97 protein-coding genes, 1 tRNA gene, 2 rRNA genes and 5 pseudogenes (2 of these 105 running past the window's edge) are annotated in these 115,343 nt (G+C 58.8%); 48 read left to right on the top strand and 57 right to left on the bottom strand.

Annotation, left to right across the window (positions count from 1 at the left end):
• On the bottom strand, positions 1-1,962 hold the 5' portion of the coding sequence (locus PAF12_RS14815; RefSeq protein WP_271107768.1) for an alpha-ketoacid dehydrogenase subunit alpha/beta. It extends 228 nt beyond the left edge of the window; 1,962 of the gene's 2,190 nt are visible here — the first part of the coding sequence; it begins with the start codon at positions 1,960-1,962; its stop codon lies off the left edge, out of view.
• Between the two features lie 182 nt (positions 1,963-2,144).
• Here PAF12_RS14815 and PAF12_RS14810 point away from each other — a divergent pair, with 182 nt between their 5' ends.
• Positions 2,145-3,107 (top strand): LysR substrate-binding domain-containing protein, encoded by a 963-nt coding sequence (locus PAF12_RS14810; protein ID WP_271107767.1) that lies wholly within the window; start codon positions 2,145-2,147, stop codon positions 3,105-3,107.
• Between the two features lie 125 nt (positions 3,108-3,232).
• Here the strand turns inward: PAF12_RS14810 and PAF12_RS14805 are convergent, their stop codons facing one another.
• Entirely contained in the window at positions 3,233-4,423 is a 1,191-nt protein-coding gene (locus PAF12_RS14805) for a Hint domain-containing protein (RefSeq protein ID WP_271107766.1), read from the bottom strand.
• Between the two features lie 1,218 nt (positions 4,424-5,641).
• Here PAF12_RS14805 and PAF12_RS14800 point away from each other — a divergent pair.
• Complete coding sequence (locus PAF12_RS14800) at positions 5,642-6,343, top strand: TetR/AcrR family transcriptional regulator (RefSeq protein WP_271107765.1); 702 nt, start codon at positions 5,642-5,644, stop codon at positions 6,341-6,343.
• Between the two features lie 87 nt (positions 6,344-6,430).
• Here PAF12_RS14800 and PAF12_RS14795 read toward each other — a convergent pair whose 3' ends face one another.
• The 3 genes from PAF12_RS14795 to PAF12_RS14785 form a co-directional block, all read right to left on the bottom strand.
• Entirely contained in the window at positions 6,431-7,882 is a 1,452-nt protein-coding gene (locus tag PAF12_RS14795) for an aldehyde dehydrogenase family protein (protein WP_271107764.1), read from the bottom strand.
• 158 nt (positions 7,883-8,040) lie between these two features.
• Positions 8,041-8,466, bottom strand: coding sequence for a MaoC/PaaZ C-terminal domain-containing protein (locus PAF12_RS14790; RefSeq protein ID WP_271107763.1), 426 nt, complete (start codon positions 8,464-8,466; stop codon positions 8,041-8,043).
• Positions 8,466-9,428, bottom strand: coding sequence for a hypothetical protein (locus PAF12_RS14785; protein WP_271107762.1), 963 nt, complete (start codon positions 9,426-9,428; stop codon positions 8,466-8,468). The genes PAF12_RS14790 and PAF12_RS14785 overlap by 1 nt, the downstream gene beginning before the upstream one ends.
• On the opposite strand from PAF12_RS14785, the gene PAF12_RS14780 reads away from it, so the two are divergent.
• The 4 genes from PAF12_RS14780 to PAF12_RS14765 all read left to right on the top strand — a co-directional run bounded on the left by PAF12_RS14780 (position 9,427) and on the right by PAF12_RS14765 (position 13,238).
• Entirely contained in the window at positions 9,427-10,314 is an 888-nt protein-coding gene (locus tag PAF12_RS14780) for a sugar kinase (protein WP_271107761.1), read from the top strand. The two genes, PAF12_RS14785 and PAF12_RS14780, sit on opposite strands and share 2 nt — an antisense overlap.
• Positions 10,315-10,585: 271 nt before the next feature.
• Entirely contained in the window at positions 10,586-11,059 is a 474-nt protein-coding gene (locus PAF12_RS14775) for a hypothetical protein (protein WP_271107760.1), read from the top strand.
• 87 nt (positions 11,060-11,146) lie between these two features.
• Complete coding sequence (locus PAF12_RS14770; RefSeq protein ID WP_271107759.1) at positions 11,147-11,824, top strand: response regulator transcription factor; 678 nt, start codon at positions 11,147-11,149, stop codon at positions 11,822-11,824.
• On the top strand, positions 11,808-13,238 hold the full coding sequence (locus tag PAF12_RS14765) for a HAMP domain-containing sensor histidine kinase (protein WP_271107758.1): 1,431 nt from the start codon (positions 11,808-11,810) through the stop codon (positions 13,236-13,238). The genes PAF12_RS14770 and PAF12_RS14765 overlap by 17 nt, the downstream gene beginning before the upstream one ends.
• A gap of 100 nt (positions 13,239-13,338) precedes the next feature.
• Here the strand turns inward: PAF12_RS14765 and PAF12_RS14760 are convergent, their stop codons facing one another.
• The 17 genes from PAF12_RS14760 to PAF12_RS14680 all read right to left on the bottom strand — a co-directional run bounded on the left by PAF12_RS14760 (position 13,339) and on the right by PAF12_RS14680 (position 31,465).
• Positions 13,339-14,151, bottom strand: coding sequence for an NAD(P)-dependent oxidoreductase (locus PAF12_RS14760; RefSeq protein ID WP_271107757.1), 813 nt, complete (start codon positions 14,149-14,151; stop codon positions 13,339-13,341).
• Positions 14,151-15,371: a pyridoxal phosphate-dependent aminotransferase gene (locus PAF12_RS14755; RefSeq protein WP_271107756.1), complete on the bottom strand. Its 1,221-nt coding sequence runs from the start codon at positions 15,369-15,371 to the stop codon at positions 14,151-14,153. The genes PAF12_RS14760 and PAF12_RS14755 overlap by 1 nt, the downstream gene beginning before the upstream one ends.
• Positions 15,368-17,002, bottom strand: a complete 1,635-nt coding sequence (locus tag PAF12_RS14750) for a hydantoinase B/oxoprolinase family protein (protein WP_271107755.1) — start codon at positions 17,000-17,002, stop codon at positions 15,368-15,370. The genes PAF12_RS14755 and PAF12_RS14750 overlap by 4 nt, the downstream gene beginning before the upstream one ends.
• The gene (locus PAF12_RS14745; RefSeq protein WP_271107754.1) at positions 16,999-19,086 is read right to left on the bottom strand and encodes a hydantoinase/oxoprolinase family protein; all 2,088 of its coding nucleotides are present in this window, start codon (positions 19,084-19,086) and stop codon (positions 16,999-17,001) included. Before PAF12_RS14745 ends, PAF12_RS14750 begins: the two co-directional genes overlap by 4 nt.
• Positions 19,083-20,750 (bottom strand): thiamine pyrophosphate-binding protein, encoded by a 1,668-nt coding sequence (locus tag PAF12_RS14740; RefSeq protein ID WP_271107753.1) that lies wholly within the window; start codon positions 20,748-20,750, stop codon positions 19,083-19,085. The genes PAF12_RS14745 and PAF12_RS14740 overlap by 4 nt, the downstream gene beginning before the upstream one ends.
• A gap of 199 nt (positions 20,751-20,949) precedes the next feature.
• Positions 20,950-21,699: an amino acid ABC transporter ATP-binding protein gene (locus PAF12_RS14735; RefSeq protein ID WP_271107752.1), complete on the bottom strand. Its 750-nt coding sequence runs from the start codon at positions 21,697-21,699 to the stop codon at positions 20,950-20,952.
• A gap of 10 nt (positions 21,700-21,709) precedes the next feature.
• Positions 21,710-22,804, bottom strand: coding sequence for an amino acid ABC transporter permease (locus PAF12_RS14730; protein WP_271107751.1), 1,095 nt, complete (start codon positions 22,802-22,804; stop codon positions 21,710-21,712).
• A gap of 4 nt (positions 22,805-22,808) precedes the next feature.
• Positions 22,809-23,972 carry an amino acid ABC transporter permease gene (locus PAF12_RS14725; RefSeq protein ID WP_271107750.1) on the bottom strand — a complete coding sequence of 388 codons (1,164 nt, stop codon included), beginning with the start codon at positions 23,970-23,972 and terminating at the stop codon, positions 22,809-22,811.
• A gap of 58 nt (positions 23,973-24,030) precedes the next feature.
• Positions 24,031-25,065 (bottom strand): amino acid ABC transporter substrate-binding protein, encoded by a 1,035-nt coding sequence (locus PAF12_RS14720; protein ID WP_271107749.1) that lies wholly within the window; start codon positions 25,063-25,065, stop codon positions 24,031-24,033.
• A gap of 63 nt (positions 25,066-25,128) precedes the next feature.
• Complete coding sequence (locus PAF12_RS14715) at positions 25,129-26,073, bottom strand: LysR substrate-binding domain-containing protein (protein WP_271107748.1); 945 nt, start codon at positions 26,071-26,073, stop codon at positions 25,129-25,131.
• 56 nt (positions 26,074-26,129) lie between these two features.
• The gene (locus PAF12_RS14710; RefSeq protein WP_271107747.1) at positions 26,130-26,879 is read right to left on the bottom strand and encodes an SDR family NAD(P)-dependent oxidoreductase; all 750 of its coding nucleotides are present in this window, start codon (positions 26,877-26,879) and stop codon (positions 26,130-26,132) included.
• Between the two features lie 2 nt (positions 26,880-26,881).
• A complete protein-coding gene (locus tag PAF12_RS14705) occupies positions 26,882-27,595 on the bottom strand; it encodes an SDR family oxidoreductase (protein WP_271107746.1) in 714 nt (237 codons plus the stop codon).
• Between the two features lie 193 nt (positions 27,596-27,788).
• Positions 27,789-28,571, bottom strand: a complete 783-nt coding sequence (locus tag PAF12_RS14700; RefSeq protein ID WP_271107745.1) for a FadR/GntR family transcriptional regulator — start codon at positions 28,569-28,571, stop codon at positions 27,789-27,791.
• Between the two features lie 53 nt (positions 28,572-28,624).
• On the bottom strand, positions 28,625-28,972 hold the full coding sequence (locus PAF12_RS14695) for a RidA family protein (protein WP_271107744.1): 348 nt from the start codon (positions 28,970-28,972) through the stop codon (positions 28,625-28,627).
• Positions 28,973-28,978: 6 nt separating this feature from the next.
• Positions 28,979-29,773 carry an SDR family NAD(P)-dependent oxidoreductase gene (locus PAF12_RS14690; protein WP_271107743.1) on the bottom strand — a complete coding sequence of 265 codons (795 nt, stop codon included), beginning with the start codon at positions 29,771-29,773 and terminating at the stop codon, positions 28,979-28,981.
• The gene (locus PAF12_RS14685) at positions 29,766-30,578 is read right to left on the bottom strand and encodes a shikimate dehydrogenase (RefSeq protein WP_271107742.1); all 813 of its coding nucleotides are present in this window, start codon (positions 30,576-30,578) and stop codon (positions 29,766-29,768) included. Before PAF12_RS14685 ends, PAF12_RS14690 begins: the two co-directional genes overlap by 8 nt.
• Positions 30,578-31,465, bottom strand: coding sequence for a 2-hydroxy-3-oxopropionate reductase (locus PAF12_RS14680; RefSeq protein ID WP_271107741.1), 888 nt, complete (start codon positions 31,463-31,465; stop codon positions 30,578-30,580). The genes PAF12_RS14685 and PAF12_RS14680 overlap by 1 nt, the downstream gene beginning before the upstream one ends.
• Before the next feature lie 99 nt (positions 31,466-31,564).
• Between PAF12_RS14680 and PAF12_RS14675 the strand changes: the two genes are divergently transcribed.
• From PAF12_RS14675 to PAF12_RS14630, 10 genes and pseudogenes are all read left to right on the top strand, one after another.
• Entirely contained in the window at positions 31,565-32,344 is a 780-nt protein-coding gene (locus tag PAF12_RS14675) for an HpcH/HpaI aldolase/citrate lyase family protein (RefSeq protein ID WP_271107740.1), read from the top strand.
• Complete coding sequence (locus tag PAF12_RS14670) at positions 32,344-33,561, top strand: FAD-binding oxidoreductase (protein WP_271107739.1); 1,218 nt, start codon at positions 32,344-32,346, stop codon at positions 33,559-33,561. Before PAF12_RS14675 ends, PAF12_RS14670 begins: the two co-directional genes overlap by 1 nt.
• Before the next feature lie 256 nt (positions 33,562-33,817).
• Positions 33,818-34,795, top strand: coding sequence for a LysR substrate-binding domain-containing protein (locus PAF12_RS14665; RefSeq protein ID WP_271107738.1), 978 nt, complete (start codon positions 33,818-33,820; stop codon positions 34,793-34,795).
• A gap of 287 nt (positions 34,796-35,082) precedes the next feature.
• Complete coding sequence (gene dctP / locus PAF12_RS14660; protein WP_271107737.1) at positions 35,083-36,048, top strand: TRAP transporter substrate-binding protein DctP; 966 nt, start codon at positions 35,083-35,085, stop codon at positions 36,046-36,048.
• Positions 36,048-36,596, top strand: a complete 549-nt coding sequence (locus PAF12_RS14655) for a TRAP transporter small permease (RefSeq protein WP_271107736.1) — start codon at positions 36,048-36,050, stop codon at positions 36,594-36,596. The genes dctP and PAF12_RS14655 overlap by 1 nt, the downstream gene beginning before the upstream one ends.
• Before the next feature lie 83 nt (positions 36,597-36,679).
• The gene (locus PAF12_RS14650) at positions 36,680-37,975 is read left to right on the top strand and encodes a TRAP transporter large permease (RefSeq protein ID WP_271107735.1); all 1,296 of its coding nucleotides are present in this window, start codon (positions 36,680-36,682) and stop codon (positions 37,973-37,975) included.
• Between the two features lie 44 nt (positions 37,976-38,019).
• Positions 38,020-40,053 (top strand): NADH:flavin oxidoreductase, encoded by a 2,034-nt coding sequence (locus tag PAF12_RS14645; protein ID WP_271107734.1) that lies wholly within the window; start codon positions 38,020-38,022, stop codon positions 40,051-40,053.
• 773 nt (positions 40,054-40,826) lie between these two features.
• Positions 40,827-41,333, top strand: a complete 507-nt coding sequence (locus PAF12_RS14640) for an inositol monophosphatase family protein (RefSeq protein ID WP_271107733.1) — start codon at positions 40,827-40,829, stop codon at positions 41,331-41,333.
• Between the two features lie 102 nt (positions 41,334-41,435).
• Positions 41,436-41,920, top strand: a pseudogene (locus PAF12_RS14635) (tyrosine-type recombinase/integrase).
• 199 nt (positions 41,921-42,119) lie between these two features.
• Positions 42,120-42,464 carry a helix-turn-helix transcriptional regulator gene (locus PAF12_RS14630; protein WP_271107732.1) on the top strand — a complete coding sequence of 115 codons (345 nt, stop codon included), beginning with the start codon at positions 42,120-42,122 and terminating at the stop codon, positions 42,462-42,464.
• Between the two features lie 205 nt (positions 42,465-42,669).
• On the opposite strand, the gene PAF12_RS14625 is transcribed toward PAF12_RS14630, so the two are convergent.
• Entirely contained in the window at positions 42,670-43,341 is a 672-nt protein-coding gene (locus PAF12_RS14625) for a TetR/AcrR family transcriptional regulator (RefSeq protein ID WP_271107730.1), read from the bottom strand.
• Positions 43,342-43,373: 32 nt separating this feature from the next.
• Between PAF12_RS14625 and PAF12_RS14620 the strand changes: the two genes are divergently transcribed.
• Positions 43,374-44,132: an SDR family oxidoreductase gene (locus tag PAF12_RS14620; RefSeq protein WP_271107729.1), complete on the top strand. Its 759-nt coding sequence runs from the start codon at positions 43,374-43,376 to the stop codon at positions 44,130-44,132.
• A 332-nt stretch (positions 44,133-44,464) separates the two neighbouring features.
• The gene (locus tag PAF12_RS14615; protein WP_271107728.1) at positions 44,465-44,602 is read left to right on the top strand and encodes a hypothetical protein; all 138 of its coding nucleotides are present in this window, start codon (positions 44,465-44,467) and stop codon (positions 44,600-44,602) included.
• 143 nt (positions 44,603-44,745) lie between these two features.
• Here the strand turns inward: PAF12_RS14615 and PAF12_RS14610 are convergent, their stop codons facing one another.
• Positions 44,746-45,948 (bottom strand): MFS transporter, encoded by a 1,203-nt coding sequence (locus PAF12_RS14610; protein ID WP_271107727.1) that lies wholly within the window; start codon positions 45,946-45,948, stop codon positions 44,746-44,748.
• Positions 45,949-46,322: 374 nt separating this feature from the next.
• Here PAF12_RS14610 and PAF12_RS14605 point away from each other — a divergent pair, with 374 nt between their 5' ends.
• Positions 46,323-46,601 (top strand): SH3 domain-containing protein, encoded by a 279-nt coding sequence (locus PAF12_RS14605; RefSeq protein WP_271107726.1) that lies wholly within the window; start codon positions 46,323-46,325, stop codon positions 46,599-46,601.
• Positions 46,602-46,723: 122 nt separating this feature from the next.
• Here PAF12_RS14605 and PAF12_RS14600 read toward each other — a convergent pair whose 3' ends face one another.
• Positions 46,724-47,425 (bottom strand): TetR/AcrR family transcriptional regulator, encoded by a 702-nt coding sequence (locus tag PAF12_RS14600; protein WP_271107724.1) that lies wholly within the window; start codon positions 47,423-47,425, stop codon positions 46,724-46,726.
• Positions 47,426-47,536: 111 nt separating this feature from the next.
• Here PAF12_RS14600 and PAF12_RS14595 point away from each other — a divergent pair, with 111 nt between their 5' ends.
• The 6 genes from PAF12_RS14595 to PAF12_RS14570 all read left to right on the top strand — a co-directional run bounded on the left by PAF12_RS14595 (position 47,537) and on the right by PAF12_RS14570 (position 54,453).
• Complete coding sequence (locus PAF12_RS14595) at positions 47,537-48,532, top strand: HlyD family efflux transporter periplasmic adaptor subunit (RefSeq protein WP_271107723.1); 996 nt, start codon at positions 47,537-47,539, stop codon at positions 48,530-48,532.
• A 65-nt stretch (positions 48,533-48,597) separates the two neighbouring features.
• Complete coding sequence (locus PAF12_RS14590; protein WP_271107722.1) at positions 48,598-50,298, top strand: ATP-binding cassette domain-containing protein; 1,701 nt, start codon at positions 48,598-48,600, stop codon at positions 50,296-50,298.
• Entirely contained in the window at positions 50,295-51,425 is a 1,131-nt protein-coding gene (locus PAF12_RS14585; RefSeq protein WP_271107721.1) for an ABC transporter permease, read from the top strand. The genes PAF12_RS14590 and PAF12_RS14585 overlap by 4 nt, the downstream gene beginning before the upstream one ends.
• A 3-nt stretch (positions 51,426-51,428) precedes the next feature.
• On the top strand, positions 51,429-52,541 hold the full coding sequence (locus PAF12_RS14580) for an ABC transporter permease (RefSeq protein WP_271107720.1): 1,113 nt from the start codon (positions 51,429-51,431) through the stop codon (positions 52,539-52,541).
• Positions 52,542-52,850: 309 nt separating this feature from the next.
• A complete protein-coding gene (locus PAF12_RS14575) occupies positions 52,851-54,065 on the top strand; it encodes a site-specific integrase (RefSeq protein WP_271107719.1) in 1,215 nt (404 codons plus the stop codon).
• A 172-nt stretch (positions 54,066-54,237) separates the two neighbouring features.
• A complete protein-coding gene (locus PAF12_RS14570) occupies positions 54,238-54,453 on the top strand; it encodes a hypothetical protein (protein ID WP_271107718.1) in 216 nt (71 codons plus the stop codon).
• A 249-nt stretch (positions 54,454-54,702) separates the two neighbouring features.
• Here the strand turns inward: PAF12_RS14570 and iolB are convergent, their stop codons facing one another.
• The 5 genes and pseudogenes from iolB to PAF12_RS14545 all read right to left on the bottom strand — a co-directional run bounded on the left by iolB (position 54,703) and on the right by PAF12_RS14545 (position 61,229).
• Positions 54,703-55,512 carry a 5-deoxy-glucuronate isomerase gene (iolB, locus tag PAF12_RS14565; RefSeq protein WP_271107717.1) on the bottom strand — a complete coding sequence of 270 codons (810 nt, stop codon included), beginning with the start codon at positions 55,510-55,512 and terminating at the stop codon, positions 54,703-54,705.
• 257 nt (positions 55,513-55,769) lie between these two features.
• A complete protein-coding gene (iolE, locus tag PAF12_RS14560) occupies positions 55,770-56,684 on the bottom strand; it encodes a myo-inosose-2 dehydratase (protein WP_271107716.1) in 915 nt (304 codons plus the stop codon).
• A 24-nt stretch (positions 56,685-56,708) separates the two neighbouring features.
• Entirely contained in the window at positions 56,709-58,547 is a 1,839-nt protein-coding gene (iolD, locus tag PAF12_RS14555) for a 3D-(3,5/4)-trihydroxycyclohexane-1,2-dione acylhydrolase (decyclizing) (protein ID WP_271107715.1), read from the bottom strand.
• 87 nt (positions 58,548-58,634) lie between these two features.
• Positions 58,635-60,556: pseudogene (gene iolC, locus PAF12_RS14550) on the bottom strand (5-dehydro-2-deoxygluconokinase).
• 268 nt (positions 60,557-60,824) lie between these two features.
• Positions 60,825-61,229 carry a sugar phosphate isomerase/epimerase gene (locus tag PAF12_RS14545; protein ID WP_271107714.1) on the bottom strand — a complete coding sequence of 135 codons (405 nt, stop codon included), beginning with the start codon at positions 61,227-61,229 and terminating at the stop codon, positions 60,825-60,827.
• Positions 61,230-61,366: 137 nt separating this feature from the next.
• Here PAF12_RS14545 and PAF12_RS14540 point away from each other — a divergent pair.
• Positions 61,367-62,730, top strand: a protein-coding gene (locus tag PAF12_RS14540; RefSeq protein WP_271106531.1) for an IS3 family transposase whose coding sequence is annotated in 2 segments (ribosomal slippage) — positions 61,367-61,714 and positions 61,717-62,730 — 1,362 coding nt in all. Because the reading frame shifts where the segments join, the coding sequence is not laid out codon by codon here.
• Here the strand turns inward: PAF12_RS14540 and PAF12_RS14535 are convergent.
• The gene (locus tag PAF12_RS14535; RefSeq protein WP_271107713.1) at positions 62,720-63,634 is read right to left on the bottom strand and encodes a TRAP transporter substrate-binding protein; all 915 of its coding nucleotides are present in this window, start codon (positions 63,632-63,634) and stop codon (positions 62,720-62,722) included. The genes PAF12_RS14540 and PAF12_RS14535 overlap by 11 nt on opposite strands.
• A 182-nt stretch (positions 63,635-63,816) precedes the next feature.
• Here PAF12_RS14535 and PAF12_RS14530 point away from each other — a divergent pair, with 182 nt between their 5' ends.
• On the top strand, positions 63,817-64,854 hold the full coding sequence (locus PAF12_RS14530) for a LacI family DNA-binding transcriptional regulator (protein WP_271107712.1): 1,038 nt from the start codon (positions 63,817-63,819) through the stop codon (positions 64,852-64,854).
• Positions 64,855-64,880: 26 nt separating this feature from the next.
• On the opposite strand, the gene PAF12_RS14525 is transcribed toward PAF12_RS14530, so the two are convergent.
• The gene (locus tag PAF12_RS14525; RefSeq protein WP_271107711.1) at positions 64,881-65,522 is read right to left on the bottom strand and encodes a DNA-3-methyladenine glycosylase; all 642 of its coding nucleotides are present in this window, start codon (positions 65,520-65,522) and stop codon (positions 64,881-64,883) included.
• Positions 65,523-65,540: 18 nt separating this feature from the next.
• Here PAF12_RS14525 and PAF12_RS14520 point away from each other — a divergent pair, with 18 nt between their 5' ends.
• The 10 genes from PAF12_RS14520 (at position 65,541) to PAF12_RS14475 (ending at position 75,566) form a co-directional block, all read left to right on the top strand.
• Positions 65,541-66,290 (top strand): hypothetical protein, encoded by a 750-nt coding sequence (locus PAF12_RS14520; protein WP_271107710.1) that lies wholly within the window; start codon positions 65,541-65,543, stop codon positions 66,288-66,290.
• Positions 66,280-67,788 carry a DNA oxidative demethylase AlkB gene (gene alkB / locus PAF12_RS14515; RefSeq protein WP_271107709.1) on the top strand — a complete coding sequence of 503 codons (1,509 nt, stop codon included), beginning with the start codon at positions 66,280-66,282 and terminating at the stop codon, positions 67,786-67,788. The genes PAF12_RS14520 and alkB overlap by 11 nt, the downstream gene beginning before the upstream one ends.
• A 4-nt stretch (positions 67,789-67,792) precedes the next feature.
• Positions 67,793-68,032 (top strand): hypothetical protein, encoded by a 240-nt coding sequence (locus PAF12_RS14510; protein ID WP_271107708.1) that lies wholly within the window; start codon positions 67,793-67,795, stop codon positions 68,030-68,032.
• 85 nt (positions 68,033-68,117) lie between these two features.
• Positions 68,118-69,182 carry a bifunctional DNA-binding transcriptional regulator/O6-methylguanine-DNA methyltransferase Ada gene (gene ada / locus PAF12_RS14505; protein ID WP_271107707.1) on the top strand — a complete coding sequence of 355 codons (1,065 nt, stop codon included), beginning with the start codon at positions 68,118-68,120 and terminating at the stop codon, positions 69,180-69,182.
• Positions 69,179-69,928: a 2OG-Fe(II) oxygenase gene (locus PAF12_RS14500; RefSeq protein WP_271107706.1), complete on the top strand. Its 750-nt coding sequence runs from the start codon at positions 69,179-69,181 to the stop codon at positions 69,926-69,928. Before ada ends, PAF12_RS14500 begins: the two co-directional genes overlap by 4 nt.
• A 162-nt stretch (positions 69,929-70,090) precedes the next feature.
• Positions 70,091-70,615: a methylated-DNA--[protein]-cysteine S-methyltransferase gene (locus tag PAF12_RS14495; protein ID WP_271107705.1), complete on the top strand. Its 525-nt coding sequence runs from the start codon at positions 70,091-70,093 to the stop codon at positions 70,613-70,615.
• Positions 70,616-70,860: 245 nt separating this feature from the next.
• A complete protein-coding gene (locus tag PAF12_RS14490) occupies positions 70,861-71,247 on the top strand; it encodes a hypothetical protein (RefSeq protein ID WP_271107704.1) in 387 nt (128 codons plus the stop codon).
• Between the two features lie 116 nt (positions 71,248-71,363).
• A complete protein-coding gene (locus tag PAF12_RS14485; RefSeq protein WP_090525505.1) occupies positions 71,364-72,401 on the top strand; it encodes an AAA family ATPase in 1,038 nt (345 codons plus the stop codon).
• A 76-nt stretch (positions 72,402-72,477) separates the two neighbouring features.
• The gene (locus PAF12_RS14480; RefSeq protein WP_271107703.1) at positions 72,478-74,823 is read left to right on the top strand and encodes a S8 family peptidase; all 2,346 of its coding nucleotides are present in this window, start codon (positions 72,478-72,480) and stop codon (positions 74,821-74,823) included.
• Between the two features lie 416 nt (positions 74,824-75,239).
• Positions 75,240-75,566, top strand: coding sequence for an XRE family transcriptional regulator (locus tag PAF12_RS14475; RefSeq protein WP_271107702.1), 327 nt, complete (start codon positions 75,240-75,242; stop codon positions 75,564-75,566).
• A gap of 49 nt (positions 75,567-75,615) precedes the next feature.
• On the opposite strand, the gene PAF12_RS14470 is transcribed toward PAF12_RS14475, so the two are convergent.
• Positions 75,616-76,620 (bottom strand): hypothetical protein, encoded by a 1,005-nt coding sequence (locus tag PAF12_RS14470; RefSeq protein ID WP_271107701.1) that lies wholly within the window; start codon positions 76,618-76,620, stop codon positions 75,616-75,618.
• Between the two features lie 428 nt (positions 76,621-77,048).
• Positions 77,049-78,152 carry a site-specific integrase gene (locus PAF12_RS14465; RefSeq protein ID WP_271107700.1) on the bottom strand — a complete coding sequence of 368 codons (1,104 nt, stop codon included), beginning with the start codon at positions 78,150-78,152 and terminating at the stop codon, positions 77,049-77,051.
• Between the two features lie 132 nt (positions 78,153-78,284).
• Here PAF12_RS14465 and PAF12_RS14460 point away from each other — a divergent pair, with 132 nt between their 5' ends.
• The 4 genes from PAF12_RS14460 to PAF12_RS14445 all read left to right on the top strand — a co-directional run bounded on the left by PAF12_RS14460 (position 78,285) and on the right by PAF12_RS14445 (position 81,800).
• On the top strand, positions 78,285-79,001 hold the full coding sequence (locus tag PAF12_RS14460; protein WP_271107699.1) for a hypothetical protein: 717 nt from the start codon (positions 78,285-78,287) through the stop codon (positions 78,999-79,001).
• A 15-nt stretch (positions 79,002-79,016) separates the two neighbouring features.
• Positions 79,017-79,277, top strand: a complete 261-nt coding sequence (locus PAF12_RS14455; RefSeq protein WP_271107698.1) for a hypothetical protein — start codon at positions 79,017-79,019, stop codon at positions 79,275-79,277.
• A 78-nt stretch (positions 79,278-79,355) separates the two neighbouring features.
• A complete protein-coding gene (locus PAF12_RS14450; RefSeq protein ID WP_271107697.1) occupies positions 79,356-79,691 on the top strand; it encodes a hypothetical protein in 336 nt (111 codons plus the stop codon).
• A gap of 75 nt (positions 79,692-79,766) precedes the next feature.
• Positions 79,767-81,800 carry a toprim domain-containing protein gene (locus PAF12_RS14445; protein ID WP_271107696.1) on the top strand — a complete coding sequence of 678 codons (2,034 nt, stop codon included), beginning with the start codon at positions 79,767-79,769 and terminating at the stop codon, positions 81,798-81,800.
• Between the two features lie 941 nt (positions 81,801-82,741).
• On the opposite strand, the gene PAF12_RS14440 is transcribed toward PAF12_RS14445, so the two are convergent.
• Positions 82,742-84,856 (bottom strand): 3-hydroxyacyl-CoA dehydrogenase NAD-binding domain-containing protein, encoded by a 2,115-nt coding sequence (locus PAF12_RS14440; protein ID WP_271107695.1) that lies wholly within the window; start codon positions 84,854-84,856, stop codon positions 82,742-82,744.
• A 105-nt stretch (positions 84,857-84,961) separates the two neighbouring features.
• On the opposite strand from PAF12_RS14440, the gene PAF12_RS14435 reads away from it, so the two are divergent.
• The 4 genes from PAF12_RS14435 to PAF12_RS14420 all read left to right on the top strand — a co-directional run bounded on the left by PAF12_RS14435 (position 84,962) and on the right by PAF12_RS14420 (position 89,600).
• Positions 84,962-85,594 carry a TetR family transcriptional regulator gene (locus tag PAF12_RS14435; RefSeq protein WP_271107694.1) on the top strand — a complete coding sequence of 211 codons (633 nt, stop codon included), beginning with the start codon at positions 84,962-84,964 and terminating at the stop codon, positions 85,592-85,594.
• Positions 85,595-85,680: 86 nt separating this feature from the next.
• Complete coding sequence (locus tag PAF12_RS14430; RefSeq protein WP_271107693.1) at positions 85,681-86,862, top strand: acyl-CoA dehydrogenase family protein; 1,182 nt, start codon at positions 85,681-85,683, stop codon at positions 86,860-86,862.
• Positions 86,863-86,866: 4 nt separating this feature from the next.
• Positions 86,867-87,925, top strand: a complete 1,059-nt coding sequence (locus tag PAF12_RS14425; RefSeq protein WP_271107692.1) for an acyl-CoA dehydrogenase family protein — start codon at positions 86,867-86,869, stop codon at positions 87,923-87,925.
• Positions 87,926-87,941: 16 nt separating this feature from the next.
• Positions 87,942-89,600 (top strand): AMP-binding protein, encoded by a 1,659-nt coding sequence (locus tag PAF12_RS14420; protein ID WP_271107691.1) that lies wholly within the window; start codon positions 87,942-87,944, stop codon positions 89,598-89,600.
• Between the two features lie 2 nt (positions 89,601-89,602).
• Here PAF12_RS14420 and PAF12_RS14415 read toward each other — a convergent pair whose 3' ends face one another.
• From PAF12_RS14415 to PAF12_RS14405, 3 genes are all read right to left on the bottom strand, one after another.
• Positions 89,603-91,051, bottom strand: coding sequence for an ABC transporter substrate-binding protein (locus PAF12_RS14415; protein WP_271107690.1), 1,449 nt, complete (start codon positions 91,049-91,051; stop codon positions 89,603-89,605).
• 90 nt (positions 91,052-91,141) lie between these two features.
• Positions 91,142-92,794, bottom strand: coding sequence for a long-chain-fatty-acid--CoA ligase (locus PAF12_RS14410; RefSeq protein ID WP_271107689.1), 1,653 nt, complete (start codon positions 92,792-92,794; stop codon positions 91,142-91,144).
• Between the two features lie 28 nt (positions 92,795-92,822).
• A complete protein-coding gene (locus PAF12_RS14405) occupies positions 92,823-94,418 on the bottom strand; it encodes an FAD-binding oxidoreductase (RefSeq protein WP_271107688.1) in 1,596 nt (531 codons plus the stop codon).
• Positions 94,419-94,599: 181 nt separating this feature from the next.
• On the opposite strand from PAF12_RS14405, the gene PAF12_RS14400 reads away from it, so the two are divergent.
• Complete coding sequence (locus tag PAF12_RS14400) at positions 94,600-95,388, top strand: IclR family transcriptional regulator (protein ID WP_271107687.1); 789 nt, start codon at positions 94,600-94,602, stop codon at positions 95,386-95,388.
• A gap of 6 nt (positions 95,389-95,394) precedes the next feature.
• Here PAF12_RS14400 and PAF12_RS14395 read toward each other — a convergent pair whose 3' ends face one another.
• From PAF12_RS14395 to PAF12_RS14335, 13 genes are all read right to left on the bottom strand, one after another.
• Entirely contained in the window at positions 95,395-96,270 is an 876-nt protein-coding gene (locus tag PAF12_RS14395) for an oxaloacetate decarboxylase (protein ID WP_271107686.1), read from the bottom strand.
• Positions 96,267-96,815, bottom strand: a complete 549-nt coding sequence (locus PAF12_RS14390; RefSeq protein WP_271107685.1) for a hypothetical protein — start codon at positions 96,813-96,815, stop codon at positions 96,267-96,269. Before PAF12_RS14390 ends, PAF12_RS14395 begins: the two co-directional genes overlap by 4 nt.
• Positions 96,816-96,827: 12 nt before the next feature.
• The gene (locus PAF12_RS14385; RefSeq protein WP_271107684.1) at positions 96,828-98,084 is read right to left on the bottom strand and encodes an aconitase family protein; all 1,257 of its coding nucleotides are present in this window, start codon (positions 98,082-98,084) and stop codon (positions 96,828-96,830) included.
• Between the two features lie 74 nt (positions 98,085-98,158).
• Positions 98,159-99,064, bottom strand: coding sequence for an MBL fold metallo-hydrolase (locus PAF12_RS14380; protein ID WP_271107683.1), 906 nt, complete (start codon positions 99,062-99,064; stop codon positions 98,159-98,161).
• 103 nt (positions 99,065-99,167) lie between these two features.
• Positions 99,168-100,478: a TRAP transporter large permease gene (locus PAF12_RS14375; RefSeq protein ID WP_271107682.1), complete on the bottom strand. Its 1,311-nt coding sequence runs from the start codon at positions 100,476-100,478 to the stop codon at positions 99,168-99,170.
• Positions 100,475-101,011: a TRAP transporter small permease gene (locus PAF12_RS14370; protein WP_271107681.1), complete on the bottom strand. Its 537-nt coding sequence runs from the start codon at positions 101,009-101,011 to the stop codon at positions 100,475-100,477. Before PAF12_RS14370 ends, PAF12_RS14375 begins: the two co-directional genes overlap by 4 nt.
• A gap of 68 nt (positions 101,012-101,079) precedes the next feature.
• Positions 101,080-102,204, bottom strand: coding sequence for a C4-dicarboxylate TRAP transporter substrate-binding protein (locus PAF12_RS14365; RefSeq protein ID WP_271107680.1), 1,125 nt, complete (start codon positions 102,202-102,204; stop codon positions 101,080-101,082).
• 114 nt (positions 102,205-102,318) lie between these two features.
• Positions 102,319-105,612 carry a carboxyl transferase domain-containing protein gene (locus tag PAF12_RS14360; RefSeq protein WP_271107679.1) on the bottom strand — a complete coding sequence of 1,098 codons (3,294 nt, stop codon included), beginning with the start codon at positions 105,610-105,612 and terminating at the stop codon, positions 102,319-102,321.
• Positions 105,613-105,624: 12 nt separating this feature from the next.
• Positions 105,625-107,250: an AMP-binding protein gene (locus tag PAF12_RS14355; RefSeq protein ID WP_271107678.1), complete on the bottom strand. Its 1,626-nt coding sequence runs from the start codon at positions 107,248-107,250 to the stop codon at positions 105,625-105,627.
• Positions 107,251-107,553: 303 nt separating this feature from the next.
• Entirely contained in the window at positions 107,554-108,561 is a 1,008-nt protein-coding gene (locus PAF12_RS14350) for a phosphotransferase family protein (RefSeq protein ID WP_271107677.1), read from the bottom strand.
• Between the two features lie 40 nt (positions 108,562-108,601).
• Complete coding sequence (locus tag PAF12_RS14345) at positions 108,602-109,804, bottom strand: acyl-CoA dehydrogenase family protein (protein ID WP_271107676.1); 1,203 nt, start codon at positions 109,802-109,804, stop codon at positions 108,602-108,604.
• Positions 109,805-109,816: 12 nt separating this feature from the next.
• Entirely contained in the window at positions 109,817-110,596 is a 780-nt protein-coding gene (locus tag PAF12_RS14340) for an SDR family NAD(P)-dependent oxidoreductase (protein WP_271107675.1), read from the bottom strand.
• The gene (locus PAF12_RS14335; RefSeq protein WP_271107674.1) at positions 110,583-110,867 is read right to left on the bottom strand and encodes a hypothetical protein; all 285 of its coding nucleotides are present in this window, start codon (positions 110,865-110,867) and stop codon (positions 110,583-110,585) included. The genes PAF12_RS14340 and PAF12_RS14335 overlap by 14 nt, the downstream gene beginning before the upstream one ends.
• 3 nt (positions 110,868-110,870) lie before the next feature.
• Here PAF12_RS14335 and PAF12_RS14330 point away from each other — a divergent pair, with 3 nt between their 5' ends.
• Positions 110,871-111,383, top strand: coding sequence for a TetR/AcrR family transcriptional regulator (locus PAF12_RS14330; protein WP_271107673.1), 513 nt, complete (start codon positions 110,871-110,873; stop codon positions 111,381-111,383).
• Positions 111,384-111,583: 200 nt separating this feature from the next.
• On the opposite strand, the pseudogene PAF12_RS14325 reads toward PAF12_RS14330, so the two are convergent.
• Both PAF12_RS14325 and PAF12_RS14320 read right to left on the bottom strand, forming a co-directional pair.
• Positions 111,584-111,757, bottom strand: a pseudogene (locus PAF12_RS14325) (IS3 family transposase); the annotation flags it as partial.
• Positions 111,758-111,857: 100 nt separating this feature from the next.
• A pseudogene (locus PAF12_RS14320) lies at positions 111,858-111,976 on the bottom strand (IS630 family transposase); the annotation flags it as partial.
• Between the two features lie 195 nt (positions 111,977-112,171).
• Here PAF12_RS14320 and PAF12_RS14315 point away from each other — a divergent pair.
• Positions 112,172-113,092: an IS66 family transposase gene (locus PAF12_RS14315; RefSeq protein WP_271107672.1), complete on the top strand. Its 921-nt coding sequence runs from the start codon at positions 112,172-112,174 to the stop codon at positions 113,090-113,092.
• 37 nt (positions 113,093-113,129) lie between these two features.
• On the opposite strand, the pseudogene PAF12_RS14310 reads toward PAF12_RS14315, so the two are convergent.
• The 4 genes and pseudogenes from PAF12_RS14310 to PAF12_RS14295 all read right to left on the bottom strand — a co-directional run.
• Positions 113,130-113,294: pseudogene (locus PAF12_RS14310) on the bottom strand (transposase); the annotation flags it as partial.
• 303 nt (positions 113,295-113,597) lie between these two features.
• Positions 113,598-113,674, bottom strand: a tRNA-Met gene (locus PAF12_RS14305).
• Positions 113,675-113,762: 88 nt separating this feature from the next.
• A 5S ribosomal RNA gene (rrf, locus tag PAF12_RS14300) occupies positions 113,763-113,877 on the bottom strand.
• A 102-nt stretch (positions 113,878-113,979) separates the two neighbouring features.
• Positions 113,980-115,343 (bottom strand): 23S ribosomal RNA (locus PAF12_RS14295) (it continues 1,504 nt past the right edge of the window).

Here is a 115,343-nt window from a genome sequence, read left to right as displayed (position 1 = left end):
GATCAGCGCCTGCGCTGGCAGCGGCGACAGCCAGCGCATATCTATGATCCGTGTCTTGACGCCAGCCTTCGCCAGCCGCGCCTCGGCCTGCCGGGACAGATAGACGCCATTGCCGAAGGTGACGATAGCGAGATCCTTGCCCTCGCCGTGCACGCCAACCTCCCCAAGCGAAACCCGCTCATTCCGCGCCGGGTAGCGCTGCATCCAGCCGCCGTCTTTCGGCGCGTGAAGATCCCGCATCGGGTAAAGGGCAATCGGCTCCAGAAACACTACCAACCGCTGTTCCTCCCGTGCCAGCCGCACGCATTCGCGCAGCATCTTCGCCGCATCGGCACCGTTGGAGGGACATGCGAGAACAAGCCCCGGAATGTCGCGCAGGACCGCAACCGAGTTATCGTTGTGGAAGTGCCCGCCGAAACCCTTCTGATAGCCAAGCCCCGCGATCCGCACGACCATCGGATTGGTGTATTGCCCATTCGAGAAGAAAGGCAATGTCGCCGCCTCCCCCCGCAACTGATCCTCGGCGTTGTGCAGATAGGCGAGGAACTGAATCTCGGGCATCGGGATGAAGCCGTTCTGGGCCATGCCGATCGCGAGGCCGAGTATGGATTGTTCATCCAGCAGCGTGTCTATGACCCGGCTCGCCCCGAACCGTGCCGCAAGCTTCTGCGTAACGCCGTATACCCCGCCTTTGCGACCGACATCTTCGCCCATCAGCGTGATTTCGCCGTGCTCCAGCATCAGGTCGGTCAGCGCCCAGTTGATAAGTCGCGACATGATCTGCGGCTCATCCAGCGCCTTCAGATCGCCACCAAACGCCGCCGCGCGCGCATCCGCCGTCGGACCGTTCGTGGGCTTGCACTTCCGCTTCGGCGGGATCAGGCTCGCCATCACCTCACCGGCGGTTCGCAGCCTTGGGCGAGTGATTGCCTCCTCCGCGATACGGGCCACGCGCGCGCAGCTTTGCTCATAAACAGACAGCGCCTCCGCAGGCGTCATGGCTCCGGCCTGATCCAGAAGCCGGACCATATGCAGAAGCGGATCATTGGCCTCCTCCGCCTCGACCTCTTCGCGCGGCATATAGGTGGTCGGCATATCGGCACCGGCATGACCATATAGCCGGACCGTCCCGACATGCAGAAACGCCGGTTTGCGACGGTGCCGGACCCAAGCCGCCGCCTCATTCGCAACGCGATAGGTTTCGAAGATATCGAGCCCGTTGCAGGCGAAATACCGCATGCCGGGGCGATGCGCGAAGCTTTGCGCGATCCAGCCCCTCGGGGTCTTGGTGGAAATCCCGATCCCGTTGTCTTCACAAACGAACAGCAATGGCAGCGGGATCGACTGAAAGGACGTCCATTGCGCGGTATTGAACGCACCCTGTGCCGTAGAATGATTGGCCGACGCGTCCCCGAACGAACAGTAGACGATGGAGTCGTCCGGAAATTCCTGATGCTCGGGCCGGTGACGAGACGCTGCCCCAATGGAGTAAGCCGCGCCAACAGCTTTCGGCAGATGAGACGCAATGGTCGATGTCTGCGGCGGTATTGAAAGCGCCTTCGACCCCAGAACCTTGTGCCGCCCGCCCGAAATCGGATCTTCAGAGGATGACGCAAAACTCAGCAACATATCCCAGGCAATGGACTGTCCGGGAACCTGCGCGGCACGCGCGATCTGGAAGGCAGCATCTCGATAATGCAGGAATGCCGTGTCTGTCGGGCACAGCGCGGCTGCAACCGCTGCCATTCCCTCATGCCCGGACGATCCGATGGTGTAGAACCCCTGCCCCGCCTTCTGCATCGCGCGGCTCTGCCGATCCAGCGCACGGGACAAGCAAGCGGCACGGTAAATACCAACTGCCTCGCTTGCGAAAAGCGGCCCGGATGGCGGGCTGCCCGGCGGCAGATCGCCATCCGCGACCCTGCGCAGAAAATTCTCGTGTACGATCTCTGCACGATCCATGACTACTTATTCCCAATAAATCGCGCGAGCCAGGCCGTGCATTGGTGATCTGTCATGAAACCCTCCCTCATGCGCCCGCACAACAGCACCGACACCGGACATGATAGTAGCCTGCCACTATTGCGCATAAAAAGCACAAAATAGTAGGTTATAAGTGCGTATTTGTAATGTATGGAGCCATCATGCGCCGTCGCATCCCGTCCCTATCCGCGCTGACCAGTTTTGAAGCAGCCGCGCGTCATGAGAGCTTTACCCTCGCGGCAGAGGAACTTGGCGTGACGCAGGGCGCTGTAAACCGGCAGGTTCGCGATCTGGAACGGACGCTCGGCATTACCCTGCTGCGGCGCGAGGGGCGGGCCATCCGGCTGACCGATGCCGGAAGCCGACTGGCCAACGAACTTGGCGACGACCTCATGAATCTGGACCGCACCATTGAGCGCGCGATCACATCCGGCGAGCAGAAAGCCCATATTTCCATCGGCGCGCCGCCGACCTTCGCCGCCCGCTGGCTGGTGCCGCGGCTTCCGATATACTTGGAAAAGCATCCGGATACGGCCATCTCGATCCGCAGCTATACGGATCGTTTCAATCTGCAGGAAGAGCGGGTCGATCTTGCCATTCATTATGGGATGGCCGATTGGCCGGGCGGGCAATTGCAAAAGCTCTGTCCCGAGGACGTGGTGGCGGTCGTTTCCTCGGATTTGGCGCGTGACCGTAACCTGTCATCCGCTTCGGATCTGGACCACCTCCCGTCGCTGCATCTCTCGTCCCGCCCCGAGCAATGGAACGAATTTCGCGCCGCACACGGGCTTGCCGGACCGGTGCCGGGGCCGAGGCTTCTTTTCGATCAGTTCGCAATGATCATCGCCGGTGCCGTATCGGGATTGGGGGCGGGCCTTGTTCCGTCCTACCTGATCGAAACCGAACTCACGAACGGTTCGCTACAGGTTATTGCTCCCCTTCCAGATACGACCAGCGCGCAATATCACCTCGTGACGCCGGCCGGACAAAATGCCGAAGCCGTCTCGAAACTTTCCGCCTGGCTACGTCGCGAAGCAAGGCAGAGCCAACTGCAGAGGCGGGCCACTTCAGCCATCAAAACCGCCGGTATCTTGCCGGAGTTTTCAGACGACGGAGCGGACTGAACGCCTTACGCTGCGCAAAGCGCGCAGCGTAAGGCGGTTTTGGCAAGGTCAGGAACCCCAATCGCCCCGAGAAGCAGGGGGCCGAACGGGTGTAGCGCACGCGAGGAATTTTCGCCCTTCGACCGTCAGCCCTTAGCTACAGCTGCATCAATATCGCGCCATCCGGACAGCAGCGGCTTCCCAGCATGACACTGCCGCAAGACAAAGTGATTCAGCCGCTTCCCGTCCGGTACTTGCCGGACCGGCGACGCAGAGAAATCAGTCTTGAACAACTGCGGAAATAACATCTCGATCTCCTCCTGCGCCGCCGGGGAAAGCCCTTTCACCACCTCCGGACCCGTAAACAAACTTTCCGTCGGCGTTCCTTCCGAGAAGATCACCTCATGTTTGTCGAACAGAATGTGCCAGTAGGTGATACCGCCGCTTATGCGATCAATTTCCACGCCATCCAACTCGATCAGCTTGATCGCCGGAACCAGAATCTCGCTGGTGTTGAACATGCGCGGAACCAGCGGCGAGCGGGCGAGTACCCGATGCTGACGGCTGACAACAAGATCACGCTGCGGAAGGCCCTGACCTAACGCCCCGGCGCGGATCCGGATCGGACGCAGTTTGGGATTGGCCGCCATGTCCGCCCCCGACACACGCGTCGCACCAATCCACTTGATCGCCTGAAAACCCGAGTCGAGCGTGCGCACCTTGTCACCGACCGAAAGACGTTCCACGGAAGCCACCCCGGAACACGTTTCAATCAATGTCCCGCTGGCGAAGCAGAAAACATCGTCCTGGCTCGACATCGTCGTGTTGTCGAGGATCTGGGTGCTGAAGCTGTTAACGGTGAATGCCACCGGCTTTCTGCCGGGCACGGCGTCCCTGTGGTTCAGAATCGCGGTTCGGAATGTGTCCGTTGGGTTCACGATCACATCCCCTTTCAATTTCACCACCGGGTCGGCCGAGGTGCCGTGACGACCGACAACGAAGGTTCGCGCTCCGTTGTTGCTGGTGATCGAGGTGCCGTCGCTGAAATGGACCGTGATGCTGGTGATGAACATGGATTGGACGAAATAGGCGATGCCGTCATATGTGACCTGAGTGCCCAAATGCCCGGTTTCTCCAGGATGGTTATGGGTCTCCTCCGCATCGTACAAATCACCGTCGCGGTTGCCGTCACCGAAATGGAACCGCTCAAGCTGCCCGGGAATCGTCTGCCGCACATTCAGGATTTGATCCGGCCTGTAGTTATCGTTTTTTCCTACCGGATTCTTCGGCAAGACATTTCTGATAATAAATGTTTGAATATTAAAAATATGTGCCATGTGCTGCGCTCATGTGATCTGAAGAGATCAATTTTTAAAGCTGTATGTAAAACAAACTATAATCGCTAAGGGCGTCGAAGCGACGATTAGCATAAAATTATGACAGCAGGCATCCCAACCCCATGCAAACACAGTACTTTTCCGGCATTTTATACAATTGGCACGCGGCGCAGCCTTATACTCATTAATGTTTTTTATTTATTATCAGCTAGTTGCATTATGAGAGTCGATTTCTCGTGTTATACGATGTCTGAACTGACGCAGCGTTATCCTATAGCTTGGTATTGCGTTCCCTGAACGCAAATCGGCCCGGAAGCGCCTATGGTCTGCAGCCAGCAGGCGATCTCCAATGTGGATTTGTGGCCCAACTCAAGATTACGGCAATAAGAACAACCAAGAATTCGCGGCTGCCGCCCGGTTAATCAGCAATTTGTATCGCATTTACTAGGCCCCGGCCTCACTCTTTTTCATCGCCAGAACAGGGCAGTTGCGGGAAGAGCGATGGCTAAAAAAGGTTTCCGGCATCCGTTGTATAGGGTTGCCACGTATCTCCTGTTCTTAAACCTGCCGAACATGATCTCAATACGATTAGGGCGTTTGTACCGGCACTTATCGTACTTGACCGCCTATTTGCGGGTGTTTCGGTCAGCGATACGGACCTGTATCTCCTTGTATTTAAGCTCGCCTCCGAACCGATTAGCGTCACATTCCCCATCTGCGAGTGGTCACCCCGCCTTTAGCAAGGTAACCAGCGGCGGCCCTGTCCCGGTGCAATCACTGACCTTTCCGGTCAACACAAAAAGCCTTATCGGCCGACCCGTTGCATCGGTGATTGCGCGCAACTTGGTATGACCCCGCCCTTGGCTCGGCCTATCTGGCGGGCGTGTCCCCTTTTGGAGCGTCAGAGCTGAAAGCCGCACGGTTCACTTTCAGATAGGTCGGATCCATCACAACCGTCTTCGGTTTCGATGTCACAGCGCGGTTCCCTGCGCCACACACGCGCGATAGCAGTCGACCATTCCAGCGCAACGACTAAACCAGCGACGGCTCCCGCATTCGTTGCAACTCACTTCATCTAAGTAACAGCAAGGTCCCGATGTACCGACGGAAATCGAAATCCACCTGTTTCACATAACTCGCTATTGAGTTATAAATATTGGCCGACCAACCTTTGCTTCATCGTTTGCGGACAACCTGCGGGAACGAAAGATCATTTAAATGGCTATGCAAAAATCTGCACCCGATCCCCAGACACGTCCCTCTGTCGTGGCGCGAAAAGCTTCAAAAAAGCAAATCCGCGACCCGGAAAAGGCCAAATCCGACCTGCTGGCCTCTGCCATAAAGGAGTTTGCTGAGAAGGGGTTTGCCAACGCGGGGATCGAGGCCATCGCTGAGGGTGCTGGTCTTAACAAGCGGATGATCTATCACTACTTCGGCTCCAAGGAGGACCTGTATATGGCGGTCCTCGAAAAGGTCTATACGGATATCCGCGCCAGCGAGGCCCGGCTCGGCCTTGAAGAACTTGACCCGGTTTCGGCAGTGCGTGCCTTGGTTGAATCGACCTGGGAGTATTTTCTGAATACGCCCGAGTTGCTTGCAATTGTCAGCTTGGAAAATACGCATCGAGGGGCATTCATTCGGAAATCGGAAACAATCCGCTCCAGCACGTTTTATCTGCTGAACGCACTGGGGCGCATTCTTGATGAGGGTGCCAAGCAAGGCATCTTCCGCAAAGATGTAGACCCGATACAGTTGATGCATTCCATTGCCGGGATGTCGTTCTACTACATCAATAATCGGTTCACCAACGCAGTCATCTACAACGTCGATCTCCTGAGTGAGGAGGCGCTTGCCACCCGCAGGAAACAGATGGTGGAAATGGTTCTGGCCTATCTCAAGCCTGATTCTGCCCTCGATTGAGGCCCGGACCCGAGCTTCACATCCAGCAAACAAACGAAACCGACCCCTCTCTTCAAAGGGCCGGTAGCTTGCTGGCGGGGAATGAACTTAGCCCGTGGTGACCCATCGTTCGGCTTGAGGCATGTGGTTGATCTGGAGCGACTTCATTTCGCAGTACTCGTCGACCCCGAAGCGACCGGTTTCGCGTCCGATGCCGGATCCGCGATAACCGCCCAAGGGCATTTCAGGTATGCCCTGAAGTGCGGCATTGACCCAGACCCGGCCGCCTTCGATGCGGCGACCGCATGAGAGCGCGGTATTCAGGTCGTTCGTCCAGATGTAGGCAGCAAGGCCGAAATTGGTTGAGTTGGCGAGCTTGATGGCCTCTTGTATGGTTTTGAAGCGAAACACCGATAGCACCGGACCGAAGATTTCCTCCTGCGCGATTGGGGAATCTGATGGCGCATTGGCGATGATCGTCGGCTGGTAGAAAAGACCATTGCTCGTATCGCCCTCACCACCCATCAGAATCGAGGCACCGGAATCGCGCGCTGCCGAAACATAGCGGTCGATTTGGTCGAACTGCGCCTCGTTGACGATCGCTCCGATCGCGGTTTGCGGATCGAAAGGGTCGCCGACCTTCAGGTCCTGCGCGCGGACAATGAGTTTTTCCAGGAATTGATCTGCAATCTTGTCTTCGACGATCAGGCGTGACCCGGCAATACAGCACTGGCCGGCGTTGAAGTTCGACCCTTTCAGGACGCCATCAATAGCGGCTTCCATGTCGCAATCGGCAAATACGACAGATGGCGACTTGCCACCCAGTTCAAGCGACAACTTCTTGGTGGTCTCGGCCGCGGCATGCATCACGATCTTGCCGACGCGCGGCGATCCGGTAAAGGAAACCATCCGCACCGATGGATGTTCGATCATCACCTGACCTATATCGTGACCGTGACCGGAAACTATATTACAGGCGCCATCCGGAAGGCCACATTCCTTGAGGTATTCGCCCAGACGCAATGTGGTGGCCGAGGTGAACTCGCTGGGCTTCACGACTGTCGAACAGCCTGCGGCAAGGGCAAAGGGTATCCGCTCCGATGCAATCAGCAGCGGGAAATTCCAAGGCGTAATGATGCTTACAACGCCGATTGGCTGACGCAGGATCATCCCCATGCGGTCCGGGCCGAGATTCGAATAGCTGTCGCCGTGCAATGTGGGGGCGAGGCCAGAGGCATATTCCCACAGGTCGGCAGAACCCTCGACTTCGCCCAAAGAGGCCTTTAGTGGCTTGCCGGTTTCCAAAGTCTCAAGATATGCCAACTCTTCAGCGTCGCGGCGGATGCAGGCGGCGACTCCGGCGAGGATCTTGGCCTTGTCCCCGCCATACGATTCAGCCCATTCGCCAGAGAGGAACTGTGCCTCTGCTGCCGCTATGGCATCTTCGGCGTCCTCCGCCGTCCCGCGCGGCGCGATGGTCACGACGCCCTTTGCGGCCGGGGTCTCGCGTTCTATGACTTCGTCGTTACGGGCGTCACGCGCTACGCCGTTGATCCACATCTTGCTCCTGATTGGATTGTTCAGCGCGTGTTCAATTCTCTTACCAGCAAAAGACACTGCGGTCTCCTTTTCGGGTTTGTCGATACGGCGCCTCTTGCCGCCGCGGATGTCATTTCATTTGGTGTGCGGATCGAACCGACCGCCCGCTTTCAGTCAGCCTACCTGACCCATGTCATGATATGGTCTGCGACGGCGACGAGCTTGTCACCGACCCTCACCTCAACCTTCGAGGTTGACCGCGCACGCTCGGAATTGAAATTGGTATAGGCATAGTGGATGGTGATTGTCTCGCCGATCCGAACGCCGCTGAGAAAGCGAACCCGGTCGTAGCCAAGCGATACCGGCACACCCCATGCCGACTCTCGCGCCTTTTCGCAGGCCATCGTTGAGCAGGCCGACATATACCCGACCAAAAGTGCGCCGTGCGCGATCCGCCCGCCATAGGCGGTCTTCGCCATTGCCTCCTCGTCGACATGGTTAGGAGACAGGTCACCGGTAATACCTGCGAACAAGTACACATCGGATTCGGAAACCGTCTTACGGAACTGGAATGTGTCGCCAACCGTGATTGGTATCTCGTTCATCAGGCTATTTCCTTTTCGAGAGATGTCGTAAAGCATGCCGCAGGCATCAGCTTTGGCGACCGCATGATTGGTTTGAAGTCCATCTGTTCGAGCACGTCTTTGTACACGTCGATACCCGGTGCGTATTCGATCAGCTCGACACCCTCAGGGGTCAGCTGAAATACCGCGCGCTCGGTGATGTAGAGTACGCGCTGACCCCGCTTGACTGCTTCGGCACCGCTGAAGGTTACAGTGTGAACATTGGCGACCGCCTTGTGGATTGCGCCCTCCCGCAAGATGCACAGCTTTCCGTCCTTCAACGCCAGTTCTGCGCCCTTCCCATTGAAGCGACCGCAGAAGATCACCTGCTTCGCGCCTTGAGCTATGTCGATGAAGCCACCCGGGCCGCTCAGACGTCCCCCGAGATGCGAGACGTTCACACAGCCATGAGAGTCGAATTCACCCATTCCGAGGAACGACTGGTCCAGACCGCCGCCAGAGTAGAAATCGAACTGCGCTGCCGAAGATACGATGGCGTTAGGGCCAGCCGAAATACCGAAAAGATTGCCGCCCAAGAGGACGCCGTTGTGAAGGCCCTGTTCAACGGTACGCCAGTAGTCCTCGGAGTGGGGATCTCTTGCAAGGATTGCCGCGACATCCGCAGACATGCCGAAGCCAAAGTTCAGAATGCCGCCGCGCATCAGCTCCTGTGCGCCACGCCGTGAAACGATCAATCGCGCGGCGTCGTCGGGTTCCGGCGCGTCCTGGACCTGATTTGCCTTACTAAGACCTGCATAGAGGCCATCGTAGTTCCGCAGATAGGTTTGCCATTGATCCGGCACGACATGCACATGATCAACAAGCTGCCCCGGAATCAGCACTTCGCGCGACCTGAGTTCCGATGACGGTCGCTCCTCGCGGACCTGCGCGATTACCTTGCCACCAGAGTTATGTGCGGCCAGTGCTATTTCGTAGCCGTCCATGGTAGAGCTCGCCCCGCTCGGCGATTTGGCCTATCAACGCGGCTTTGCGGGTGACACCTATAACACGATCTGGCACATCGCCCAGCTTCTCGGAGACCGGGTGCAGGCCGGTTTTGTGACGCGCGTCGGCTGTGACGGGCTTTCCGACAGCTTCGTTCAGGGGATGGCGGCAGACGGTCTTGATATTTCCGGTGTGTCACGCGATCCGAAGCACAATATGGGACTTTACCTCATCGAACTGGATGGGGTGGAGCGCAGCTTTCACTATTGGCGGGATATGTCTGCTGCCCGTCACCTCGCCGACGATGCCGATGCCCTGGCCGCAGCCCTGAAGGATGTGGGTCTTATCCATGTCTCCGGCATCACGCTTGCGATCCTGCCGCCTTCATCCCGCAAGACCCTGTTCACAGTCCTGACCGGGGCGCGTGCTGGCGGTGCCGTCATTTCGTTTGATCCCAACATACGCCCGCGGCTCTGGACGTCCCGTGAGGAGATTCATGAAACCGTTTCTCAGATGGCCGAGATCACCGATATCGCTCTGCCAAGCTTTGACGACGAATCCGCGATCTGGGGCGATGCCACCCCTGCGGATACTGTCGCGCGGTTCGCAGCCCTTGGCGTGGCCGAGATAGTGGTGAAGAACGGGGCGGCATCGGTCGTGGTTGGGCAGGACGGTCAGCTGTCGGAATTTGCGACACCGGCGGCGGATATCGTCAGGGACACCACCGGCGCAGGCGATTCCTTCAATGCTGGCTATCTTTCAGCGCGTCTGCAGGGGGCGGCAACGGGTAAGGCAGTACAGATGGGCTGCGCCTTGGCCCGTGTCGTCATCCGCAACCTCGGGGCCCGCGCCCCGAAGGACGAGATTACCAGCTTAGCCCTCTGATGTTTATGCTCGACCAGCCGCCTGCGCAAGCGATGAGCCTTTGAAGACGCCGCGGGCTGATCGCTAACTGGGCGGCCAGCGGATGCCTGTGATCAGAAAACGGGCATCAGAAAATCCACCACTTTTGCGGCCAGCAGTTCTCATCGAAAGGCTGCATCTCGCCGTGTCTGTCAGACTGCTTTCCACTCTATCCGGTGTACACCAGAGGAGTGCTACAGAATTGGAAAGATGACAAAATTGTAATGATTGCCCGCCAGCTCATGCAATGATCATGGGCCATACCGGTGTCATCGGCGGCGCATTCCGCGCGGCCTTAAAAAAGGAAAGACTGATGAAAACGACCCTGATCCTCGTATCTTCGATGACACTGGCTTTGGTCGCCGTCCCGGCAATCGCCGCGCAAACCAGTCCGGCGGTGTACAAAGCCGCGAACACCGGAGGCCCTGCATATTCGCGCGCCGTAAGCGATGGCTCGGAAGCCGCCAACAATGTCATACGTGCCAGCGATTTCGTGATTGATGCGGATCGGCTTGATGAGCTGAACGATCGTTGCGACGAACTGGGCCATGACGATCTCGACGACTGCTTGGCTGAAGAAGACTTTGAAATCAACGATGCCGCATGTGACGACGAAGCTGATGATGCAATCGAAGGCTGCTATGAGGAGTTCGCCGATGACTGTGCTGAGGCGGGCTTCGACAATCTGCAGGATTGCGTCAATTCGCTTGAAGGCGATGAAACCTGACGCAACCAATGAGACCGTTGACAAGCGGGCTCAAACGCAACGAGGGACAGAGGCGCATAGCGTCTCTGTCTGTAACCTGAGTATCTGATGAATATTTTGCTGCTGGAAGATGACAAGGTGCTGGCGGAGTGGACCATCCGCTCGCTCAGCAATTCAGGCCATGTCGTCGACCATCTGGAGGATGGTCGTTCGGCGCTGATCGCGGCCACGACGCGTGATTATGACCTAATCATTCTCGATCGCATGGTGCCGGAACTCGACGGAATGGCTGTGTTGAGGACGCTGCGGGCGTCGAAAGTGGCTGCGCCGGTGCTGATGTTGACCGCGCTTGGCGATGTGGAAGATCGCGTCGAGGGGTTGGAGGCAGGTGCCGACGATTATCTGACCAAGCCCTTCGCGCAGTCTGAGCTGCTGGCCCGGGTCATGGCGCTTGGGCGGCGAAACCTGGCGGCTGAGGCCACGGAACCGAGCTTGCTCCGATACGCGGATCTGGAGCTGGATCTTTTGAGGCAGAAATGCCGCCGTGCGGGGCGGGCACTCGACCTCAATCCCAAGGAATTGCGGCTGATTGAGGCCTTCCTGCGTGCCCCGGGCCGTGTGCTGACCCGGACCATGCTGCTGGAGCGGGTCTGGCAGCTGAACTTCGATCCCGGCACCAACGTGGTCGATACCTATGTCAGCCGGTTGCGGGCCAAGATTGACCGTCCATTCCCGGTGGCGCTGATCCGGACCGTGCGGGGGGCGGGATATGTCCTTGGAGATTAAGCGGATGTGGCGGATGAGCGCGCTGCATCTGTCTGCGACGCTCTGCGCGATCTTTGTGGTCCTACTGCTGATCAGTGGCTGGGCAACAAACAGGACCATCCGCACTGAGGTACGGGCCGAGATCGACGCCGGTCTGATCGAACTGGCCGAATCCGATGCCGCCGAGTTTACGGTGGCAAGCGATGTCATCAGCCTGTTTGCCGGCGACAATGAAGAGGGTGCCGCGTCCTTGACCGAGGGATATCTGGCACCGGATGAGACCGTTCATGGCCAACTGCGCCGCGATATCTTCGATCAAACGGGCTTTGTGACATTGCCTGCGTCTGCACTCTTTACCAAGGCAGGCATTGCCGAACTGCGTCAGGACTGGCGCTTTCCAAGCGAAGAAGCACTCCAGCCCGAGGCAGAACTCTGGCGGGTCTATGTGGTGCCGCTGGCTGGCGGGCGCATGGCGTATCTGGAGGAAATCGAGGATTTCGAGAGTGTCCTCGCCGTAATCCCCGGGGTCGTGGCCGGTGTCGGTATACCCGCGATTGTTGCAACATTGCTTGCCGGGTTGGGACTGGGCTGGCGTCAGCAACGACGCCTGGACCGGATCAGCAGCGGGCTTGCGCGCATTGCCGATGGTGATTTCAGCCAACGCATCGCCCCGGCCCGCCTTCGCGACGATCTCGATCAGGTGATGTGGGATGTGGATGGCGCGGCAACCCGGTTGCAGGGCAGCTTCGACCAACTCAGGTATTTCACCCAGCATCTCGCGCATGAATTGCGCACGCCGCTCGCGCGTCTTCGCGCAGCCATTGAGGATCTGGGCGACAGCCCCGCCATGCTCACCGTTCTTGATCGCACAGATGAGGTGATCCGCATCTTCGACGCCGTGCAGCGTATCGCCCGGTTGTCGGGGCGGGACGGGAGAGCCGGTATGGGCGAGGTTGATCTCGGGCAGGTTGCACAGTTGATGGAGGATCTGTTTGCAGAAATTGCAGACCACAACGGCCAGAGATTGCAACTGCGCCTCAGCAACCCCGCCATTATCCGGGGCGATCAACAGTTGATTGCACAGCTTGTCTCAAACCTCGTGGACAATGCTGTGCGTCACTCCGGGGCGGGATCGACCATCACGCTTGCGGTCGAGGGCGATCAGATAACGGTTACAGATACCGGGCCGGGCGTAGAGGCGGAAAAGCTGTCGCGTCTATGCATGCCCTTCGATCAGCTTGGGAACGACCAGACGTTCGGTATGGGTCTGGGATTGGCCTTGGTGCGTGCAATTGCCGACTATCACCGTGCGACAATGTCCGTCGGCAAGGGTGAAAGCGGCGGACTTTGCATAGTGGTGAGGTTCAGCCAACGTGAAGGCTCGTCATTTGGGCGAACATTGCCTCAAACAGCAAACGAGGTCGTATCGATGTAGCGAGCAGCTTGATCACACGAGCTTCCCTACATTCAAACGGATAGGTCGTGCCAAAGACGACGACAGCAGACCCATACTCAAAGACAGATCGCTACACCGATTACAATTCGTCATCCGGATGGCCGATATCGACGAACCAACCGCCCAGATATTTGACCGCAGGCGCTTGCGGATCGGGGGTATCGGTTTTGGCCTCCATCGCTTCACGGAAACGCTCAGTATTGTCAGCGGGTCGATAGCCCAGATGTCCGGCCAGCCGATTATCAACTGGTTTCAAGCTGTTATCCGAGATGCCGAAACTGACCGAGAATCCCACGCGGGGAGCCGTCAGCGCGGCGCTGACAAGCCGGACACAATCGTCGAAGGAGAGCCATGACCACAGCATCCGCCGGTCAGCCGGCTCCGGGAAGGACGAGAAGATCCGCAGCATCGCACTTTCGATCCCGAACTTGTCCCAGTAAAGGCGGCCAAGATCCTCGACGAAGCACTTCGACAATCCGTAAAGGCTGTCAGGGCGATGCGGAGCCAACGCGTCGATATGGCTTTCGAGTTCGTGATAGCCGATGGCATGAACTGAAGAAGCATAGATAACGCGTTTGACGCCGTGCTGACGCGCCCCTTCGTAGATGTGGTAGCTGCCCCGGATATTGGAATTCAGCACCTCATCCCACGGGCGTTCATGTGGGGCGCCTCCGAAATGGATGATCGCATCGACACCTTCGCAGGCGGCCATGACGGCAGCCATATCGGAAAGATCAAAGGTCAGAACTTCCTCATTCGGCTTCTGGTCCTTGATTTCACTGACATCGGCCAGTCGCAGCTTTTGCGCCAAAGGTGCCAGGCCGCGGCGCAGTTCGGTACCAAGCCGACCTGCAGCACCGGTAATCAGGATGGTGTCATAGCGCGGTTTCATTAAGCGTTCTCCTGAGCAGGTTTGAGTGCACCGACGGCACGGCCAATTCGTTCTACTGCGTCGCTCAGGACTTCGTCTGAAGTTGCCGTTGAGATGCGGAAGAAGGGCGAAAGGCCGTAGGCTGATCCGGGAACAGAGCCTACATGACCGTCGGAGAGAAGATAATCAGAAACATCCGTATCTGTAGCAAGGGTTTTGCCCCCGGGAGTGCGGCGTCCGATCAGATCGGCACAGCCGATATAGGCATAGAACGCGCCTTCCGGGGCGGGAAGCTCCAGCCCGTCGATCTTGGCGATGCCCGCGACCACCAGATCGCGGCGGCGCTGAAACGCCTCGCGAAATTCTGAAACGCAATCCTGCGGCCCGGTCAGCGCTGCAACCGCCGCCGCCTGCATGGGGGCCGCAACAGATGTGCAACTTTGGCTTTGAACAGTGCCCATTGCCTTGATCAGCGGTGCCGGTCCTGCGGCATAGCCGACACGCCAGCCGGTCATCGCATAGGACTTCGAAACACCGTTCACGATCAGCGACCGGTCTCGTAGGTCTGGGCAGGCCGTGCCGAAGCTGACGAATTCGCGACCGTCGAAGATGATATGCTCATAGATCTCGTCGGACAGGATCAGTACCCGCGGATGTTTCGCCAGCACGTCGCCAAGCGCCTGCATTTCAGCTTTACTGTAAACAGCGCCCGAAGGGTTCCCCGGCGCGTTCAGGAACAGCCATTTGGTGCGCGGCGTGATGGCGGCTTCCAGCACATCGGGCGTCAGCCTGAAGCCTGCTTCCGCGGGGCATTGCGGTGTCACGGGCACGCCGCCGAGTAGTTTCACCATCTCCGGGTAGCTGACAAAATAAGGCGTCGGCAGGATCGCCTCATCGCCATCGTTCAGCGTCGCGAGAAGAGCATTGAAGATGATCTGCTTGGCACCATTGGCAACTGCGATCTCTTCCGGGCGATAATCCAGACCGTTCTCGCGCCGGAATTTTTCTGCGACGGCTTCCCGCAGCGCGAGCGTGCCTGTCGAGGCGGTGTAGAGCGTTTCACCCGACAGGGCGGCATCGTAAGCCGCTTTGGAGATATGTTCAGGCGTCGGGAAATCCGGCTCTCCCAGCCCGAGGTCGATCACATCCACCCCGGTCGCCGCCAGAGATTTCGCGGCCTGCGAGGCGGCCATCGAGGCCGAGGGTTTCACCACCGATAGCCGTTCAGCGACATAGCTCATTGTCCGTCCTCCGTCACATATCCTCTGAGCACGTCAGTGCTGCGTGCCTCATTGCTGCGCCGCGCGGGATCGCCGTAGCCGCCGCCACCCGGAAGTTTCAGCATCAGCCGGCGACCGGGCGGGACGTGTTGCCAGCCTTTTGGACGCATCCTGGTGCCATCGTCCAGCATGACAGAGCCGGGCGTGCCGTCCTGCCCGCCTTCACGCCCCCGGGGGGCATTTTCGATGCGGTCGAACATGGCGGAAAAGTCGAATTGATGCCCCTCTGCCGCCTCGATCTCGATGACCTGACCGAGACCGCCGCGATACTGCCCGTCACCCGCCGAATCCGGACGCAGTTCCTTGCGCCAGATCACGACGGGGCCGGTCTGTTCCGTCGCTTCGATCGGCATGGTCATCACACCGGATGGGAAGGCCGTGGCCGACAGCCCGTCAAGCTCCGGCCGCGCCCCCATGCCGCCGGAATTGAACATCAGGATTTCAGCATTTCGTCCTTCGCCCCCCGGCAGCGGACGCGCCGAGATATGTATGTTCCAAAGCGCCCCCGAACCTTCGGCAAGGATCCTGCCCGGCAGCGCCTGCGCAAGCGCACCAAGCACAAGATCGGGAACCATATGGCCGAAGACATGCCGCAGGCTGACCGGAGCGGGACGCTGCGCGTTCAGAATGTTGACGGGCGATGAGACGGTGAAAGGCTCCAGCGAGGCCCAGTTATTGGGGATATCCGGTGCAATTACGCATTTCATCGCATAGCAGGCATAGGCCTTGGTATAGATGATCGGGACGTTGATCCCCCAGCGGCTGACCGGATCGCTGCCGGTGAAATCGACATTCACCGTCTCGCCGCGCGTTTCCAGCGTTGCGACCAGATGCACCGGATCGTCATAACCGTCGACCGTCAGCTCGTTGGTCCAAGCCCCCTCGGGAAGCCCAGCGATCCGTTCCAACATTGCTTGTCGGGTTCGCGCGAAGATGAAGTCACCCAGCTTGTCGAGGTTGGGCAATCCAATCTCGTCCATCATCTCGATCAGGCGACGATGACCGACATCGTTACATGCCGCGAGAGAATAGAAATCGCCGATGACCTGATTGGGCTCGCGGATATTGGCGCGCAGGATGCGGATCAGGTCGCGGTTGACCTCGCCCTTCTCGGCGAATTTCATGATCGGGATCTGGATGCCTTCCTCATAGACGGATTTTCCGTCCGCCCCGAAGCCCCGCCCGCCTACATCCACGACATGGGCGGTGCAGGCGAAAAAGCCGACCAGTTCGTCGCCTTTAAAGGACGGTGAAACCATTGTGATGTCGTGGAGATGCCCCGTTCCCAGCCAGGGATCGTTGGTGACATAGGTGTCGCCCGGATACATCTGCTCGCGCGGGATTTCGGCCATGAAGTTCAGCACCGCCTCGGCCATGGTATTCACATGACCGGGCGTCCCCGTCACGGCCTGCGCGAGCATCCGGCCCTGAGGGTCGAACACGCCCGCCGAAAGGTCCCCCGCCTCTCGGACAGAGGTCGAGAACGCCGTCCGCAGCAGCGTCAGCGCCTGTTCCTCGACAACCGAGATCAGGCGGTTCCACATCACCTGCATACGGATTTCCTGTGTCGGATCCACCGTCGCGTCGCTCATTGCTGCATCTCCTTGCGGGTCAGAAGAAGGGAACCGTCGGGCTGCATCACCACATCGAAGGGCGAAGTCACCACGGTCGAGGTCTCACGTTCCGTGATGATCGCCGGGCCGGCGACACGGGCACCGGGCGGCAGATCGCTGCGCTCGATGATGGAGGAGGCGACCATGCGACCCTCTGCCGGATCGAAGACTTCTCGGGTTGTGCCGTTGTGCAGGCCCGGCTTCCCGGTCGTGATCTGGTAGGCCTCTGGTGCGGGGCGCGTGTCCTGCGCCTTGACCGAGAAGGTCACGATCTCAATCTCCAGCCCGTCAAGGCCGTCAATCGCGCGGCCAAAGAAGCGGGCATAAGCCTTGCGGAAGGCGTCGCGGAGCCAATCGGCATCATCCGGCGCAAAGCGCCGGTCAGGTAATGCGACGGGGATTTCCCAGCCCTGCCCGACATAGCGCATGAAGGCGATCCGCTCTCGCTGAATCTGACCGCTGCTGCCTTCACGGACAAATTTCTCTGCCGTCGCGGTCAGATCGTCCAGCAGCGCATTGACGCGTTCCGCATCGAATTCCGACAGTCGCACGACCTGCGAGGTCAGCGCCTCGTATCCAAACGGAGCCTTCAGAAAGCCGATGGCCGATCCAACGCCCGCCCCCGATGGGATCAGGCATTGGTCGATGCCCAGCTTCTCGCATAACCGGGACGCGTGAAGCGGTGCCGCGCCGCCAAATGCGATCATGATATTGTCAGAGATATTCTTGCCGTTCTCGACTGCATGGACGCGGGCCGCATTGGCCATATTCTCGTCCACCACCTCGACAATGCCGAAGGCAGCGGCCTCGGTCGACAGGCCAAGGCGGCTGCCGACATCGCGGGTGATCGCTGCATCCGAATTGGCCGTGGACAGCTTGATTGCGCCGCCTGCGAAATTGTCGGGGTCAAGCTTACCAAGCGCCAGATCGGCATCGGTAATCGCGGGCCGTTCGCCGCCGCGCTGATAACAGGCCGGGCCGGGCTCTGACGCCGCCGATTCCGGGCCTGTCTGGATTCGCCCCATGGCGTCGACCCAGGCGAGCGAGCCGCCCCCTGCCCCGATCTCGATCATCTCGATCACCGGGATCGAGATGGGCATCCCCGATCCCTTGCAGAAGCGATAGGTCCGCGCAACCTCGAAGGTGCGGGCGGTCTTGGGCGCGAAATCCTCGATCAGGCAGATCTTTGCGGTTGTGCCGCCCATGTCATAGCTGACCACCTTTTCAAGCCCGAAGCGCTGCGCCACATCAGCGGCGAAGATCGCCCCGCCCGCCGGGCCGGATTCGACCAGCCGGACCGGGAATTCCGCCGCCGTTTCAACCCCGATCAACCCGCCGCCGGAATGGATCATGAAGACCGGGCAGCCAGCACCCATGTCTTTCAGACGGACCTGAAGCCGCGTCAGGTAATCCTGCATCTGCGGACGAACATAGGCATTCGCACAGACGGTGTTGAAACGTTCGAATTCGCGCATCTGGGGCGAAACCTCGGCGGAGATCGAGATCGGCACATCGGTCTTCGCCGCGATGATGTCGCGCGCGCGGCGTTCATGATCGGCGTTCATATAGGAATGGATGAACCCGATGGCGACCGCGCCGAAACCTTCTGCCGCGATGCGGTCGGCCAAGGCTTCCAGTGCGTCCTCATCCAGCGGCTGCAATTCCTGTCCTTGCGCCCCGATCCGGCCCTTGACGGTAAAGCGGTCCTCTCGCGGGATCAGCGGCGTGGGCAGGCGCAGGTTCAGGTCATATTGTTCGAACCGGCTTTCGGTCCGCATCTCGATCACGTCGCGAAACCCTTCGGTCGTGATCAGCGCAGTGCGTGCGCCGCGACGTTCGATCAGCGCGTTGGTCGCCAGGGTCGTGCCATGAATGACGATATCCAGATCCGCAGGCGTAATGCCCGCGTCCCGCAGAACCACCTCGATCCCGTCCAGAATGGATTGCTCGGGCGCGGTGTAATTTGTCAGCACCTTGGTCGAGAACAGCTCTCCCCGGCATTCAAGGGCAATATCGGTAAACGTGCCGCCGATATCGGCGCCAAGGCGGATCGCGTCGGTCATGGACTGTCCTTTGCGGCTAGCGCGGCGTCGCGCATCTGAGAAAGGGTCTGGCGCGGTGTCAGCGCCTCGGGCGAGATATTCAGCTCAAGGACCGCGCCGGTGTGTGATTCCATCGCGCGGGCGAAGGCCGGGGCGAATTCTTCAGTGCTTTCGACACGCTCGGCGTGGAAGCCATAAGCGCGGGCGAGGGCGATGAAATCGGGGTTTTCCAGCGTCGTGCCAGAGACACGGGCCGGATAGTTCCGTTCCTGATGGGCGCGGATTGTGCCGTAAATCCCGTTATTCAGGATCAGGACGATGGGCTGCTCACCGGCCTGCATCGCGGTGCCGAGTTCCTGACAATTCATCTGGAAATCACCATCGCCCGCAAAACAGACGACGATGCGGTCGGGATGGGCGATCTGGGCGGCGATGGCGGCAGGCAAGCCGTAACCCATTGCGCCGGATTGCGGGGCCAGCAGACGCGCCTTCGGGCCGAAGGGGAAGAACTTGTTCGGCCAGACCGTGAAATTGCCCGCGCCGTTGGTCAGGATGGCATCGTCCGGCAGAACCTCTCGCAGATGTATTGTGACAGCGGCCATATCGACCGGCGAGGGCTGGGGCGGCACATTCAGACTGGCTTCCCAATCCGCCCGCGCTTTTTCGCGCCAGGTGGCCCAATCGCCACTGACCGGCGACAGGGCCGCGGCAAAGGCGTTCGGCCCGGCATGAATGCCGAGGCTTGGCTGATAGATCTTCCCGATTTCCCGGTCCGAGCCATGAACATGAATCAGACGCTGTTTTGGCACCGGCACATCCAGCAGCGTATAGCCATCCGTCGTCATCTCGCCGAAGCGGACATTGACGGCGAGGATCACATCGGCCTCACGGATCAGCGCCTTCACATGGGGCGGCATCCCGACCCCGGCCTCACCCGCATAGACCGGCGAATGATTGTCGAACTGATCCTGATAACGGAACGCAGCGACGACCGGGATGTCGGAGGCCTCAGCGAAGTTCTGCAAGGCATCGCGCCCCGCATCGGTCCAGTTGCAGCCGCCCATCAGGATGAGAGGGCGCTTTGCGTCGGCCAGCAGCTTTTGCGCCTCGACCACTGCATCGGGAGCAGGGGCGGACTCTGCGATCCGGGCCGGGCCGGTCAGGGGCGCTTGATCGGTGAGGCTGGTCAGCATGTCCTCCGGCAGCGCGATCACCACAGGACCGGGGCGGCCAGTCGTCGCAGTGATCCATGCGCGAGAAAGGACTTCCGGGATGCGGTCGACATCGTCGATCTCGACCGCCCATTTCGCCATCGTCCCGAAAACTGCCCGATAGTCGATTTCCTGAAACGCCTCGCGACCCTTCATATCGGTGCCGACCTGTCCGACGAAAATAATCATCGGTGCCGAATCCTGCATCGCGGTATGAATGCCGATCGATGCATTGGTGACACCCGGCCCCCGCGTCACGAAGCAAAGCCCCGGCTGCCCGGTCAGCTTGCCCCAAGCGGCTGCCATGAAAGCCGCGCCCCCTTCGTTCCGGCAAAGCACGAAATCCAGCTTGCCTTCGGTATCATGCAGCGCATCCAGCACCGCGAGATAGCTTTCCCCCGGCACCCCGAACCCCTTACGGCCCCCAAGCGCCAGCAGGCATTCGACGAGAAGCTGACCACCATGTCGCGTCATGTTAACTTGTTCCGTGGACTGCACATCATTCCCCCTCAGATTGCGTCCTCGCACTCGGCCAAAAAACAAAGAAGTGCGACGGATATGAAAGATCGTCTTTGCCAAACCTCGCCGCTAGAAGCGTCCACACCACAGAAGGCAGTTCAGAAACGGACGAAACTGCCTGCTTAGCAAAGACTGGCTTTCAACTTATGCCGGCTCAGTGTCCCATCACCTGCGACAGGAATTTCTTGGTCCGTTCGTTTTTTGGTGCAGAGAAGAATGTCTCCGGGTCGGCGATTTCGACAACCTCACCCTGATCCATGAATATCACCCTGTCAGCAACGCGGCGGGCAAAGCCCATCTCATGCGTAACGCAAATCATCGTCATCCCGTCCGAGGCGAGGCTGACCATGACGTCAAGCACCTCCGAGATCATTTCAGGGTCAAGCGCCGATGTCGGTTCGTCGAACAGCATGATCTTCGGCTCCATGCAAAGCGATCTCGCGATCGCCACGCGCTGCTGTTGACCGCCGGATAGCTGTCCCGGATATTTTTGCGCCTGTTCCGGGATACGCACCTTTTCAAGGTATCGCATGGCAGCGGCCTCGGCCTCCGCACGCGGGGTCTTGCGCACCAGCATTGGGGCCAGAACGCAGTTTTCGAGAACCGTCATATGCGGAAACAGATTGAAATGCTGAAAAACCATGCCGACCTCACGCCGGATCTCGTCGATATTGCCGACATCGTCGTTCAACGGTGTGCCTAGCACCTCGATCAGGCCGGAATTATGCTCCTCCAGCCTGTTTATACAGCGGATCATGGTCGACTTGCCCGACCCGGACGGCCCGCAAACAACCACCTTCTCGCCCTCATCGACAGTCAGGTCGATATTCTTGAGCGCGTGGAAGCTGCCGTAGAACTTGTTCATGCTCTCGATAGTGACGGCGTGTACAGCAGAATTGGTCATCCTGAGGCTCCTAAAGCTCACCGACCGCCATGCGCCGTTCCAGATAGGCACCATAGCGAGACAGGCTGAAGACAAAAACAAAGTAGATCAGGGCAATGAAGGCGTAGACTTCGCGATAAGCAAAGGTCCAGTCGCCGGTCCCGTAAGCGGCATTGCCCGAAGCGAGGATTTCGAAGAAGCCCACGACGATCACCAGCGAGGTTTCCTTGAAGGAGATCACGAACTGGTTGATGGTCGCGGGCAGCGCATTGCGCATCGCCTGCGGCAGGATGATGCGCCCGATCCGGTGCCAGTAGCCAAGACCGAGCGATTTTGCCGCCTCGGTCTGCCCTGTTGCAACGCCCTGCATACCGCCCCGTATGATCTCGGCCTGATAGGCCGCAAAGAACAGGGCGGCACCGCAGATCACGCGGTAGAGCTTACCCGCCTGCAGCCATTGCGGCAGCATGAATGGGACGACGACCGCGAAGGCAAACAGGATCGACAGAAGCGGCAGCGAACGAACTGCGTCGATGAAAAGCCCGATCCCCTTCGAGATAATCGGAAGCTCCGATCGCCGCAGCAGCGCCAGCACAATCGACAACGGGAAGCCGATCAAGCATGTCGCAACGAAGATAAACAAGGTGAGTGCCAGCCCGCCCCATCTTTCTTCTCCGATCAGCGGAAGGCCCAGAATGCCGCCCTTCATGAGCACATAGAAAAGCGACGTACCAACGAGCCACACCGCTGCGAGCCTCTTGCCCGTCCAGAAGGATGGCAGACAGCTTAGAACAACCATCGCAACGACGGTGACGCAGGCCAGCGCCGAGCGCCACTGCTCCTCGAACGGGTAAAGCCCGAACAGGATGATCCGCCAGCGCTGTGCGATCACTGTCCAGCAGGCCCCGCTGGCGGCGCGGCATTCTTCGGGCGACGCATCGCCGTCGAAGACAGCCGAGAAAATCGCCCAGTTTGCGACAGTCCAAATGATCCAGAGAAACAGCCCGAGCCCGAGCACGGAAACCAGCGCCTGCGATGGTGAACGGAAATAGTCTCTCTTCAGCCGCCGCGCCAGGCTCGGTGCAGCCGGGCCAGCGGCGGGAACGTGATTTGCGGTATCGCTCATGTCATCAGCTCCGCAGCTGATTGCCCTTGAGGGCAATCGCCTTGTTGATCCGGTTGAAAATTGCGGCAAGCGTCAGGTTGATCGCGAGGAAGCCTGCCATCAGGATGGCAATCGCCTCAATCGTCTGACCGGATTGGTTGATGGTAACGGCAACGATCATGAAGAAGTCGTTGAAGCCGATGGCAATGCCCATCGTCGTCGCCTTGATCAGCCAGATATACTGGTTGGCGAGGATCGGCAGCATCGCGCGCAACGCCAGCGGCAAGCGAATGCGGAAGAAGGATTGCAGCGGCGTCAGGCCAAGGGCATGTGCCGCCTCGGTCTGACCTTTACCAACCGCCTTGAATCCGCCCCGCACGATTTCCGCGATATATGCGCCGCCATAAATGCCGATGGAAATCAGCATGGCGCTGAATTCGGGCGAAATGCGCAGGCCGCCACGGATGTTCAGACCTCCGAGTGTGGGCAGGCTGAGTAAAGGCTCTGCCGGATCGCGACCGATCAGGATGATCGCAATAGCCGCAGCGAGCGGTCCCAGAAAGGCAGCCCAGACCAGGCCGCGCCGATCCTCCGGCGGGCGGGCAATGCGGCGTGTCCTGCCGACCCAGAAGGGCAGGATGATTGCAGCCAAAACGGCTACCCCTGCGGCAAAAAGATACCAGCCACCGACATTCAGCGCCGGCATATAGATACCGCGGCTGGACATGGTCAGAGGCCCGAACGTGGCGGCCTCTCGCGGGCTTGGCAGGTGGGTCACGACCGCATACCAGAAGAAGACCTGCAGGATCAGGGGGATATTCCGAAAGAAATCGACATAGCTTCGTCCAAGCAGGTTCAGGACCGGGTTATCAAGCGTGCGCATGATCCCGATGATGCCGCCGATCAGCGTTGCAAGGGCAAGGCCGATAATGCCGAGAAACAGCGTGTTCAGAATACCGACGACAAAAAACCACCAATAAGGGTCACTCGACGAGGTGGGCAGCAGCGAAAATGTCAGATCCCAGCCCGTCGACTTGTTCAGAAAGCCAAAGCCGGAGACCATGTTCTGCGCTTCAAGCGTTTGCTGTGCATTTCGCCAACCGCCAAGAACGACAATCAGCACCACAGCAACGAAAAGCGCCTGCAGCAGAGCATTTCTAACCTTCTGGTTTCTCAGAAATCCAGGCATCAGCACGCCTCCAGGTCAAGGGAAAGCGGTCCCGCCAAACAGACGGGACCGCGCTTTGTCAGTCGATCACATAGGGGTAGAGGACGCCGCCATCGCTCCACAGCGCAGTCATCTCGCGGTCCATCTGATAGGGAGACCCGGCGCCGAGCGTACGATCAAAGATCTCGGCGTAGTTGCCGACATTCTTGATGACGTTATAGGCCCAGTCATCCTCCAGACCCAGCGGCGTGCCCATACCGGGGCTTTCACCCAGAAACTTCGCGACAATGGGACTTGGCGGATTGGCCTTGATCTCATCGACGTTTTCCGAATTGATCCCCTCTTGCTCCGCGAACCAAAGCGCCGAGAGCGTCCAGTTGGCGATATCGACCCAATTGTCGTCGCCGGGGCGCATCACGATAACCTCAGGTTCGACAGCCAGCACATCGGGCAGGATGTCGTGATCCTCGACGCTGCTTTTCGCGGTGCGGGCGATGGCCAGCACCGGCCCCCATTGCGCATAAAGATCGCAGCGGCCCGAGAAATAGGCCTGCTCCAGTTCCTCAGTCTTTTCGATCAGGACCGGCTCCAGTTCGACGCCCAGCTTCGATGCATAGGCTGCGATCTGCTGCTGGATCGTCGTGCCGGCGGGGATGCAGACGGTGCCGCCATCAGCATCGGCAAGCGAGGTCAGGCCGAGTTCCTTATGCGCCATGATCTTCGTCGTGCCGAGGTAGTAGGACAGCGAGAATTGCATTCCCAGCTCGGTATCGCGGCTGAGCGTTGCGCCCGATGCCTTGATGACCATGTCCACCTCGCCCGTCTGCAGGGACGGCCAACGCTGCGCCCAGCTGATCGGAATGACCGTCAGTTTCGAAGGGTCTCCGAAAATAGCCGTGGTCACGGCGCGGCAAAGCTCGATATCCATGCCCTGCCATTCGCCCTGATCGTCCACCTCGGCGAAGCCCAGATAAGACCCGTCATGGCCCGTGCACAGCAGGTTCCCGCGTTCCTTGACCGCGGCCAGTGTATCGCCGCTATCGGCGAATGCTGCACCAGTTGCGCAGACAAATGTGGCTGCCGCAGCCGCCAGTCCGTATTTCAACAGTGTCATTAACTTTCCTCCCTGTTAATTTCAGCATGTCTTCAGACCCGGACCCGAATGGGCCGGCAAGCATCACCCTCCATTGGCTGTCGGGGGATGTTTTGGGAAAAGCTCGCGATTCCAGTCCTGCGCCACCATCCAGCGATGCAATGCCGCGACGCCCTGGACACGCAGATGGCCACGCGGAACCAGAAGATAGAAGCCGGGCACCTGTTCTTCCGGCATGTCATCCAGAATATTGCGGCCAAGCGGTGCGACAAGGTCGCCGCTGCGGATATCGGTATCGGCGTCATGCGGCGACAACAGACCAACGCCTATACCCTGCAACGTCGCCCGTCGCATCGAGGCCGCGTCATCGAAACCAATGCTGCCATGCTGCTCGCCCGGTTCGACGCCCAAGTGCTGGAAAATATCGTTCCACAGATGCTTGGATTTGACGGTGTCCAGCAAAGTGTAATCAAGAAGATCAGCAGGCTTACGTAGCTTCGCACCGATTTCCGGCGTGCAGCAGATGATCTTCGGGTCCTGCACCAGCAAGGTGCATTCAACGTCCGACCATTTACCGTAGCCCCACTGTACCGTCATATCCACCTCGTCCCGGGCGAAGTCGGGCATGTCGATCATGGTCGTCAGGCGCAGGTCGAGACCCGGCATTTCCTCTCGGAACTCGGAGAGATGCCGCAGCAGGTAGTTGGTCGCGAAATAGGGGCTGGTGTTCAGATTGATCCTGTCGCGATAGGGTGAGCGTGTTATGCGCCGTACCCCTTCGGCAAATTCGCTGAACCCGGCTTCAACGTAATGGGCCAGCAGAACGGCGGATTCGGTCGGCTCGATCGCTCTGCCCTTGCGCTCAAACAGCGTGACCTGAAGCGACTCTTCCAGCAGCTTGATCTGCTGACCTACGGCTTGCGGGGTCACATAAAGCTCATCGGCCGCTTGCCGCAGGCTTTTGTGGCGCGCGACTGCGTGGAAAGCACGCAGCGCATTCAGGGGCGGAAGACGCAGTTTGCCGTTCATCCGTTCTGACCTCCCTCCCCTTCTGCCTGCGCCCGAAAGCGCCGTTTCATGAAGCCTCAGGCGTAGATATAGCCACCTGAAACAATAACATTCTCGCCAGTCATGTAGGTGTTCTTAGGCCCGCCGGTCATCAGCACCCACTCGGCAATCTCGGGCGGCTGCGCACCGCGATTCAGCGGGCTGGCCTTGGACAGTTCCTCCAGAAAGCCCAATTCGCGGGCGCGTTCCGTCGCCATTCCTGCGGGCGCAACCGAATTCACCAGGATGCCGTCAGCCGCGACGTGATGGGCGAAGGAGCGGGTGAGGCTCACCACAGCCGCCTTTGTCGCGGCGTAATGGGCGTTCTGCGGATGCGCCTTGAATGCATCGACCGAGGTGATGTTGACGATCCGTCCGCGCACATGATCCTTCGGGTCCTGCCCGCGCATGTGATCAATGGCTGCCACCATCATGTGATAGGTGCCCTTGATATTCACCCCGTTCGAGGCATCCCATTCCGCATCCGTGATCTCAAGGATCGGGCGGCGCGGATAGATCGCCGCGCAATTGATCAGCGTATCGACCCGGCCAAGTTTATCGGCGATGTCCTTGAACGCGGCGTGGCATTCCGCACCGTTCTGGATGTCAGCCGCAGCCGAAGCGGTTGGTAACCCCTTGTCGCGCGCAGGTTTTAACGCCGCTTCTGCCGCTGCGGCATTCAGGTCAATGATCCCGAGCGCAGAGGCCCCCGCGTCAACAGCCATCTGCCCAAGCAAAGCGCCGAGGCCAGAACCGCCGCCGACGATCAACACCGAAAGATCCTTCATTATCACACCTTTTTCGCAGGAGGGGTTGGGCGCGTCGGCACAATGTCGAAGCGCGAGACGGTAGCCCATTCGGGCAGTTCCAGCACGGCCTGAACCATGCGGGCAACATCTTCGGGCTGAACGGCCTTGCTGGTCGAGTACATGGCAGACCGCGCCTCATCGTCGAGAATATCCCTGTAAAGTGCTGTCTCCACCCGGCCCGGCACGATTTCCGTGACGCGGATGCCGAAGGGTGAAAGATCCGCACGCAGACCCGCAGCAAAGCAGGCGATGGCGCCCTTGGTCGCGGAATAGACGGCCATATTCGGATAGACCGCATGAGCAGCGGCAGAACCTGTGAACAGGATATACCCCGCCCCACGTTCCCGCATCTGCGGCACGACCAGACGTGTCATCGCGATGGCGGCGCTGAGGTTGATCTCCAGCGCCGTATCGATATCGGCCATATCCATATCGGCAAAGTTTCCAAGCGGCGGCATGACGCCCGCATTGTTTACCAGCACATCAATCTGCAGACCCGCCAACGCCGCCTCGGCTGCTTCCCGGTCGGTAACGTCCAATTGAATCGGGGTGATGTTTGCATGGCTGGCGCGCAAATCATTCAATGCCTTCTGGCTACGACCGACAGCGTAGACCTGATAACCAGAGCGGGCCAGCTCCAGCGCGATGGCCAGACCGATCCCACTCGACGCGCCCATAACCAATGCGTTCGCCATTATGTCCTCCCGTTCCCTTGTTAGAAGTGTCTCTCCAAGACAGGTTTTGCGAAACCAATAATTTCAACAAACAGGAAAGTTTTTCTTTCCAATTGACGCTGACTATCCCTTTCAAAAACGTCAACTGGGCAGTCATGCCTGAGGATCGGGCGGCATGCCCGGCACTTGATAGCAAAGCTGCACTTGAGCGGCCTCAGCGCGTTCCGGACTTTGAAAAGCCAGCAAACAGCGCCCGGGCGGCCTCAAGATCAGGCGCACGGTCAGACCCGACACCCACTGCAGCACCAAGCGCTTTCAGCCGTTCCAGACTGTTGACGAGATGTCCCCGCATCGCATCGCGCGCCGCCGAGGGATCGCCAGCCGCAATCGCAGCCACGATACGCTGATGCTCGTCATGAATACGGGCGTAGTAGCTGTCCTTCAGCTCAGCCGTGACGATCTGGCCAAGCTGATGTCTCGGGACGATCAGCGGACGCAGATATTCAAGAAACGCCAGCATAAAGCCGTTTCGCGCCGCCTTCGCAATGTGCAGATGGAAATCATAGTCATAGTGAATCAGCACGACGGAGGGGTCTGCATGTGCGCTGTCGACCTCTTCCATCAGCGTCGCGATTTCTTGCACTTCCGCGTCGGTTCGGCGCTCGGCACAAAGGCCCGCTGCTTCAACCTCGACGCTGAGACGCAGTTCCAGCAGCGCAATGGTCTCCGCCAATGTCTGCAGGTCTTCTTCCGAGATCTGGAACGTCGCCTGCAACGGCGCTTCACTGACGAACATACCGCGACCCTGCTGCGGGATCACCTGCCCCGCCGAACGCAGCCGGGCAATCGCCTCTCGGACAACGGTGCGACTGACCTCATATTCGGCGCAAAGTTCTGCCTCTGTCGGAAGCTGCGCACCGGGCTGCAACTCACCCGAGGCGATTTTTTCGGACAGTCCTTCCCAGACAAGGGTCGAAAGTGGTTTGCGCTTTGCCATCGGCTTCCTTCGTTCTGCGGCACCAGAACTCGCGCCGCAGGGTGACTATAGTGTCAAAGCGCCGCCGTGACGATCAGTTCGACCAGCATGCCGGGCTTTGCCATCCGGCCCTGCCCCGAGGATCGCGCCGGGGCGTGTTCCATCGGCATCCAGGCGTCCCAGACCTCGTTCACCTCAGCGAAATCGCGGACATCGTCCAGCCACATCTGCACATGGAGAATTCGGGTCTTGTCCGTTCCCGCCTTGGACAGAAGATCGTCGATCTTCGCCAGAACCTCGCGCATCTGATCGGCGGCTGACTGCCCGGGTTCAGCGACCTGTCCGGTCAGGTAAAGTGTGCCATTATGGCTGACGCCGTGGTGAATGCGTGTATCGAAATCGAAGCGTTTGATGTCGGTCATATCGTATCAGTCCTTTATGGGATTTCCGCGAAGGTAATGGGCGTAAGGCGCCTGGGTCAGCCAGCCCGCATCGACCGGCAGGGTCACACCGGTGATAGAGGCCGCGCGGTCGGAACAAAGAAACAGCGCCGCTTCGGCCACATCTTCGGGGGCCACGAATTTCCGCAATGCGGTGCTTTCGATGATGGCATCGGGATCGCGCTCACCGGCAGCGATCCGCGATTTCAGGCCATCCGACAGCGTATAGCCGGGTGCCACCGCATTCACCCGGATCCCGTGGGGGCCAAGTTCCGCCGCGAGGATCCCGGTCAGCGCCATCACCGCGTGCTTGCCCGGCGTATAGGCCGGCAGCGAAAGCGGCGCGAAGGAGGCGAGAGAGCCGACATTCAGGATCGACCCACGGCCCGCCTTTTTCATCAACCGCCCAAAGACCTGACAACCGATCAGCGTGCCGCGATAGTTGATCCGCCAAAGCTGCTCATCCTCGTCCAGATCCTGATCCAGCACCCGCTTGCCGCTTTGCAGGATACCCGCACAATTTACCAGAATGTCGGGCGGCCCGAATGATTGCGCCACAGTGTCGGCCAGGTTTTCAAGAGAAGCCGGATCGCCAACATCCACGGGCAAGAACGCCGCCTCGGATGCGCCGCTGTCCTGACACTGCCGGGCCACATCCTCGCCCCGTGTGGCGTCGCGGCCAGCGATAACGACCTGCGCACCTGTAGCCGCGAAGCGAATGGCGATGGCCTTTCCGATGCCCGAGGTCCCTCCGATGATGACGGCGGTGCCGAGTTCAGTCATGGCTGCGATCCTTACGCTCTATGTCAAAGAATGCAGCCATCGCCTCCACCTGATAATCCATCATCGGTCGGCCCGGCTGAATGCGACAACCGATCCGCTTGGCCTCGCGCAGCAGCGGCGTCTCTGCCGGTTCCATGATAATATCGACGACAGTCATGTCGGGTGTCAGCGCCGCCACGTCCAGCGGCAACGGGTCGGACGCCTTCAGACCCATCGGCGTCGCATTCACGACCAGTTCTGCGCCAGTCGGATCAGCTGTACCCACCTCAATCTCACAGTCCGGGAAGGTCTTGGAGACCAGCCCCGCCAGCGTGGTCGCCCGCGCCACGTCAACATCGCTGAGACGAATTCGCGACGCCCCGGCTTCGGCCAGACAATAGGCCAGCGACGCGCCCGCTCCCCCTGCCCCGACCTGCAGAACCTTCCGGCCAGCGATCTGGTGACCGCCCGCCTTCAGCGCATCGATAAAGCCGACGCCGTCGAAATTATCCGCATACCAGCTGCCATCCGGATTGCGCCGGACAGAGTTCGCACTGCGCACCCGGACGGCGCGATCATGACCGCCCGTGCATTTCTCATACACCGCTGCCTTAAATGGGACCGAGACGATGACGCCACGGATATTTTCAGCCGCATTCAGCCCAGCCCAGAAGATATCGAAATCCTTAGGCGCGCAGCTAAGGGGGACCATCAGGCTATCAAGCCCCTTCTCTTCAAAAATCTCGTTGAAGATGCCGGGGCTCTTTGCGTGACCGACCGGATGCGCGAGCATGACGAAAATATCGGCTTTCCCTGTCCCGCGCATCACGCGTTGTCCTTGTTGATCGGGTTGTTCGCCAGCAGTTCCAATGCCTCGACCATCGCCGAATGGTCTTTCCCGGCACCGCCTCGGGCCGCGCAGGCGTTCAACAACTCTTGCGTCGTGGCGGTATTCGGCAGCGCGACGCCAAGTTTTCGCGCGCTGTCCAGAGCAAGGCCCAAATCCTTCTGATGCAATTCGATGCGAAACCCGGGCGCGAAGCTGCGTGAGATCATGCGCTCTCCATGCACCTCCAGCACGCGCGAAGAGGCGAAGCCGCCGAGCAGCGCCTCACGCACTTTCGCCGGATCGCACCCTGCCTTCGCAGCAAAGACAAGCGCCTCGGAGACGGCTTCGATATTCAGCGCGACGATGATCTGGTTCGCAATCTTGCAGGTCTGGCCAGCCCCGTTTGCCGTGCCGACCAGCGTGATGTTCTTGCCCATCAACCGCAATATCGGCAGCGCCCGCTGAAAATCTTCCTCGGGTCCGCCCGCCATAATGGTGAGGCTAGCAGCCTTAGCCCCGACCTCGCCGCCCGAAACCGGGGCATCCACATAACCCGCACCTTTTTCGCGGATGGCCCTCGCGAAGTCTTCTGTCGCAATAGGGCTGATTGAGCTCATATCGATCACAAGCGCGGAGCTCTGCACGCCTTCGACGACCCCACCCTTACCCAGCATAACCCGCTCCACATCAGGGGTGTCGGGCAGCATGGTGATAATGATCTCGCTAGCCCGTGCGACATCAGCCGCACTGTCCAACACCTCAGCCGATAGGTGCTCCGGCAAGGGAGAACGGTTCAATGTCGTGACGAGTTGATGCCCGGCAGCAACAAGGTTTCGGGCCATTGGCGCACCCATAACGCCGAGGCCGATAAAGCCGATTTTCACTGCGTCCTCCATTTTCCAATTGCGACTCGGTTCATACGAGTACTATCGTATGTGATAATACATCATACAACATACAAATTCTCTTGATGAGGTGAAAAGATGTCACAAGAGCGCAAAAATGCTCTGAAGGAGTCGCTGAACCGCGGCAGCAGCAGCATCGGACTATGGTGCTCTCTCGCCGAAGCGCTGACGACCGAAGTCATCGCTGGCTCCGGTGTCGACTGGTTGCTGATCGACGCCGAACATAGCCCGAACGATTTGCGCAGTGTCGTCTTGCAGCTTCAGGTGGCGGCGGCCTTCCCTTGCGAAGCTGTTGTCCGCTTGCCGTCGGATGACCCGCACCTGATCAAACAGTTCATGGATGGCGGCGCCCGCAGCCTGATGATTCCCAATGTCCGTTCGGCAGATCAGGCAGAGGCGATTGTTTCCTCGATGAGATACGCCCCGTTCGGCGGAATCAGAGGGTTTTCGGTAGGGCATCGAGCGAACCAATTCGGCCGGATCAAGGACTATCACAAAAACGCCCGAAACACTCAATTCTTGGCGGCCCAGATCGAGTGCGAAAAAGGCGTTGCCAATGCCGCAGAAATCGCCTCGACGGATGGTGTTGACGCGCTTTTCGTCGGACCGGGTGACCTGTCAACAAATCTCGGTGCTATGGGCAATCCAAATGCCGACCACGTCCAGGAGGCAATCGCCTCGGTGCTAAGCGCGGCGAAGAATGCCGGGAAACCAGCGGGTATTCTCGCGCCCCTCAAGGCCGATGCTGATCGTTACCTGGCTGACGGTTTCACGATGGTCGCGGTCGGCTCTGACCTTGGGCTGCTCGCGCGAGGTGCTGACAATCTGGTCGCATCCTTCAAATCGCAGGGTGCGTAATGTCGATACCAGCATACAAACCGCCAAAATCCGATTCCTATGACATCGTTATCGTAGGTGGTGCGGTCATCGGGTCGTCCACGGCCTATTGGCTGAGCCAGAAGCTTGGCTCAAGCGCTTCGGTCCTGGTCGTCGAACGAGACAGCAGCTATGAGTTTTCCTCGACCGCGCTATCAACAAGCGCCATCCGCCAACAATATTCAAATCCGATCAATATCAAAATCAGTCAGTTCGGTATCGAATTCATCCGCAGCTTTGTCGAGCGTATGGCACCCTATTATCCCAACGAAGCGCCACCCGATCTGGGGCTCCGCGAACACGGTTATCTCTATTGCGTCTCGCCCGAAGGGGTGGACGCCGCGCGGGACCGGGTCGAATTGCAGCGCAGCCTTGGGGCGCATACCGTGTTCTTGGAGCCGGGTCCGCTTAAGGACCGCTTCCCGTGGCTGAATGTCGAGGATCTCGGCGGCGGGGCCTGGGGGTCGCGGGATGAGGGCTGGTTCGACTCCATGGGGATGCTGAACGGTCTGCGCCGTGCGGCGCGTTGCAGCGGCATGGAATATATCGACAATGCGGTCATCGGTCTTGAGGTCGAGGAAGACCGGGTCACGACGGTTCATCTGGCAACCGGCGAGACGGTCCGGTGCGGCACTCTGGTAAACGCCGCCGGCCCGCGGGCGCAGCAGATCTGCGACATGGCCGGGCTGACGATCCCGGTAGCACCGCATAAACGCTACAGCTTCGTGTTCGCCAGCGAGACCCCGATCCCCGGCCGGATGCCGAATGTTATCGACCTGTCAGGCACTTTCGTCCGGCCCGAGGGCGAGTTGTTCCTGACCGGCAATACGCCATTGGACAACGGACCGGCCGACTATGATGATTTCGTCATCCGCCATGAGGAATTCGAGGACCGCATCTGGCCCGCGCTCTGGCACAGGATCCCTGACTTCGACGCGCTGAGGGTCAAGCAATGCTGGACAGGTCACTACGAATACAACATGCTGGATCATAACGGCATTGTGGGCTTCCATCCCGAGGTCACCAATTTCATGTTCGCCAATGGCTTTTCCGGTCACGGCCTGCAGCAATCCCCCGCAGTTGGCCGCGCGGTTGCTGAGCTTATCGTGGATGGCGCTTTCCAGACGTTGGACCTAACCCCGTTCAGATACGAACGCATCCCCAGCAACGAACCGTTCCTCGAAGAAGCTGTGATCTGATTGCCTGTCTGCGCATCGTTGTAGCTATGGCTGAACCCGATCAGATTAACGAACTGTACCGGCGCGGATAACTGACACCCCGGACCTTTCGGGGACGACGACTAGCGAACTGAAATTATGTTGAGCTTTCGCCGGATCTTGCTCCGCCGCGAAGCATTGACGTGTATGCTGGCCCTAAAATCATGGCTCGAAAATTCGATACAGTCCTGCCGAAACGGAGCATACTGACACACTGACCTGATCTGGAAGGATGCCGATGAAGCGCTCATTACGCGCCAGACAATTGGACACACTGGATACGGATCGCCTCTCGCGCCTGGAGATGCCCGACAATCTGAGGCGCTATTCTCACGACGAGTTGCCGCCGATGCAAACGCTTGTGGCCTTCGAAACAGCGGCTCGGCATTTAAGTTTTACGCGCGCTGCTGAAGAACTGAACCTGACGCAGTCGGCGGTCAGTCAGCAGGTCAAATTGCTTGAACAGCGCCTTGGTCTCGATCTCTTCATCCGGAAAAACAACAGACTGATCGTTACCGCAGCCGGGCAAGCGCTTGCCAAAGACGTTGAAATGGTTCTCGATCATTTGAGCAACAGCGTTCATGCGTTGATCTCGGGGGAAAACCGTGTGTCTGTTGCGCTCAGCCTGCTTCCGTCATTTGCATCAACCTGGTTTGCGTCTCGGATCGGCGACTTTACCCGGAAAAACCCTAATATCGACCTGATCGTGGTTGCGTCGGTGGCTTTAGCAGAGCTTGGACGCGGCGCGACCGATATCGCGATTCGCTGGGGACCGGGCGGAACTCAAGGCGTCTATGAAGAGCTGCTCTTCGGCGAGGAATTCATCTTGGTCGGCGCGGCAAGTCTGCCTCAGGACCTGCTGGAGACGCCAAACATCTCCGATCTTGTCGGGCTACCGTTTCAGCATGACACGGCACAGAACGACTGGCGACGGCTGATCGAGGATAATGGCGGCATCCCCGAGGAATTCGAACCGGGGCACTATTTCAGCGATGCAAGCACGACATCGCAGGCCATCATCGCGACGGGCGGGATCGGGGTCGTGCGGAACGTGATCGCTCAACATTGGATCGATCGGGGTGATCTGGTGGTTTTGCCGTTCAAACCGCGCAGAGGCCCGTTCGGGTATCATTTTCTGTGTGCGCCGGAGAATCGAGAGGATCCCGCTATAGATGGGATTTTGCAGTGGTTTAGGGACCATGCAAATCTCCCATAAAAATTTCTAAGGGGGGCCCTAAGATATTGCCGTTTGAATGTGAGATTTCTCTCGTACAGCATGGATTTCCAGCGACCAACTGAAATCAACGAACGACGGGCCTTCGTCGCGGGGGTTGTAGCCTGACCATACTTGGCTGGCAACTTCTGCCGAATGCTTAGGCCTGATCGTCGACAAAAAACAGAGATTGATCGCAGAGCTAGCAAGACCGCCAGTTCAGGGAGGAACACATGGTCACTATAAATCGGAAACTGATAACCGCCGCTATAGGTGCACTTATCGCTGCTATGCCCGTAGCGGTGCAGGCAAGCGATGAAGCCGTGACCTTCCGGATGGTCAGCACATCGGGCGATGCAAGCTCGCCGCAGGGTATGTCGATCCAGATGTGGGCCGATCGGATGTCCGAGCTTTCTGATGGGCGGATGACCGGTGAAACCTTCTTTCAGGGCGAATTGGGCGGCCAGCAGGAAGTTTTTGACCAGATGGTCCGTGGCAATATCGACATGGTGCTGGAGCTTCCGCAAAGCTCTTACGATGAACGGGTTGGCGTCATGTCATTGCCCTATCTGATCACGGACTGGGACCAGGCAAAAACCGCCTATTCGCCCGATGGCTGGATGCAGCAGATCGTCGAACCGATCCTTGAAGAGGTCGGGGTGAAATTTTTCGGCGTCTATCCCGATGGTTTCGGCGGGATCGCCACAAAGGGGTCCTACGCAACCAATTACGAGGATGCGCAGGCGCTCAACCTCAAGGTCCGGGCTATCCCGACCTTCCCGAACCCGCAGACGCTGAAAGCCATGGGGTATCAGGCGGTCCCGATCGACTGGAACGAAGTCTACACCTCGATCCAGACGGGCGTGGTCGCGGGCGATGCCGGCAACATCATCTACTGGGATTATGAGTATTTCGGCGATCAGTTGGACTATTACGTCCACACCCGGCACAATTTTTCCTATTCCTCTCTGATGATGAGCTTGGACAGCTGGAATGCGCTCGACGAGGAAGACCAGAACATTGTCGCGTCAGCAGCACGCGAAGTCATCGACCAGCGGTATGAAAGCGCCCAGGCCTTTGATGCGGAGTGGATTCAGGCCGCCCAGGACGGTGGCATGGAGTATATCCAGCCGACCGATGAAGAGCTCGCCGGTTGGGCTAAGATCGTCCATGAGCAGGTCTGGCCGGAAGCCGAGGAAACCTTCGGGTCCGAGATTATGGATGTGGTGCGCAGCAACGTCCAGGTTGGTGGCTAATGGCTGCCGATGCCCGCTCCGGGCCGAGCTTCATCCAAAGCGTCCTGAAGGTTATTGACCGTTTCGATCACTGGGTCACGACATTCATACGTCCAATCGTGGTGATATTGGGGCTCCTGATCGCATTCGCGTTCGCCGCCGGCGTGTTTTTCCGCAGCGTTATCGGATCTCCGGTGTTCGGACTTGAGGAGTTGGTCCTGCTGGCCGCCATGTGGTTCTACATGCTGGGGGCCGGGCTGGCATCAAGCGAGCGGTCGCATCTATCGGCGGATTTCCTGCCGATGATGCTGGGCGATGGCAAGGCCACGCAAGCGCTGCAGCTCCTCGCCACGACGATCTCGCTGATACTGGCCGTGTTCATCCTCATCTGGAGCTTTGATCTGTTCAGCTGGGGGTTGGACAAGCGGCAGGGGACGCCTGTCTTTGGTATCCCGTGGGTCGTGTCGCAAGCCAGCCTGATGGTCGGTGCCTGCCTGTTCATCATCTATCTCAGCCGAGATTTTCTGCGCGACCTGCTGGCCTTACTTGGCGCAAGACCTGACGCCTGACCGGGCCAAACGAAACCACACGACAATCTGTTGCGCCGCTTTCGCGGCGGCGCAGTTTCCCGTTGTAACCGGAGGAATGAACGATGGGTGCCCTCGTTGCTATTCTGGTCGTCATAATTCTGATGTTCTTAGGCGTGCCAGTCGTCTTCTCATTCGCTGCCATGACACTAACCCTGTCGCTAATCTATGGCATTGAAATATCCAGCCTGATGACGACAGGTTTCTGGGCCGTCAATTCGGTCATACTATTGGCTCTGCCGCTGTTCATCATGACAGGCTACGTTCTGCAGTCGGGTGGCCTCGCGCGCAGATTGATCGACTTTGTGGAGGCGCTGGTCGGCAACTCCAAAAGCGGCATGGGCGCGTCCATGATCGTCGCTTGCGCCATCTTCGGCGCGATCTCCGGCACAGCTTCGGCCGCAGTTGCGGCGATCGGGCGGATCATGGTCGATCCAATGGAGCGACACGGCTACGACCGCGGCTACGTTGCCGCCTTGCTCGGCGCATCCTCCCTGCTGGGCCTGCTGATACCGCCGAGTATCACGATGATCCTTTTCGCGGTCGTCACGCGGCAATCGGTGACAGCGTGTTTTCTGGCGACAGTGGGGCCGGGGATACTCCTGATGATCCTGCTGATTATCTATAACGCCATCCGCATTCGCATGGGCGGTGAACTGCCTGAGAAAACCCTGCCCGTTGCCGACCGGTGGCGCAACGTCGGTACGGCGGGCTGGAAGGCAATGCCTGCCCTGATGATGCCGGTCATCATCCTTGGCGGCATCTACGGAGGCTTTTTCACACCGACCGAAGCCGCCGCCATCGCGCTTGTCTATGCAATTCCGGTCGGAATGTTTGTCTATCGCGACCTCAACCTCAAGGGGCTGTTCGACTGTGTCGTGCAAGCCGCTGCCACCACCGGCGTCATTATGGTCATTCTGGTCTTCTCCTTCATCTCAAGCCGCATTTTCACGATGGAGCGCATCCCGCAGGAGATGACCGGTTTCCTGTTCGACGTGTTCGAGTCACCGCTTGCGATCCTTATCGCCGTAAACCTCTTCCTGATCGCGCTCGGGATGATCATGGATGACGTGTCAATCATCGCCATTACAGGGCCGCTGCTGCTGCCGGTTATGACCGAAATCGGGGTCGAGCCGGTCCATTTCGCCGCAATAATCGGCATGAGCGTGGTGATCGGATGCAACACGCCACCCATGGCCCCGATCCTCTTTCTCAGCTGCCGGGTTGGGAATGTCGGGATGTCGCGCGTGACGAAACCCGCACTTCAACTGATCCTTTTCACGGCATTACCGGTTCAGATCGCCGTCACCTTCTGGCCCGGCCTGTCGCTATTTCTTCCACGAGCGCTTGGCTATCTCTAGCCGCTCCTGAACGACCTCCAAACATTTTGCCTTAGGAGTAAACCATGTCCAGCGATCCGTTGTTTCAACCCCTGCAACTCAAGCATCTGCGGATCCGCAATCGGATGCTCTCAACCGCGCATGAGCCGGCCTATACAGAAGACGGAATGCCAAAGGAGCGGTATCGCCTTTACCACTCGGAAAAGGCGCGCGGCGGTATCGGCATGACGATGATCGGCGGCTCTGCGGTAGTCTCGCCCGACAGTCCGCCATCATTCGGGAACATCGTGCTCTATCGCGATGAGGTCGTTCGCTGGATGTCAGAACTGGCAGATGATGTTCATGAACATGGCGCCGCCGTGATGATCCAAATCACGCATCTGGGCCGCCGCAATAACTGGGATCGGGCGGATTGGCTGCCAGTGATTGCACCGTCGCACACACGCGAGGCGACGCATCGGGCCTATGCAAAAGCCATGGAGGATTGGGATATCCGGCGCGTTATCTCTGACTATGCCGATGCGGCGGAACGGGTCAAAGCGGCAGGCTTGGACGGGCTGGAAGTACAGTGCTACGGCCATCTCATCGACCAGTTCTGGTCACCGGCGACGAATTTTCGAGAAGATGAATATGGTGGGTCGCTCGATAACCGGCTGCGCTTCGGGATCGAGGTCTGTCAGGCGATCCGCGACCGCGTCGGGCCGGATTTCCTAGTCGGTGCCCGGCTGACCTGCGACGAGGATTTCAAGCGCGGCTTCGGGCCGGAAGAAGGTCTGGATATCGCAAAAAAAATGAGCGCTACGGGTTTGCTAGACTTCCTCAACGTTATCAGGGGACATACGGATACACATGAGGGGGTGAGCAAGCTCATCCCGAATATGGGATCACCCTCCGCCCCTCATCTGGATTTTTCTGGCAATATCCGCGCTGAAACGGGAATGCCTGTATTCCATGCGGCTCGTATTCAGGATGTCGCCACAGCCCGTCATGCCATTGAAAGCGGCAAGCTGGATATGGTCGGCATGACCCGCGCACATATCGCGGATCCGCATATCATGGCCAAGATCAGCCGCGGCGAAGAGGATCGGATCCGGCCCTGTGTGGGCATGGGATACTGTATCGATTCAATCTATGCTGGTGTCGCCTCTTGCATCCACAACGCAGCAACCGGCCGCGAAGCAACCATACCGCATGTCCTGGAAAAAGCGCCGCAGCGCCGCAAAGTCGTGGTTGTTGGCGCCGGTCCAGGTGGCCTGGAAGCCGCGAGAATTGCGGGCGAGCGTGGTCACGAGGTCGTCGTCTTTGAGGCCGCACCGCGCGCCGGCGGGCAGATCCTCCTTGCCGCAGCTTTGAAGAGACGGCGTGAGATCATCGGCATCGTGGATTGGCGCCTTGCTGAATGCGAGAAATTCGGCGTGAGGTTTATGTACGACCATTACGCTGAAGCCGAAGACGTCCTCGCAGAGAACCCCGATCTTGTGATCATCGCGACAGGCGGGATGCCTGATAGCGGCTTTCTTGATGCGGGATCAGAGCTCGCGACCAGCTCATGGGACATTCTGTCCGGTGCCGAAAAGGCCGCGCGCGACGTGATCCTGTTTGATGATCAGGGAACCCATGCATCCATGACAACCGCCGAGGCCCTGCTCAACCAAGGCGCGGCAATCGAAATTGTCACGCCCGAACGAAGCCTCGCAACGGAAATCGGCGGCACCAGCTATCCCGCATATTTCCGTGCCTTCGGCCAAGCGGGTGTTAAATTTGCGTTAAACCTCCGCCTCGAACGAATCGAAAAATCAGGGAACCGCCTGACAGCAGCATTTTTTGATGAGTACAGTAAAGAATATGTAACCAAAGAGACGGAGCAGGTCGTCATCGAGAATGGTGTCATGCCGTTCGACGACCTCTATTTCTCCCTCAAACCGAGTTCACAAAATCTAGGCGAAATTGGCCAGGAAGCCTTATTGGATCATCGTGCGCAGGACATCGGCGAAAACCCCGACGGAAGCTTCAGGCTGTTTCGGATCGGCGATGCGGTCGCCAGCCGGAATATTCACGCCGCAATCTATGAAGCGATGCGTTTGGTGAAGGACTTTTGATGAGGCAGGCCTTTCAGGTGAACCGCACGATGAAGGGATCCGGGGGATTCATCCTCTACCCACCTCCGAAATGTTGATGCGGCATTGTTATAAACGCGCGATCGGCGGATGGCACAATGATGTCACCGCCTTGTTATTTCGATAACATGTTTTTTCGGGGCGCGGGGGGGGGGGGAGAGAGCGGAGAATTTGAAACTACGATCTTAATAAGGTTATGAGCCCAAATCGGGCGCTTTCAACAAACCCAGCGGTTGCTGGGGATTTCCTCTCACTGCATTGATATTTATATTTTTTATTATACCATTAAATCGGGCCCAGCCGGATCGAGACGGGTTTAGTATGGATTTCATCGGTCGCCTTGCGAGTTCCAGAGCGTCAATCATGACTTGCAGACTTCTCTCGCTGACAAGACCTTTGCTCGTCGCATTTGCATTCGTCTATCATTGTAGTGCGCAGTCGATTTTACCTTTGGGCAGCGGATTTCGGCTTTAGCGTCCATTTTATTATAGCTCACGGGCACAGCATTCGCGGGTGAAATGGTGACAACCAGCCCCCTACCGATCGCTCACAGGCGATACCACGCTGCAGTACGTTTTTTCTGAACTTTCCGTTCGACCCCGCCGCAGCACCTTCAAATATCTGACGGCAGTAATGCGGGACATTGCGGACCTTCGCGATTCAAAGCGTGCCAGCGGTCGGTCATTACCAAAATCACTATAGCTGCCGAGCACTATTGACCGTGCATAGATGACTCTTTAGATCAGGATATCGACATGGATTTCAATTGCGCGCAGATTCGGCAAATAGCTGATATGCTGAACGATATCGGCGAGCTTGAACTGATACCCCGATTTCGAGCTAAGCTTCCTAATCGAGCATTCGAGAAAACCGCGAGCCTCGATGACTTCTGCGAAGCAATTCAAACAGCCGAACAGCGACTTTACGACGGGCTGGCAAGATTGTTTTCCGGTGCCGCGGTAGTCGGTGAAGAAACCTCGGCTGCCCTCAAGCATTCAGGGCAGGCTGACATTGCTTTTCTGTTCGACCCAATCTACGGCACAAAGAAAATCACCTCGGGTTTGCCGCTATTCGAGGCAACGATCGCGGGATCACGCCGTGTAGAGATTGTCCTCGCCGCAATCGATGATTCGGTCTGCAACGAGATCGCTCTTACCCTTCGCAGAGAGGATAGCTGGATCGCCGCACCTAACGGCTCTTCGGCGATGAAATCGTCGCGCAATTTTTTAGCTGGTACCGCCCCGCCTTCCTTGAAGGCCTAATAAGAACTCAACGCGGTCGATCTTGGCGCTGGCAACGTGATATGATGGATCGTAGGCACGGTGCCGACAATTCGTTGGAAGCAGTGGATCGGAGGATTCGTCATGACCGTCGAAAACCTGCCTGCTATCCGTGCCTGCCATCCAGCTTGGAACAAGAGGCGGATCGTCGGAAGGAGGCGCCCGCTTCGTCCAAAGCATTTCTGGGCAGTACGCGTCCGGCTTGAAATCGCCGAGGAAGCGCGAAAATCCATCGCCGCATGGCTTGACGACCCCTTGATAGTCGGTTCAGAGCATCTGTGGTCGGGGCGGCTCCACGAACGGCTTCACATCTCCTTTCGTCAGTATGCTCGTCCTTTCGTCAGTATGCTCGACTGGTTCGGGATTGGGTTTCGTCCTTCGGGCTGGAACCAACGCCCTTTGAAACGCATTCGATGCGTCGAACCAAGGTTGCCCAAATCTATCGCAACACTGGAAATCTACGCGCGGTTCAGCTTGTGCTTGGCCATACCAAGATGGACAGTCCGGTCAGGTATCTTGGTGTCGAGCTGGAGGATACACTCGCTATTGCTGAGGCTGTCAAAAACTGAAGCTGAGGGCCGTTTCAGTATCGAAGCATATGTAGAAGATACCGGCTCGCAGGCAAACAACGTGAAAGCTCTGAAGGGGCGGGAGGGCATCAGGCTTCGGGTTGGCGACTGGCGGGTCATCATGGATGACTAGGGGAATATCCTGGCCTTATTGGACACAGGTCCGCGCGGCGCGCATTTGTGATTGAAATGGCATGACATGAACGAGATGGTGACAATCGCCCGTGATGAGTACGACCGTCTGCAGGCGGCGGCGGAAGATTTGGCCAATCTTCAGGCCTATGACCGCGCCAAGGCTGCTCTGGTAGCTGGGGAACAGGAGTTGATCCCCTCTGACCATGTGAATCGTCTGCTGAATGGGGAAAACCCCCAGCGTGTTTACCGTGATCTTCGCTGTATGACCCAGACGATTCTTGCCGAAAAGGCTGGTGTGAACCGCGTAACGGTCGCCGAGATCGCGACCGGTCGGAAACAGGGATCAATCAGCACCCTCCGCGCCTTGGCAGATCCCTTGGAGATAACACTGGACGACCTAGTGGAGTAAAGTCGGCTCAATGTCGACTTTCGCCCTCAAGGCTGTGTCGCCCGGGTTCTTCCCAGAAACGGTCATTCGCCTTCGTCGCAGCGACACGGTTTTGCTCATTATTACCGCCGATGCATGCTTGATCTTAGGCCCGCAATCAAAGCGGCGTAAGACTTGGCAGGTGTCGACACATGCGCGCCCTCACTACATACGCATCAACTAAACATCAAACATCATCCGCCCCGTTAAGATAGCCGATGACCGCCGCGCAGAGACGGCGGTGAAGATCATCTAAATCCCGCTCGCCCAACCGGATCGCCCTGCCGACCAGACCCTGAGACAAGCTGATCAGGTCGAAGGCCTTCTTCTCTGGCTGAGGAACGACGCCTCGCTCGGCCAATGCGGCAGAAACGATCCCTAGCAATTCGGCCTTGAGCACCTGCGTCTCCTGATCCAGTGGCAATCCGGCCTCGGCGCGTTCGAGTTCTTCGGCAAGGGTAGGCCGGCGCAGGTGATGCGCGATGCTGGCGCGGGTTAAGATGGCCACAGCCTCCTTCAGCTCCTCGCCCGAAGCTAGCTTGGCGGCAGCGCGGAAATCCGCGAGCATTTCGCGGCGCATATTGCGGATCAGGCCGGCGAGGATAGCCTCCTTGTTTGGGAAGTACTGATAGAGCGAGCCGATGGAGACGCCGGCCCGCTCAGCAACCAGATTGGTGGTCAGAGAACCGGCGCCACCCGTTTCCAGAATGCGAGCCGCCGCCTCCAGAATCGCTTCGCAGGTTGCGCGGGATCGTTGCTGGCGCGGGTGTTTTCGGGGCGAAAGCGGTGTCGACAAGCTGGCATCCAATGCGAGTGGCGAGCGGAGGATTTCGCCCGCATATTCGTCCTGCAGAAACAATCCCGCAAGAGATGCTGAGGGTGGTGGACCGGATGAGTGCCAAGTTTGATCTGAAAGGCCGCAAGATGCTTCTGACCGGGGCGACGCGTGGGATCGGGTTGATGCTTACGCGGGATCTGGCCGGGCGCGGTGCCACGGTGCTGGCGGTCGCGCGGGACGCAGATGGGCTGGAGAGGTTGCGGCAATCAGAGAGAGCGGTGGCCGGTATCCGCGCCGTTGATCTCGCGTCGAACGGGACGGCCCTCGCCGTGAGGGACTGGGTGACCAGCGAGCATCCTGATTGCAGCGTCCTGATCAATAATGCAGCGATTATGCTGCATGATGACCTGACCGAAGGCGCGTCCCGGCATATGGATCATATCGCGGTCGAAATCGCCACCAATCTGACCGCACCGTTACAGCTTTCCGTGGCGATGCTGCCGCTTCTGGCGCGGAACGGTCCGGCGGCGATCCTGAATGTCACATCGGGTCTCGCCATCGCGCCAAAGCGTCGGGCGGCCGTCTATTGCACGACAAAAGCCGGCTTGCGCAGTTTCACCCGGTCGCTGCGGGACCAGTGTCGGCATCAGGGTCTGCCGGTTCAGGTCAGCGAAGTGGTGATGACGCTGGTGGACACCACGCTTACGAAGGCCGAGGCAAGACGCAAATATCCCCCTGAAAGCGCGGCGCGCGATCTGCTGGATGGTCTCGAACGCGGCCTGGACGAGATATGGATCGAGAAGACGCGACTGTTGCGAATGGTTCACCGCCTGTCGCCCGCACTCGCCTATCGCATCATGCGCGACACTTAGGCAGTCCGCCGCGCCGCAATGGTTCGCGGCGCCCTAATGGCCGCAGCCCGCACGATTGCTACACGGAGTCACTTCTGAAGAATGTAGCCACGCTTTAGACGTGGCTTGTCGCATGCTCCTCTGAGGATACATATTGTCTATGAAGCAACCTCACAGGCACATAAACCATCCCGACCTGATCAGACGCCTGAAACGCGCCGACCCTATTTCCAGCCGTTTGTTTTTTCCACAGGTGGTTGCCCTGAAACGCATCGGGCTAATGACGATAGCTGCTGGCCTATAATCTGGAAATCCTGATCTCGCCCGTTCGGGCCGCCGCGCTGCTGACTGTGGTGAGTTTCAACAATCTGTTTGCGGAAGCAGTGGTCGTCTTCTTTTTCGCGGCGGCATTGGTCATCAGTGTAGCTGTCGCGCCGCTCACACCGGGCCCGGTGCGCGGAATTCTGGCAATCAACCTCACCGCAGAGTAGCTGCGGGTACGATGGCGATCATCAACACGAAGGTGATTGTAAAGGTGAGCGTCGGGCCGGATGGCGCTCAGGCCGCCTGGGCGCTCGGTGCCGCCAGTGCCGCAACGTCGTACTGCTCCCTTCCTTCGCCCTGCTGCGGCCTCTCACGGGGTTGATTCCGGATCCGGCGATTGGCTGTCGCGCCGTAGCATCGGGCTCAGCGCAGCGATCCCAAGCGCCGGCCCGATCGCCATCAGCGCCAATGCGACGGGCCAGCCCAGCCATCCGGCCAGCACCGGCGTAGCCTGAACGGTAAAGATGGTCAGCCCGAAGCCGAGCGCCGTCTGCATGGTCATAAGGCTACCGGCAACCTCGGGTGGGGCTGCATCAGCGATCATGGCCGAGAACTGGGCGCTGTCCGGGATCACCATAGCGCCCCAGATCAGGATCACCAGCATGCTCAGCCAAACCGGACCGCCGAAGCTGAGCGCCGTGGCAAGCGCCATGCTGCCCGATCCAAGCATCGCCCCGGCCGAAACCGGTGCCTTGCCGATCCGGTCAGCCAGCCGCCCCGCCGGCGCGCACAGCATCGCGCCAATGGCAATGGCCAGAAAGGCGGTCATGGCGGCCAGCGATTTGGCCTGATCTTCTGGCAGGCGTCGGGCGAAGCCGACCGCTGCCGCCGCGCCGATCCAGCCCCACATGGCATAAAGCTCCCACATATGGCCGAGATAACCGCCCGTAGCGCTGCGTATCCGCCGATCCGTCCACATGAGCACGATGGAACGCGCTGAAAAAGTCGACGCCCGCGCATGATACGGGCCCAGCCTCAGCATAAAGCTGCCCGCCGCTGCCAGGAGCGAGGCAATGGATGCCGCCGCCACGACCGGGCGCCATGCCGTCCCGCCCATCCAGGCGAACAGATAGGGCATCGCAGATCCCAGTGTGAGCGCGCCAACCAGCAATCCGACCAGAAACCCGCGGTCGCGGACGCTCCATCCTACGGCGATCTTCATCGCGGGCGGGTAGATCCCGGCAAACCCTGCACCCGCCGCAACTCGCAACGCGATGGCCGCATCCGATCCAAGAGGCACGGCGAACAACCCTGCCGTCACGAGCGCGTTCATCAGCGCCGCGCAGGCCATGACTCCGCGTGGATCGAAACGATCAGACAGGCCCAAACCAGCCGAGATCAACGCCCCGACCACAAAGCCCGCCTGCACTCCCGCGGTGAGCAGAGCTTGCCGCCCGGGCCCGAAGCCACCCTCTTGCGCCATGTCTGACAGCACAGCTGCAGTCGCAAACCAAGGCGACATGCCGCAGACCACGACGAAGCATAGGACAGCGAGGGCGGTGCGTTTTCTCATATCCGACAATTACGCCTGATGTTGTGATTTGAAAATGACGGCTTGTATCGCCGTTAAATTGAATCTGCGCTTCGAGTGCATACCCCGAGAATGTGTCCTTCCGGTTGGAGCTTGACCGTGATCTATGGCGACGGTTCGGGTGATTGGCAGGGTCGTGGAAAAAGCCGAACCCAATGGCCTCCCCGGCTGACTATCCGATGCAGTCCATCCGGCGCGACGCGCGTTCAACGAGACGGTCGCGGGGGCAATGCTGTGGCGTGACCCTGGTCCCGGTTACCCACGACGGCTATCATCCACTTTTCTGCTCCTGCCCCCGCCCACTGTTATTCATCTTGATGTTGTCCTATTCATGTCGAAACGATTCAGGACAGACAATGCGAACTCATTTTGCAGCTCTCACCGCCCTCGCGATCACTACTGGATGTACGGTCGGTTCCGGTGCCGTCGTCAAAGGTGCCGGGCCTGATGACCTGCTAAAGCTTCGTGAAGGTCCCGGACTCAACTACAGGATCATAGTCGGGCTGCCAGACGGAACACCGCTTACCCGTCAGAACTGCGTGACAAATAGCGGCAAGGTCTGGTGCAAGGTCTCCCTCACCGACATGCCCGGCATCTCGGGTTACGTTTCAGCAGATTATCTCGCGCATCGCTGACAGTGCTCGGCCCGTGAACGGGCATTAAAATAAGGTCACAAGGACCTCTTAAAGCGGTCATCTATTGCTTATGCAGAGAAGGGCGATTAACGGGTCTGCGCTGCATCGCGCTTCAAGCAGGGCTATCTCAACTGATAAAGGCGGGCGACGTTCTCCAGCCCGCCAAGGGCGAACTGATAAAGATGTTCAACGATCTCATCCTGCGTTCCGCTGAACAGGTTCTTACTCAGGGGCGAGTTGATTTGACCGAGTAAAAGGAACACCGCACAAGGAGCGGCAACGGAAGGAAGGCACCGCCAGAGTGCGGGATCGTCGACGGGAATTGATGTAATCTCGCTCAGAACGGACTGCAGAATCTCCAGCTTGGGAAAAATCTCATCGCGTTGAAGAACCTGAATATGTGTCGTAGGCGAAAGAACCTCGCGCCCTAAAACAACCATTGGCCAATGCGCTTCGGCCGTCGCACGCGCGATCATCAAGGCGATAACCTTTTTCAGCTTATCACGCGCCGGCAGGTCGCTTTTGGCGAGTTCTTCTAACTCCTTGCGATCAACGACACGGCGATGTGCCTCAGCCAAAACTGCCTGATACAGACCGTCACGATTGCCAAAATGATAATTTATGGAGGCAAGGTCCACCCCTGCCTCCGCTGCGATCAGTGTGTTAGTTGCTTCCATCCGTCCGCGCGCGGCAATCAGCTGACCTGCCGCATCCAGAATGCGGTTGCGGGTAGCCTCTCCATCGGCTCTTTGCGGACGTTCGCGCTTTACCACGGGCTTATCTGCATCCATTGGCGACCATTTCTTGCCAGTGCGGCTTTGCATATCAGAACACAACGCGACTCGACATAAAAGTCATTTTAGATTAAATTATATTTAAATTAAGAAGCCGCAGCGGACAACCATGCGATTGAACAGCCCAGAGAAAGACGTGCCATGAAGAAGATTATTCTCCTCCTTGTTCTTGCTGGTGCGGCAGCGGGAGGTTCGTATTGGTGGAGCCAACGCGAAACGACGCAAGCGGATGAACTTACCTTTTATGGCAATGTCGATATCCGTCAGGTGGCACTTGCTTTTGAAGGGTCCGGGCGCATCCTGGCAATCAATGTCGAAGAAGGAGACCGCGTCACCTCCGGGCAAGTCCTCGGGGTTCTCGATACGCAGACTCTGGAACTGCAGGCAAAGGCGCAGGAAGCGACTGTCGAAGCACAGCGGCAGGCACTCCTGAAACTCCGCAATGGTTCGCGCCCGGAGGAGATTGCTCAGGCGCGCGCACAGCTCGCCTCCGCTGAAGCATCGTCTTTGCTTGCCGAACAGGAATTGTCGCGTGCGACGCGGCTTTGGGACTCGCGAAGTGGTGCCGCCAGCCAACAAAGCGTCGACGAAGCGGAGGCTAAATCACAGGCAGCCAAGGCCGCAGTCGACCAGGCAGAAGCGGCCCTGGAGATGGCTGAGGCGGGTGCCAGACCGGAAGACATATCCGCCGCCGCCGCACAGCTTCAGGCTGCGAAAGCCAGTCTGGAACTTCTGCGCCATCAGATCGGGCAAGGCCAGTTGCGCGCACCGGCTGATGCCGTTGTCCGGTCGCGGCTGCGCGAACCTGGCGACATGATTACGGCGCAATCACCGGTCTTCTCACTGGCGCTGACGCAGCCCAAATGGGTACGCATCTATGTGAGCGAAACAGATTTGGGCCACATCCAGCCGGGCATTGACGCGCGTGTCATCACGGACACATTCCCCGACGAACCGGTTACCGGCAAGGTTGGCTATATGTCGTCGGTTGCTGAGTTCACGCCCAAATCCGTTCAGACTGAGGATCTGCGCACCAATCTCGTCTACGAGGTTCATGTGATTGTCGAGGATGAAGAGGACAGGCTGCGCCTCGGTCAGCCCGCCACTGTAGAGATCATCTCCGGTTCCAGCTCATGAATGCGACGGTTGCCCAAGTATCCGGGCTGCATAAGGCTTTCGACGGGCCTGACGGCGGCAAAGTTATGGCACTGGACGATCTTTCACTGACTATCAGGACCGGTCAGCTGACCGCCCTTGTCGGCCCTGACGGCGCGGGAAAAACCACACTCATGCGGATATTTGCCGGGCTTTTGAAGCCGGATAACGGGACCGCTGAGGTTCTGGGTATTAACGTCGCGCGGCATCCGCAGGCCGTTCAGGACCGTATCAGCTATATGCCGCAGCGCTTTGGCCTTTATGAAGATCTGAGCGTGCAGGAAAACCTTGATCTCTATGCCGACCTTCACGGTGTGCCTTCTGCAGAACGTCGCGATCGTTTCGCGCGCATGCTGGAAATGACCGATATGGCCCGCTTCACCGAACGCCCCGCCGGTAAGCTGTCCGGCGGCATGAAGCAAAAGCTGGGGCTCGCCTGTACACTGGTCCGCTCGCCGGACCTTCTGCTGCTGGATGAGCCAAGCGTCGGCGTAGACCCTCTGTCGCGGCGTGACCTCTGGAGAATAGTGCAGCAACTGGTGGATGAGGAGCGTCTGAGCGTTATCGTCAGTACGGCCTATATGGATGAGGCGGAGCGCTGCGCGCAGGTCTTCGTCATGAGTGATGGCCGCCTTCTGGCGCAAGGGTCGCCGGATACCCTGCGCCGTGACGCGGCTGGCCTGACATTTACCGCCATACCGCCGCAGGAAATGCCTGCAAGGGATCTACAGGCGCGCCTGATCGATGCGCCGGAACTGATCCTTGATGCGGTGCCTCAGGGAGGCAATGTCAGATTCATATGTCAGAGAGGCGCGAGTGAGGACGCGCTGAGAACCCTGGTCGGTGATGCACCGTTTGAACCCCGCGCAGAAGAGCTTGAGGACGCCTTCATGATGCTGCTCCGGCAGCACCAGAAAGATGAACCCGGCATTGACCCTTCGACTGACACCGAGGGAAAATCCGACACGCTGTCCAAAGGCAAAAGCGATGATCGTGTGATTACCGTTCGTGACCTCGTGCGCAAATTTGGTGACTTCACAGCCGTAGCCAGCACATCCTTTGACGTGAAAAGAGGCGAGATATTCGGCCTGCTCGGCCCTAACGGTGCTGGAAAAACCACAACCTTCCGCATGTTATGCGGTCTTTTACCTGCAACAAGCGGAGAATTGCAGGTGGCTGGCCGCAATCTGCGTACGGCCAGAGCGCAAGCCAGAGCCCGCATCGGCTATGTGTCACAGAAGTTTGCACTGTACGGCAACCTGACCGTCCGCGAAAATCTGGAGTTTTTCGCCGGAGCTTACGGCCTTCGCGGCCCAAAGAGACAGGCGCGCATAGCCGCGTCCATTGAACAGTTTGATCTGGACCTTTCGGCAAAAGCCGGCCTTCTGCCTGCGGGCTATAAGCAGCGTCTGGCCATGGCAACAGGCCTGCTGCATGAGCCGGAAATTCTGTTTCTGGATGAGCCGACCAGCGGCATTGATCCGCTCGCCCGCCGGGCCTTCTGGCGTACCATTACCATGCTGGCGCAAAGCGGCGTGACCATCATCGTCACCACACATTTCATGGAGGAGGCAGAGTATTGCGACCGCATTGCAATTCAGGATGCGGGACAAATGCTTGCCGTCGGCACACCGCGTCAGGTGCGTGAAATGGCAGGCGATGCCAGCGCAAAGGATATGAACAGCGCCTTCATCGCTATTGTAGAGCAGGGCCGTGCACGGCGCGAAACAAGGGACAGGGCCGCATGATCGCATCCGGCTTTACATCGCGGCTTTTCGCACTGACACGGAAGGAAACGCGCCAGATGCTGCGCGACCGCTCCAACCTGACCGTTGGTCTGCTGCTGCCCGTCATGCTGATCCTGCTGTTCGGTTACGGCCTGTCGTTCGATGTGAAGGACGCACGCATTGCCATTGTTCTTGAAGACAGCTCTCCGGCAACGCTCAACGCCGTTGCAGGCCTTGCGGGCTCGCCCTATCTCAGCCCGATCTGGGGTCATTCCATCGTTGATGCCGAGGCAATGATCCGCGCCGGTGAGGCAGACGCCATTTTGCGCGTCCCCGACGACTTCACCCGTAACCTTGTTGCCGGAAATGGCCAGTTACAACTCATCCTGAATGGTGTCGATTCCAACACGGCACAATCGATCGAAGGATATGCAACCGCGGCCATCGCCAATGCCCTGGAACATCTTTCGGACCGCTCAGACAAGCGTTTCGCCGGTGGCTCCAGCGTGGTCATGGTGCCGCGTACCTGGTTCAACGAAGCAGGGACAAGCACATGGTTTCTGGTCCCCGGTCTGATTGTACTGGTGATGACACTGATTGGCGCGTTTCTGACCTCCCTTCTCATCGCGAGAGAGTGGGAAAGGGGCACGCTTGAATCCCTTTTCGTGACACCTGTACGCCCTCTGGAACTGGTTCTTTCCAAACTTGCTCCCTATGTCGTGATCGGCGCGATTGATCTGGTTATGTGTCTTCTCGCCGCCCGCTACCTGTTTGACGTCCCGATACGCGGGTCATTGTGGATCATCGTCGTATCATCGCTTCTCTATCTGCTGGTCTCGCTTAGCTTGGGGCTTTTTATTTCCGGTGTTACCCGCAACCAGTTCGCTGCCAGCCAGATGGCCCTGCTTGCCAGTTTTATGCCCGCGATGATGTTGTCCGGCTTTGTTTTCGACCTGCGTAATGTGCCGCTTGTCGTGCAGGGTATCAGTCAGATTTTACCCGCCACGCATTTTATGTCGCTTATCAAAACACTTTTTCTGGCAGGGGACTACTGGCCTTCGATCTGGAAAAACTGCGCGGTTCTGGCGCTCTACGCTGTCATTCTGATTGCGCTGACGCGTCGTCTTCTTGCCAAGAAGCTAGAATAATCAATGCAGGCCATCATTATCTACGTCACTCAGACGGTTTCGCTCATACGCAAGGAAATGCTGGCCATCCTGAAGGACCCGGCGAGCCGCGCGCTGCTGTTCGCACCGGCACTGATGCAGGCGCTTTTGTTCGGCTATGGCGCAACCTATGATCTGACCAATGCACCCTATGCTGTTCTGAATCAGAGCGGAGGCGCCGCCTCGCGTGAAATTCTGGCCCGCATTGACGGAACAGGCGTTTTCCAGCGGATTGCGACCCTGACCGGATCAGAACAGATTGCAGAGCAGATCGACAGCGGCAATGCCCTGCTGGTCATCACCTTTCAGTCCGACTTTGAAGCGAAGCTGGCGGCCTCGGAAGCTGCACCCGTACAGGTGATTTTTGACGGACGAAACTCATCAACCGCCGGTGCGGCTTCAGCGCAGATTTCTGCGATCATCGCTTCCTATAATGCATCGCTTGGCGTTTCCTCGCCGCTCGTCATCATGCGCCGGGCATGGTTCAATCCCAACTACGAGTCCCGCTGGAATCTAATGCCGGCACTGATCGCCTCGCTCAGTCTGTTGCAGACCCTGATGCTTGCCGCTTTATCCGTGGCCAGGGAGCGCGAGCAAGGAACATTTGACCAACTGCTTGTCACGCCGATGACGCCGTTGCAAATTCTTATCGGCAAAGCGCTGCCCTCCATTCTGGTCGGGCTGATACAATCAACGATCATCTTCCTGATTATTCTGTTCTGGTTCGGCATCCCGATCAGCGGTCCGGTCTGGCTCCTCTATCTGGGTCTTGTCACCTTTACGACTGCCGCGGTTGGGATCGGGCTGTCTATTTCCGCCATCTCACTGACCATGCAGCAGGCCATGCTTTATACGTTCATGACCATCATGCCGCTTATGCTGCTGTCTGGGCTGCTGACACCGGTGCGTAACATGCCGCAGATTCTGCAGGCTGTCACTTTCGTCAACCCACTGCGCTTTGGCATTGATATCGTGCGCCGCGTTTATCTTGAAGGTGCGACATTTCAAGATGTGGCCCTTAGTTTCATCCCCCTCCTATGCATCGCCGCTGTCACCCTGCCACTGGCAGCGTGGCTGTTCCGTAACAGGCTTGGTTAGAATGGTGAGCAACAATTGATCGAAAATGCTGAGGTCGCTGCCCCCCTCAAAGCCCTGAGCATGCGCTGCTCGGGAACGCGTTCTCCATCCTTCGAGATCAAGCAGCGGTCCGACAGGGCGTCTGCGCTCCGCCTGCTCTGCCCGATCAGGGCCGCGTTGCAGCTCGACGGCCTGAAGGAACGGACAACCGTGAGCTGCGGCTTCCACCATCCGTCGGCATGAGCGCGCATTATCTAAGACGACCGAACCCGACTTGATCACCCTCCCCGGCGACGCTGTATTCAGGCGGTTTTGTAACGAGGAAACCATATGTTTCGAGTTCGCTTGACAGAGCGGTCCGTCAAAGCCGCGCAGCCGCGCAGCAAGGATTACGAGATCTTCGATTCCGAGGCGCTGGGTATGGCCATCCGGATCTACGCCTCCGGAAATCGCGCCTTCACCTTCGCCTATCGCCATCACGGCCGGCAGCGCCGCTTCACCCTCGGTCGCTGGCCGGAATGGTCGGTGACCGCCGCGCGGGATCGCGTCAGGGATCTGCGCCGTCAGCTCGATGCCGGGATCGATCCCTTGGAGGAACGCGAAACCGCCCGAACCGCCCCACGCATCTCCGATCTGGTGACCCGCTTCATCGAGGAGCATCTGCCGAGCCTCGCAGCGCGGAATGCATCGGATCAGAAATCCATGCTGGAGCAGTTTGTACTGCCGGTCTGGCGCAACCGTCTGGTCAGCGAGATCACCCCCACGGATGTTGATACCCTGCTGCGCAGCGTCGCGCAGGGCCGCGCCCGCAAGCGCAAAACACCAAAGAAAGGCGAGGCGGCGCCGCGCCCCACCCCGGTTCGAGCCAATCGCTGCGGCGAGATGCTGCGCAAGATGTTCAATCTGGCGATCAAATGGAAAATGATCACCGAAAACCCGGCGCAGCATTTCTTCAAACGTCCGGAAACGGAGCGCGACCGCTTCCTGTCGCCGGACGAGTTGTCGGCGCTGGCCACAGCGCTGTCGGCAACCGAGGACCGGCGCAGCGCGGCCATCGTGCGCATGTGCCTGCTGACCGGCGCGCGGCTGGGAGAGGTGCGCGAGGCACGGTTTGAAGACTTCGATCTGGACAATGCCGCATGGACGAAACAGGCGGCTTACACCAAGCAGCGCCGGGTGCATCGGGTGCCACTATCGCTGGACGCCGTGGCGCTGATCCGGGCGCGTCAGGAGGAGTTGGGCATCCGTAAGGGCTGGGTGTTTCCCGGCGACGCGCCGGACAAGCCGGTGCAGGATCTGCGCCGGTTCTGGCACCGGACGCTTCGGGAGGCAGGTCTGGAGGATATCCGCCTGCACGATCTACGCCATACCTTTGCGTCATTGTTGATCAATCGCGGCTCGTCGCTGGAGATGATCGGCGCCCTGCTCGGCCACACCCAGGCGAAAACCACCAAGCGTTACGCTCATCTCATGGACTCGCCCCTGCGGGAAGGCGTGAACGACGTTGCCGGCTTCCTGCGCCCGCGACTGCGCGTGGTCGATTGATTGGCTGATCTGCCAGAAGGTCGCGGTGACCCGCACCGATCTTCTTTCGGATCGTAGAGAGGTCGGGTGGCTCTGTGACGCGCTCCATGAACCAGGATTCGCATTCGCGTACCGACTCGGATGCGGGTTCCGGCAGGCCACGCCGATAAATGCGGCGTCCACGAAACGCCAAATGCCGCCCCAGTCGTGTTTACTGCTGCTGCCCGGCTTCAAGGGCAGCGTGGATCGGGGCATACAGCGCCGTCTGGCGGTGATCCCCTTTAACCGCACCATCCCCGTTGAGGAGCGCATCGCGGATATAGGCAAACGCATCGCCGCGGAGGAAGCCGACCTGCTGCTGGCGTGGACGGTCCAAGACGCAGTGCTCGCGGCATTCACGACGCTCTGATTCGGTCGGGCTCCAATCTGTCAACCTCTTCCGGGTCCTCCGGCGGGGGAATGTGTATGCGGCGGGCGTAAGCGCGCAAGATCACCAGTTCGCAGCGATTTTTTTGGGTTCGCATCCGGGGTTCGCGGGTTCGCAGGTTCGCACCCTGCGCGCCTGACAATCGTTGGCCCGGCAGTTCCCGGCATTTTGCATGGCGTGGAAAACCCACGACCAGTGGCTCTTACCAAATAAGACAAGCCAACACCGGCTTTATGTCGCATCTCTCTCCATGATCCACTCGACCTCCGGCGCGGGGACGAAGCGCCAGTTTCTGCGTGGGCCGGCCATGACGTTGAGGTAGTACATCTCGAAGCCGTAGGGGGCGCCGCAGGGGTGGTGGCCTCGGGGGACGCAGACGACATCGCCGTCGTGGACGGCCATGGTTTCGTCGAGGCTGCCGTCATCGGTATAGACCCGTTGTACCGCCCAGCCATTGGCGGGGTTCAGGCGGTGGTAATAGGTTTCTTCCAGATAGGTGATGCGGGGAAAGTCGTCCTCGTCATGGCGGTGGCTGGGATAGCTGGACCAGTGGCCTGCGGGAGTGAAGACCTCGGTCACCAGCAGGCTGTCGCAGTAGTCTTCGGCCTCCATGGCGATGTTGTTGATATGGCGGGTGTTGGTACCCTTCCCACGCTCGGTCAGGGTGATGCCGTCGGGGCCGATCCGGCGGGCCTCATGGCCGCCGCGACCGGGGGCGGAGCAAACCGCGATGACGCAATCGGTGAGTGCTTCGGCCTGCCATTGCAGGCCGTTCGGGACATAGAGACAATGCGGCGGGGTCTTTTCGAACACATCCATCCGGTCGCCCAATTCGCCCCAATCCTGACCGGCGGCCTCGATCCGGGCCTTGCCTTCGACCATGACCAGAATGACCTCGCGATCCCCGGTCAGATCGCCGGCGCGGTCGCCCGCGCGCAGGCGGTGCAGCGAGAACCCGACATAGCGCCAGCCAGCATCCTGGGGTGTGATGCGATGCACCTCGCCGCGTGTGCCGAAGGGTTTGTGCAGAAGATGGCTCATAGCGTTTCCTTTCTCAAACTCAGCGCCGCCGCCACATGCAACAGCACCGTGCGTTGCGCCGAGGGGCGGATCATCCGACCGCCTGCAAAGCGCCCCGCATTTGCTGGCAAAACGGCGGCACAGGACGTGCACCCGCCATGCACAGCCTGTACACAGCGCGTACACCGAACATCGCGGAACGCCCCCTCACCCTGGTCGAAATATCCCGGGGTGAACTGGCCGCAGGCCAGGAGGGGCAGCGCCCCTCTGCCAATGGCTTATGCCGCCGCATCGCGGTCCAGCCCGGCCTCGCGCGCCATCCGGCGCAGCGCCTCATGTCCCATCGACTGGTAATGCAGCGGGTTGCGGATGGCACTGTCCTGTTCGGCCTCGATCACCAGCCAGCCGTCATAGCCCTGTTCGGCGGCGATGCGCAGGACCGGCGCGAAATCGACGCAGCCCTCGGGGTCGCCGGGCACGGTGAAGGCGCCGCGACGGACGCCCTCGATGAAGGACAGACCCTCGGCGCGGACCTGTTCCATCACCGGCTGCCGGATATTCTTGCAATGGATATGGCCCACGCGGGGCATGTATTTCCGCGCCAGCTCAGCCGGATCGGCACCGCCGAAACGGGCATGCCCGGTATCCAGCAGCAGATGCACATCCGGCCCGGCGGCGGCCATGAAGCGGTCAATATCCGCGTCGCTTTCGACGCAGGATCCGACATGGTGGTGATAGCAGAAGCGCATCCCCTGCCCCGCCGCATGACCCGCCAGATCGTTGATCCCGGCCATGAAACGGTCCCATTCCGCATCCGACAGAATGGGCCGGTCATTGGCCGCGACCTGATCATTGCCATGCACGGTGTTGGAACATTCGCAGATGATGATCACATCGCTGCCCGCCGCTTTCGACATGGCGATATGGGCGTCCATCGCGGCGCGCTCGACCTCAGGCGTCGCGCCGGGGCTGAGGATATTGGTCGAATGCCAGCCGCCGATGAAACGCAGGCCCCAGGCGCCAAGCGCGTCTTTCAGCGCCGCGCCCTCCGAGGGCATCTTGTGGCCCTTTTCGATGCCGTCAAAGCCGATCTCGCGGCAATCGGACAGGCAGTCTTCCAGCGACAGATGCGCGCCGATGCTGTGGTCGTCGTCATTCGACCAGGCGATCGGATTGGTGCCGTAGCGGATCATGTGCCTCTCCTTCAGGTGACGCGTTCAGTTCAAAAGGCGCTGATGCGCGATACTGGCGAGGTAATCGTCATAGGCATCGCGCAATTTTGCCGTATCACCCATCTCGGGCACGGCCACGTCCCAGAAATGCCCGGCCCCTTCCAGCCCGTCGCCGGGGCCCGGCGCGGCGGTGGTGTCGATCACGATCACGGTGGGGATGTCGCGGCTGCGCGCGGCCTGAAGCTGCGCCTCCAGATCCGCGATACCACCCGCCTTGACCGCATGCGCCCCCATGCTGGCGGCGTGGGCCACGAAGTCGATCTGCGGCTGCGTCTCGATATTGCTGTCGACATACATATTGTTGAATTCCGCCCCGCCGGTATTCTGCTGCAGCCGGTTGATGCAGCCATAGCCGCGATTATCGGTCAGCACGACGGTAAAGGGGATGCGCCGCATCACCGCCGTCGCCAGTTCCGAATTGGCCATCATATAGCTGCCATCACCGACAAAGCAGATCACCTCGCGCTCGGGCTGCGCCAGTTTGAGGCCCATGGCGCCGGCCACCTCATATCCCATGCAGCTATAGCCATATTCCATGTGATAGCCGTGCTTTGAGGCCTGCCACAGCAGCTTGAGCGCGCCGGGCATGGTGCCGGCGGCGCACATGGCGATGGCGTCTTTGCCGGTCGCACGCTGCACCGCGCCGATCACCTGCGCATCGGTCGGCAGTTCATTGGTATCGGTGGGGGCCGCGCAATGGGCATTGACGGCCTCCAGCCAATCGGCGCGGGCCCGCGGGTTTGCCGCATCGGCGCGATAATCGCCAAGGGCCTGCGTCAGTGCGGCAAGCGCGACCCTGGCATCCGCGACAAGGCTGACCCCGCCATGTTTGGCCGCGTCATAGGGCTGGACATTGATCGAGGCCAGCTTCGCATCCCCGAACAGCGTCCGCGAGCCGGTGGTGAAATCCTGCAACCTCGTGCCGATGCCGATCACCAGATCAGCCTGCCCCGCCATCAGGTTCGCCGCAGCCGAACCATCGACCCCCGCCGCGCCGTAATTCATCGGATGATCCTGCGGCAGCGCGGATTTGCCTGCCTGCGTCTCGATCACCGGGATATCGTGGCGGCTGGCGAACTCCGCCAGAGCCTCTTCGGCCTGCGCATAGATCACGCCCCCGCCCGCCACGATCACCGGCGATGTTGCGGCGCGGATCATCCCTGCCACCTCGGCCAGTTCCTGACGGTCGGGTTCGGGGCGGCGGATGCGCCAGATGCGCGGCGCGAAGAATTCCTCGGGCCAGTCATAGCCTTCCGCCTGCACATCCTGACAGAACGCCAGCACCACCGGCCCGCATTCCGCCGGGTCGGTCATGGCGCGCATGGCACGGGGCAGCGCGCTCAGCAAATGTTCGGGCCGTGTGATGCGGTCGAAATAGCGGCTGACGGGGCGGAAACAGTCATTGGCGCTGACCGTCCCGTCCCCGAAATCCTCGACCTGTTGCAGCACCGGATCGGGCCGGCGATTGGCAAAGACATCGCCCGCGATGACCAGCAGCGGCAGCCGGTTCACATGCGCCAGCGCCGCCGCCGTCACGACATTCGTGGCGCCCGGCCCGATGGATGTGGTCACCGCCTGCGCCCGCCTGCGCCCCTGCCCCTTGGCATAGGCAATCGCGGCATGGGCCATCGACTGTTCGTTCTGGCCCCGCCATGTCGGCAGCGCGTCCCCGATCCCGTGCAGCGCCTCGCCTATGCCCGCGACATTGCCATGGCCGAAGATCGCCCAGACGCCTTCGATAAAGCGGTCGCCATCCTCGTTCTTCTGCACCGAGAGCCAGCGCATCATCGCCTGCGCCGCCGTCAACCGGATCACCTTGCCCATTGCTTCGCCTCCACGACCGCTTGTTTCTTCTTCATCCAAATATCCCGGGGGTCCGGGGGCAGCGCCCCCGGTCCTGACACCCGATCCCTAGGCCGCCACCCGCGCCGCGCCGCGCGCCTTGTCCCAGAGGTCGCAAAGCCGCCCGTAACGCCCGGCCATCTGCGCCACCGCCTCCGCATCGCTCATCTCGCCGCGCATCCAGCCCCGCGCCGCATCGGCGAATATCGTCCGCCCGACAGCAAAACCGCGCACCAGATCGAAGCCCGCCGCGACCTCAAAGCTCGCCGCCAGCTCCGCCTCGGGCGCGTCCAGCCCCAGCACCACAATGCCGCGTGTGTGGCGGTCATGTTCCTCGATGGCGGCGATGGCCTGCGCCCAGCCCGCACGGCTCTGCATCGGTTCCAGCTTCCACCAGTCGGGGTAAATCCCGGCGGCATAGAATTGCCGGATCAGCGTCGCCGTCGTGCCGTCATCGACCGAACCGACCTTGGACGGGATCACCTCCAGCAGAAATTCCAGCCCGCTGCGCCGCGCCGCTGTATAAAGCCGCCGGACCGTCGCCTCCTGATCCGCACGCATCCCGGCATCGTCACCCGGATGGCAGAAACACAGCACCTTGACCACATTCTCGCGCGCCCATGCCTGCAAGCCGCCGCAATCGGGGCCCAGCTCCGGCTCAAGCGTCAGGGGCCGCGAGCCCGGCCATTCGGCAGGCCGCCCGATCCACAGCCCCGAGCCCGAGGCCGCATGCAGCGCCGCCCGCCCGATGCGGTTGTCGCACAGAATGCCATAGCCGGGCCGGTCCCCCGCCACCTGCCGCGCGGCGCTCAGGCACAGCTCCTTGAAGGCGCCGCCCTTCTGCGGCGTATAGCCTTCCATCTCTTCCAGCTGCCCACGATGGTCGAAAGCAAAGACCCGCATCTCGGACCAGTCGCCCGTGCCGGGACCGGTGCGGTTCGTGGCGCGGTGGATCTGCTCCAGTTCCGCATCGTTGCGCAGATCGGGCTGGATCACGCCGCGCCTGAGGAAGAACTCCAGTTCCGTCAGCGAGGGATAGGCCGGTGTGCAACCGTGGCGGCTGACCGCGAAAGCCCCGCAGGCATTGGCGTATGTGAGCGCCGTCGGCCAATCGGCATCGTCCAGCCAGCCCTTCATCAGCCCGGAAAAGAACCCGTCGCCCGCGCCCAGAACGTTGAACACCTCAATCGGGAAACCCGGCCCGGTCTGGCCCTCGTCCAGACTGTCGGGGATGTCGCCTTCAAAGGCCACCGCCCCCGCCGCACCGCGCTTGCAGACCAGCGTGGCGTCCGAGACTTTGCGGACATTGCGCAACGCCTTGATGGTATCCGTGCTGCCACCGGCGATGTGGAATTCCTCTTCCGTGCCCACGATCAGGTCGAAATAATGCAGGCTCGCCTGCAGCTTCGCCGTCACCGCGGCGCTTTCGACAAAGCGGCTTTCGCCATCGCCATGCCCCGCCACGCCCCAGAGATTCGGGCGATAGTCGATATCCAGCGCCGTCCGCGCGCCATGTTTGCGCGCCAGTTCCAGCGCCTTGATCACCGCCGCCTCGGTCTGCGGATGCGACAGATGCGTCCCCGTCGCCACAACCGCGCGGGCCTCGGCGATAAAGCCCTCATCAATATCCGCCTCGGTCAGACCCATATCGGCGCAGTTTTCGCGATAAAAGATCAGGGGAAAGCTGTCTTCATCGCGGATGCCCAGCAGGACCAAGGCGGTCAGGCGGTCCGGGTCGGTTTTGACGCCGCGCGTGTCCACGCCTTCGCGGATCAGCTGTTCGCGGATGAAGCGGCCCATATGTTCGTCGCCGACGCCCGTAATCACCGCCGAGCGCAGACCCAGCCGCGCAGTGCCGCAGGCGATATTCGTCGGAGAGCCGCCGATATACTTCGAAAACGACCCATATCCTCTAACCGGCCACCAATCTGGTCGCCGTAAAGATCGACCGAAGAACGGCCGATGGTGATGAGATCAAGCGGTTTGGTCATGGGGCAATCCTTGCAGCTATATGTCATCCGCTTCAGCGATAAGACCGATGGTGACTTTCGTTCCCCGAGGTTAGTGCGCCGCAGCGTGTGGTCTTCGCATTGCGAAAGCACTAATAGTTTTTCCTTGCAGACCGGGCTGGCAGCCAGGGGGGTATGCCCACCGACTAACTTCGCCAGCCCAGCTTCTTTCGCCGCGATCATGTGCATGATGATCGATATGCGCTTGAACACGGCATCATCCGCATGTGCAGATGGGAGGATTCCGGCCTTACCCGTAAATCGTCTTGAAGCGGTCGACACAAAGCCGGAAACCGTCTTCAAAATTACCTTTGCCCGGATGGTAGACGCTTTCGAAAGATATCACACCGTCATATCCGTCTGATCTCAGGGCATCCGCCATGGGCTGGAATTGGTCTGCCAATTGTCCCTCACCCATGCGCCGGACCTCCAGCGTCGCGCGAGGTGTGTCGACCTGGACATCCTTGATATGGATATGACCGAGGTAGCCATCCTTCACCTCCTCATAGCCCGCCGGAAATGCCTGTTCATGACACCAGCAGTTGTTGGCCGGGTCCCAAAGCACTTTCAGAGCGCCCTTTGCATTCAGATCGTCGATCAGTTTCCGGCCGGTATAGTTCGAGTTGACCATCGTACCGTTGCCGGTTTCAACCACGAGGGTCAGGCCAGCGTCCCTGATGACATCGATGGCCGGTGCAATCAGAGGCTGTCCCCCGTCAGCGGCTATGGCACAGATTTGAGGTTGTGATTTAAGGAGGATTTGGGCTTCGTCGTAGTGACGAAGGAACGAAGATGAAGCCCAAATCCTCCAATTCAAAATCGCCGACCAAGCCCCCTGCAGATCGGGTGGTCAAGGACATCCGGCGTCAGACCCGCCGCCACTTCTCGGCCGAAGACAAGATCCGCATCGTGCTTGAAGGTCTTCGCGGTGACGACAGTATCGCCGAGTTGTGCCGCAAAGAGGGCATCGCGCAGAGTCTGTACTACAGCTGGTCCAAGGAGTTCATGGAAGCCGGCAAACGCCGCCTGGCCGGGGACACCGCCCGTGCGGCGACCTCCGGTGACGTGCAGGACTTGCGCCGCGAAGCCCGTGCGCTGAAGGAGTGCGTGGCGGACCTGACGCTGGAAAACCGCTTGCTTAAAAAAAGCATGATCGCGGATGGGGGCGACGACGAATGAGGTATCCCGCATCCGAGAAGCTGGAGATCATCCGTATCGTCGAGCAGTCGCACCTGCCGGCCAGGCGGACGCTGGACCAGCTCGGCATTGCCCGCCGGACCTTCTACCGCTGGTATGACCGCTACCGGGAAGGTGGGCCGGAAGCGCTGGAGGATCGCCCTTCGGCACCGAACCGGGTGTGGAACCGCATTGGCGAGGACATCCAGGACCAGATCGTCGAGATGGCGTTGGAGGCGACCGACCTCAGCCCACGCGAACTGGCCGTGCGCTTCACCGACGAGAAACACTACTTCGTGTCGGAAGCCACGGTCTACCGGTTGCTCAAGGCCCATGACCTGATCACCAGCCCAGCCTATACGGTAATCAAGGCGGCCGATCAGTTCCACACCAAGACCACGCGGCCGAATGAGATGTGGCAGACCGACTTCACCTACTTCAAGATCATCGGGTGGGGCTGGATGTACCTCTCGACGGTGCTTGACGACTTCTCGCGCTACATCATCGCCTGGAAGCTATGCACCAACATGCGGGCCGAGGACGTGACCGACACGCTGGACCTCGCGCTCGCCGCCTCGGGCTGCGACAGCGCCACCGTTCTACACAAACCCAGGCTGCTATCGGACAATGGCCCCAGCTACATCGCGGGCGAGCTGGCCGAATACATCGAGTCCAACAAGATGAGCCATGTGCGCGGCGCGCCGTGCCACCCGCAGACCCAGGGCAAGATCGAGCGCTGGCACCAGACCCTGAAGAACCGCATCCTGTTGGAGAACTACTTCCTGCCCGGCGACCTCGAGTCCCAGATCGAGGCCTTCGTCGAGCACTACAACAACCAGCGTTACCACGAGAGCCTGGCCAACGTGACGCCTGCCGATGTCTACTTCGGCAGGGCACAGGCCATCATCAAACAGCGCGAAAGGATCAAACGAAAAACCATCGAATATCGGCGCTTGCAGCACCGCAAGCTCACAGCCTAACATCAAATCCCAGACGAGGCCCGCTCTCCGCTAGTCTACGCCCCAATCTGCGCCAAATGTTCTGACGACGGACAATCTTGGCCTCTGCCTCACGATACATATCATCAGACATGGCCAGCGTTTCCTGAGCGACGTCATCGAAAATGACCTTCAGATCGTCCGGCAATCCATCGTACCATGCCTTGTTCACGATCAACGGATCAGGGCCAGTCATGTGGTTGGACAGGGTCAGATATTTCTGCACTTCCTGAATCTTGAAGTCCCAGATATTTTGCGGCGGATTGTGCTGACCGTCGATGACGCCCTGCTTGAAGGCCTGATAGGCTTCAGAAAACGGCATGGCGACCGGGATTGAGCCGAGGGCCGTGCCAGTTGCGATCATCAGATCCGACTGCGGTTCCCGGATGCGAAGCCCCTTCAGATCTTCAACCGAAGTGATGGGGCGGACGTTATTCGTATACGCGCGAAAGCCTTGGCTGATACCGGTAGCGGGGATGTGATAGCCGTTGGCCTCGGCTCTATTCTGTATTTCCTGCGTGAACTCGCTACCGACAAGGCACTGCATTTGGTCCCAGCCATTCACAAGGAAGGGAAGCTGATAGAGGTTGTATGCAGGCGTCGCGTCAGCGAAGAACCCGCCACGGGTGCCCTGCAAAAGACCTGAGGTCACTTGGTCCATCATCTCGCGTTCGTTGCCCAGGGCCCCGCCAAAGAAGTTTTCCACTTCGATGCGGCCATCCGTGCGCTTTTCCAGCTCCTCCTCGAACCAGATCATCGTCTGGGACCGGACTGAGCTTTCCGGTTGGTCATTGGCATATTTGAAGGTGAAGTCTGCGGCCGCGCCCATGGACACGGACATCATAAGACCGGCGGCGCCCGCCACCATTTTCATTGCAACTGTCATTCTTTCCTCCCTAAACGGGCAAAGGCTCCCGTCTCGTGATTGCTTGATAAACCTTGGCCGCATTCTCTAGCAAGAAATTTACATCATCCTGACGTAACTGATGTTTTTTGATGCTTTATGGTGTTATCAATGACGGCTTCTTTTTGATGGCTTTTGATTTCCATTGGCTTTAGAACCGAGCCATGAACGATGAAGAACCGATAGTTTTCAAACGCGCCAGTGTTGCGGAGATTGCGAAACTGGCAGGTGTCGGCACCGCGACCGTGGACCGGGTCCTGAACAATCGTGTTAATGTGCGGGCCGAAACCCGCCAACGTGTCATGCAGGCGAAGCATGCCATCGAAACCGGCGCACAGATTGAGGATCGCGCACGCCCTTGGCGGCTGAGGATCTTCCTGCCCGAAGAGGCAGGCCCGTCCACGGAGTTTTTGGGAAACTGCTTCCAGAATGTGTACACCGATGGCCGCGCCACAATAGATTGCATTTTTTCCAAGAAGCTCGAACCTTCATTGTTGGCGCGAAAACTACGCGCCTGTGCTGGACAGGGAATAGATGCGATCGGCTTTCAGGCTCTGGACGATCCACGCGTTGTGGACGCGGTAGAGGAACTTCATTCGCTGGGGATACCCTGCGTGCCGATTGTATCTGATCTGGTCAGCCCGGTGATCGGTCAGTTCATAGGCACGGACAACATGGCGGCCGGGCGCACGGCGGCACGCCTCATGGGACTCATAACCCGCCGATCCGGACCGGTTGCCGTTATTTCCGGTATGCATCTCTACCGAAACCACAGCGACCGCGAAATGGGCTTTCGGTCGACCATTCGCAGGGACTTCGCTCACTTGCAGGTCGTCGGAACTTATTCCGGACAGGATGAGATGGCCGAGAATTGCAAGGTCGTGCAGGAGATTCTCAGAGAATTTCCCGACATTGTTGGCATCTATAATGTTGGTGGAGGCAACGAAGGTGTTGTGACCGCATTGAAGGATGCCGGTGTAGCGGACAAGATCACGTTGATCGGACATAATCTGACGCCGAAAACCGCTTCCTATCTGTTGGACGGTTCGATGGATATCGTGATCCATCAGAATATGCAGCGAATTGCTGAACTGGCGGTTCAGGCAATGATCGGCCTCCTTGAGAACCGGCCAGCACGTATCGGTATGGTACCCGTCGAAGTCATTACACGCGAGAACATCAGCGGCGCCACTTTTGGCTGAAGTCAGCATTCGTGTCACAAGCCCGCTCATCGAAGCACGTTTCCCCGTTCACGTGGAACGCGCCAAAGATACCATGAGGCGACTGTTCTGTATGGCGACCAGGCTAGTGAGATTTCGCGCAGCGCCTTGGGTTTGGGCGGCTCATCAAGCTCCCTTAACGCACGATAGCCCTCTCGGACGCCGAAATCATCGGCTGGCAGGATATCGGCGCGTTCAAGGGAATACATCAACAGCATCTCGACCGTCCAGCGACCGATACCTTTGATCGCCGATATGTTGGAAATCAGGGCCTCGTCATCCATCCTGACGGCGATGCCTCGTGACGGCACAAGGCCGGTCTTCGAACCTTCCGCGATGGCCTTGATCGTAGCGATCTTGCTGGCCGAGAACCCGCAGGCCCGCAGGGCGTCGAATTCCATCGCGATGACTGCGTCGGGTGTTGGGAAAAGATTGTCAGGGCACAGCGCCTTCAGCCGCGTGAGGATTGCGTCACCGGCTTTGGCAGTCAATTGCTGATAGGCGATAGCGCGGATAAGGGCCTCATAGGGCTCGCGCGCCGCTTTCGGATCGTGACGGCAGGGTCCGATCAGATCAATGACGTGCGCCCAATCTTCATCCAGATCACGCAGGAAGTTCTCGGCGTCAGTGTAACGGTCGTCGGTCTGCATTTTGTTCCAGTATCATGAATGAAAGTCGCGAGTCGCACGGACGAGGCAGAAATGAACCCCGTTTCTTGCGGTCAAACCCGTCCGATTAAAGCGCAAGATTCGGAGTGGCATCCGGCCATCACCCCGCCAATTTGGTCCCTTCAAAAGGAGCGAGGAATGCCGCTGCAAAACCGTGTCACCCCATTTGGCGACGTTATCGCCGTTAACGCTCGGGGTATGTTCACTGGCAATCGCGGCATTATTCATATGCCCAAGGAGCAGCGACTGAGCAATCGGCGTTGGACAAGCAAGGTCTGGCTGATCTGTCGTTGCGACTACAAGGGACGTCGGCGCGAGGTGATGACCGGCCGGAACTGGACCGAGTTGTTCTTTCTGGATGAAGCGACCGCACTTGCGGCAGGCCATCGCCCTTGCTTCCTTTGCCGCAGGGAGGCGGCCTTGCGGTTTCGGGATGGTTGGGACAGCGCGCCTTCGGTCAAGGTGATGGACGCCGTCCTGCATTCAGAGCGGCTGAACGGGCGTGACAAGCGCCTGCATCCATTACCATCAGGACCGCTGCCAGTCGGCGTCATTGCGGCATCCGGGCATACGTCATGGCTATGGGCTGGACGATGGCTGGAATGGTCGCCCAAAGGCTACTCGGCCAGTGATCCGCCCGATCTCGATGGCATGCTGACACCGCCTTCGAGCTACGCCGTCATGAAAGCCGGATATCGTCCGGTTCTTCACCCATCCGCATATGTGAAAGAGGCAGGCCATGATCAATGATCTATTCGGCGGCATCGAGCCGCAGCAAACCGCTCGCGATCATATGGCGGAGGGTGCCGTCCTGCTACGCGGACAGGCTCTGACGAGGGTGGACGACCTGCTGACCGCGATCCGCGAGGTGTCAACTGCCTCACCCTTTCGCAACATGGTGACGCCCGGCGGTCATGTGATGTCGGTGGCGACGACCAATTGCGGACAGGCGGGCTGGATCACGGATCGCAGCGGCTATCGCTATGACGGGATCGATCCGGAAGCCGGTAGACCCTGGCCCGCGATGCCCGACAGTTTCATGGCAGTCGCGACCGAGGCCGCGACGAAGGCGGGCTATCCCGATTTTCGCCCCGATGCCTGTCTGATCAACCGCTATGAACTGGGCGCGCGGCTGTCGCTGCATCAGGACAGGAATGAGCGCGATATGGGCAATCCCATCGTTTCGGTTTCTCTTGGCCTGCCGGCCACGTTTCAATTCGGCGGGCTGAAACGGAACGATCCGGTGCAGAAATACGCGCTGATGCATGGTGATGTCGCGGTCTGGGGCGGGCCATCGCGGCTTTGCTATCATGGGGTTTTGACGATGAAGGATGGGGAGCATCCTGCGGTCGGACGGATGCGGCTGAACCTGACCTTTCGTGGCGACTTTGAATGCGTCGATATTCGAGCGCAAGGATCGGAGTGCCGGAAGACTGGAAATCAGCAAATATGTCCGGGAAATCTTGAAAAGGAGAAACCGATGACTGACGTCTCAGCACGACGCGCTGCCTTCCGCAAACTGCACGATGGCTTTTTCACCATGCCGAACGCGGCCACCGCTGGCGAGGCCAGGGAACTGACGAAGCTGGGCTTCAAGGCGATTGCCTCGACCAGCCACGGGCTTGCGCTGACGCTCGGCGAGGATGATCTGTCGGCGACATTGGAGGAAACGCTGGCCAATCTGCGCGATCTCGTCGCAGCCACCGATCTTCCGATCAACGCGGATTTCGAGGCCGGATTTGCGGATGACCCAGAGGGCGTGGCAGCCAACGTGACTCGTGCCGTCGAAACAGGCGTCGCCGGGCTGTCCATCGAGGACCGCGCGGGCGACACGCTATATCCCCTCGAAAAAGCGGCACTCCGCATCCGGGCGGCACGCGAGGCCATCGACGCAATTGACCAGAATGTCATGCTGATTGGCCGCAGCGAAGGCTTTCTGTTGGGCAATGCCGATCTGGCTGCGACCATCGAACGGTTGCAGGCCTATGCCGAGGCCGGGGCGGACGTCCTCTATGCGCCCGCCGTCACAAAGCCGGACGACATCGCCGCCATTGTCGCTGCCGTCGCGCCGAAGCCTGTCAATGTGCTTCTGGTCAGCCCGGAGATGAATGCGGAAGATCTGAAAAATTCAGGCGTTCGGCGCATCAGCGTAGGCGGTTTCCTCGCCGTGCCTGCGCGCACTGCCTTTATCTCTGCTGCCACTGAACTGCAGCAAAACGGCAGCCTGCCCGCAGCGAGCTTCGGTTGATGCCATGTTGAATCAGAAAACCAAGGGGGCAGATGCCCCGCAGGTCTCTCGTTCTGCGGGCTGCGCAGGCTGCGGCGGGTGCCAGAACGGCTATACAAAGGCCAATTTTCTGGACGACGCCGCAGGCGTCTTCCGGGCCGGTCTGGCCCGTTTGAAAGCCCTGCCTGACGGCGAACACGAGTTGCATCTGGCATCCGGCGAGGTGTTTCGCCTGACGCAGACCGCCATTTACCGCATCGGGTGAACCGGATTTGAAAGCAAGGCGCGGAGTGAGCGGGGGCGAAAGTGCCTTATATTGGGATCAACAGCCAACCAATCGGGTAAAGAGCATGACAATCAACAAGACCCAAACTGAACAGGACCCGCGCTGGCAAAACGTCGTGGACCGGGATGCGGCCGCGGATGGTAATTTTGTCTTTGCCGTCAAAACCACCGGCATCTATTGCCGCCCATCCTGTCCCTCGCGCCGGGCCAAGTCCGTCAATGTCGTCTTTTACGATGCGCCGAAGGACGCCGAGGCCGCAGGCTTCCGCCCCTGCATGCGGTGCAATCCCAAGGGGCAGTCGGCCGCACAGGCCAATACCGAAATCATCGCCGAGGCCTGTCGCATCATCGCGGCCTCGGACGAGATGCCCAAGCTGGACGATCTCGCCGCCAAGGTGGGCTTCAGCAGCCATTACTTTCACCGCCAGTTCAAGGCGATCACCGGGCTGACGCCACGCGAATGGGGCGCCGCGCATCGTGCGCAAAAGGTGCGCGCTGAACTGCAGGATAAGGAGAATACCGTGACCGAAGCGATTTACGACGCCGGGTTCAACGCGAACAGCCGGTTTTACGAGACCTCGAACAAGGTTCTGGGCATGACGCCCACGGCCTTCCGTCAGGGCGGCAAGGATACCGATATCCGCTTTGCCCTGGGCGAAAGCGCGCTTGGGGCGATCCTGGTGGCCGAAAGCGATAAGGGTATCTGCGCGATTGCCTTGGGGGATGATCCCGAAACCCTCGTCAACGAGTTGCAGGACCGCTTTCCGAAGGCCAATCTGATTGGTGGGGATGCGGCTTTCGAGGCTCGTGTCGCTCAGGTGGTGGGCTTTGTCGAAGCCCCGCAGATCGGGCTGGACCTGCCGCTGAACATTCGTGGCACCGCCTTCCAGCAGCGCGTCTGGCAGGCCCTTCGCGACATCCCGGTGGGTGAGACGGTCAGCTACACTGACATCGCCCGCAAGATCGGCGCACCCAAATCGGTCCGCGCCGTGGCGGGGGCCTGTGCGGCCAACAAGCTCGCCGTGGCCATCCCCTGCCACCGGGTCGTGCGCAACGATGGCGATCTTTCGGGTTATCGCTGGGGGATCGAACGCAAACGCGCCCTGCTGGAAAAGGAGTCCGCAGCATGAATGCCGTGAGCGATTTTATCCCCGCCGCGCCGGTCGTGAAATCGGCCGAGCAGCGCCTCGCGACCTATGACTGGTCGGCTTTTGCAGACGAAATGAACAATTTCGGCTGCGCGACGCTGAAAGGCATTCTGTCCCCGGAAGAGTGCCGCCGCCTTGCCGCACTTTACCCGCAGGAGCAGCATTTCCGCAGCCATATCCACATGGCGCGGCACGGTTTTGGTAAGGGTGAATACCGCTATTTCAAATATCCGCTGCCGGACCTGCTGGGCGGTTTGCGCACCGCGTTGTGGACGAAACTGGCCGAGGTCGCGAACAGCTGGAATGAGCGTATGGGGCTGGATCAGCGCTATCCCGAAGCTCATGCCGATTTCCTGCAGCAATGCCACGAGGCTGGGCAGAAACGCCCGACGCCGCTGCTGTTGCAATACGTTCCGGGCGACTTCAACTGCCTGCATCAGGATCTTTATGGCGATCTGGCCTTCCCGATCCAGGTGGCGTTCCTGCTGTCCGAACCTGGCCGCGACTTCACTGGCGGTGAGTTCGTGCTGACCGAACAGCGCCCCCGGATGCAAAGCCGGGCCGAGGTCGTTCCGTTGATGCAGGGCGACGCTGTCGCTTTCGCTGTCCACAACCGACCCGTGCAAGGCACGCGCGGAAGCTACCGCGTCAACCTGCGCCACGGCGTCAGCCGCGTCCGCAGCGGCCAGCGAAATACCGTCGGGATCATTTTTCACGACGCGAAGTGATCCAATGATAAACTGATGCCCGGCAACCGCGGTCCATTCATCGCAGGTGCCGGGCGTTTTAATTCTTGTCATGCGTGGCGTGCGAATTTGAAAGTAAGGCGCGGAGCGTCACAGACGAAGACACGGACTATGTTCAAGGCAACTGAAAAAGGAGCAGAGATCATGTCCGAACAAATCTCATACGCATGGGGCGAAAGTTCGCTTGGCGAATTTATCGTGGCCACATCGCCAACCGGTATCGTTGCTTTTGAATTCGCCGACAAGCGCGCAGCCGCTTTAGACACTCTTATGCAAAGGCTTCCCGGTGCGACCATGAAAGAAGATCAAGACGCACTGGCAGACCTGATCGAGACGCTGTCAAACGTGATTGATCACCCTCAGTCTGGTGCAGGTATCCCGCTCGACCCGCGAGGCTCAAACTATGAACGCCAAGTCTGGCAGATGCTGCGCGACATTCCCGCCGGTGAGACAACCAATTACGGCACCCTCGCCGCGAAACTCGGCAGGAAGGACGCCCGCGACGTCACCGCAGCCATCGCGGCGAACGGTATCGCCATCCTGATCCCCTGCCACCGCGTGATCAAGAAAGACGGTTCGACCTCGGGCTATCGGTGGGGATATCGGCGTAAGCGTGCGCTACTGGAACGGGAGAAGGCTGACGCAATACTCCATTTCGTCGTCCGCTGATTATCGGCGCTCACCGCGATTTAACTGGCCGTTCTAACTCGGCCAGAACGAACCCTACCGTATTGGGATGCCTTGAGACGAGCACCAATTCGGCGCACTACACCTCCGCCCAACAGATCGCCGATTGGGGCGCAATGCTAGCGCCCGGCGGCAGCCTGACCATTCGCACCTGCCAGCCTTCGACCCGTGTCAGGCGCCGCACCGCGCGCACCACCAACCCTCAACTCTGAAGACCGGCAGCAAGAATGTCCGACAGGACCACAAACCTGCGGCCGCCAAATCTGATGGCGGCGCAGGCGAAGAAATATGTCACCCAAAATGAGGCCCTGCGCCTGTTCGACGGGCTCCTTAACCTGCGACGTTTTGTTGAAACCGCCGGTCGCCACGCCGCATGCTGGAGGCATCCAGCAACCGCCCTCCTGATCGCCTCGAGCTTACTGACCGCCTGCGCAACGGGTGGTTCTGGTCCGGGCTGCGTAGTCTGTCCGCCTGTAGTGGCTTACGATCAGGCGGAACGGGACCCGGCGGCGGTGGAGTTGGAGGCGCTGCCGGAAGGTGCGGCCCTGGTCGGGATGATCGCGGACTGTGCCGTGCTGCGAGCGCGGGCGCGGGCGTGCGGCCCGAGCAGGTAGCCGCCGAGTCATCCTCGCAACAGCGCTCGTCAACAAACCTGGGGGCATCTAGCGTGACTGGGAAACGCCGTGTACAGATATAGATCAGGATCTATCGAGATCGGCAGAGGGCACGTATGGCATCCGCGCAGCAACTGATAGGCTTGGTCAAAAGCCATGCTGAAGGTAACGCTGATCGTTTTTACGATCTGGCGATGCAGTTGTCTGCGGCCGAGGAACAAAAAGGTCATACGCGCCTGGCCGAACAGCTTCGCCAATGGGCGGAGGCTGGCCAAAAAGCACCCGCAAAGCGCAAGCCAGAAATCACGCCGCTTGCGACTCCTCGTGGCGACCTAGGGCAATTTCTCGCCGCTTCCTATCCCTCCGAGCGTTTGGCGGATGTGATTCTGCCTCTTCAGATAGAAGAAGAACTGGCCCACATCGTTGTCGAAACCCGGCAGCGCGAAAAGCTTGAAGAAAAGGGTCTGAAGCCACGGCGCCGACTGCTTTTCTCTGGGCCTCCGGGAACTGGAAAAACTCTAAGTGCACATGCATTGGCAGGCGAACTCCAGTTTCCGCTGTTTTCAGTCATGCTGCACGGGTTGATCACCAAATTCATGGGCGAAACAGCTCAAAAGCTCAAGATGGTATTCGACGCAATCAAGACCACGCGCGGTGTCTATCTGTTCGACGAAATTGATGCACTGGCAGCAGCAAGAAGTAACGACAACGATGTTGGAGAAGCGCGCCGCGTACTGAATTCGTTCCTTCAGTTTATGGACGAAGACACAGGTCCGTCCATTGTTGTTGCCACGACTAACCTGCCTGGTATTCTGGACCGCGCCGTGCTGCGGCGCTTTGATCTCGTACTGCCCTATGAAATGCCTGATGCTGCGGCGATTCAACAAGCTCTTGAACGCCGCCTGATCGGTTTTTCGTTGAGCCGAATAGGCTGGAAACGGGTCACGGATCACGCCCGCAATCTCTCGACGGCGGACGTGGTCGCTGCAGCGGAGGACGCCGCACGCCGAGCAGTCCTCAGCGACACCAACAAGATTGCAACGAAAAATTTGATCGATGCTTTGCAGCGCCGCCGCGCGTTGCAGGGCTTGGGGACGGACGAGCATGCCAAGAAACCTGCGTCACTTTCATCTCAGGGACCTCGGGGCAAGTAAGCCATACCAATGGAAAGGTACGCCAGTCAGCAAGCGACCGAGCGATGTGCCGGATAGGGAGGCCCATGCTCAAATCTTGCTGCGCGCGCTTGACGCGCTTCCCGATATTAAATCCGACGGATTGCCAGGGTTGTATCTGGAGGTCTCCGGGCGTGCGGGCGAAAAACTGAAGCGAACAAGCCTCGACACCAAACACCTCAACCTGCTCAAATACGAGGAAGGCAAATATCGAGAGGACGGGCTGGATAAGGCGACCATTTTCGCGACAGAGAAAGGCGTCGAGGCCTTTCGCAAGAAAGTCGCCCAGTTTAAAACAGAGAACACCCCGGACCGCGAAAAAAATGGTCAGTTGATCCCAGGAAGGCCAAAGAACGCCGATCTTGTGCAGAGCTTGGCCGCTATCACCGAAGCAGGCTTACGCGCTTTATGGCGAAGCCCCTCCCACAAATTTCCAGCGGCCGGTGTCGACGTGCTCTGGGAAATCTGGCTCAATCCAGATGAAGTTGATCGATTTATTCAAGTTGCGCCAGAATACGGGCTCGAACCGGGAAGTGAATGGCTTAGATTTCCTGAAGACGTGGTGATCGTCGCGAACGGAACCCAAGATGCACTCGCGACCGCAGTTCGGAAAATCGGAGGGGTCCGAGCGCTCGCCGCACCAACGGTCACGGCAGATTTCTTTGAAGGTTTGCCTGTGAAGGAACAGGCTGCGTGGGTGGATGAGCTTGGCCAGCGAACCAGCTATCCACCAAACGCTGATCCTGGCTTCATTACTCTGCTGGATACCGGGGTCAGTCGCGCTCACCCCCTGATCCAGCCATCTTTGTCGTCTGATGATCGTCACGCTGCCGATCCGAGTTGGGCAGTAGAGGATATCAAAGGCCACGGAACCCAGATGGCCGGCCTTGCCCTCTTCGGCGACCTCACCACCAAACTTCAACAGATGGAGCCGGTCGAAATCCATCATCGGCTGGAATCGGTCAAACTGCTACCTGATGCGGGCGAAAACCCGCACCACCTTCTCGGGGCCGTTACCCGTGACGCGATCGATGCAGTTGAAGCACGTTGGTTAAGACGACGCATCTTTTCAATGCCAGCCACGACAAGCGAGGATACCCCGCATGACGGCGCGCCCACCTCTTGGTCGAGCGCCATCGACGAGCTCGCTGCGGGTGTCCTAGGTCAGCAAAAGGTCAGACGGTTGCTCCTCATTTCCGCAGGCAACACGGACAATTTCACCTTCGGTTCGGGCAATTACCTTGATCGATGCGATCACCCCGACAACGAAGTTGAAGCGCCCGCACAAGCCTGGAATGCAATGTGCGTTGGGGCCTATACCGAAAAAACAGCCCTTCCAGCTGGCGAAGGTACGGCAGCCCTCGCGCCGTTCGGTGATCTGTCGCCTGCCTCGCGCACTGCCTCGTGGTCGTCCTACTGGCCCTTGAAACCGGACGTGGTGCTTGAGGGTGGAAACTGGGCGACCGGCAACAGTCCTCCACCGATGCGGCATGGTTGGTTGTCCTTGCTGTCGACCGACCACCGGTATCCGCAGAGATCATTCTGCTTCACCTTTGACACCAGTGCAGCAACGGCCCTTGCTGCAAATCAAATTTCGACACTTTGGTCGGAATATCCCTTGCTCTGGCCGGAAACTGTACGTGGCCTTTATGTATCCTCCGCCAGATGGACATCGCAAATGCGTTCCCACTTACCCGCTGGCGCAAATCCGCCAAAGGGGAGCTTTGCCACCCTATTTCAGCGCTACGGCTATGGCGTGCCAGATCTTGATCGCGCAAGGCGAAGCGCCTCGAACGCATTAACGCTGATCGTCGAAGACACAATCACCCCCTATGCACTTTCTGGCAAAACCGGAAACGATGTTCATCATGAGCTGAAACTCTTCACCTTGCCTTGGCCAGTAGAAGAGCTGCGTAAGCTCGGCAACGCGAATGTCACGTTGCGCGTCACCCTGAGCACGTTCATTGCCCCTAACCCGTCAGAACCCTCTCGTGGCAATCGATACCGGTACGCGTCCCACAACCTGCGCTTCAAACTGAATCGTGCTGACGAAAGCGAAGCTCAGTTTCTCGCCAGGATCAGCAAGGCTGCCGAACAAACTGACGAACCAGAAAGCGACGAGCAGGATGGATGGGATTTTGGAAGCAATCGACGCGATGTCGGCTCCCTGCACATCGACCAATTGACTTGCAAGGCTTCGGATCTTGCCCGACGAAATCTTATAGCCGTGCATCCAGTGACCGGCTGGTGGAAAGCAAAGTCGCGGTTGCAGGATGCGCTGCCCACTGTTCGGTATTCTCTCGTAGTCGAAATAGATGCCGAAAAGCTGGAATGTGAGCTTCATGCGGAGGTCGCTGCTGTTATCCAAGCATTGACGGCAGTTGGAACGGTCATCGTAGTTTGAGCCTGCTGAATTGAAAGCAGGCTGCTAACCCCTTCGGGCGCACCATCTCCAAGCCGGACCACCTGTCCGTCCAGGAAGACCAGCGCGCCCACCTGTCATCTCGGATATCCAGTTTCGGGATATCCACTTGGTCGGCGATATGCTGGCCGACCCCGGTGGGCTCCGAACGGGTTCGCCGCCATCCCCACCCCGCACTCGATCCGGCCCACGGTCCGGCGTCTCCTGCGTTCCCCGCGCTTTCGGGTCCGGGTCCCCATCCTGACTTTCCCGATACCTGCGGCCTAGCCGTCGGCCACCTCCGGCACTGCGGGCTGAGCCAACCCCCGGGCCGACCGCCCCGAACGCCCGATCCGGATGCAAATTGGAACCTGCCGTTTTCATGTTTCCACTCAGGTTTAGCCGAGGAGGGAAAGGGTATGTGGGTGAAGATGGGCACAATTGTGCCGGAAATGGGCACAATTGTGCACCTGGCAGCAATTCCGGGGGAATACAGGGAAGCAATCGCCGCCGCACTGGTCGCAGACCTCGGTCCGACGCACCGGGCGATCAAGACCGCGATGCGCTGGACCGGTGCAAGCGAGCGGACCGTCAAATACTGGATGTCCGCGGAGCGAGGACCAAGCGGCGAGCATCTGATCGCATTGGCCCGGCATTCCGACGCAGTTTTCATCACCTTGCTGGCAATGGCCGGACGAATCGAGCGGGAACGTGATAGGTTGGATCCGGATGACAGGAGACGCTGATTCCGCCCGGATTTTCATGCTGCAAGGTCACGGTAACAAGGGCAACGCCTCAAATGCCTGATTGATCCTTGGGCGGCAATACGAACACTGCCGCTTCCGATCTCGGACCCATAACCCGGGTTGGAACACCCGGATCTGGCTCGTGACCTCGGTGGTGTCCCTTGATCAGAACGACCTTGCCGCTCCGGTAATGCCGCTCATGTTCGGCCACCCAATGACGGATCGGACCGTTCCGGCCGTTACGCGCCACGCGTTCAAATTCGAGGCGCGCGCGCTGTTCCTGCATGTGCGCCGCAGCTTGCGGGCCGATGCGTATGGTGTGATGGGACTTTCCAGCGCCAAGGATCCACGACTTCCCGAATTTGCGCGCGGTCTTCAGCTCCTTTGGTGAGAATGTGACAGCTTCTGTCGGAATCATCCCGCCCAGGTCCGGGGAAGTCAGCATCGCGAATAGCGCGTAGGGGATGAAGAGATCCGAGGCCGTATCGACCAACGAGATCTGGGAGCGACCGGAAATTTCTTCCTTCGCCATACCACGCTTGGACATCAAGTCGGCCATGTAGTTGTGCATCTGAGGCTGAAAGGAGTTAAGCCCACCTTGTTCAGGACGCTCGAATCGCAAGGTAAAAAACGGATCGACGACCCTCCCCCGCGAGTCGCAGCTGAACATCGTCACCGTCAGAGCATTCGTGTCCCGATCATCGATCAGATAGCCGCGCTTCCCCGAGCCCGATGGGTTTTCGTGGTGCTCTATTACAGGAGAGCCTCGCCTGACGCGCGCCGCGACCAATTCGCGATAATCGAACTCGGCCCATGCAACCTTTCCGGGAGGTTCGACTTCTCCCAAGAAGGTCAATGCAGCAACGTTCTCGTCTTCGGTTCTGTCCTGAATCGTGTCATGCAGGGTATCGGCATAGGCAGCCGCAGCGTGATCGAGCAAATAGACCTTTGCCTGCTGCAGCGCATCGATGGTATATTGACGAAAATTCAGCTGTTCGTCGGTTTTTCCGAGATGCCAAACCGGGTCATTGTGCGGCGCGGACTTGTTCGCCAACGACGCACCGTAGGTCGAAATCAAATCTCTGAAGAGCATAAGTGCAGGACTTTTCTAGGACGCTGCCTACCATCCTCGCTCGCGCAATGGGGTTCAAGAGCTTTCGGGAATATTGCGTCAGGAGAGGTGGTCACCCGACCATGCGAAGTCGAGCCGATACTGCCACGCGCCTTTTTCAAACGTTGACGTGGCGTTGATGTAAAGTGATGATTGGGATGTCTGACTGTTTCAGCCGCCATCCAAGTGTTTGATATTAGGGTATTTTTTGGTTGCGGGGGCAAGATTTGAACTTGCGACCTTCAGGTTATGAGGGTCACCGCTTCGGCAGATATAGTTGTTTGATTTCAGACTATTAGAGTATTTCCAGACACGCAATGTCGGTGACGTGCCGCACGGAGTAGCCGCAAGCCTTTGGTAGGAAACGGTAATCACCCCAGCAGCTTCGCCTCAACCATGGCCATCGCGTTCTGGTGGTCGGGCGAGGGGAAGAGGTGGCCGTAGCGCTCCATGGTCATCTGGATCGAGGAATGGCCGGCGAAGGTCATCACTTCCTTGATCGAAAAGCCCTGCTCGATCCACAGCGACACCGCGAAGTGGCGCAGGTCGTGCCAGCGCATGGTCACCTCGACGTCCCGGCAGAGCTTGCGAAACAGCTTCTGGATATTGGTGTGCTGCAGGATGCCGCCGCGCGGTGCGGGGAAGACGAGGCCCAGCTCACTCTTCGGGCAGCGCAGTTTCCAGCTGCGCAGGGCGTTCAGCACCATCGGCCCGGCCGGGATGTCGCGGAACCCGGCCCGCGATTTCGGATCGCCGATCTGGTTATAGGCGTCGGCGCGCTGGCGGATATGCAGGAAGCCGTTGTCAAAATCCACGTCCCGCCAGCGCAGGCCGCGCAGTTCCGAGGCACGCAGGCCGCCCAGGGCCGAGACGATCAGATGCGGCTTGAGACCCTCATCGGCCGCCCCGATCAGGGCGCGGATCGCCTCCTTTGACGGCACCGGGGCCTTGTGCTCGATCCGGCCGGACCTGATCACCCGCACGCCCTGCGCCGCATTGGTGAACAGTTTGCCGTTGTCGATGGCATGGTCGAGGACCAGCTTCAGCACCGACAGCGCACGCCGGGTCAGATGTTCGGATCGGCCATTCAGAAGCAGGCGGTCGCGGAACTCATTGACATGACGGCGACTCAGCTGAGCGATCAGCTTGTCCCCGATGCCGATCCCGGGCGCGGTGATGTGCAGCCGCACATAATCGCTGTAGCCGCGCAGGGTAGATCGCTCCATCCGCCGCCCGGTCTGGCAGCGCAACGCGCAATGGTCCAGCCAAGCCTTCGCTGCTTCGGCCACGGTCGTGCTTTCACTGTCGGCGAGATAAGTGTTGTTGGCGACCAGCGAGCGGACTTTGACCAGATAGACATCGGCGTCCTTGCGGCGCGGGAACATCCTGGACCGGCGTTTGCCCGCCTGGTCGGTGAAGTCCACCTGCCAGCGGACCAGGCCCGAGGGCAGCGTGCGTTTGCGGATCGTGGCCATGGTTATCCTCCGTGATCGTAAGAAACGGGAGCAGTTGTCAAAGCCCGTTAATGGCGATATGAACTGTCTCATACGCACCTGCAACGGATTGTTGCATATGTAAAGCCCTGGTTATGAACGGAGCCCTCGACAATGACTGCCAGCGAACGGAACGGAGCGGAAGCGACCGAACCGGTCTTGCATGGCGACGCGGAAGCGGTCGCGGCATCGGGAATGCCCCTGCCCAGCCTGCGTGTCCTGCAAGCGGCCGGCGCCATTCAGGCACGGAAGACGCCCAAGCAGCATGGCGGCTTCAAGCGGATGTGGCGCGAGGACGACGTGCTGGTGGCCTCGATCGGTGCCGCGATCAGCGAGCATTTTGCCTGGAACATCCGGATCGTGGCCGAGGTGATGTCCACGACGCGATCCGGCACATGGACCGCACTGACAGCCTCGATTGCAGATACCATCTCGCCGGAGGCAGGGCCGCTGATCCGATCTGCGGAGGACGACTGGCACCTCGATCTGATCAACCGGAAATTCCTGTTTCTGCGGGTGCCGCCTATCGTTTCCTTGCTGTTCCCGGACGCGCCGCCCGGAGAGACCGCCCTGATCCTCGGCTATGCGGCATCCAAGGACAGGTTCCAGATGCTGCCGTGGCTGGTTGGCCGTCCGGAGGGCCGCGCCAGGCTCTCGAAGCTCACGACACCTGCGCAAGCGACGACCGCCGAGCGCATCTACAAGCTGGCCATGGCAAGCCGTGCCAACGCGCTGAGCACCGCCAGCATCAACATCAGCATGCAGGTTCGCGCCACATGGCGCCGCCTCCACGGACTTGACGCCCACTTCCTGCAGGACGCCCTGCGATAAACTGGAGACCCAACCATGATCAGACATCCCGGTTCCGTCGGGAACATGCAGCAGATCGCGACCGAGGTGACGCTCGGCGATGATCTGCTCCGCGGCGCGGACGAGATCGCGAAGTTCATGTTTGGCGACGTGAAGCACCGCCGCAAGGTCTACTACCTGACCGGCGAGGCCCCGAGGGGCATGCCCCACTTCAAGATGGGTTCGGTGATCTGCGCCCGCAAAAGCACGCTGCTGAACTGGATCGCGCAGCAGGAGCGTTCCACCCCGGGTGAGTGACGACAACCGCAGATGAGCTGGACTCCGCGATCCGGTCGCGGGCTTCCTCTTCCATCAGATACATAGCGCCGGCACCCCATGACCCTGCAGGACAATCCGCTCGACTTCAATGACCTGCCGCCCGTGCGTGACGATCATGCGTCCCGGCGCATCTCGGTGGCCCGGCTGGCGGAACTGCTGAACGACCGGATTGCCGATCTTGCCGTGGAACTGCTTGGCACGCCGAACCGCGCCCGGTCCAGCCCGCAGCAGTTGCGCTTTGGCAGCAAGGGCAGCATCGCCGTGGAAATTGCGGGCAAGCAAGCCGGGCGCTGGTATGACCACGAGGCGGGTATCGGCGGTGCCGGGCTGGAACTGATCCGTCACCGTTTGGGGCTGGACGACAAGGCTGCGCGGGACTGGGCGCGGCACTAGCTCGGCGACACGGAAATGCCATCTTCATGGGCTGCCAAACCAGCCAAGGCCCCTGCATCTGGCCGGGCCCGCACCGTGAATCTGTCGGACGCCGAACGCATCGCCAAGGTTGCCGGGATCATGCGTCAGACCGAAGGTCCGGACGGAACACCGGTCCACGCCTATCTGCAGGGGCGCGGGATCACCATTCAGCTTCCCGACTGCATCCGCTTTCGCCGGAACGCCTATGGCCGGTATGGCGCGATGGTCGCGCTGGCCACCGATGCGGCTGGAGACGTGCTGGCCATCCAGCAGGTCTATCTGACAGCCAATGGCAGGAAGGCCCCGGTCGATCCGGTCAAGCGCACCAACAAGGCCGTCGACGGCTGGGCCGAGCGTGCCGCCGTGCGCCTGCCGGGACGCGAACCGCTGGTGCTTTGCGAGGGTGTCGAAACCGCGCTGTCGGTCTGGCAGGCGACCGGTCAGGAGGTCTGGGCCTGTCTCGGCATCTCGAACATCGCCCGGGCACCGGTTCCCGAACAGGCCAGGGTGATCATCGCCCGCGATGGCGACGCGCCCGGCAGCAAAGCCGAGGGCCAGATCCTGCGCAGCGCCAATACGCTTTCCGCACGCGGTCTCACGGTGCTCATGGCCACCCCGCCCGAGGGCGAGGACTTCAACGACATGCTGCTGCGCGACGGCGAAGACGCGATCCGCAATCGTATCGCGGCCGCTGAACCCTTTCGCGCCGACCGAACCGACACCCGCCGCAAGGCGCTCTGTATCGGGTCAGACGTCGAGATCGCCGGGCGCGTCCGCGAGGATCTGAGCGCCCGTCACGGGCAGATTGTTTATGCCGAGGGTGCATTCTGGCGCTATGGCAGCACCGACTGGGAGGCTATCGACGACAATCTGATCCGGCTGCCGGTCCATGCCTATGACGGCGCGGCTTTCGTGACGGCGGCAGGCGGACCCTCACGCGTCAAGCTGAACAGATCCCGTGTGGACTCGGTGCTGAATGAATGCGCCGCACTCTGCGCCGAGCCGGACTTCTTCGATAACCCACCCATCGGCATCAACTGCGCCTCGGGCTTCATCCGCTTCGATGCCGATGGAACCGCCCATCTCGACGCCCATCACCGCGATCACCGCTGCCGCCATACCCTTCCCGGTCACTGGCACCCCGGTATGGCTGCCATCCCGCCCGAAGCCTCCCTGCTGCACCGTCTGTTGACCGGCAGCTTCAAAGGCGACCCCGAGGCGCAAGCCAAATGCGACCTTCTGGCCGAAATCTGCGGATCCGCCGCGCTCGGCCATGCCACCCGTCTCTTGCAGCCCCGCGCCGTCGTGTTGCACGGCAAGACAGCAGAGAACGGCAAGAGCCAGATCCTCGAACTCGCCCGCGGTCTCCTGCCCGCCAGCGCCATCTGCTGCGTGCCGGCCGCGAAGATGGGAGATGAACACCACCGCACCGGGCTGGTCGGCAAGCTGCTGAACGCATCAGACGAGTTGTCGCCGGAAGCCATCGCCTCCGACACCTTCAAGTCCGTCGTGACCGGCGAGCCCATCGAGGCGCGCGATGTCTACAAGAGCCGGGTCGAGTTCCGCTCGGTCGCGCAGAATCTTTTTGCGGCAAACCAGTTGCCCGGCTTCAAGGGCGGCGTGGATCGGGGCATACAGCGCCGTCTGGCGGTGATCCCCTTTAACCGCACCATCCCCGTTGAGGAGCGCATCGCGGATATCGGCAAGCGCATCGCCGCGGAGGAGGCCGACCTGCTGCTGGCATGGGCGGTCCAGGGCGCGGCCCGGCTGATCCGCCAGCGCAACTTCTCCATCCCCGCAAGCTGCCGCCGGGCGCTGACCGACTGGGTGCTGGGCGAAGACCTGGTGCTGGCCTGGATCGACGCCTGTGTGAAGGTCGTGCCCATCAGGAACGGCGGCCCGCTGCTCGCCACCCGCGATGCGTATCTCGACTTCAAGGCCTGGGCACAGGCCGAAGGCTTCCGGCCCGAGAAGATCCCCGCGATCAACGGCTTCGTCCAGCGCGTGCGGGCGCAGGTTCCCGACATCGACGATAAGCGAAAAAGCGACGGACGGTACTTCATCGGCATGAAAGTGACGCAGGAATGACGCAGGAGTGACGGGTATTTCCAGCTAACCCATTGATAGTGTTGAGATGACGCAGTTCGTTCCAACCTTTTCATATTGGAGGAGAAATCCAAACAACCCTGAAAACAAACTATCCCCCCTTATATAAAGAACTGCCCGGGCAACTGCGTCATCTCAACACTATCAATGACTTACGAGATATCACCCGTCACTCTTGCGTCACCACTGCGTCACGCACCGCGCCCCATTGGCAGCTCTGAGAGGTATAAAGCCGGAATAATCGGAAAAGCGGCGGTTCCTTACCGACCGATCCCTAAGCGGGAGGCGCGGCAATCCCGGACTGACGTCGGGCCGGGGCGGGGCGTCGGGACAAGCAGCGGACTGCGCTGTCGCCCCTGCCCGCGTCGCGGCGTTCCGGGCGCTCTGACGCCGTCGGCCTCCGATCTGTCAACCCCTTCCGGGTCCTCCGGCGGGGGAATGTGTATGCGGGGGGCGTAAGCGCTCAAGATCGCCAGTTCGCAGCGTTTTTTTTGGGTTCGCACCCGGGGTTCGCGGGTTCGCACCTCGGTTCGCATCAGGCGGGCCTGATATTTGTCGGCCGGGCATGTCCCGCCCCCTTGCATCGCGCTGTGGGGCGGTCTGGTCAGCCCGTGGGGTCCATCGACCAAGGAGATCGCCGGTTCAAATTCGGCCCGCACCATCAGCGACCTTCGGTCGATATACCTCCGTCAGTTCTGCGCAGATATTCGATTTAATTTCATGCTCTTACGTTGGCCCACCACTATATGATATCGCCTCCAACTGATTGATTCACGCGAGAGGGTTACCCCCCGGATTTTGGAGAGTTACACTCCGGCCCAACGACACAGGTGGCTGGGATGATGCAGGTTATGGGGCCTCTGAGCGTAACGTAGCTGCGGGCAAACTATACCAGCGGAACGGACAGCATGCAGGCGCTGCTGTCAGTCCCCGAAATACCCCGCTTCTGCCGCTTCAATCAGCCGTGGACTGGGTTTCCACGCTGGGTCTCCGGTCGTTTGGAACCGCTGTTCAATTGCATCCGCGATTTTAGCCAAACCTTGCTGCTCAGCCCAATGCATCGGCCCCCCCTTCAGATCAGGAAACCCATAGCCACGGACATAAACGACATCGACGTCCGAAGCACGCTGAGCTACATTTTCGGCAATAATCCGACAACCTTCATTAATCAGCGCGTGAAGGCAACGGTCAACAATCTCGGTTTCGTCAATCTCGCGCGGCGTAATTCCAGCAGATACGCGTAACTCACGCAGCAGAGCTTCCACTTCGGGGCTTGTGATCGGATCGCGGCTACCTTCTTCATAGCCATAATAGCCCTGCCCAGATTTTTGACCCAGCCAACCGCGCTCTGCTATCGCATCAGCGATCAGAGGATAGCTAAAATTCGGATCCTGCGCTGCCCGCCGCTGACGTGTCAACCATGCGATATCATTGCCAGCCATGTCAGACATGGTGAACGGACCCATTGCAAAGCCAAAACGACGGATTGCCGCATCAACTTGCTCCGGTGTTGCACCCTCCATCAAAAGCTCGTTTGCGCGGAGAAAATACTGGTCGACCATGCGATTGCCGATAAAGCCATCACAGACACCGGCTACGACTCCGATCTTTCCCAAGCGCTTAACCGTAGCCATGGCGGTCGCCAGCACCTCATTTGACGTATTTGATCCCCTGACCACCTCGACCAGCCGCATAATGTGTGCTGGGCTGAAGAAGTGCAGGCCAAGAACGTTTTCTGGCCGATCGGTCACCATCGCTAACTCGTTGATATCGAGATAGGACGTGTTGGATGCGATAATTGCGTCCTGTTTCAGGACTGACGAGAGCTTGCCGATGAGCTGCTTCTTGATCGACGCATCCTCGATCACTGCTTCGACGACCAGATCACAATCGCCTAGCGACACAATCGTGGAATGTTCGACAATTCGGTCGGCCGCCCGTTCCGCTTCCGTCGCCGTCATTCGGCCTCGTTTCTGAGCAGAAGAGTAGGCCTTGGTCCGGTTCACTCGACTACGGAACATTGCTTCCGCAGAGCTGTCAAATAGCGCAACAGGGAAGCCGGAATTTGCAAATGCCATCGCGATGCCCGTGCCCATCGTACCTGCGCCAATGACGCCCACGCTTGAGATTGTGCGCGCCCTTGTATCAGACGGCAGTCCGGCAATGCGCGCAGCTTTACGCTCCGCAAAGAACAGATGCCGAAGTGCGAGGCTCTCGGACGTTTGCGACAGGCGAACAAAAGCGTTCTTCTCAAACTCAGCCGCGTCAGCAACAGACAATGTTGCGGCGGCTTCGACACAATCGACGATCGCTTCAGGTGCTGGACCTCTTTTGAGGGCTCTGGCTTGTGCTCTGGCGGCAGCAAAGAATTTTTTCGGCGCGTCAGCAATATCGATTTCTTTAGATATTGCTGGCTTTAACGCTTTCCCCTCGGAGAGCCTGCGACGTAAGAGCGCTTCAGCCTCTATCAACAGGTCGTCCGCGGCCAACTCATCGACCAAACCGATTTGAACGGCTTCTTCTGCCGAAATGGTCCTACCCATGGTCATCATTGAGATAGCCGCTTCTGCCCCAATGAGCCGTGGCAACCGTTGAGTACCCCCGCCACCTGGCAAAACACCCAGCTTCACCTCGGGCAGGCCGATCTGGCTTTCCGCCGCCGCGACACGATAATGGCAGAACAGGGCTAATTCGAGCCCCCCGCCCAGTGCAAGACCATCGATGGCGGCAACGACCGGCTTCTCGGCCTTTTCGATCATAGCCCCGATATCGGTAATCAGCGGATAGGACAGCGCTTCTGGGCGGTTGAATTCCGTCACATCGGCCCCGCCAGAGAAACGTTTTCTCGCGCCTGAAATTATCACGCCTTTTATTGTGGGTTCCGCAAGTGCTGCTTCGATCTGATCCATAAGAGAACGTCTCGTGGTAAGATTGAGCGCATTAACGGGCGGATTATCCAGTTCGATGCGCGCAAATGTCGGATCCGAGCCGGGCTTGGTCATTATCTCCTCCACAATATTGCAAATAACATCAATCATGCGCCAAACGGATATGTCAACAGATGCAATGCATATTACACCACGCAACATATCGATCTCGCCGAGATCTCCCCTCCACATCCGCAGCATGATAAGAGGCGCAGCATGGCCAGAAAAACCCGCGCAAATGCCGCACATACTGACGAAAATCGCTTACGAATCCTTGAAGCGGCAGCGATTGCCTTCATGGAATCCGGTTTCGATGCCGCGACTGTGGATGACATTGCAGGCCGGTTGAACTCTACGAAAGGCAGACTTTACTATAGTTTTCCGTCCAAAACCTCCTTGCTCATCGCTGTCATGGAGGAAGGTATGAGCCGAACCCTGCGCGCTGTGATGGAAGCCAAGAATGCTTCTGACGACGCCTTGGATAAGCTGTACGCCATGGCCTATGCGCACGCCCTTCAGGTTATCGAGTCTCTGCCGTTCCATGTCGTGACCCAGGACATGCTGAACCGCCACCGCCGACGTTCGCTGACCGAGATCGAGCGGCAGGCAATCGGGAAGATCATTCAGCAGCGGCACGACTATGAGGCAATGTTCAGCTCTCATATTGCCGACGCCGTGGCTGCGGGCCAGTTGCGACAGATCGAACCTGTCCTCGCAACCCGCACAATGTTCGGAACGCTGAACAGCACAGCGCAGTGGTATCGGCCGCAAGCCGATAAGGCGCATTCGCATGCAAATAATCTAGCAGAAACGGTGACGTCTGTCGCAATGCGTGGCCTTATCAGCTGACATTCCAAAACCCATGATCCCTTACAAACCAGTAGACTTGTGGGACAATTAAATTATACTACGCAGTATTATTTGGAGGCGATACTGTGGCGGAGTCTGACGAATTTCGGAGCGAAGTGGTTGAATGGCTTGCCGAAAACTGTCCCAATGAGATGCGTCATCCCATTGAATCGGATGACGATGTCTGCTGGGGTGGTCGGGGCTGGGCGTTCCAAAGCACGGCGCAGGAAATCTGGCTGCGCCGCATGGCGGCACGGGGCTGGACAGCGCCGGGGTGGCCCAAGGAGTATGGCGGTGGTGGGCTAAGCCCTGAGGAATGCCGCATTCTCGACCAGGAAATGCGACGGATTGCTGCGCGTCCTCCACTCGAGGGTTTTGGCCTGTCTATGATCGGACCAGCCTTGCTGGAGTTTGGCACGGAGGAACAAAAAACCGCTTATCTGCCGCCCATAATCAATGGCGAGATTCGTTGGTGTCAGGGCTATTCTGAACCAAACGCGGGCTCCGACCTGGCAGCGCTGCGAACTTCCGCCGTTAGAGACGGTCAAGAATTCGTTTTAAACGGTCAGAAAGTCTGGACGTCCTACGCTGACAGGGCAGATTGGATCTTCTGCCTGGTGCGCACCAACCCCGAAGCCAAGAAGCAGCGCGGGATCACTTTTCTGCTTTTTGATATGCAATCCGCCGGTGTATCCACACGTCCGATCAGGCTGATCTCTGGCAGCTCCCCATTCTGCGAAACCTTCTTCGACAATGTGCGCGTCCCCGTCGCGAATGTGGTCGGAGAGATCGACAAGGGATGGGATGTCGCGAAATATCTGCTGACCCATGAGCGTGAAACAATCGCGCGTGGTGGGAGCAACTTATTTGACGCGAATGACCTGAACGCAGCGGCAGCCAAAGCCGCAACCCAAACCGGCGGACGCCTCGCCGACGAGATATTGCGCGCGGAGATTGCCAGAGCGGCAATTGATACCCATGCCTTCGAAGCTACCCGCGCCCGGTATCTCGAAGAAACTGAGCAAGGAGGATCGCTTGGCCCCCGCTCTGCGGTCGCCAAGCTCACAGGGACGGAGTTTAATAAGCGAAGACAGGAGCTTCTGGTATCTTTGCAAGGGCTTGAGAGTTTCAGATGGGAAAACGGCGCATCCGAAAGTTCAACGGGGCGTAGCTGGCTCCGCTCCAAGGGAAATTCTATCGAAGGCGGGACCACCGAAATCATGCTGGAGATCATCGCCAAACAAATACTCGAACTTCCAAAGGACTGACATGATGTACGCATTCTCAGAAGAACAGTCCATGGTGCGCGATAGCGCTCGGAGCATCGCAAGGGCGGAATCCGTCAGCGGCGCGCGGACTTTATTAGCGCCAGAAAGTAAGATCGCATGTTCCAGTGATTTATCATCAAAACTGCATGAGCTCGGCTTTCCCGGCATGCTTGTTGACGAAGATCACGGCGGTTCGGATATGGATATGGTCGCTGCATGCCTCGTTGCCAGGGAGTTGGGACGGGAACTCGTCATATCTCCTCTGTTAGGTACAACCGTCACCGCCCATACGATAGCGCGCTTCGGGTCCGACAAGATGCGCGAAGACTGTCTGGCCGGTATTACGGAAGGCACGGAGCAAATCGGCTTGGGTCTCGACGGCGAAGTGGTCTTAGCGGACGGTCTGCTCAACGGTGTTTGTGCGTGGGGCATAGATGCCGTAGGAGCGACTTCGCTGATTATTCGCGCGGACCACGACGATGTGTCGGTTCTCGCTCTGGTCCCTGTCGACAATGCCGGCATAGAGATTGCCCCGCGTCGCATGGCCGACGGCCGCATGCTTGCGCAGATCACGCTGAACGCCGTGCAGGTTGAACGCGACACCATCATGTCAGACGAGGCACCGGCAGCGGCGATGAACTGCGCCGCAACCTGGATCTCAGCCTATAGCTGCGGCACCGTTGAAGCGGCCTTTGAACTCACCCTCGACTATCTGCGCGAACGCAAGCAGTTTGACCGGCGGATCGCGTCCTTTCAGGCGATCCAGCACCGTCTCGCACAAATCTACTGCGAGATCGAAGACGGCTGGTCTGCCACACATCGTGCAGCCATTGCGTTAGACCGGCATGAAGCGGAGCTGGCACTGCACAGCTCCGTTGCGAAAGCCAAATTGGCGGATCTGTCACGTGTCGTGCTTGCGGATTGCCTACAGCTTCATGGCGGCATCGGCATGACTGCCGAACACGACATCGGGCTGTTTCTGAAATCAGGTCGAGTATCGTCTGAGCTGTTGGGTGGGTATTCGCACCATGCTGACATAGTTGCACGCGAGCTCGGGTTCTGAGGAAAGGTAGGCTCCGGTGCCTGACAAAATCGATCACCCCTGGATCAAAGCCTACCCACCAAGTTGTCATTGGGATGCGAACATCACAGCGACAACTCTTCCCGACATGACAGACGGTGCGGTAGGTCGATATGGCGAAAAAACTGCTCTCGTCTACCGTGACAACGCTTTGAGTTTTAACGAGATAGATCGGCTCTCGAAACATCTTGCTGCCGGATTGATGCAGCAGGGCGTCAAAAGCGGCGAAGCTGTCGGAATTTATCTCCCAAACACTGCGAGCTATTATCTGGCGTTTTTCGCTTTGGCACGCATTGGGGCGCGGATCGTCAATCTTTCGCCGCTCGATCCCGCGCGAGAGCTTATCTTCAAGCTGAACGACACCGGGGCGCGGCGGATGATTACGCTGAACCAACCAGACATGCTGAAAAATGCCATCACCGTTTTGGACGAAGGGCAACTGGAGCTTGTCTGGGTCTGTGATGAAGCCCGCTGGGGTGCGTCGGCGTCAGAACTCGCCCAATTGCCGGAAGATCTTCGCTTCGAAAATCTCGAAGAGCTTTTCGATTGCCCCCTGCCGGACGCATGGCCAGCTCTGAAAAAGGAAGATATTGCCGTTTTACAGTATACCGGAGGCACGACAGGCGTGCCGAAGGCGGCAATGCTCAGTCACGGAAACCTCACGGCAGCGGTAGATATTGCCGTTCATTGGAAAGACATCCGCGCCGAAAGACCGGGAGAGGAGCGGGTTCTGGGCGTACTGCCGCTGTTTCATGCCTACGCCATGAATTTCGTGATCCTTCGCCAGTTTCGCGAGGGATGCTGTGTTTATTTGCACCGACGTTTCGACGCGGAGACGGTGATCCGCCAGATCGAACAGGAACGTTTGACCGTTTTCCCCGGCGTTCCCACAATGTGGATCGCCATTGCCGGGCATCCGGCAGCGCAGCAGCATGATCTCTCCTCACTGCAGTTTTGTATCTCAGGCGGCGCACCACTGCCGCCGGAAACCGCTCGACGCGTAGAGAATATTATCGGTAATCGGCTTCTCGGTGGATGGGGTATGACCGAAGCCTCTCCGGTCGGTAGCCAGATCCCCATGCAAGCCGTCATGAAGTCCGGCATAATCGGGGTGCCGCAACCTTCTGTTGAAATCGAAGTCGTTTCACTGGACGATCCGCATCGGACCCTTGGCGCCAACGAAATCGGCGAACTCCGCATCCGGGGGCCGAATGTGTTTTCAGGATATTGGAATCGAAAGGAAGAAACGGCGAAGGCTTTCGCAGATGGTTTCTTCCTCAGCGGGGACATCGGTTACCGGGACGAAAATGGCCTGCTATATCTTGTTGACCGCAAGAAAAGCCTGATCATTTCCGGCGGGTTCAATGTTTATCCGGCGCATGTCGAGAACGCGATTTACGAACATCCCGACGTGGCAGAAGTATTGGCCGTGGGGATCCCGGATGACTATCGCGGACAATCGGTGAAAGCTTTCATCACATTAAAGCCGGAAGCGAAGCAAATGACACTAGAGGCCTTGCGTGGCTTTCTGGCCGAAAGACTGGGGCGCCATGAACTTCCCACTGCGCTAGAGTTCCGGGCCGAACTGCCACGGAGCGCGGCCGGCAAGCTTTTGCGCCGCGTTCTCGAAGATGAGGAAAAGGCCGCAGACGGCTAAAGCTAGGCTTTCCCGGAAAAAGTAAACAGGCTTTGCAACTCTGACTTAAGCACTTTGCCCAAGGCGTTGCGGGGCAGTTCTGACACGAATTCATATTCCTGCGGACATTTATAGGATGCGAGCCTTTCGGCAACAAAACCCGCGATCGCGCGCGGGTCTGGCGGATCGCCTGCCGAAACGAGGTTGCGCTCAATTTCGTTGATCTGCCACATGCTTTCCGCCAGAGCTTCTCGCGTCGGATCGCCATCAAGCGCGGCCATGCCCTGCGCCATGTATTGAATCGCAGTATAGCCTTGTGCGGCATACACATCCGGCAGTGAGCCGAATTTTTCCTGATACGCCTCGATGAATGCCGTCGCCTCTTCAGACGATGAGAGGCCCGGCTGGAACGACAAAGCAAACGGAATGCCAGCTACGATATTGCCAGACTTCTGATAAATCGCAGGTGGCGAAAGCACCTCGGATGTCGCGATGTTGCCTTCGAACCCACGTTCACGCAGCGCGGAGATAATCCCCACAGAAGGTTGCTGGGTGGCCATGACCAGGATCAGGTCGGGGTCCGCGCCCATGCCTTGCGTCGCCGGTCCGGTAAAGTCGGTATCGTTTGCAAGCGTGGAAATTTCCGCGACTGTTTCGGCACCATACTCTTCGAGCACCTCTTTCATCGCATAGGCGCGATCAAGGAAGATGTCGTTGTCGCCGGTCACGTAATAGACCACCCGCTTGGGGTCGAGAACATTCGCCAGTTCCTTGGCCATCATGACCTCTTGCGGACCGGGCAGCGCCACAACCGAAGTGACGAATGGCTCCTGCGGCAGCCCTTCGCGCGTCGCGCCATAAATCACCAGCGGCAATTTCTCCCGCATCGCCACCTGCGACACGGCGCCAGCAATAGGGGTGATGATACAGCAAGTCGTCGCCATTACTGAACGATCAGCGGCGAATTGCGTCATCGCCTGCACCGCGCGGGCGGCATCGGTACCGCTATCTTTGACGAGCAGATTCAGCGTCACACCATCACCTGCGTAACCGCCGGCATTAATTTCTTCGACCGCAAGCTCCGCACCGTTGTGATACGAAATGCCGGCAGAAGCGATCGGCCCGGTATCGTCACTGATGATGCCGATATTATATTCGCCGGGCGTCGGAGCGGCGAATGCCGCCCCCCCGAGGCTGAGCGCCAGCGCTGCCGCTGCGCCCGTCAACTTGTTGCTTAATCTTTCCATGAACTCCCCCCTTGGGTTCGCCCCGCCTGATGTGGCGGGATTACGTAGCCTAGGTAAATTGCCAACGCTGGCCGCATAACGGTTGAGACGACGACGTGGCCGTCTGGTCGTGATTATGGCTTTGGATGCGATCAGCAGTGATATGATAACCTCGCACAGCCAGCCGGTAAGAACGGCTGTTGGCGAGTGGTGGCATGATCCCCCCTCGATAACTCCCCCTCTCAACTAGCCTAAAGTGACCAAAGCCATCCTGTCAATAGATGAATTATGTGTTACAGAGTGATACGATTTGGTTTTGATCATAAGCTTGATTGCTCAAGCCCACTCCTTTTCCTGAAGCTCACGCCACATGATTTTTCCCGTCCCCGATTTCGGAAGCGCATCAACGAATGACACATGACGCGGAACCTTGTAGGCCGACATGCGTTCACGGCACCACGCAACAATCTCGTCTTCAGACGCATGCTGGTTGTTGTCTCGCGGTACGATGAACGCCTTCACGGCCTCACCCTTGCGCTCATCTGGAGTTGCAATCACACAGGCTTCCCGGATGTCGGGATGCTTGAACAGCGTCGCTTCCACCTCGGTTGGCCAGACTTTGTAGCCGCTGGCATTGATCATCCGCTTCAGGCGGTCGACCATATAAAAATAGCCGTCGACATCGCGATAGCCGAGATCCCCCGTCCGAAGGAAGCGCTTGCCGTCAAGGCTTATGAAGGTTTCGCTTTCGGTCTCCGGTCGCCGCCAGTAACCCGTGAAGACCTGTGGCGCACTGATGATGATTTCCCCCTGTTCTCCGTCGGGCACCGTCTGAAGACTGTCGACATCAAGAATTCGCGCATCCACCCCCATCAAGGGAATGCCAAGGCATGCACGTTTAGGTGCGTCAGGCGGGTTTATCATCACCGGAGCGGCTGTCTCAGAGAGACCATAGCCCTCGATATAGTCGAGTCCGACGAGATCGCGGAGGCGCTTTGCAACGGCCTCCGGCATGGCTGCACCGCCGCCCATGATCATCCTCAGCGATGACAGATCGCGTTCGCTCAAACCCTCGGCATTCACCACGTCTATGACCATTGCCGCTATACAGATCCAGACCGTGATGCCCCTTGTCTCAATAAGATCGATCGCGACATCGCGATCCCAGCGGGTCATAATCTGCAAGCTCCCGCCGCGCAGGATGCCCCCCAGCATCGGGATATGCATGCCGGTGACATGGAACATTGGCAGTGTAAGAAGCTGCACATCGTCTTCGTCAAACCCCAGCCACAGCGCTGAGCCAACCGCTGTTGTCATCGTCGTCCGGTTCAGGTGAACGCAGCCTTTCGGATTTCCGGTCGTTCCACTGGTATAAGGCATGACCGAAGGCGCCTCCGGATCGGGGTCCGGCAAGACAACTTGACCGGGTGCCTGAGCGAGCGTGGCAGCCCATCGTAGAAATAGCCGGTTCTCCGTCTCGACCGGGGCGGCGGTCACTTCAGCCGGAAGTCGGATTTGCAGGGTTTCTGGCAGGTAGTCGGAATACGTCACGAGGAGCGCGCGTGCGAGGCTTCCTTGTGGCAGCGCAGAAAGATCGTCCAGTTTCTCCTGTCCGGCAATAATGATCCGCGCGCCGGTATCGCTGAGGAGATAGGCGATTTCGTCAGACTTGTTCATCGGATTCACCGGCACAACCACTGCGCCAAGTGCCGAAATGGCATAGAAGGAAATGACAAATTGCGGGGAGTTTTGCAGGCACAGAAGTACCCGGTCACCTTTCCCTACCCCCTCCTGATCTAGCACGGACGCCAGCCGCATGGTTAACGCCAGCATCTCACCGTAGCTGATCGTCTTGCCATAGTAATCGAGAGCAACCTTATCAGGGACGCGCCCTGCGACGTCGCGCAGGCTTTGAAACGGACTTGCTGGCAATGTCGGCAAATGACGGGGAATACCCTGAGGCCATGTCGTCGCGTTCGGCTCGTTCATATTGATCTCCCTACCGCCTCGATACTCTCTATTGAAATGTGGCCGCGAGACCCAAGGAACCGGGATTCATGAGTCCTTCCGGGTCAACCGCCCGCTTTAATGCGTCGAGCAAACCGCGCGTGCCATCATCCAGCACCTCGCGATACGGATAGTCACGCGCGACCTGCCAACTTGCTCCGCCAAGGCTGACATAGAACTCCTGCGTCGCCCGTCGGAGTTCGACCACGGCGTTACGACTATCCTCATTTGCAGGCCGCCGTTTCCAATCCGGCTTTATCGCGTCACCCACTGACCGGATATGAAGCGGGGTTAATTCATCGAGCCAGTAAAACGCGGGCTCGATAAAAAATGACTGCCCGACCGTCATCGTCATTACGGTGTACAGGATGCCTTTTTCCTTAAGCCAGCCTGCCCGTTCGGCAAAAAAGGCTTCGTTCGCCTCCACGACACGCTCCGCCTCGCTCAATGGGAACACCGCATGAATTGGCACCCATCTTTCCCCGTTTTTGCCCAGCATTCCGCGCACCGGCGAAAACGGTTTGGAGCGCATAACGCGTGGAATTGAGTCAGGCAAAATCGCGCCGCGCCGTTCCCCGATTTCGGCCAGAACCGCTAGGTTCGTACACAGTGCTTCGGCGGTTTCAGCTTCTGTCACGATATGAAGCGAGTAGTTATGGCCCGTCAGCCAGTCGAGGCCGGAGGTCGCTATTTTTGCGGCATCTTTCAAACCCGAGAGCAAGGACTTACCCTGCCCAACGACCTTCTTTAGCGCGTCAACATTATCTGACAGGCGGTTCACGCTCGCCGATTGAAGCGCCTTGTCACGGTCAATCCCAAAGCCTTCGGTAACAAGCCCACTGCGGGCCATTTCGACCTGCGTCGCAGCCATATCGGTGAATTTCTCAAACCCGAGGGACAAGAATCCGGTCTCGGGCGGTTTTGGTCGTATCGCCAGTGTTGCGGACAATTTCAGGCCAAGCGCACCATTGTCGCCAAGGAAAATCCCCGTCATATCAGGCCCGCCATAACGCGTGAACGGTCGCGCACCTTTCCTCCCACCCGATCCTGTCGTCGCGATTGACCCATCAGCAAGCACTACGGTCACGCCAAGCACTGATTCCGCGACGGTTCCGTAGCGGGAAGACCCGAAAAAAGCGCTGTTTTGAGACAGAGCGCCGCCGATAGTCGCATTGACCCCGGACAGCGGCCCCCAATAGCCGCTGCGCATCCCGCTCGACGCCAAAGCATCTTTCAACGCTGCCCATGTAGCGCCCGCCTCTACCGTGACATAGCCGTCCTTAGCGTTGATTTCGACAATGCGATTGAGGTTGCGCGTGTCAATCACCAAAGACCGCGCACGATCAGGGAGATAACCCTTTGTGTACGACATGCCGCCACCACGCGGCACGATGGCGATGCCATTCTCGATCGCAACTCGAACAGCCTCTGCTGCTTCCCGTTGCGTCGAAGGACTGATCACCGCGAGCGGCTCAATCCCCGGCTGCCAGAAAATATCATTAGCGTAGTATTCGCGAATGTCATCACTGTTGTCGACTTTGTCAGCGCCAATGGCCTTGACGATCAGCGACAACGCCTGCGCGTCCGCTTCTGCGATGCCCTGCATCTTTGACTCCCCCCAAAGATGATTACAGAGTGCCGCTGAGATGTAGTTGTGTCAACAGCCGATATAACTTTCATCGTACGAAACCAGCTCCCGCACCTGTGACACTGGTCAAGCATCATTTCACGCAGTAACATCTGCCCTCACGCGATATTTCCGCGCGGCACTAGAAGGGTAAACTTAAATGGCATCAGGCCCCAAGGCATCTTCCACACCAAATGTACGAGCGGTAACTCGCGCACTCGAGGTGTTAAATTCTTTCGCCGGAAGAGGATCACAGACCTTGGCAGAGGTGACAAATGCCACAGGACTTGACAAGGGGACGACGCGGCGGCTGCTTATCACACTGATGCAAAGCGATTTTATCGCTCAGGACAGCATCACACATCAATACAAGCTGGGCCGTGCGATCCGAGAGCTTGCGTCAAATGTCGAGGACGCGCGCGATTTGCGGGTTATTTTGCGGCCGGTCTTGGAGGAATTGGCCGTTGATCTCAGCGTGACCGCATTTCTCTCGGTGTTTAAAGACGATAGTGCGGTATGTCTTGACCGCGTTCACGATATGCGCGGCATTGAGGTCCATTGGTGGACGGTCGGCGGCACGCTGCCGCTGAACGTAGGCGGTGCCCCGAAGCTACTTTTGGCTTATCAGCCCGATGAAGTTGTCGAGCGATTGATAGACGGCAGCATCGCCCGAATGAACGAGATGTCGATCACCAGCCGTGACGAGCTGATAGAACGACTAAAGCTCATCCGTGATCGCGGTTGGGAATGCGCCGTCGATGATGTTGCGCTCGGGCTGACCGCTTTGGCTATACCAATCTTCGATCGGGACGGCTCGGTCATATGTGCACTCTCCGTTGCCGGGCTGACGCCGCAGATGATGCGTGGGGACGAACCGATCTACCTTGAGCGTTTACAAAAAACCGCGGCGAAAGTCCGCCGCGATCTTGGAATTCACGGAGACACATAAAGTGAATCAAGCCGCGCTTTCCGCATCATTTTTAAGATATTTAAGCTGCAATCTCTCGACCTCAGAAAAGCCAATCATATCGATGAATTCGTGATGATCCATTCTTGCATGGGGCAGATTAGCAGAGCTTCGCTCGGCGCGGAGCTTTGCGAGGTTTTCCGACATTGCCTCCGCAGCAGTCATCAAAGCGATCAGCGGGTAGACGGCTAGGCCTGCCACGCTTTCAATGTCTTCTGCCGACAGATCCTGCTCCAGCCAGCCAAGAATTTGCAGCGATAGCGGGACACCGGCTGCCTCGCGGAGGCGCTTCAGATCGTCAAGCGATTTGAACGTGCCGCTGATCGGCTGGACAATATCAGCACCTGCGGCAACGTATTCCTTGGCACGCAGAATCGCTTCGTCCACCGTGGACGCATCTGTCCGCGCAATAATCAGCATATTCGGGTCGCGGCGCGCCTCAACGGCGGCGGCAACTTTTTTTGCCGCCTCATCGCGACCGATCACCTCGACCCCGCTGACACAAATCGGACAACGTTTGGGTGACACCTGGTCCTCTAGGATCACCGCAGACGCCCCCGTCTGCTCGAATTCCCGGACCGAGCGCATGACGTTAATCGCATTGCCATAGCCGGTGTCCATATCCGCAATGACCGGAATGTCGACCGCGCTCGCGACATTACGCACCACTCCCGAGTTTTCGGTCATGGTATAGAGTTCGGCGTCCGGCATCCCCAAAAGCGACGCGGACACGCCGAAACCGCTTGTCATGACGGCATCGAAACCGGCGCGCTCGATCAGCTTCGCGGACAGAGCATCGAAGCAACCTCCAGTCCAGACGGTTTTCTGGCCTGTGACCTTATTCTTGAAATCCGCGGTTCTCATTTCGACTGCCTTTCATTTGCTGCTGTTTCAGACCCGGTGCTGTCGTTGGGTCGCTTGAGGTAGCCAATCAGCCCGCCATATTCGAGCATGGCACGGTCGGCATTCGATAGTGGTTCGGTCGGCAGGGTTTTTCCCGTCGTCAGATTGCGAAGCTCACAAGCGTCCCAATCGACTTCGATCTCATCCCAGCGGCTGACAATGTCCAGGATACCCGGGCAGGTAACTTGCGGGAAACCCATAGAAATCTCGCCGCGCCAATAGCCGGGAGAGAAGCTTTCGCAAACCACGCCTCCGATCCCAAGATGCCGCATCGCACGCATCGAGGGATAATGCGGATGTCCGTAACCGAAATTATGGTTCCCGACGAGAATATCGCCCGGTTTTATCTTGGACGCAAAATCTGGATCGTAGCTTTCCATTGCGATTGCCGCGAGTTCGTCGAGATCCTGAATTTTGATATTCTTGACGCCGACGATCTGGTCGATGTCAAAATCTTGTTCCTCGAAAATGAAAGCGACCCGTCCGCGCAGATTGCTGAGTGTCATCCTAGCTCTCCATCACAGATATTTCCGGGGATCGGCGACCTTCCCCTCAAGGGCAGAAGCCGCCACGGTTGCAGCGTTGCAAAGATAGATTTCGCTATCCGGGCTGCCCATCCGTCCCCGTACATTCAGCGTGCCGGTTGAAACCGCCCGCTGCTTTTCACTCATCGTGCCCATTCGACCGTAGCAATAGTCGCAGCTTGGCGCAGAGACGAAAGCCCCGGCCTCGGTCAGAACCGACAGATAACCAAGCCGCCCTGCCTCTGCCATGATCTCCTGGCTTGTCGGCACAACATTGAGCTGGAACCCCTGAGCGACTTGTTTGCCTTTCAGAATTTCCGCCGCGATCTTCAGGTCTTCAAGACGCCCGGACGCACAGGAGCCAAGATAACCGGCGTTCAGTTCCAACCCGAGATAGTCGACGAGATCGCGGGTATTCGACGGTGTCGGCGGGATCACGATCACCGGCTCCAGATCGGAGATGTCAAGATCATGCACCGCCGCATATTCGGCGTCTTCATCGCTCCAAACTGGCTCAATCTCCTTACGAGCGCGGGACAAGGCGTAGTCCAGCCGCTCTTTGTCAGGGTTGACGATAGCGGTCACCGCTCCGGTGAACATCGCCAGTCCGGTGATGACCTGAAGCCCCTCGGTCGAAATCGATTCTACTCCCGGACCACCGATCTCAAGCACCTGAAAGCGGCAAGAGGCAGGCCCGAGAACCCGCACGAGGTGGTGGAACACATCGCGCGCCATCACCCCGGGCTTCAATGCTCCGTGAAGATTGACCCGCACCGTCTGCGGCACCTTGATCGAGATCCGTTCCTTGACAAAGGCTTCCAGCAGATTGCGGCGCACCCCCATGGCCAGCGTTCCAAAAGTTCCGAGCTGGCTGATATGACCGTCAAAATGCACAACGAACGCACCTGGGACGGCATATCCCACCTCCGCCGCAACCTGGTGACCAATGCCGCGCCGCTCATAAAGCGCGACGTCGTTTTCCTTGCACCAGGTGCGTGTCCCGATATGCAGTTCCTCATCTTTCGGCGTGGCTGAAGGTACCATGTGGTCGATGAAGATCGCAAAACGCTCCGGCTCTGCAACTTTTTCGATCCCGAAATCCTCTTTCATTTGCCGAAAAATGACATCGGTGTAGCCAGGGAAATCATAAGCAACCACGAAATCCGGCTTGGCCATGACTTCGTCTCCGGCTCTGACATTTTCCTTGCCCGACACCCGAGCAAGAATTTTTTCCGTAATCGTGTAACCCATTGTTTCGTCCTGTTCGTTGGCGTTCGGCTTGCGCGGACCCACGCGCTATTCTCACTTTGATAACATCCGAAATTTCATATGATCGATGACATGCTCTCTGCTGGACGGAACCCGTAACCCTCTCCCCTTCGCTCAATGTAGGCGGCATGGGGCCGCCCAAAATGCATCGGCAAAACCAGAGCTTCTCTTTCAACTGCCCATTCGAGAAGTTCACGGCGGGTCTTTTCCGCCGCGTGGGGATCCTCGCAAAATCTGCTGGTGACATGCGGCTCGTAGATCTGGATAGGATAGTGCAATATATCGGCAGAGATCACGAACGCGCCGTCCGGTCCGTCATGCTTCAGTACCAACTGTGTCGCAGTGTGGCCTGGCGCAGCCTCGACACGCAGGCCGGGATAAATCTCGTCCCCATCATCGACATACTCGACCACGCCCGCGTCGACGCATGGCACAACGCTATCCTCAATAACCGCAATATTGTCAGGGAAAACCCTCGGCCCAACCCCATCGGGCCGCCAATGCTCCATTTCCGCTCTGCCGAAAATATAGCGCGCGTTGCCGAAGGTCGGCACCCAGGCGTCACCCTCCTTACGGGTGTTCCAACCGACATGGTCTATGTGCAAATGCGTATTGAAGACAATGTCGATGTCATCCGGGCTCAATCCAGCGTCAGCCAGGTTTTCGAGATAAGGCAACTCAAGCATATGGAACCGCTGAAACACCGGCAGCGCACGGGCTTTTCCGTTTCCCGAGCACGTATCGACGATGATCTTGGTATCGCCATGCGTGATCAGCCAGGAATGCACGGAACTCCAGGAGCGCCCGGTTTCGCGGTCGAAGAAGTTTTCCGTAGCGGCTTCCGGATGGGCGTCGAACATGTCGGGGGAAAAGCCACGCAACATGAACTCGGGCTTATAGCCTTTTTCGAGGATCTCCTCGATCCGCTGAATACGATAATCTCCGACCTGAAAGACGGCCATGTTGCTCCTCCAGCCAACATTGCTCCCGCAAAGCCTACGCCCACGCATCTAACGTGTCAACATACAACCGCCATGTTGTCTAGTGAGACGACAGGCGGATCCGTCACTCCGCCAACAATTCGGGAATCATCGTGACGAGCGACGGAAATGCGATCATCAACCCGACCACGACCAGATCGATGAGAAGAAACCACAATATGCCGCGGAAGATGGCTGATGTCGGAACGAGGTCGCCAACCACGCTTTTCACGACAAAAACGTTCAGCCCGACCGGCGGCGTGATCATGCCCATCTCCAGCAGTTTCACGATCAGGACTCCGTACCAGATCATGCTGGCACCTGACGATTCCATTACCGGCAGCACGACCGGCAACGTCAGCAGAAGCGCACCCATAGGCTCAAGAATAAGTCCGAGCGCCAGATAGAGAAGCACGAGCCCACAGGCAAGGATCCACGGCTCTGCACCGAAGGAGATCACAGCCTGTGACATCACATTTGCAACGTCGCTCACGGAAAGGAACCGGGTCAGCAAATTGGCGCCGATCGTAATCACGAAGATGCTGGCGGTCGTGTAAGTGGTTTCGGTGATGGCATCCCACGCCACCCGCCGCGTCAGCGTACGGTTCATCGCAGCAATGACGAATGAGGCCAATGCACCGACAGCACCGGCCTCCGTCGCGGTAAATATCCCGGAAAACAGCCCGCCAAAGACGACTGCAATCAACAGAAGCGTGGGCCATGTCTCACGGATCGCCTGTCGGCGCTCTTCTGCCGTGATCGGTTCAGCGGACATCGGCGCCAGGGATGGATCCCGCCTGACTCTAAGAATGATGATGAAGACATAGGACAGCGCAGTTATGATCCCCGCGCCGATCCCGCCGAGAAACAGCAGGCTGATCGGGGTTTGCGTGAATATGCCGAACAGGATGAGCAGGATCGACGGGGGAATAAGCGCGCCTATCGTACCGGCAGCAGCAATCGAACCCGTCGCCAGTTCCGGTTTGTAACCAAGCCGCAGCATCTCTGGCACGGCAATGCGACCCATGGCGGCAGCGCAGGCAACGCTGGAGCCGGAAACCGTGGCAAATCCCGCTGAGCCGGCAACCGCCGTGATCGCGAGGCCTCCTGGCAGGCGCGCAAGGAAAACCCGGCACATATTGAAGAGCCCGCGCGTTAGCCCCGCATGAAAGCAGACAAACCCCATCAGAAGGAACATCGGAATAGAGGTAAGCGTCCACTTCGCGATGAAATCATAAACGACCGCAGAGAGGATACCGAACGCGGCCCGTTCGCCGAGCAGAACGAAAATACCCACGAAAGAGACCGATATCAGCGCGACTGCTATCGGGATACGCGCGAGGATGAGAAAGACAGCCACCCCTATCCCGGTAAAGCCAATCATCAGATCCGTCATGATGAGCCAACCTCCAAGCGTCGCGTTTGGGAGAGCCCGTCATCCGATGGCCGGAAAAAAACGATCAGCTTATACGCCAGCGTCAGCATCATCAGCGCGAAACCGACAGGCAGGAAATAGTAACTGGGCCAAATATCTATCCGCACACCCTGACTAAACAGAAACGCGCCGATTTCACGCTTTTCCTGTGCGTCCAAAAAGCTGCGATAGGTCAGCAGAGAATAGACAATGATGGACAATAACCATGCGATAATCTGGGCAATATCTTGCACTTTCTGGCTGAGATTTGATGTTACGACCTCAACGGTAATATGCGCATTCATTCGCTCTGCAAACGCCAACGGCAAGAATGCGAGGCCCACCATGTAGTAATTCGAGACGATCTCGACAGTGGCCGGAAACCCCATATTGAATCCGTATTTCATGATCACATCGGCTGAGACATGCAGCATCATGGCGAGGATCAGAAACGCGGCGATGATTTGCGTGGCGTCGAGCACCCGCCCAATAACACGGCCAATCGCGAAAAGCATGATATGCCCTTTCCACAGATGGATGAAAACGCGGGGGAAGACCCCCGCGCGAAATTAGGGCAAGCGGATCAAAGCCCGTAATTGGCTTTGTCGACATCCCCGAAGATGTTTTCGCGATACAGCCCGGCGACGGCCTCAGGATCGCTGGCGTCAATTTCACCGACAAGGCCGGTCCATTTTTCCACCAGAGCCCGAAACCTATCAATTTTCTCCGCAGCGCCTGTCACGCCAAAGGTCTCTTCGTTCAGCGTCGCGATGCCCGGAACATCAGCCGCAACAAACTCCTCGGTTGCGCTTATCAGCTCCGGCGAGGGAGTGATTACGGTGACGCCCAAGGCCTCGACACCGCCGTCGTGATAGGCCAGATCCTCCGCATAGGTCGCCGCTGCAGCACGACCAAGACCCTCCGCGGCCGTATCCATGACAGCGATCCGGGTCGCTTCGTCCCAATTCCGCCAAACGTCGATATTGGTGTTGAATAGCGCGTTAACATAGAAGGTGCCTAGCGGCAGATCCGTGACATATTTCGCCACATCCTTGAGGCTCAACGTCTCAAACGCCTCATATGGATGAGTATTCACGTCAATCGTACCCTGAGAAAACCCTTCGTAAATATCGCCCGCGGGCAGGTTGACCTGAACTGCGCCAAGCGCTTCTGCCCAGCGTCCCTGACCCGAAAAGCTGCGGATCCGTTTGCCCTTTACGTCGTCCAGCGTTTCCAAGGGCTCCACCGAAATCAACCTATAGGGAGGTGTCGACGCGAAGCCGAGAAACACCTGGCCCTCGCGCTGATATTCGGCAATGCATTCGGCATCCGTTAGGCAGTATTCGCTGGCAGCGCCCGCCATAACGACCAGATTGGAACCGAGCATGCCAAGATCACCGATCAGGTTTGATTCTTTCAGCTCCGCCCGGTGATAGGCCGAAACCACATAACCCATATCCGCGATCCCGTCGCGCACACCGGAGAAGGTTTCGGTAAAGTTGAGCAACGATGAGCCGGTAAAGAGTTTGGCGGTAATTTCGCCATTCGTTCGTTCCGGAATGGTATCCGCAAAATAGGTCATCGCCTGAACGATGGTAAAGTTCTCAGGCACACCGATCGCAAAACGCAACTCTTCAGCATTTGCGGATGGCGTTGACAAAGCCGTGGCAACTGCCAGCGCCCCCAACGTGGTCGAGATATGTGTCATGGTTTCCTCCCTGGTTGCCATAGATTTCATATGGCAACTCTAGTGTCACACATCGAAACGTCCTTTGCCAAGAAATATGTCGCATTTTACCGCGAACGTTGCGGAGCAGCACAACTACCAGGTGTCTATTCGCCTCATTGCGCACGACTTCCGTGAAAATTCCGCGGTTGCCAGAACATTCACAATGCGGCTGCGCGTTTCGGCAGGATCAATCACATCATCGATTTCCAGAGACGCGGCGATGTTGAGCGCCTTACCTTTCTCATAGAGCTTATCGACATATTCGCGGAAAAGCGCCTCACGCGCCTTTCCCTCGACCGCAGCCAGCTCCTTGCGGTAAGCGAGCCGGACCGCGCCTTCTAGGCCCATCCCGCCGAATTCTCCGGTGGGCCAGGCAAATGTCGCATCAGCGGCATGAAAGCTGCCCCCCGACATACCCATGGCACCCAGCCCGTAACCCTTGCGCAGTACCAGCGTAACAAGTGGAACATCCATGCCAGCCGCCGCGACAAACATGCGCGAGACATGTCTTACCAACGCGGTTTTTTCGGCCGCCGGCCCAACCATGAAACCCGGCGTGTCGCAAAGTGACAGGACCGGAAGGTCGAATGCATCGCATAATTGCAAAAACCGGGCCGTCTTGTCTGCACAGTCCGCATCGATGGCGCCGCCAAGCACACGCGGATCATTCGCGATCAGGCCCATCGGATGACCTTCGATGCGGACCAGTGCCGTCACAATGCCCGGCGCAAACTGCGCGCGAAGCTCCAGCACCGAATTCACGTCGCAAAGCAAACCGATCAGCGACCGAATATCATAAGCTCGCATTCGGTCTTGCGGGATTGCATTCCTCAACAGGCGCTGATCAGCCGCATCCCAATCGTCGATCCGGCCCTGAAAATAGCTAAGATACTTGCGCGAAATATCCATGGCGGCGGCTTCGTCCTTCACCAGAATATCGATAACCCCATTCGGACCCTGTACAGAAACCGGGCCGACCTCTTCGGGACGGACGACGCCCAGCCCTCCGCCTTCGATCATCGCCGGACCAGCCATGCCGATAGACGAGTCTTCCGTTGCTATTATAACGTCACAACATCCCAGCATTGCCGCATTCCCGGCAAAGCAACGACCCGTCGCGATGCCGACAAGCGGCACCTGACCATTCAGCGCAGCAAGGCGTCGAAAGGTCATCGACGCCAACCCGGTCATGCCGGGATAGTCCGTATCCCCGGGCCTTCCACCGCCACCCTCGGCAAAGATCATGACCGGCGCGCGCCATTTCCCGGCCAATTCAAGCATCCGATCCGTCTTCTTGTGAGAGTTGATGCCCTGCGTCCCGGCCAGCACCGTGTAATCATAGGCAAGCGCAATGCAGCGCGTGGCTTGCGCTCCAAACTCGTCTGAATTGACCTGACCTATCGCGGCGATCATGCCGTCAGCGGGGCTTATGCGTATAAGTTCATCTATTGATCTGCGCTGACGCTGCGCGGCGATTGTCAGGCTGCCATATTCATCATAACGTGTTTCATCGAAAAATTCGGCCAGGTTTTCCCGAATCGTGCGCTTTCCCAGCCCGTGCCGCTTGGCCACAGCTTCGGGCCGGGCATCGTCAAGCAAGGTCGCACGTCGCGCCTGCAACTCCTCAAGCTCTGGGCGAATATGATCAGGATCGGGCGCCTCAGCCGCCTTCCGCAGCGCCTCGGCTTTTTGATCTGCCGCGATATGAAAGAGAACCCCGCCAGCCTCGGTCTGGGATCCCTCCGCAATGGCGAAGGTTATCTGCCCGGATTGCGGAGCGGTAATCGCCATTTGCATCTTCATCGCCTCGACAAGACCCAACTCCTGTCCCGGAACCACCTCATCGCCCGGCTTCACGCTAACAGTAATCACCATTCCCTGCATCGGGGCGGCCACGGCAATTTCGCCAGAGCCAAGCGAAGGCGCGTCGCTGTCGCTCGATGCATGCGCGCCGGTTTCTACCTCAGCCGCCGGATGGCGCTTCGCAGCCAGACCCGCATTTAGCAGATCGACGGCATGATCTTCGATGAACCGTGTATAAAAACTCCCCTCCACAACCTGCGGATGGGCCAGCAACCGGCGCAGAAATTCCAGATTCGTATCGACACCTTGAATCTGCATCTCCGAAAGCGCACGATCCAACTTCCCGACCGCACGCCCAAAATCATGTCCGCGCGTTTTCACAATAACCTTCGCTAGCAGCGGATCATATGCGGTACTGGTGTGGTAACCCGCATAAGCGAAGCTATCCGTCCGCACCCCCGGTCCGGTAGGCGGCTCAAAAACGCTCAGCTTGCCCGCTGCCGGCTTTAAGCTGCCATCCGCTTCAATCCGCTCCATCGTGACCCGAGCCTGTATTGCCGTGAAAGCTGGCTCCGGAAGGCTGTCATTCAGCCCAAGGTCGCTCAGTGTTGCTCCGCCCGCGATAGCAAGTTGCGCCTGCACGATATCAATCCCGGTCGCTTCCTCGGTGACCGTGTGCTCAACCTGAATGCGCGGATTTGCCTCCATGAACCAAAATGCGTCAGAACCGGGCGCATCCGCATCTACGAGAAACTCAAATGTGCCAAGGCTACGATAGTCGACCGCACCAGCCATTTTCAAAGCGGCGTCAATCATCGCCTGCCTTGTGGTGATTGGCAAACCCACGCAAGGCGCAATTTCAATCACTTTCTGATGGCGGCGTTGAAGCGAGCATTCGCGATCCCAAAGATGGCAAAGCCCGCCCCGGTTATCCCCCAGGATTTGGACTTCAACATGGCGGGCTCGCGGCACAAAGCGCTCCGCGTAGACCGCATCGTCGCCAAATGCCGCCAGAGCTTCACTCCGGCAGATTGCATAAGCTTGTGGTAAATCATCTCGCGTGCGGACCACACGCATGCCACGCCCCCCGCCACCTGAAACTGCCTTGATCATGATGGATGCGTCGTCTCCCAACGATGCCATAAAAGCGGCGGCGTCAGCTTCCGTAATGCCCGCGTCAGTTCCTTCGAGCAGCGGGACGGAATGAGAAAGGGCCAATGTTCGGGCCGCAGCCTTATCACCCAATTCCGACAGTACTTCGGAATCCGGTCCAACAAAGCGGACCCCGGCGTCCTCACAGCGCCGTGCGAATTCCGCGTTCTCGCTCAGAAAGCCATAACCGGGATGGACCGCATCGCAGCCTTCTTCTGCGACAATTGCCATGATTGTATCCAAATCGAGATAGGCTTTCGCTCCCACGCCTTCAAGCGTCCGAAATCGATCCACATGACTGAGATGCAGCGAGGCGCCATCATCACGCGGCGCGATCCCGATCGTTTCTATTCCAAGTTCCGCCGCCGCCCGCGCGATGCGGATTGCGATCTCGCCGCGATTGGCGATGAGGAGTGACTTGAGTTCCGGCACGCGGATATTCCTTCACCTATGGGCGTCAGCAGTCCCAGGGGCCGCGCGACGGACAGAGACCCCCGCCAGCTCCCGGTCCCAAGCATCGCCTTCGCTCAGCCCAATCTTGCGCAACACATGTTTTTCAATTTTCTGCGTCGGCGTTTTGGGCAATTCCTCCACGATCCGCACAAATCGCGGGATCATGAAATGCGCCAGCCTCGGGCGCAAAAAAACAATCAGTTCAGCAGGGTCGAGCACCTGACTGTCAGCCAGAGACACGACGGCCAGCACCTCGCTTTCGCTGATCTCGCTGTCGACGGCCACTGCCGCCGCCTCGCGAATGGAAGGGTGCGCCATAAGCGCAGCCTCAACCTCAAACGATGAAATGTTCTCGCCGCGGCGCCTGATGGTGTCCTTGAGCCGGTCGACGAAATAGTAGTTTCCGGCCTCATCCATGCGGAAACGGTCACCGGTGTGAAACCAGCCGTTGCGCCATGCCTTCGCCGTTGCCTCCGGATCGCGGTAATAGCCATGCATCATCGCGTAGGGTCGATCCGTCCGAACGATCAGCTCCCCCGTCTCTCCCGTCGGCACCTCGCAATCGTAATCATCCACAATTCGCAGCGACACACCGTCCCGCGCAGTCCCGCATGTACCGGCGACCCCCGGATTGGCAGAGGAAACAATCGGCAGAGACACCTCGGTCATATTAAACGAAGTGTAGACATCGAAACCGAAACGTTCCCGCAGAATGGCGGCATCTTCATCCAGAGGTTGCTGGATGATATGCCGCAAATGGCCCAGTTTTTCTTCCTCACATTCGGGCTGGTTCAGTAGAAACCGGGTCATGACGCCCAACAGAATGGCAAAGCTCGCTTCGGTATCGGCAATGGTTTTCCAGAAGTCCTGCGTTCGGAACCTCTCGATCACGGCGATTGATCCGCCAAGCCCCAGCATCAGCATGCAGGGCAGAATACCTGAGACATGATACATCGGCAGATTGACCAGATAGCGATCAGTGTCATTCAGAAAATAGACGGCCCGTCCTGCTGTGTAGATATGCAGATAGGAACACATCACGCCTTTCGAAGGCCCGGTCGTGCCGGAGGTGTAGATAATACATTGCGTATCGAACGGCAGAAGATCGGTATCGGCGGAACCGGGATCGTTGCCGTGATCGTCCAGCTCCGAGGCGGCATGCACCTCAAGATCGTCCGGCGTTTCGGCTTCACCGAACAGGATCAACTGCCGCAACGCGCCACGTTCAGTTGCTGTGATAAACGGCACGAGATCTGCGAGCGTAACGAAGATGTGCGCTCCAGAGTTGACAATAACCCTTTCCAGCAATCCGCCGCGATAGGCAGGATTGACGTGAACCGCAATCGCCCCGAGATAGTTGACCGCAAACCATACCCTAAGCGCATCTGGACCGTTTGGAAGTGCGATCAGCACGGTCTGACCCGGACACACCCCAAGCGCTTTCAGCCCGGCAGCCGTTCGGCGCGTTTGTGCGAGCGTTTCCGCAAAGCTCCATTCCGTTCCGTCGCCGAACTTTGCATAGATTCGCGAGCCCAACATCTCAGCTTGCCGTTCGAGCAAAGGACGAAGGACGCAAGCCTCGGTCGGCGGTATTCTGGGGTCAGTCGTCTTGTACATTATCAAGCGCTCCAGAAAAAGCGGGCATGCCGCAGATGACAGATCCGAAAGAGTTCGCCACTCGAGGCCTAGGATGGGTCGATCTTGGGCTATGCGGGAGAATATACGACATCACGGTCGCTCATTCTGCGCCTGCCAGAACCCAGTGACGAGCAACGATACAAATCATGTTTGAATTGCCGCAGCTCGCGATCCGTTCTCGGTCTTTTTCATCACATCCCCCCAGGCAAAGGCTAGGCGGCGAATCTGAGCGTGTCAAACAACAATATTCGTGTTACTCAATAAATCGTACTCGTCTCAGGGCTAACCTTCCTGAATCGCTTCCTCGGACAAAATGGCGAACCGTTCCGCCAGTGGCCCGAGCTTGTCGGCATTCTCTGCGGCGGCATTTCCCGCCCGCACGCGATCCGCGATACCAACGAAAATCACCGAGAAACGGAACATGGCAAAGGCGATATGAAACGGCAGTAGCGGAGAGGTCGGAATTGCGTTGGCGTAATATTCGCGAACGAACTCGGCTTCGGTCGGGACACCGGCATCCTGCCATCCTGTTCCACGAATGCCGCCATATTCATCCGGCGTCGACCGCCATATCATCGCCGCATATCCAAGATCGGCCAGCGGATGCCCAAGCGTCGACAGCTCCCAGTCAAGCACCCCGATCACTCGCGTCTCATTCGGGTGAAACATGAGGTTTCCCAAACGGAAATCCCCATGCGCAATAGACACCGCTCCATCATCGGGCGGCACATTCTCAGCCAGCCAGTCGGACATTCTGTCGAGCGCGGGAATGCGGGGGCCGGACGATTCACGGTATTGCCGGCTCCATCGTGCAATCTGCCGGTCGAAATAGTTCCCCGGCCGTCCAAAATCAGCGAGGCCGATATCTTCGGGTCGCGCCGCGTGCAGCCGGGCAAGAACCCGCGCCATTTCAAGATAGATCGCGCGGCGCTCCTCAGGCGATTGATCGGGCAGGCTGGCGTGGTGAAAAACCCGGCCTTCAAGCCGCTCCATCAGGTAGAAGGGCGTCCCCAGTACGGTTTCGTCCTCTTCCAGCCACAAGACACGCGGAACCGGCACGTCGGTATCCGCCAGCGCACGCATGACGCGGAATTCGCGCTCAACCGCATGGGCACCTTTCAGGATCGGCCCGTCCGGCTTTTTGCGCAGCACCATTCGATGATCGCCGTAATCGACAAACCAGGTCGGATTGGACTGCCCGCCACCAATGCGGGTCAGTTCCAATCTATCGGAAACCGGAAGTTTCTCGCCAAGCCAGCGCTTCAGCGCCAGCACATCAAGCTTGCTCATCACTCACTCCCAATGCAATCAAGACTTGAGCAAGATGCAATCACGCAACTTCCCATTTCCAGAAATCCCGGTCTTCAGTGTCGAGATGGCGGTTAAGCACCATCTGATGTACTTCGTCAGCACCATCGACCAATCGCGCCTGACGCGCATAGCGATAGATCCACTCCAGCACAGTGTCCTTCGAATAGCCCCTTGCACCGTTGATCTGGATCGCAACATCCGCTGCCTTGTGCAGCAGGTTTGCGACGTGAATCTTGGCCATCGAGACCTCTTTTTTCGCAAAACTGCCGCGATCAAGCTCCCATGCCGCTTTGGCCACCAGAATGCGCCCGATCTCGATCCCCATTGCCAGATCGCCCAGCTTGATCTGAATGCTCTCGCGATCAGACAACCGCACCCCGAAACCATGGCGGTTCTGCGCATATTCACGCGCGATTTCCATGCAGCGCTTCGAAAGGCCAAGCCAGCGCATGCAATGCGTCAAACGCGCAACACCCAACCGGATTTGCGTCACCTTCAGGCCCATGCCTTCTCCCATGAGCAGCCGGTCGGCCGGAAGAACCATATCCTCGTAAACCACCTCGCAATGACCGCCATGCTCCTCCGGCCCCATGATCGGGATACGGCGATCAATTCGAAAACCCGGATCGTCCCTGTAGTGCAGAAACGCCGAAAGCCCCCGGCGCGGATCGTCCGATGTGCGGGCGACAAGAATGAAATGCTCAGCCTCAGCAGCGCCAGTGATAAACCATTTCCGCCCCCGGATAACGTAGTTATCGCCATCTTTGCGCGCCGTGGTCAGCATCATGCCCGGATCGGAGCCCCCGCCCGGATGCGGTTCGGTCATGACAAAGGATGAACGCGCCTTGCCCGCGACGACCGGCGCCAGCCACCGCTCTTTCTGCGCATCGGTTCCGACTTTTTCCAGAACCATCATATTGCCGTCGTCTGGTGCGCCCGAGTTGAACGCAACCGGCCCAAAAATCGAACGGTTCATCTCTTCGTAGCAGACGGCCATACCAAGGACGCCGAGTTCCTGGCCGCCGTTTTCTTTCGACACTTGCAGGCACCAAAGCCCTTCGGCACGCGCCTTTTCACGCAATATCTCAAGCGCATCGAGGGAGATGTTTTCATGCTCATCCCAAGCCGTCTTATCTGCCTCGACAGGAATGATCTCGTCATTCACAAAACGCTCGATCCGCGCACGGTAATCCTCAATCCGCGGTGAAATTGTAAAGTCCATATCCGTCCCTCCTCAAAGCGGGTTTATCGCGTGACCGCCATCGGCGATGATTTCGCTTCCGGTCATGAAAGAACCGAGGTCGGACACCAGGAGCAGCAGCGCACCGTCAAGATCGGAAGGCAGGCCAAGCCGACGCTGAGGGATGCGCTTGATAAGCCGTTCTCCGGCTTCGGTCGCAAAGAACTCGCGGTTGATTTCGGTTTCAATGTAACCCGGGCAAATCGCATTGACGCGTATCCCATGCCGCGCCCACTCTAGGGCCAGCGACCGGCTGAGTTGGATCAGGCCCGATTTCGACGCCGCATAGGCTGACAGATGATTGCTGACCCTCAAGCCAAGGATCGAGGCGATATTTACAATACTGCCACCCTGCCCCGCCGCAATCATCGCGGCCGCAGTCGCCTTGGCAACATGAAACGGTGCCTTCAGGTTTGTGTCGATGACCATATCGATATCGTCGGCACTGTGATCCAATGCCGGGGTTGAAGCGGACGTGCCCGCATTGTTGATGACAATATCGAAAAGCTTGCCCGACAGAGCCGCCTCCACGCCTGCGGCATTCGAAACGTCCATCTCGATCACATCGGCCCGCCCGCCTTCAGCGGTGATCTCGGCAGCAAGCCCCTCCAGCCGTACTGCACGGCGGGCAGCCAGCGTAACGCCAACACCCTGCCCGGAAAGCAGCTTGGCAAAATGCGCCCCTAACCCCGATGAGGCCCCGGTCACAAGCGCGGTTTTGCCCGCGAGACCGGGCCACGTCATGCTGTTGGCTGGGCTGTCATTCTTGCGCATCGGCGTTCCTCCCCCTGTTTGTCGAGCGATCGCTCGAAAAATAAATACGTCGATTTTGCTTAACACGCAATGATTCTTCGGTCAGATTGTCGACCGCGTTATGGGAACCGAAATGCTGGATACGTCGCAATTCACCACCGAGGCACTCTGTGCTTCGATGCTTGAACGTCATCGGGATACGATCATCGTTCAGAAACCGGCATTCGCCGTGCGAAAGCTGAACCTGATCGTAGGCGCGGCGCTTAGCCTCGCCAACTCGAAAGGGTTTCACGCCATGTCGCTGCGTGATTTGTCAGCAGAATCGGGCGTTTCCATGGGTGGGCTTTATGCCTATTTCGATTCGAAAACGACATTGCTGAAGATGATACTGACCGAGGTCACTGAACAGACGCGCGCAACCTTGTCGGCCGTTCCGGACGCAATTTCGTCCAATCCATCTGCCCATCTCGACTGGCTGATCGACACGCATCTGAAACTCACCGAGGCAATGCTTCCGTGGTTCACTTTCGCATTTATGGAAGCCAAGAATTTCCCCGCCGCCGAACGCCGTATGGCCGTTGACAGCGAGGAACTGACCGAGGAGTTCTTCGCTGAAGTCATCCGCCGCGGAGTGGCCGAAGGCAGCTTCAGGTCGGATACAACCCCGCTTCTGCCATCTCTCATAAAGCCGCTATTGCAAGATTGGTACGTAAAACGTGCCAAATATCGCCGCCGCGGTGTCTCGCTGTCCGATTATTCGGAGGCGGTGCGTCTGGTCGTCCATCAGGTCTGCGATGATCAGGGCTGAGCGTTTGCTTACAGGCTCAATTGCAAGGTTCACCTATGTGTTTGGTCCCGAGGCTTGATGGTATAATCCTTTCGTTTGAATGGAAGGAAGCACTACGGAAAAAGTTCGTCAGCGGAACGCCACCGCCGCGCACACGAGCAGAAAGCAAATATAGCGATTACAAGCTTCGGTCACGGAGTTGAGCCCGGGAGCTCGGCATCTTTCGCGGCGCCCCCGAAGACCCCGGTCGCGCCTTCCAGAAGCTGATCGTGCCTCTGCTCAATCTGGTTTTGATGCTGGTCGAAATTCCACGATAGCTCGCTCAGGGTCTTTTCGCTTTTGATCGCGGCCACCACGACTGCCGGACTGTGAGACGGGCACGGCCGTCTTGCCATGATCTTCTCCTAAAGCGTTTCTGTTTTTACCTGCGGCATATCCGGTGGCCTTGAAGTAGCTCCAGCACTCTTCCCGGTGGTAGAGATCGCAGATTAATCCGATGGCTTCGAAGATGTCGGCGAAGGTTCTTGCCCCGATCCGTCGCAAGTGGGCTTTCAGCTTTGAGGAGGCCTGCTCTATGGGTTCAGATCGGGCGAGTACGGCGGCGGGTAGAGCAAACAGCAGCCGTGGTCGCGCAGGGCCTAAGCGGCTTCCTTGTTCCGGTGCGTGGCCAAGTTATCGAAGATGACAACGGTTCTGGAAGCGATCTCCCGGACCAGAACGTCGCGGATATAAGCCGCAAACGCAGGATAATCCGCCGATCCGGGACGAGCGGGATTCCCACAAAGCCCTTTGCAGGGTAAGCTTTTCCCATGCTGGACGAGCCCGTAACCATCCCCGACAATCCCGAGGAACTGCGCAGCTTCACGGCGCGGCTTCTGGATGAGGTCAAGGCGCAGGCGGTACTGATCGAAAAGCTGCGGCTTCAGTTGGCCGGGCACCGGGCCCATCGGTTTGGCGCCTCCTCCGAGACCGTCGAACAGCTGCAACTGGCACTGGAAACCAGCGAGATCGCGGCCGCGGCAATGACCGCCCGGATGAAACTGCCCGACATCGAGGCGAAGTCCAAGCCGAAGCGCAAACCGATCCCGGATCACATTCCCCGGATGGAAGTGGAACTGACACCGGGTTCTGACGCCTGTGCCGATTGCGGCGGGCATCTGCGGCGGATCGGCGAGGACGTGACCGAAGAACTGGAATATGTGCCAGGGCGCTTCATCGTGAACCACATCGTGCGCCCGCGCTTCGCCTGTGCCTGTTGCGAACGCTTTATGCAATCGCCGCTGCCCTCGCGCCCCATTGAACGCGGTCGCCCGGGACCCGGGCTGCTGGCCCATGTGCTGGTCAGCAGATATGCGGATCACCTGCCATTATACCGCCAAAGCCAAATCTTCGATCGGGAAGGCATTGATCTGGACCGGTCGACGCAGGCCGATTGGGTTGGCAAGACCACAGCCCTGGTGGAGCCTTTGACCGATGCCATCGGTCGTCATGTTCTGTCGACCGAAGCAATCTTTGCCGACGACACCCCGGTGCGCATGCTGGCACCCGGCACCGGCAAGACCCGGACAGCGCGGATCTGGACCCATGCCCGTGTCGAACGCCCCTGGGATGGTGAGGCCCCGCCAGCCGTATGGTATCGCTTCTCGGGCGACCGCAAGGGACAGCATCCCAAAGACCATCTGGCCGACTATCGGGGCTGGATGCATGCCGATGGCTATACCGCTCGATAATCGCCGTTTCAATCGTCTGCCGCCGCAGCTTCGGAACCTTCAGGCTGACCTTGCCAGCCTTGGTATCCAGCGAACGCTCATAGCTGCCCGCGCGGGTGTCCTTCCGGCCCTCGCGGCGTTCGTACCGACCTGCGCCGCACAACCGGTCGGCTTCTGCGTCCAGCATCGCGTTCAGTGCCTCCTCGACCGTCCCGCGAACCATTTCGCCAAGATGGTCCCGGATCCGCGCCTCATCGATCTGGATCACTTGCCCCATCGCTTTGGGCTTCCCCTTCTCGTCCATTCTCTGCTCCTCTCAGCAAGTTTGAAAGGAACCGGCATCTCCGTCAAATGTGCGAAAGAAATTGTACGTTATCCATGTCGCATTTGTGTTGCACGGAGGAAATCGGAACGTCTGTAAGTCTTTAGTATCGCGAGGAAAGGTTTTGCGTCACTTTGCAACGCGAGAAAGGCGGTTGCAACGCACCAATGTTTTTATAAGAAATTGATTTTATTTGTTATTTTTTGGTTGCGGGGGTAGGATTTGAACCTACGACCTTCAGGTTATGAGCCTGACGAGCTACCGGGCTGCTCTACCCCGCGACAGGTGCGCTTGGTGCGCGGCTGCACCGATCTGTTTTTGATGGTGCGTGTTGTTTTCATCGTTTCGAGAGATTGCGTTTCTTTTCAGATCTGGCGGTGACCTACTCTCCCACGTCTTGAGACGCAGTACCATTGGCGCGACGGCACTTAACGGCCGAGTTCGGGATGGGATCGGGTGTTTTGCTCGTGCTATGTCCACCAGATCGGAGAAGAAACGCTCAGCGTTGCGCCCGTTTTGTTGGGCGTCATGTTGTCCAAGGATGCTTTTGGAGTGGAGATCTTTTGAGATCTGGCCACTTCCGGATCAAATCAAGCCAATCGAGCCATTAGTACCGGTCAACTGAACGCATTGCTGCGCTTACATCTCCGGCCTATCGACGTGGTGGTCTTCCACGGCTCTCAAGGGATACCTTGTTTTGAGGGGGGCTTCACGCTTAGATGCCTTCAGCGTTTATCCTGTCCGTTCATAGCTACCCAGCACTGCCGTTGGCACGACAACTGGTCCACCAGTGGAACGTTCACCCCGGTCCTCTCGTACTAGGGGCAACTCCTCTCAAGTATCCTACACCCACGGCAGATAGGGACCGAACTGTCTCACGACGTTCTAAACCCAGCTCACGTACCTCTTTAAATGGCGAACAGCCATACCCTTGGGACCTGCTCCAGCCCCAGGATGAGATGAGCCGACATCGAGGTGCCAAACGATGCCGTCGATATGGACTCTTGGGCATCATCAGCCTGTTATCCCCAGCGTACCTTTTATCCGTTGAGCGATGGCCCTTCCACTCGGGACCACCGGATCACTATGGCCGTCTTTCGACTCTGCTCGACTTGTCAGTCTTGCAGTCAGGCTGGCTTCTGCCATTGCACTCAACGAGCGATTTCCGACCGCTCTGAGCCAACCTTCGCGCGCCTCCGTTACTCTTTGGGAGGCGACCGCCCCAGTCAAACTACCCACCACGCAGGGTCCCGGACCCGGATAACGGGCCGCGGTTAGACATCAAGAGTGCGAAGGGCGGTATCTCAAGGATGGCTCCCCAGAGACTGGCGTCCCTGGTTCAAAGCCTACCGCCTATCCTGCACATCGCAGTCCTGATGCCAGTGCGAAGCTATAGTAAAGGTGCATGGGGTCTTTCCGTCTAACCGCGGGAAGTCTGCATCTTCACAGACAATTCAATTTCGCTGAGTCCACATTTGAGACAGCGGGGAAGTCGTTACGCCATTCGTGCAGGTCGGAACTTACCCGACAAGGAATTTCGCTACCTTAGGACCGTTATAGTTACGGCCGCCGTTTACCGGGGCTTCAATTCAATGCTTGCACATCTCCTTTTAACCTTCCGGCACCGGGCAGGCGTCAGACCCTATACGTCGCCTTGCGGCTTCGCAGAGCCCTGTGTTTTTAGTAAACAGTCGCCACCCCCTGGTTTGTGCCCCCGGCCCACAGTTGCCTGCAAACCGGGCCTCCTTCTCGCGAACTTACGGAGGTATTTTGCCGAGTTCCTTAAATGTGGTTCTCTCAAGCGCCTTGGTATTCTCTACCAGTCCACCTGTGTCGGTTTCGGGTACGGTCTCATGGAGGGCTATTTCCAGGAACTGCTAAGCGGCCCTTCCAATCCGTTAAGGAAGAACAACCGTCGCAATCCGTCACCATCTCCTGGCCCAGGAATAT

Origin of the sequence: Paracoccus sp. SCSIO 75233 (assembly GCF_027912675.1) — a bacterium.
GTDB lineage: Bacteria > Pseudomonadota > Alphaproteobacteria > Rhodobacterales > Rhodobacteraceae > Paracoccus.
Note: the sequence above shows the minus strand (reverse complement) of the source record. Positions and strands in the feature narration are given on the sequence as shown.

Excerpts from the sequence above, each read along its gene's own strand:
- PAF12_RS14810 (WP_271107767.1), top strand. The coding sequence starts at position 2,145 with ATGCGCCGTCGCATCCCGTCCCTATCCGCGCTGACCAGTTTTGAAGCA.
- PAF12_RS14805 (WP_271107766.1), bottom strand. The coding sequence starts at position 4,423 with ATGGCACATATTTTTAATATTCAAACATTTATTATCAGAAATGTCTTG.
- PAF12_RS14800 (WP_271107765.1), top strand. The coding sequence starts at position 5,642 with ATGGCTATGCAAAAATCTGCACCCGATCCCCAGACACGTCCCTCTGTC.
- PAF12_RS14795 (WP_271107764.1), bottom strand. The coding sequence starts at position 7,882 with ATGTGGATCAACGGCGTAGCGCGTGACGCCCGTAACGACGAAGTCATA.
- PAF12_RS14790 (WP_271107763.1), bottom strand. The coding sequence starts at position 8,466 with ATGAACGAGATACCAATCACGGTTGGCGACACATTCCAGTTCCGTAAG.
- PAF12_RS14780 (WP_271107761.1), top strand. The coding sequence starts at position 9,427 with ATGGTAGAGCTCGCCCCGCTCGGCGATTTGGCCTATCAACGCGGCTTT.
- PAF12_RS14785 (WP_271107762.1), bottom strand. The coding sequence starts at position 9,428 with ATGGACGGCTACGAAATAGCACTGGCCGCACATAACTCTGGTGGCAAG.
- PAF12_RS14775 (WP_271107760.1), top strand. The coding sequence starts at position 10,586 with ATGGGCCATACCGGTGTCATCGGCGGCGCATTCCGCGCGGCCTTAAAA.
- PAF12_RS14770 (WP_271107759.1), top strand. The coding sequence starts at position 11,147 with ATGAATATTTTGCTGCTGGAAGATGACAAGGTGCTGGCGGAGTGGACC.
- PAF12_RS14765 (WP_271107758.1), top strand. The coding sequence starts at position 11,808 with ATGTCCTTGGAGATTAAGCGGATGTGGCGGATGAGCGCGCTGCATCTG.
- PAF12_RS14760 (WP_271107757.1), bottom strand. The coding sequence starts at position 14,151 with ATGAAACCGCGCTATGACACCATCCTGATTACCGGTGCTGCAGGTCGG.
- PAF12_RS14755 (WP_271107756.1), bottom strand. The coding sequence starts at position 15,371 with ATGAGCTATGTCGCTGAACGGCTATCGGTGGTGAAACCCTCGGCCTCG.
- PAF12_RS14750 (WP_271107755.1), bottom strand. The coding sequence starts at position 17,002 with ATGAGCGACGCGACGGTGGATCCGACACAGGAAATCCGTATGCAGGTG.
- PAF12_RS14745 (WP_271107754.1), bottom strand. The coding sequence starts at position 19,086 with ATGACCGACGCGATCCGCCTTGGCGCCGATATCGGCGGCACGTTTACC.
- PAF12_RS14740 (WP_271107753.1), bottom strand. The coding sequence starts at position 20,750 with ATGACGCGACATGGTGGTCAGCTTCTCGTCGAATGCCTGCTGGCGCTT.
- PAF12_RS14735 (WP_271107752.1), bottom strand. The coding sequence starts at position 21,699 with ATGACCAATTCTGCTGTACACGCCGTCACTATCGAGAGCATGAACAAG.
- PAF12_RS14730 (WP_271107751.1), bottom strand. The coding sequence starts at position 22,804 with ATGAGCGATACCGCAAATCACGTTCCCGCCGCTGGCCCGGCTGCACCG.
- PAF12_RS14725 (WP_271107750.1), bottom strand. The coding sequence starts at position 23,972 with ATGCCTGGATTTCTGAGAAACCAGAAGGTTAGAAATGCTCTGCTGCAG.
- PAF12_RS14720 (WP_271107749.1), bottom strand. The coding sequence starts at position 25,065 with ATGACACTGTTGAAATACGGACTGGCGGCTGCGGCAGCCACATTTGTC.
- PAF12_RS14715 (WP_271107748.1), bottom strand. The coding sequence starts at position 26,073 with ATGAACGGCAAACTGCGTCTTCCGCCCCTGAATGCGCTGCGTGCTTTC.
- PAF12_RS14710 (WP_271107747.1), bottom strand. The coding sequence starts at position 26,879 with ATGAAGGATCTTTCGGTGTTGATCGTCGGCGGCGGTTCTGGCCTCGGC.
- PAF12_RS14705 (WP_271107746.1), bottom strand. The coding sequence starts at position 27,595 with ATGGCGAACGCATTGGTTATGGGCGCGTCGAGTGGGATCGGTCTGGCC.
- PAF12_RS14700 (WP_271107745.1), bottom strand. The coding sequence starts at position 28,571 with ATGGCAAAGCGCAAACCACTTTCGACCCTTGTCTGGGAAGGACTGTCC.
- PAF12_RS14695 (WP_271107744.1), bottom strand. The coding sequence starts at position 28,972 with ATGACCGACATCAAACGCTTCGATTTCGATACACGCATTCACCACGGC.
- PAF12_RS14690 (WP_271107743.1), bottom strand. The coding sequence starts at position 29,773 with ATGACTGAACTCGGCACCGCCGTCATCATCGGAGGGACCTCGGGCATC.
- PAF12_RS14685 (WP_271107742.1), bottom strand. The coding sequence starts at position 30,578 with ATGCGCGGGACAGGGAAAGCCGATATTTTCGTCATGCTCGCGCATCCG.
- PAF12_RS14675 (WP_271107740.1), top strand. The coding sequence starts at position 31,565 with ATGTCACAAGAGCGCAAAAATGCTCTGAAGGAGTCGCTGAACCGCGGC.
- PAF12_RS14670 (WP_271107739.1), top strand. The coding sequence starts at position 32,344 with ATGTCGATACCAGCATACAAACCGCCAAAATCCGATTCCTATGACATC.
- PAF12_RS14665 (WP_271107738.1), top strand. The coding sequence starts at position 33,818 with ATGAAGCGCTCATTACGCGCCAGACAATTGGACACACTGGATACGGAT.
- dctP (WP_271107737.1), top strand. The coding sequence starts at position 35,083 with ATGCCCGTAGCGGTGCAGGCAAGCGATGAAGCCGTGACCTTCCGGATG.
- PAF12_RS14655 (WP_271107736.1), top strand. The coding sequence starts at position 36,048 with ATGGCTGCCGATGCCCGCTCCGGGCCGAGCTTCATCCAAAGCGTCCTG.
- PAF12_RS14650 (WP_271107735.1), top strand. The coding sequence starts at position 36,680 with ATGGGTGCCCTCGTTGCTATTCTGGTCGTCATAATTCTGATGTTCTTA.
- PAF12_RS14645 (WP_271107734.1), top strand. The coding sequence starts at position 38,020 with ATGTCCAGCGATCCGTTGTTTCAACCCCTGCAACTCAAGCATCTGCGG.
- PAF12_RS14640 (WP_271107733.1), top strand. The coding sequence starts at position 40,827 with ATGGATTTCAATTGCGCGCAGATTCGGCAAATAGCTGATATGCTGAAC.
- PAF12_RS14630 (WP_271107732.1), top strand. The coding sequence starts at position 42,120 with ATGAACGAGATGGTGACAATCGCCCGTGATGAGTACGACCGTCTGCAG.
- PAF12_RS14620 (WP_271107729.1), top strand. The coding sequence starts at position 43,374 with ATGAGTGCCAAGTTTGATCTGAAAGGCCGCAAGATGCTTCTGACCGGG.
- PAF12_RS14610 (WP_271107727.1), bottom strand. The coding sequence starts at position 45,948 with ATGAGAAAACGCACCGCCCTCGCTGTCCTATGCTTCGTCGTGGTCTGC.
- PAF12_RS14605 (WP_271107726.1), top strand. The coding sequence starts at position 46,323 with ATGCGAACTCATTTTGCAGCTCTCACCGCCCTCGCGATCACTACTGGA.
- PAF12_RS14600 (WP_271107724.1), bottom strand. The coding sequence starts at position 47,425 with ATGCAAAGCCGCACTGGCAAGAAATGGTCGCCAATGGATGCAGATAAG.
- PAF12_RS14595 (WP_271107723.1), top strand. The coding sequence starts at position 47,537 with ATGAAGAAGATTATTCTCCTCCTTGTTCTTGCTGGTGCGGCAGCGGGA.
- PAF12_RS14590 (WP_271107722.1), top strand. The coding sequence starts at position 48,598 with ATGGCACTGGACGATCTTTCACTGACTATCAGGACCGGTCAGCTGACC.
- PAF12_RS14585 (WP_271107721.1), top strand. The coding sequence starts at position 50,295 with ATGATCGCATCCGGCTTTACATCGCGGCTTTTCGCACTGACACGGAAG.
- PAF12_RS14580 (WP_271107720.1), top strand. The coding sequence starts at position 51,429 with ATGCAGGCCATCATTATCTACGTCACTCAGACGGTTTCGCTCATACGC.
- PAF12_RS14575 (WP_271107719.1), top strand. The coding sequence starts at position 52,851 with ATGTTTCGAGTTCGCTTGACAGAGCGGTCCGTCAAAGCCGCGCAGCCG.
- PAF12_RS14570 (WP_271107718.1), top strand. The coding sequence starts at position 54,238 with ATGCCGCCCCAGTCGTGTTTACTGCTGCTGCCCGGCTTCAAGGGCAGC.
- iolB (WP_271107717.1), bottom strand. The coding sequence starts at position 55,512 with ATGAGCCATCTTCTGCACAAACCCTTCGGCACACGCGGCGAGGTGCAT.
- iolE (WP_271107716.1), bottom strand. The coding sequence starts at position 56,684 with ATGATCCGCTACGGCACCAATCCGATCGCCTGGTCGAATGACGACGAC.
- iolD (WP_271107715.1), bottom strand. The coding sequence starts at position 58,547 with ATGGGCAAGGTGATCCGGTTGACGGCGGCGCAGGCGATGATGCGCTGG.
- PAF12_RS14535 (WP_271107713.1), bottom strand. The coding sequence starts at position 63,634 with ATGACAGTTGCAATGAAAATGGTGGCGGGCGCCGCCGGTCTTATGATG.
- PAF12_RS14530 (WP_271107712.1), top strand. The coding sequence starts at position 63,817 with ATGAACGATGAAGAACCGATAGTTTTCAAACGCGCCAGTGTTGCGGAG.
- PAF12_RS14525 (WP_271107711.1), bottom strand. The coding sequence starts at position 65,522 with ATGCAGACCGACGACCGTTACACTGACGCCGAGAACTTCCTGCGTGAT.
- PAF12_RS14520 (WP_271107710.1), top strand. The coding sequence starts at position 65,541 with ATGAAAGTCGCGAGTCGCACGGACGAGGCAGAAATGAACCCCGTTTCT.
- alkB (WP_271107709.1), top strand. The coding sequence starts at position 66,280 with ATGATCAATGATCTATTCGGCGGCATCGAGCCGCAGCAAACCGCTCGC.
- PAF12_RS14510 (WP_271107708.1), top strand. The coding sequence starts at position 67,793 with ATGTTGAATCAGAAAACCAAGGGGGCAGATGCCCCGCAGGTCTCTCGT.
- ada (WP_271107707.1), top strand. The coding sequence starts at position 68,118 with ATGACAATCAACAAGACCCAAACTGAACAGGACCCGCGCTGGCAAAAC.
- PAF12_RS14500 (WP_271107706.1), top strand. The coding sequence starts at position 69,179 with ATGAATGCCGTGAGCGATTTTATCCCCGCCGCGCCGGTCGTGAAATCG.
- PAF12_RS14495 (WP_271107705.1), top strand. The coding sequence starts at position 70,091 with ATGTCCGAACAAATCTCATACGCATGGGGCGAAAGTTCGCTTGGCGAA.
- PAF12_RS14490 (WP_271107704.1), top strand. The coding sequence starts at position 70,861 with ATGTCCGACAGGACCACAAACCTGCGGCCGCCAAATCTGATGGCGGCG.
- PAF12_RS14485 (WP_090525505.1), top strand. The coding sequence starts at position 71,364 with ATGGCATCCGCGCAGCAACTGATAGGCTTGGTCAAAAGCCATGCTGAA.
- PAF12_RS14475 (WP_271107702.1), top strand. The coding sequence starts at position 75,240 with ATGTGGGTGAAGATGGGCACAATTGTGCCGGAAATGGGCACAATTGTG.
- PAF12_RS14465 (WP_271107700.1), bottom strand. The coding sequence starts at position 78,152 with ATGGCCACGATCCGCAAACGCACGCTGCCCTCGGGCCTGGTCCGCTGG.
- PAF12_RS14460 (WP_271107699.1), top strand. The coding sequence starts at position 78,285 with ATGACTGCCAGCGAACGGAACGGAGCGGAAGCGACCGAACCGGTCTTG.
- PAF12_RS14455 (WP_271107698.1), top strand. The coding sequence starts at position 79,017 with ATGATCAGACATCCCGGTTCCGTCGGGAACATGCAGCAGATCGCGACC.
- PAF12_RS14450 (WP_271107697.1), top strand. The coding sequence starts at position 79,356 with ATGACCCTGCAGGACAATCCGCTCGACTTCAATGACCTGCCGCCCGTG.
- PAF12_RS14440 (WP_271107695.1), bottom strand. The coding sequence starts at position 84,856 with ATGATTGATGTTATTTGCAATATTGTGGAGGAGATAATGACCAAGCCC.
- PAF12_RS14435 (WP_271107694.1), top strand. The coding sequence starts at position 84,962 with ATGGCCAGAAAAACCCGCGCAAATGCCGCACATACTGACGAAAATCGC.
- PAF12_RS14425 (WP_271107692.1), top strand. The coding sequence starts at position 86,867 with ATGTACGCATTCTCAGAAGAACAGTCCATGGTGCGCGATAGCGCTCGG.
- PAF12_RS14410 (WP_271107689.1), bottom strand. The coding sequence starts at position 92,794 with ATGAACGAGCCGAACGCGACGACATGGCCTCAGGGTATTCCCCGTCAT.
- PAF12_RS14405 (WP_271107688.1), bottom strand. The coding sequence starts at position 94,418 with ATGCAGGGCATCGCAGAAGCGGACGCGCAGGCGTTGTCGCTGATCGTC.
- PAF12_RS14400 (WP_271107687.1), top strand. The coding sequence starts at position 94,600 with ATGGCATCAGGCCCCAAGGCATCTTCCACACCAAATGTACGAGCGGTA.
- PAF12_RS14395 (WP_271107686.1), bottom strand. The coding sequence starts at position 96,270 with ATGAGAACCGCGGATTTCAAGAATAAGGTCACAGGCCAGAAAACCGTC.
- PAF12_RS14390 (WP_271107685.1), bottom strand. The coding sequence starts at position 96,815 with ATGACACTCAGCAATCTGCGCGGACGGGTCGCTTTCATTTTCGAGGAA.
- PAF12_RS14385 (WP_271107684.1), bottom strand. The coding sequence starts at position 98,084 with ATGGGTTACACGATTACGGAAAAAATTCTTGCTCGGGTGTCGGGCAAG.
- PAF12_RS14380 (WP_271107683.1), bottom strand. The coding sequence starts at position 99,064 with ATGGCCGTCTTTCAGGTCGGAGATTATCGTATTCAGCGGATCGAGGAG.
- PAF12_RS14375 (WP_271107682.1), bottom strand. The coding sequence starts at position 100,478 with ATGACGGATCTGATGATTGGCTTTACCGGGATAGGGGTGGCTGTCTTT.
- PAF12_RS14370 (WP_271107681.1), bottom strand. The coding sequence starts at position 101,011 with ATGCTTTTCGCGATTGGCCGTGTTATTGGGCGGGTGCTCGACGCCACG.
- PAF12_RS14365 (WP_271107680.1), bottom strand. The coding sequence starts at position 102,204 with ATGACACATATCTCGACCACGTTGGGGGCGCTGGCAGTTGCCACGGCT.
- PAF12_RS14355 (WP_271107678.1), bottom strand. The coding sequence starts at position 107,250 with ATGTACAAGACGACTGACCCCAGAATACCGCCGACCGAGGCTTGCGTC.
- PAF12_RS14350 (WP_271107677.1), bottom strand. The coding sequence starts at position 108,561 with ATGAGCAAGCTTGATGTGCTGGCGCTGAAGCGCTGGCTTGGCGAGAAA.
- PAF12_RS14345 (WP_271107676.1), bottom strand. The coding sequence starts at position 109,804 with ATGGACTTTACAATTTCACCGCGGATTGAGGATTACCGTGCGCGGATC.
- PAF12_RS14340 (WP_271107675.1), bottom strand. The coding sequence starts at position 110,596 with ATGCGCAAGAATGACAGCCCAGCCAACAGCATGACGTGGCCCGGTCTC.
- PAF12_RS14330 (WP_271107673.1), top strand. The coding sequence starts at position 110,871 with ATGTCGCTGCGTGATTTGTCAGCAGAATCGGGCGTTTCCATGGGTGGG.
- PAF12_RS14315 (WP_271107672.1), top strand. The coding sequence starts at position 112,172 with ATGCTGGACGAGCCCGTAACCATCCCCGACAATCCCGAGGAACTGCGC.